This window comes from Arthrobacter sp. Y3221048, assembly GCF_059092685.1.
In genome coordinates this window covers 230,687-346,029 of the sequence record NZ_JBNHHX010000004.1, presented here as the reverse complement: position 1 = coordinate 346,029, position 115,343 = coordinate 230,687, and the positions used below count along the sequence as shown (strand labels likewise).

General features: G+C 67.1%; 94 protein-coding genes and 2 tRNA genes (2 of these 96 running past the window's edge). 41 read left to right on the top strand and 55 right to left on the bottom strand.

The genetic code is table 11. From position 1 onward, the window contains the following. The 4 genes from rdgB to AC5RVS_RS14055 form a co-directional block, all read left to right on the top strand. A protein-coding gene (gene rdgB, locus AC5RVS_RS14070; RefSeq protein WP_493989306.1) for an RdgB/HAM1 family non-canonical purine NTP pyrophosphatase crosses the window boundary here: on the top strand, positions 1-225 show its 3' portion. It extends 384 nt beyond the left edge of the window; 225 of the gene's 609 nt are visible here — the last part of the coding sequence; the start codon falls outside the window, past its left edge; it ends in the stop codon at positions 223-225. Between the two features lie 296 nt (positions 226-521). Then, the gene (locus AC5RVS_RS14065; RefSeq protein WP_494108692.1) at positions 522-2,255 is read left to right on the top strand and encodes an HNH endonuclease; all 1,734 of its coding nucleotides are present in this window, start codon (positions 522-524) and stop codon (positions 2,253-2,255) included. 115 nt (positions 2,256-2,370) lie between these two features. Then, positions 2,371-3,048, top strand: coding sequence for a DedA family protein (locus AC5RVS_RS14060; RefSeq protein ID WP_494108691.1), 678 nt, complete (start codon positions 2,371-2,373; stop codon positions 3,046-3,048). Between the two features lie 223 nt (positions 3,049-3,271). Then, on the top strand, positions 3,272-4,288 hold the full coding sequence (locus tag AC5RVS_RS14055) for a 3'-5' exonuclease (RefSeq protein ID WP_494108604.1): 1,017 nt from the start codon (positions 3,272-3,274) through the stop codon (positions 4,286-4,288). A gap of 30 nt (positions 4,289-4,318) precedes the next feature. On the opposite strand, the gene AC5RVS_RS14050 is transcribed toward AC5RVS_RS14055, so the two are convergent. Together AC5RVS_RS14050 and AC5RVS_RS14045 are read right to left on the bottom strand one after the other, a co-directional pair. Next, positions 4,319-5,245, bottom strand: a complete 927-nt coding sequence (locus AC5RVS_RS14050; protein ID WP_494108603.1) for an SDR family NAD(P)-dependent oxidoreductase — start codon at positions 5,243-5,245, stop codon at positions 4,319-4,321. A gap of 4 nt (positions 5,246-5,249) precedes the next feature. After that, positions 5,250-6,293: an ADP-ribosylglycohydrolase family protein gene (locus AC5RVS_RS14045; RefSeq protein WP_493989307.1), complete on the bottom strand. Its 1,044-nt coding sequence runs from the start codon at positions 6,291-6,293 to the stop codon at positions 5,250-5,252. A 296-nt stretch (positions 6,294-6,589) separates the two neighbouring features. On the opposite strand from AC5RVS_RS14045, the gene AC5RVS_RS14040 reads away from it, so the two are divergent. From AC5RVS_RS14040 to AC5RVS_RS14025, 4 genes are all read left to right on the top strand, one after another. Beyond that, entirely contained in the window at positions 6,590-7,618 is a 1,029-nt protein-coding gene (locus AC5RVS_RS14040; RefSeq protein WP_494108602.1) for an MIP/aquaporin family protein, read from the top strand. A gap of 90 nt (positions 7,619-7,708) precedes the next feature. Continuing rightward, positions 7,709-8,869 carry an exonuclease SbcCD subunit D gene (locus AC5RVS_RS14035; RefSeq protein WP_494108601.1) on the top strand — a complete coding sequence of 387 codons (1,161 nt, stop codon included), beginning with the start codon at positions 7,709-7,711 and terminating at the stop codon, positions 8,867-8,869. Beyond that, positions 8,866-11,904: an AAA family ATPase gene (locus tag AC5RVS_RS14030; protein ID WP_494108600.1), complete on the top strand. Its 3,039-nt coding sequence runs from the start codon at positions 8,866-8,868 to the stop codon at positions 11,902-11,904. The genes AC5RVS_RS14035 and AC5RVS_RS14030 overlap by 4 nt, the downstream gene beginning before the upstream one ends. A gap of 82 nt (positions 11,905-11,986) precedes the next feature. Continuing rightward, a complete protein-coding gene (locus AC5RVS_RS14025; protein WP_494108599.1) occupies positions 11,987-13,297 on the top strand; it encodes an MFS transporter in 1,311 nt (436 codons plus the stop codon). 41 nt (positions 13,298-13,338) lie between these two features. Here the strand turns inward: AC5RVS_RS14025 and AC5RVS_RS14020 are convergent, their stop codons facing one another. Next, positions 13,339-14,052, bottom strand: a complete 714-nt coding sequence (locus tag AC5RVS_RS14020; RefSeq protein ID WP_493989282.1) for an IclR family transcriptional regulator — start codon at positions 14,050-14,052, stop codon at positions 13,339-13,341. 428 nt (positions 14,053-14,480) lie between these two features. On the opposite strand from AC5RVS_RS14020, the gene AC5RVS_RS14015 reads away from it, so the two are divergent. After that, complete coding sequence (locus tag AC5RVS_RS14015; protein WP_493989283.1) at positions 14,481-15,863, top strand: MFS transporter; 1,383 nt, start codon at positions 14,481-14,483, stop codon at positions 15,861-15,863. A gap of 98 nt (positions 15,864-15,961) precedes the next feature. Here AC5RVS_RS14015 and AC5RVS_RS14010 read toward each other — a convergent pair whose 3' ends face one another. Then, entirely contained in the window at positions 15,962-16,630 is a 669-nt protein-coding gene (locus AC5RVS_RS14010; RefSeq protein WP_493989284.1) for a phosphoribosyltransferase, read from the bottom strand. A 396-nt stretch (positions 16,631-17,026) separates the two neighbouring features. Here AC5RVS_RS14010 and AC5RVS_RS14005 point away from each other — a divergent pair, with 396 nt between their 5' ends. Further along, positions 17,027-18,634 carry an MFS transporter gene (locus tag AC5RVS_RS14005; RefSeq protein ID WP_494108598.1) on the top strand — a complete coding sequence of 536 codons (1,608 nt, stop codon included), beginning with the start codon at positions 17,027-17,029 and terminating at the stop codon, positions 18,632-18,634. 5 nt (positions 18,635-18,639) lie between these two features. Here AC5RVS_RS14005 and AC5RVS_RS14000 read toward each other — a convergent pair whose 3' ends face one another. The 5 genes from AC5RVS_RS14000 to AC5RVS_RS13980 all read right to left on the bottom strand — a co-directional run bounded on the left by AC5RVS_RS14000 (position 18,640) and on the right by AC5RVS_RS13980 (position 24,576). Continuing rightward, positions 18,640-19,488 (bottom strand): Rieske (2Fe-2S) protein, encoded by an 849-nt coding sequence (locus AC5RVS_RS14000; protein ID WP_494108597.1) that lies wholly within the window; start codon positions 19,486-19,488, stop codon positions 18,640-18,642. Positions 19,489-19,669: 181 nt separating this feature from the next. After that, complete coding sequence (gene hpaD / locus AC5RVS_RS13995) at positions 19,670-20,767, bottom strand: 3,4-dihydroxyphenylacetate 2,3-dioxygenase (RefSeq protein ID WP_493989287.1); 1,098 nt, start codon at positions 20,765-20,767, stop codon at positions 19,670-19,672. A gap of 31 nt (positions 20,768-20,798) precedes the next feature. Next, entirely contained in the window at positions 20,799-22,328 is a 1,530-nt protein-coding gene (gene hpaE, locus AC5RVS_RS13990; protein WP_493989288.1) for a 5-carboxymethyl-2-hydroxymuconate semialdehyde dehydrogenase, read from the bottom strand. Between the two features lie 110 nt (positions 22,329-22,438). Continuing rightward, a complete protein-coding gene (locus AC5RVS_RS13985; protein WP_494108596.1) occupies positions 22,439-23,149 on the bottom strand; it encodes a GntR family transcriptional regulator in 711 nt (236 codons plus the stop codon). After that, positions 23,104-24,576: a fumarylacetoacetate hydrolase family protein gene (locus tag AC5RVS_RS13980; RefSeq protein WP_494108690.1), complete on the bottom strand. Its 1,473-nt coding sequence runs from the start codon at positions 24,574-24,576 to the stop codon at positions 23,104-23,106. Before AC5RVS_RS13980 ends, AC5RVS_RS13985 begins: the two co-directional genes overlap by 46 nt. Before the next feature lie 446 nt (positions 24,577-25,022). Here AC5RVS_RS13980 and AC5RVS_RS13975 point away from each other — a divergent pair, with 446 nt between their 5' ends. Next, positions 25,023-26,867, top strand: a complete 1,845-nt coding sequence (locus tag AC5RVS_RS13975; protein ID WP_494108595.1) for an HNH endonuclease signature motif containing protein — start codon at positions 25,023-25,025, stop codon at positions 26,865-26,867. Between the two features lie 218 nt (positions 26,868-27,085). Here AC5RVS_RS13975 and AC5RVS_RS13970 read toward each other — a convergent pair whose 3' ends face one another. From AC5RVS_RS13970 to AC5RVS_RS13945, 6 genes are all read right to left on the bottom strand, one after another. Next, positions 27,086-28,078, bottom strand: a complete 993-nt coding sequence (locus AC5RVS_RS13970; RefSeq protein ID WP_494108594.1) for a serine/threonine-protein kinase — start codon at positions 28,076-28,078, stop codon at positions 27,086-27,088. Between the two features lie 88 nt (positions 28,079-28,166). After that, positions 28,167-28,973 (bottom strand): alpha/beta fold hydrolase, encoded by an 807-nt coding sequence (locus AC5RVS_RS13965; RefSeq protein ID WP_494108593.1) that lies wholly within the window; start codon positions 28,971-28,973, stop codon positions 28,167-28,169. 2 nt (positions 28,974-28,975) lie between these two features. Next, the gene (locus AC5RVS_RS13960; RefSeq protein WP_493986828.1) at positions 28,976-29,308 is read right to left on the bottom strand and encodes a biotin/lipoyl-containing protein; all 333 of its coding nucleotides are present in this window, start codon (positions 29,306-29,308) and stop codon (positions 28,976-28,978) included. After that, positions 29,301-30,275 carry an alpha-ketoacid dehydrogenase subunit beta gene (locus AC5RVS_RS13955; RefSeq protein WP_494108689.1) on the bottom strand — a complete coding sequence of 325 codons (975 nt, stop codon included), beginning with the start codon at positions 30,273-30,275 and terminating at the stop codon, positions 29,301-29,303. Before AC5RVS_RS13955 ends, AC5RVS_RS13960 begins: the two co-directional genes overlap by 8 nt. A gap of 118 nt (positions 30,276-30,393) precedes the next feature. Further along, positions 30,394-31,440, bottom strand: coding sequence for a thiamine pyrophosphate-dependent enzyme (locus AC5RVS_RS13950; protein WP_494108592.1), 1,047 nt, complete (start codon positions 31,438-31,440; stop codon positions 30,394-30,396). A 183-nt stretch (positions 31,441-31,623) separates the two neighbouring features. Continuing rightward, positions 31,624-33,030 carry an amino acid permease gene (locus AC5RVS_RS13945; RefSeq protein ID WP_493986830.1) on the bottom strand — a complete coding sequence of 469 codons (1,407 nt, stop codon included), beginning with the start codon at positions 33,028-33,030 and terminating at the stop codon, positions 31,624-31,626. Between the two features lie 100 nt (positions 33,031-33,130). Between AC5RVS_RS13945 and AC5RVS_RS13940 the strand changes: the two genes are divergently transcribed. Next, a complete protein-coding gene (locus AC5RVS_RS13940) occupies positions 33,131-33,604 on the top strand; it encodes an Lrp/AsnC family transcriptional regulator (protein ID WP_493967957.1) in 474 nt (157 codons plus the stop codon). Here the strand turns inward: AC5RVS_RS13940 and AC5RVS_RS13935 are convergent. Both AC5RVS_RS13935 and AC5RVS_RS13930 read right to left on the bottom strand, forming a co-directional pair. Further along, positions 33,543-34,019: a hypothetical protein gene (locus AC5RVS_RS13935; RefSeq protein WP_494108591.1), complete on the bottom strand. Its 477-nt coding sequence runs from the start codon at positions 34,017-34,019 to the stop codon at positions 33,543-33,545. The genes AC5RVS_RS13940 and AC5RVS_RS13935 overlap by 62 nt on opposite strands. A 176-nt stretch (positions 34,020-34,195) precedes the next feature. Next, entirely contained in the window at positions 34,196-34,984 is a 789-nt protein-coding gene (locus AC5RVS_RS13930; protein ID WP_494108590.1) for a hypothetical protein, read from the bottom strand. A gap of 242 nt (positions 34,985-35,226) precedes the next feature. On the opposite strand from AC5RVS_RS13930, the gene AC5RVS_RS13925 reads away from it, so the two are divergent. From AC5RVS_RS13925 to AC5RVS_RS13900, 6 genes are all read left to right on the top strand, one after another. After that, a complete protein-coding gene (locus AC5RVS_RS13925; RefSeq protein WP_494108589.1) occupies positions 35,227-35,934 on the top strand; it encodes an NUDIX hydrolase in 708 nt (235 codons plus the stop codon). A gap of 126 nt (positions 35,935-36,060) precedes the next feature. Next, entirely contained in the window at positions 36,061-37,389 is a 1,329-nt protein-coding gene (gene nadA / locus AC5RVS_RS13920; RefSeq protein WP_494108588.1) for a quinolinate synthase NadA, read from the top strand. After that, a complete protein-coding gene (gene nadB, locus AC5RVS_RS13915) occupies positions 37,386-39,077 on the top strand; it encodes an L-aspartate oxidase (RefSeq protein ID WP_494108587.1) in 1,692 nt (563 codons plus the stop codon). Before nadA ends, nadB begins: the two co-directional genes overlap by 4 nt. Continuing rightward, positions 39,074-39,976, top strand: coding sequence for a carboxylating nicotinate-nucleotide diphosphorylase (gene nadC, locus AC5RVS_RS13910; protein WP_494108586.1), 903 nt, complete (start codon positions 39,074-39,076; stop codon positions 39,974-39,976). The genes nadB and nadC overlap by 4 nt, the downstream gene beginning before the upstream one ends. Beyond that, the gene (locus AC5RVS_RS13905) at positions 39,973-41,115 is read left to right on the top strand and encodes a cysteine desulfurase family protein (protein WP_494108585.1); all 1,143 of its coding nucleotides are present in this window, start codon (positions 39,973-39,975) and stop codon (positions 41,113-41,115) included. Before nadC ends, AC5RVS_RS13905 begins: the two co-directional genes overlap by 4 nt. A gap of 105 nt (positions 41,116-41,220) precedes the next feature. After that, a complete protein-coding gene (locus AC5RVS_RS13900) occupies positions 41,221-42,000 on the top strand; it encodes a hypothetical protein (RefSeq protein ID WP_494108584.1) in 780 nt (259 codons plus the stop codon). Positions 42,001-42,115: 115 nt separating this feature from the next. Here the strand turns inward: AC5RVS_RS13900 and AC5RVS_RS13895 are convergent, their stop codons facing one another. The 6 genes from AC5RVS_RS13895 to AC5RVS_RS13870 all read right to left on the bottom strand — a co-directional run bounded on the left by AC5RVS_RS13895 (position 42,116) and on the right by AC5RVS_RS13870 (position 51,811). Further along, positions 42,116-42,568 carry a MarR family winged helix-turn-helix transcriptional regulator gene (locus tag AC5RVS_RS13895; RefSeq protein ID WP_493986839.1) on the bottom strand — a complete coding sequence of 151 codons (453 nt, stop codon included), beginning with the start codon at positions 42,566-42,568 and terminating at the stop codon, positions 42,116-42,118. Continuing rightward, a complete protein-coding gene (locus AC5RVS_RS13890) occupies positions 42,561-43,670 on the bottom strand; it encodes an LLM class flavin-dependent oxidoreductase (RefSeq protein WP_494108583.1) in 1,110 nt (369 codons plus the stop codon). The genes AC5RVS_RS13895 and AC5RVS_RS13890 overlap by 8 nt, the downstream gene beginning before the upstream one ends. Before the next feature lie 201 nt (positions 43,671-43,871). Continuing rightward, the gene (locus AC5RVS_RS13885) at positions 43,872-45,011 is read right to left on the bottom strand and encodes an FUSC family protein (RefSeq protein WP_493986841.1); all 1,140 of its coding nucleotides are present in this window, start codon (positions 45,009-45,011) and stop codon (positions 43,872-43,874) included. A gap of 32 nt (positions 45,012-45,043) precedes the next feature. Then, positions 45,044-48,346 (bottom strand): efflux RND transporter permease subunit, encoded by a 3,303-nt coding sequence (locus tag AC5RVS_RS13880; RefSeq protein WP_494108582.1) that lies wholly within the window; start codon positions 48,344-48,346, stop codon positions 45,044-45,046. Positions 48,347-48,388: 42 nt separating this feature from the next. Further along, positions 48,389-49,882 carry a malate:quinone oxidoreductase gene (locus AC5RVS_RS13875; RefSeq protein WP_493986843.1) on the bottom strand — a complete coding sequence of 498 codons (1,494 nt, stop codon included), beginning with the start codon at positions 49,880-49,882 and terminating at the stop codon, positions 48,389-48,391. Positions 49,883-50,131: 249 nt separating this feature from the next. Continuing rightward, positions 50,132-51,811, bottom strand: a complete 1,680-nt coding sequence (locus AC5RVS_RS13870; protein WP_494108581.1) for an ABC transporter substrate-binding protein — start codon at positions 51,809-51,811, stop codon at positions 50,132-50,134. Between the two features lie 126 nt (positions 51,812-51,937). Here AC5RVS_RS13870 and AC5RVS_RS13865 point away from each other — a divergent pair, with 126 nt between their 5' ends. Then, positions 51,938-53,686, top strand: coding sequence for an ABC transporter ATP-binding protein (locus tag AC5RVS_RS13865; RefSeq protein WP_494108580.1), 1,749 nt, complete (start codon positions 51,938-51,940; stop codon positions 53,684-53,686). After that, positions 53,676-53,987: a hypothetical protein gene (locus AC5RVS_RS13860; RefSeq protein ID WP_494108579.1), complete on the top strand. Its 312-nt coding sequence runs from the start codon at positions 53,676-53,678 to the stop codon at positions 53,985-53,987. Before AC5RVS_RS13865 ends, AC5RVS_RS13860 begins: the two co-directional genes overlap by 11 nt. Positions 53,988-54,001: 14 nt before the next feature. Here AC5RVS_RS13860 and AC5RVS_RS13855 read toward each other — a convergent pair whose 3' ends face one another. The 5 genes from AC5RVS_RS13855 to bcp all read right to left on the bottom strand — a co-directional run bounded on the left by AC5RVS_RS13855 (position 54,002) and on the right by bcp (position 58,728). Beyond that, positions 54,002-54,967 (bottom strand): ABC transporter permease, encoded by a 966-nt coding sequence (locus AC5RVS_RS13855; protein WP_493986847.1) that lies wholly within the window; start codon positions 54,965-54,967, stop codon positions 54,002-54,004. A 2-nt stretch (positions 54,968-54,969) separates the two neighbouring features. Beyond that, positions 54,970-55,971, bottom strand: a complete 1,002-nt coding sequence (locus AC5RVS_RS13850; protein ID WP_493986848.1) for an ABC transporter permease — start codon at positions 55,969-55,971, stop codon at positions 54,970-54,972. Between the two features lie 144 nt (positions 55,972-56,115). Continuing rightward, positions 56,116-57,810 carry an ABC transporter substrate-binding protein gene (locus tag AC5RVS_RS13845; protein WP_494108578.1) on the bottom strand — a complete coding sequence of 565 codons (1,695 nt, stop codon included), beginning with the start codon at positions 57,808-57,810 and terminating at the stop codon, positions 56,116-56,118. A gap of 274 nt (positions 57,811-58,084) precedes the next feature. Further along, a tRNA-Leu gene (locus AC5RVS_RS13840) sits at positions 58,085-58,169 on the bottom strand. Between the two features lie 85 nt (positions 58,170-58,254). Further along, a complete protein-coding gene (gene bcp / locus AC5RVS_RS13835) occupies positions 58,255-58,728 on the bottom strand; it encodes a thioredoxin-dependent thiol peroxidase (protein ID WP_494108577.1) in 474 nt (157 codons plus the stop codon). Between the two features lie 114 nt (positions 58,729-58,842). Here bcp and AC5RVS_RS13830 point away from each other — a divergent pair, with 114 nt between their 5' ends. After that, positions 58,843-59,301, top strand: a complete 459-nt coding sequence (locus tag AC5RVS_RS13830; RefSeq protein WP_493986851.1) for a MarR family winged helix-turn-helix transcriptional regulator — start codon at positions 58,843-58,845, stop codon at positions 59,299-59,301. Positions 59,302-59,579: 278 nt separating this feature from the next. Here the strand turns inward: AC5RVS_RS13830 and AC5RVS_RS13825 are convergent, their stop codons facing one another. The 7 genes from AC5RVS_RS13825 to AC5RVS_RS13795 all read right to left on the bottom strand — a co-directional run bounded on the left by AC5RVS_RS13825 (position 59,580) and on the right by AC5RVS_RS13795 (position 67,862). Beyond that, complete coding sequence (locus AC5RVS_RS13825; protein WP_493986852.1) at positions 59,580-60,353, bottom strand: cysteine hydrolase family protein; 774 nt, start codon at positions 60,351-60,353, stop codon at positions 59,580-59,582. 11 nt (positions 60,354-60,364) lie between these two features. Then, positions 60,365-61,153 carry a gluconate 2-dehydrogenase subunit 3 family protein gene (locus AC5RVS_RS13820; RefSeq protein ID WP_494108576.1) on the bottom strand — a complete coding sequence of 263 codons (789 nt, stop codon included), beginning with the start codon at positions 61,151-61,153 and terminating at the stop codon, positions 60,365-60,367. A 60-nt stretch (positions 61,154-61,213) separates the two neighbouring features. After that, entirely contained in the window at positions 61,214-62,869 is a 1,656-nt protein-coding gene (locus tag AC5RVS_RS13815; protein WP_494108575.1) for a GMC family oxidoreductase, read from the bottom strand. A gap of 39 nt (positions 62,870-62,908) precedes the next feature. Next, positions 62,909-64,093 (bottom strand): sugar ABC transporter substrate-binding protein, encoded by a 1,185-nt coding sequence (locus AC5RVS_RS13810; RefSeq protein WP_493986855.1) that lies wholly within the window; start codon positions 64,091-64,093, stop codon positions 62,909-62,911. Between the two features lie 64 nt (positions 64,094-64,157). Next, complete coding sequence (locus tag AC5RVS_RS13805) at positions 64,158-65,195, bottom strand: ABC transporter permease (RefSeq protein ID WP_494108574.1); 1,038 nt, start codon at positions 65,193-65,195, stop codon at positions 64,158-64,160. A 4-nt stretch (positions 65,196-65,199) separates the two neighbouring features. After that, a complete protein-coding gene (locus tag AC5RVS_RS13800; RefSeq protein ID WP_494108573.1) occupies positions 65,200-66,282 on the bottom strand; it encodes an ABC transporter permease in 1,083 nt (360 codons plus the stop codon). Further along, positions 66,279-67,862, bottom strand: coding sequence for a sugar ABC transporter ATP-binding protein (locus tag AC5RVS_RS13795; RefSeq protein WP_493986858.1), 1,584 nt, complete (start codon positions 67,860-67,862; stop codon positions 66,279-66,281). Before AC5RVS_RS13795 ends, AC5RVS_RS13800 begins: the two co-directional genes overlap by 4 nt. A 301-nt stretch (positions 67,863-68,163) precedes the next feature. Here AC5RVS_RS13795 and xylA point away from each other — a divergent pair, with 301 nt between their 5' ends. Genes xylA through AC5RVS_RS13780 form a run of 3 tightly spaced genes read left to right on the top strand, consistent with a single transcriptional unit; the run spans position 68,164 to position 71,906 of the window. Further along, positions 68,164-69,351 (top strand): xylose isomerase, encoded by a 1,188-nt coding sequence (gene xylA / locus AC5RVS_RS13790; RefSeq protein ID WP_494108572.1) that lies wholly within the window; start codon positions 68,164-68,166, stop codon positions 69,349-69,351. A gap of 51 nt (positions 69,352-69,402) precedes the next feature. Beyond that, positions 69,403-70,842, top strand: a complete 1,440-nt coding sequence (xylB, locus tag AC5RVS_RS13785; protein WP_494108571.1) for a xylulokinase — start codon at positions 69,403-69,405, stop codon at positions 70,840-70,842. Next, on the top strand, positions 70,839-71,906 hold the full coding sequence (locus AC5RVS_RS13780; RefSeq protein ID WP_494108570.1) for an aldose epimerase family protein: 1,068 nt from the start codon (positions 70,839-70,841) through the stop codon (positions 71,904-71,906). The genes xylB and AC5RVS_RS13780 overlap by 4 nt, the downstream gene beginning before the upstream one ends. 17 nt (positions 71,907-71,923) lie before the next feature. On the opposite strand, the gene AC5RVS_RS13775 is transcribed toward AC5RVS_RS13780, so the two are convergent. Then, complete coding sequence (locus AC5RVS_RS13775; RefSeq protein ID WP_493986862.1) at positions 71,924-73,144, bottom strand: ROK family protein; 1,221 nt, start codon at positions 73,142-73,144, stop codon at positions 71,924-71,926. 130 nt (positions 73,145-73,274) lie between these two features. Between AC5RVS_RS13775 and AC5RVS_RS13770 the strand changes: the two genes are divergently transcribed. Continuing rightward, positions 73,275-74,342 (top strand): Gfo/Idh/MocA family protein, encoded by a 1,068-nt coding sequence (locus AC5RVS_RS13770; protein WP_494108569.1) that lies wholly within the window; start codon positions 73,275-73,277, stop codon positions 74,340-74,342. Between the two features lie 108 nt (positions 74,343-74,450). On the opposite strand, the gene AC5RVS_RS13765 is transcribed toward AC5RVS_RS13770, so the two are convergent. The 5 genes from AC5RVS_RS13765 to AC5RVS_RS13745 all read right to left on the bottom strand — a co-directional run bounded on the left by AC5RVS_RS13765 (position 74,451) and on the right by AC5RVS_RS13745 (position 77,117). Further along, positions 74,451-74,523 (bottom strand) — tRNA-Lys (locus AC5RVS_RS13765). 112 nt (positions 74,524-74,635) lie between these two features. Continuing rightward, on the bottom strand, positions 74,636-75,715 hold the full coding sequence (locus AC5RVS_RS13760; RefSeq protein WP_494108568.1) for a PQQ-dependent sugar dehydrogenase: 1,080 nt from the start codon (positions 75,713-75,715) through the stop codon (positions 74,636-74,638). 3 nt (positions 75,716-75,718) lie between these two features. After that, entirely contained in the window at positions 75,719-76,195 is a 477-nt protein-coding gene (locus AC5RVS_RS13755; protein ID WP_494108567.1) for a hypothetical protein, read from the bottom strand. A gap of 177 nt (positions 76,196-76,372) precedes the next feature. After that, positions 76,373-76,813: a hypothetical protein gene (locus AC5RVS_RS13750; RefSeq protein ID WP_493986866.1), complete on the bottom strand. Its 441-nt coding sequence runs from the start codon at positions 76,811-76,813 to the stop codon at positions 76,373-76,375. A gap of 148 nt (positions 76,814-76,961) precedes the next feature. Further along, positions 76,962-77,117 (bottom strand): hypothetical protein, encoded by a 156-nt coding sequence (locus AC5RVS_RS13745; protein ID WP_493986867.1) that lies wholly within the window; start codon positions 77,115-77,117, stop codon positions 76,962-76,964. A gap of 72 nt (positions 77,118-77,189) precedes the next feature. On the opposite strand from AC5RVS_RS13745, the gene AC5RVS_RS13740 reads away from it, so the two are divergent. The 8 genes from AC5RVS_RS13740 (at position 77,190) to AC5RVS_RS13705 (ending at position 89,353) form a co-directional block, all read left to right on the top strand. Beyond that, entirely contained in the window at positions 77,190-78,107 is a 918-nt protein-coding gene (locus tag AC5RVS_RS13740; RefSeq protein ID WP_493986868.1) for a LysR family transcriptional regulator, read from the top strand. Positions 78,108-78,270: 163 nt separating this feature from the next. After that, positions 78,271-79,974 carry a dihydroxy-acid dehydratase gene (gene ilvD, locus AC5RVS_RS13735; RefSeq protein ID WP_494000034.1) on the top strand — a complete coding sequence of 568 codons (1,704 nt, stop codon included), beginning with the start codon at positions 78,271-78,273 and terminating at the stop codon, positions 79,972-79,974. A 356-nt stretch (positions 79,975-80,330) separates the two neighbouring features. Beyond that, positions 80,331-82,232: an acetolactate synthase large subunit gene (locus AC5RVS_RS13730; protein ID WP_493986870.1), complete on the top strand. Its 1,902-nt coding sequence runs from the start codon at positions 80,331-80,333 to the stop codon at positions 82,230-82,232. Positions 82,233-82,234: 2 nt separating this feature from the next. Continuing rightward, positions 82,235-82,747, top strand: a complete 513-nt coding sequence (gene ilvN, locus AC5RVS_RS13725; RefSeq protein WP_493979937.1) for an acetolactate synthase small subunit — start codon at positions 82,235-82,237, stop codon at positions 82,745-82,747. A 35-nt stretch (positions 82,748-82,782) separates the two neighbouring features. Beyond that, positions 82,783-83,808 (top strand): ketol-acid reductoisomerase, encoded by a 1,026-nt coding sequence (gene ilvC, locus AC5RVS_RS13720; RefSeq protein WP_493979938.1) that lies wholly within the window; start codon positions 82,783-82,785, stop codon positions 83,806-83,808. A gap of 278 nt (positions 83,809-84,086) precedes the next feature. Continuing rightward, a complete protein-coding gene (gene serA, locus AC5RVS_RS13715) occupies positions 84,087-85,676 on the top strand; it encodes a phosphoglycerate dehydrogenase (RefSeq protein WP_494108566.1) in 1,590 nt (529 codons plus the stop codon). Between the two features lie 165 nt (positions 85,677-85,841). Then, positions 85,842-88,655, top strand: coding sequence for an ABC transporter permease (locus AC5RVS_RS13710; protein ID WP_494108565.1), 2,814 nt, complete (start codon positions 85,842-85,844; stop codon positions 88,653-88,655). Next, the gene (locus AC5RVS_RS13705; protein WP_494108564.1) at positions 88,652-89,353 is read left to right on the top strand and encodes an ABC transporter ATP-binding protein; all 702 of its coding nucleotides are present in this window, start codon (positions 88,652-88,654) and stop codon (positions 89,351-89,353) included. Before AC5RVS_RS13710 ends, AC5RVS_RS13705 begins: the two co-directional genes overlap by 4 nt. Positions 89,354-89,927: 574 nt before the next feature. Here the strand turns inward: AC5RVS_RS13705 and AC5RVS_RS13700 are convergent. Continuing rightward, on the bottom strand, positions 89,928-90,881 hold the full coding sequence (locus AC5RVS_RS13700; RefSeq protein WP_494108563.1) for a type IV toxin-antitoxin system AbiEi family antitoxin domain-containing protein: 954 nt from the start codon (positions 90,879-90,881) through the stop codon (positions 89,928-89,930). A gap of 424 nt (positions 90,882-91,305) precedes the next feature. On the opposite strand from AC5RVS_RS13700, the gene metG reads away from it, so the two are divergent. Then, on the top strand, positions 91,306-92,865 hold the full coding sequence (gene metG / locus AC5RVS_RS13695) for a methionine--tRNA ligase (protein WP_494108562.1): 1,560 nt from the start codon (positions 91,306-91,308) through the stop codon (positions 92,863-92,865). 3 nt (positions 92,866-92,868) lie between these two features. On the opposite strand, the gene AC5RVS_RS13690 is transcribed toward metG, so the two are convergent. Together AC5RVS_RS13690 and AC5RVS_RS13685 are read right to left on the bottom strand one after the other, a co-directional pair. Continuing rightward, the gene (locus AC5RVS_RS13690) at positions 92,869-93,387 is read right to left on the bottom strand and encodes a hypothetical protein (protein WP_494108561.1); all 519 of its coding nucleotides are present in this window, start codon (positions 93,385-93,387) and stop codon (positions 92,869-92,871) included. Between the two features lie 185 nt (positions 93,388-93,572). Then, entirely contained in the window at positions 93,573-94,979 is a 1,407-nt protein-coding gene (locus AC5RVS_RS13685; protein WP_493986877.1) for an APC family permease, read from the bottom strand. A 180-nt stretch (positions 94,980-95,159) separates the two neighbouring features. Between AC5RVS_RS13685 and AC5RVS_RS13680 the strand changes: the two genes are divergently transcribed. Further along, entirely contained in the window at positions 95,160-95,486 is a 327-nt protein-coding gene (locus AC5RVS_RS13680; protein ID WP_494108560.1) for a cupin domain-containing protein, read from the top strand. A 203-nt stretch (positions 95,487-95,689) separates the two neighbouring features. Here the strand turns inward: AC5RVS_RS13680 and AC5RVS_RS13675 are convergent, their stop codons facing one another. Together AC5RVS_RS13675 and AC5RVS_RS13670 are read right to left on the bottom strand one after the other, a co-directional pair. After that, positions 95,690-98,206 carry an ABC transporter permease gene (locus AC5RVS_RS13675; protein WP_494108559.1) on the bottom strand — a complete coding sequence of 839 codons (2,517 nt, stop codon included), beginning with the start codon at positions 98,204-98,206 and terminating at the stop codon, positions 95,690-95,692. Between the two features lie 3 nt (positions 98,207-98,209). Next, entirely contained in the window at positions 98,210-98,983 is a 774-nt protein-coding gene (locus tag AC5RVS_RS13670) for an ABC transporter ATP-binding protein (protein ID WP_494108558.1), read from the bottom strand. A 181-nt stretch (positions 98,984-99,164) separates the two neighbouring features. Between AC5RVS_RS13670 and AC5RVS_RS13665 the strand changes: the two genes are divergently transcribed. After that, entirely contained in the window at positions 99,165-100,286 is a 1,122-nt protein-coding gene (locus tag AC5RVS_RS13665) for an LCP family protein (protein ID WP_494108557.1), read from the top strand. Positions 100,287-100,493: 207 nt separating this feature from the next. Here the strand turns inward: AC5RVS_RS13665 and AC5RVS_RS13660 are convergent, their stop codons facing one another. From AC5RVS_RS13660 to AC5RVS_RS13635, 6 genes are all read right to left on the bottom strand, one after another. Then, positions 100,494-101,360, bottom strand: coding sequence for a DUF2382 domain-containing protein (locus AC5RVS_RS13660; protein ID WP_494108556.1), 867 nt, complete (start codon positions 101,358-101,360; stop codon positions 100,494-100,496). Between the two features lie 578 nt (positions 101,361-101,938). After that, on the bottom strand, positions 101,939-103,387 hold the full coding sequence (locus AC5RVS_RS13655) for a hypothetical protein (protein WP_494108555.1): 1,449 nt from the start codon (positions 103,385-103,387) through the stop codon (positions 101,939-101,941). Between the two features lie 69 nt (positions 103,388-103,456). Beyond that, on the bottom strand, positions 103,457-104,563 hold the full coding sequence (locus tag AC5RVS_RS13650) for a hypothetical protein (RefSeq protein WP_494108554.1): 1,107 nt from the start codon (positions 104,561-104,563) through the stop codon (positions 103,457-103,459). After that, on the bottom strand, positions 104,553-106,685 hold the full coding sequence (locus tag AC5RVS_RS13645) for a glycosyltransferase family 2 protein (RefSeq protein WP_494108553.1): 2,133 nt from the start codon (positions 106,683-106,685) through the stop codon (positions 104,553-104,555). The genes AC5RVS_RS13650 and AC5RVS_RS13645 overlap by 11 nt, the downstream gene beginning before the upstream one ends. Positions 106,686-107,008: 323 nt before the next feature. Further along, entirely contained in the window at positions 107,009-107,710 is a 702-nt protein-coding gene (locus AC5RVS_RS13640; protein ID WP_494108552.1) for a response regulator, read from the bottom strand. A gap of 85 nt (positions 107,711-107,795) precedes the next feature. After that, positions 107,796-108,977 (bottom strand): sensor histidine kinase, encoded by a 1,182-nt coding sequence (locus AC5RVS_RS13635; protein ID WP_494108551.1) that lies wholly within the window; start codon positions 108,975-108,977, stop codon positions 107,796-107,798. Positions 108,978-109,103: 126 nt separating this feature from the next. Here AC5RVS_RS13635 and AC5RVS_RS13630 point away from each other — a divergent pair, with 126 nt between their 5' ends. Both AC5RVS_RS13630 and AC5RVS_RS13625 read left to right on the top strand, forming a co-directional pair. Further along, positions 109,104-110,168 carry a 3-isopropylmalate dehydrogenase gene (locus AC5RVS_RS13630; RefSeq protein ID WP_494108550.1) on the top strand — a complete coding sequence of 355 codons (1,065 nt, stop codon included), beginning with the start codon at positions 109,104-109,106 and terminating at the stop codon, positions 110,166-110,168. A 64-nt stretch (positions 110,169-110,232) separates the two neighbouring features. Then, positions 110,233-111,336 (top strand): branched-chain amino acid aminotransferase, encoded by a 1,104-nt coding sequence (locus tag AC5RVS_RS13625; protein ID WP_494108549.1) that lies wholly within the window; start codon positions 110,233-110,235, stop codon positions 111,334-111,336. A gap of 147 nt (positions 111,337-111,483) precedes the next feature. Here AC5RVS_RS13625 and AC5RVS_RS13620 read toward each other — a convergent pair whose 3' ends face one another. Together AC5RVS_RS13620 and AC5RVS_RS13615 are read right to left on the bottom strand one after the other, a co-directional pair. Then, positions 111,484-112,101, bottom strand: a complete 618-nt coding sequence (locus AC5RVS_RS13620) for a hypothetical protein (RefSeq protein WP_494108548.1) — start codon at positions 112,099-112,101, stop codon at positions 111,484-111,486. Between the two features lie 64 nt (positions 112,102-112,165). Further along, the gene (locus tag AC5RVS_RS13615; RefSeq protein ID WP_494108547.1) at positions 112,166-112,597 is read right to left on the bottom strand and encodes a DUF7793 family protein; all 432 of its coding nucleotides are present in this window, start codon (positions 112,595-112,597) and stop codon (positions 112,166-112,168) included. 181 nt (positions 112,598-112,778) lie between these two features. Between AC5RVS_RS13615 and AC5RVS_RS13610 the strand changes: the two genes are divergently transcribed. The 3 genes from AC5RVS_RS13610 (at position 112,779) to AC5RVS_RS13600 (ending at position 114,726) form a co-directional block, all read left to right on the top strand. Beyond that, the gene (locus AC5RVS_RS13610; RefSeq protein WP_494108546.1) at positions 112,779-113,570 is read left to right on the top strand and encodes an MBL fold metallo-hydrolase; all 792 of its coding nucleotides are present in this window, start codon (positions 112,779-112,781) and stop codon (positions 113,568-113,570) included. Between the two features lie 63 nt (positions 113,571-113,633). Next, positions 113,634-114,407, top strand: a complete 774-nt coding sequence (locus tag AC5RVS_RS13605; RefSeq protein WP_494108545.1) for a fumarylacetoacetate hydrolase family protein — start codon at positions 113,634-113,636, stop codon at positions 114,405-114,407. 193 nt (positions 114,408-114,600) lie between these two features. Continuing rightward, positions 114,601-114,726, top strand: a complete 126-nt coding sequence (locus AC5RVS_RS13600) for a hypothetical protein (protein ID WP_494108544.1) — start codon at positions 114,601-114,603, stop codon at positions 114,724-114,726. Between the two features lie 54 nt (positions 114,727-114,780). Here AC5RVS_RS13600 and AC5RVS_RS13595 read toward each other — a convergent pair whose 3' ends face one another. Continuing rightward, on the bottom strand, positions 114,781-115,343 hold the 3' portion of the coding sequence (locus AC5RVS_RS13595; protein WP_494108543.1) for a UDP-glucose dehydrogenase family protein. 751 nt of this gene lie beyond the right edge of the window; 563 of the gene's 1,314 nt are visible here — the last part of the coding sequence; the start codon falls outside the window, past its right edge; its stop codon occupies positions 114,781-114,783.

Genomic DNA, 115,343 nt, shown 5'->3' with positions numbered 1-115,343 from the left:
TCGCCGCGTCTCGAAGCCGTCGAGGAGGGCCGGCTGGAGGGCACCCTGCTGGCCGAACCGCGCGGCTCCGGCGGATTTGGCTACGATCCCATCCTTCAGCCAGCGGGGATGGACCGCAGCTGTGCCGAACTTCGGCCGGAGGAAAAGAACGCCGTCAGCCACCGCGGCCAGGCGTTCCGCGCCCTGCTGCCACACATAGTGGCGGCGCTCGGCCAGAAGCCCTGACCGCGCCGCTGGACCGGCGGCTTGTCGCCGACTCAATACCTGCGGCCTGATGCTTTCGGCGGCGCTGCTGCGTCCTCCGAAACTGTCAGTGGCGGCGCATAGTCTGTTTTTAGTAGGGGTTCAGCACCAACGTTGGCCGCCGGGTCGTGGGTTTGCCGGTGGCGTCCGCGGATCCGTTCAGGGTTCGTGACCGCTCGTAGTCGAGGCCATGCAGCTCGCATGCTGGAGATTGAGACGCTGAGATGTTTGATCCGGCAGTATCCGAACCTCCCGCCGCAGGACCGCCTGTGGCTGCAATGCCTGGCGCATCGTCTGCCGCAGCGTCGCCTGCCACAGGTCCGTCTGCTGCGGCATCGCCTGCCGGCAGCGGTTCGAGGCGGGACGCCGGACCGGCCGCGGGTCCGGTTGGTTCTGCCGCCGTTCACGCGGCGGCCGAAGCCCTTCAGGGCATCGGCCTGGATGCGCCGGACCGGGAGTTGGTGGAAGAGCTTACGGCGTTGGAGGGGCTGAAGGCTGCCGCCGCGGCGGCGCAGGCCAGGGTTCAGGTCGCGCTGGAGAAGTCCGTGCGTGCCCGCCGTGCCGCCGCCGGGATGCCCAAAGACCGGCAGGGCGCCGGGGTGGCGGCCCAGATCGGGTTGGCCCGGCGCGAGTCCCGGCACCGGGCCGCGGTCCTGCTGAACCTGTCCCGGACCCTGGTCGGGCAGATGCCGCACACCCTGGCCGCCCTGGCCGCGGGGCACCTGAACGAATACCGGGCCGAGATCCTGGCCCAGGAAACCGTTTGCCTGACCCCGGAGCACCGCGCCCGCGTGGACCGGGAGCTGGCCGGGAACCGGGACCGGCTGCACGGTCTCGGGAACCGGGCGCTGCGGGCCGAAGCCAAACGCCTCGCCTACCGGCTCGAACCCCGCTCGGTGGTGGACCGGGCGGCGAAGGCCGAAGCGGACCGGCACGTTTCCTCCCGGCCGGAGCCCGACACCATGGTCTCGGTCCGGACCCTGCTGCCGGTAATCCAGGGCGTGGCGGTCATGGCCGCCCTGCACCGGGAAGCGGACCGGCTGCGCAACAGCGGCGACCCCCGCTCCCGCGGCCAGATGATGGCCGACACCGTGTTCGAACGCGTCACCGGCCGCAGCACCGCCGACCCGGCCCGGCTGGAAATCCAGCTGGTGATGACCGACCGCGCCCTGCTCCAGGGCGAGGCCGAACCGGCCTGGCTGACCGGGTACGGCATCGTCCCGGCCCACTACGCCCGCCACCTCACCCGGTCGCCGCAACGACCGCCGGCAACGGCACACACACCCGAAGCCAACACCGAAGCCAGCCCGCCCGGCCGCACCGCTGCCGGCGCGGGTCGCGAGGACAGCGGGTTACCTGCGGCAGGACCAAACGGTTGCAGCCCTCCGCCCTTTGGCGCCTGCAGCCCGCCGGGCGGGATGGGGCAGAAGGCGCCGCCGGCCGGGACCGAGCCGGGGTGGAAGACAGCCCGCGAGCAGGCCCAACGCACCAAAGTCTTGAAGCAGGGCACCGTGGAGGACATCTGGGTCCGCCGCCTCTACACCGCCCCCGGGACCGGGCAGCTGCTGGGGATGGACTCGGCCGCGCGGAAGTTCCCCGACGGGATGCGCCGGATGATCCTCGCCCGCGACGCCGTCTGCGGCAGGCCCTGGTGCGACGCCCCGATCCGGCACATCGACCACATTGTGCCCTGGTCACAAGGCGGCAAAACGACCATGGCCAACGGCCAGGGACTCTGCGAACAATGCAACCAGTCAAAAGAAGCCGAAGGCTGGTCCACCCGCACCCTCCAAGGACCACACCACACGGTCGAAACCACCACCCCCACCGGACACACCTACACCTCCACCCCGCCACCACTACCAGGCACACTTGCTGTCAGTGGCGCCTCCAGGTCCGCGCCCCTCGTCAAAGCGGCTGCAGGGGAGTGGGCACGAGCGGGCACGGCGTTGTCGACGCCCCGGACTTATGTGTCGGCGCAGTTCGCCGCATCCAGCGCTGATGGCAATTGACTTATCGCTGCGGATCTTGGAAGCGATCTGCCCCTTGTCGGGTGCTTGACAGTCCAGACCCGACGCCCGGTTCGGTCTTGATGGACGCGGTAAGGCAGACTTGTACACGATGAGCATGCTGATCCCTTTCTTGATGTCCGGTCCCCGCCCTGCCCAGTCCGCAGACGATTCCTCTGCCCTCACCGGGGTGGCCGAGTGGGCCGTGGCGCTGATGGAAGGGATCGGGGCACCCGGCGCCGGCCTGGCCATTGCGCTGGAGAACCTTTTCCCGCCGCTGCCCAGTGAGGTGGTGCTCCCGCTGGCAGGCTTCACGGCCAGCCGCGGCAGCTTCAGCCTTGTCGAGGCGCTCGTTTGGACCACGCTCGGCTCGATTATCGGCGCGTGGGTGCTTTACGGGCTGGGCGCCTGGCTGGGCCGAAGGCGCATGCGCGCCATCGCCGACAAGCTTCCGTTGGTCGACCTGGAAGACGTGGACAAGGTGGAAGCCTGGTTCAACCGCCACGGTTACAAGGCCGTCTTCTTTGGTCGCATGATTCCGATCTTCCGCAGCCTGATCTCCATCCCGGCCGGCATCGAACGCATGCCCATGGGCAAGTTCCTCGCACTGACCGCAGCCGGGAGCCTGATCTGGAACAGCATCTTTGTGCTCGCCGGCTTCTATTTGGGGGAGAACTGGCACATCGTGGAGGAATACGCCGGCGTCTTCCAGAAGATCGTGATTGTCGTCGTCGTTGTTTCGGGTCTGTACTGGCTCACCACCAGGATCCGCAAGATCAGGAACCGGCGGGCGTAGCCGGTTTCCGGGTCGCCACCATCTGCAAGCGCTGGCGGGCGGCCGGGATGTTGGTCACATGGGCCGCGATCGCCGTGGTGGGTGATCTGACCCTCCGCCGGGCCACGCCCTGATCAAACTCAACCGGCCAGCAGGACGGGGGCTCCCGGCGCTCGTGTCGGGGCCGCCGCCGGCGCGTGTTGCAGGCGCAGAACCGTCCGTGCCGTCACTTAGGGTTGAACGCGTGGCAGTTGACTTCACGGCGATCGATTTCGAGACGGCAAACGGTTTTAGGGGCTCACCATGCTCAGTGGGCTTGAGCAAGGTCCGGGACGGCCGGATCGTCGAGGAAGCGTCCTGGCTGATGCGCCCGCCGGAGGGCTTCGACCACTTCGACCGGCGCAACGTCCAGATCCACGGCATCACCGCGGGCATGGTGGCGGGAAAGCCCCGGTTCGGCGAGATCTTCGCCGACCTGGCGGCCTTCATCGGCTCCGACGTGCTGGTGGCCCACAACGCCGCCTTCGACATGGGCGTGATCCGATCAGCACTGGAGGTCTCGGAACTCTCCGGGCCGGCCTACGACTACGCCTGCACCGTCATCCTGTCGCGGCGCAGCTATTCGCTGGTGTCCTATTCCCTGCCGTTCGTCGCCGAGGCCGCAGGCGTGCCGCTGCACAACCACCACGACGCCGTGGCGGACGCGCGCGCCTGCGCCGGCATCATGATCGACATCGCCGGCCGGAATTCGGCCGGCAGCATTCCCGACCTGCTGACCGCGATGCAGTTGCGCGCCTCGCGGCTGGAGGCCTACCTCCACGGCAGCGCAGCGGTATCCAAACCCACCAGGACCGCGCTGGGGCGGCAGGCGCTGGGTGCGGCCGGGGGAGCGGCGCCGTCGTCGGCCTGGACGTACTGGCCGGACGAGGGGGACAACCCCGAGCCCAACCACGACGCCGACGATTCCCACCCGCTGTACGGCCAGACCGTGGTCTTCACCGGCAATCTGGGCCTGTCCCGCCAGGAGGCGAAGAACCGCGCGGCGGAGCTGGGAGCACAGCCTGCCAGCAACGTCACCCGGAAAACCACTGTGCTCGTCGTCGGCGACGGTTTCGTCGCCTCCGACCTCAAGAGCGGCCGGGTCACCGCCAAGGCGCACAAGGTGCTGCAGCTGCACAGCAAGGGCCAGCAGATCGAGGTGCTGTCCGAAGGCGAGTTCCTGCAGATGATCGGCGGCCGCTGGCCTGCGCACAGCGCCTGACCATCTGGCCCCTGGCCCGGCGAACCGGAGTCAAAGCCGGAGACCTACCCCGGTGAGCTCCTCGGACAGGTCGATCAGCCGGGAGGCGGCGTTGCGCTCGCGGGCGTGCCGCTGCGGCGGGACGGCGGCGGGGCGTCCGGTCAGCTGTAACAGTCCGTCCGGCCCCCAGTAGTCGCCGTTGCGGACGTCCTCGCCGGCTGCGGCGTGCACCAGCGGCCGGGCTCCGGCGTCCTTGCCTTGCGCCACCAGCCCGAAAAGCACGCGTTGCCACCCGGCCGCCGGGCGGGAGAGCTTCAAACCCGGCCGGTCGGGCGTGAAGTACTTCCGCGCGTAACCGGGATGCGCCACCACGGAGGAGACCGGCGAGCCCACCGCGTCCAGCCGGTGCGCCAGCTCGAATCCGAAACTCATCACCGCCAGTTTGGACAACGCATAGGAGCGGTGGCTGGAGTACCGGGCCGGCACAGCCGCGCGGCGGAAGTCCGGCCTCACCCAGCGGTGGCTGATGCTGCCGACGTGCACCACGCGGCCCCGGCTGCGGCGGAGGGCGGGCATCAGCCTGGCCACGAGTGCGAAGTGGCCCAGGTGGTTGGTTCCGAACTGCAGCTCGACGCCGTCGGCAGTGAACTGCAGCTCCCGGGAACCGATCACCCCGGCGTTGGCCAGCAGGGCATCGATCCGCCCCAGCCCGGCCAGCTCCTCTGCCGCCTGCCGGACCGAGGCCAGGTTGGCAAGATCCAGCTCCTGCAAGTGCACGTCCGCGCCGGGCACCGTGCGGCGGACGGCTTCCATGGCTGCCCGGGCGCGTGCGGCATCACGGGCCGCCATGACCACCGTGGCTCCCGCCGCCGCCAGCTGTTCGCTGGCGAAGTAGCCGAGGCCGGCGCTGGCACCGGTCACGATGATCGTCTTTCCGTCCTGGCGTGGCAGCGCCGGGGCCGTACGGTCGTGGGTCACGGGCTCAACCCTGGGTTTGCGCCAGGAAGCGCTCCGCCATGCCGAGGATGACGTCGGCGGCCTCCAGCACGGCCAGCCATTCGGCGGGCAGCGCCGCTTCGCCGTAATGGGCGCCCAGCAGGTTCCCGGCGAGGCTGCCGGTCGAGTCGCTGTCGCCGTCGTGATTGATGGCCGCGGCGACGGCCCTGCGGAAGTGGTGCTCCGGCGTCGTGCTGTCCGCCGTGGCCAGGACTGCGTACAGGGCGATGGCCAGGGCCTCCTCGGCCACCCAGCCTTCGCCCAGCGTGGCGGTCAGCTCCGCCGGCGCCACGGGACCGCGGGCCGACAACTCGATGGCGGCCCGCAGCCGCCCGGCCAACTCCGCGGCACCCGGGTCCTGCTCGGTACGGGCCAGCATGGCCACGGCGACGCCCGGCAGGGTCGCCTGTTCATGCACCAGCAGCCGGATCAACGTGGCGAAGGCCGCCGCACTCTGGTGTGCCGTCGGATGGCCGTGGGTGAGGGCCGAGCCGTCCGTGGCCAGCCGCTGGACCGTCTGGTCGTCGACGAACGGCAGCAGCCCGAACGGAGCCGACCGCATCACCGTGCCGCAGCCCTTCGAGTCCGGGTTGACCGGGCGCGCACGGGTTCCCATCTCGCCGGTGGCCAGACCGGAGAGGCAGGCGGTGCCGGGGGCGCGGCGCGCGTGCAGCACTTCCTGTCCGTCGATCCAGCGCGGCTGGGGTTCCGGAGCGTTGTCGGGAAAGCGGCCTTCCTGGGTGGCGTACCAGCGCAGATAAGCCAGCCAGAGGCAGGCGGCTTCGTCCGCGGAGGTACCGGCATTGGCCCATTCCAGCGCTTCGGTCAGCCCGTCGAGGGTATAGAGCGTCATTTGCGTGTCGTCGGTGAAGTGGCCGGGCTCCGGCAACTGGGAGAAGTCCAGCAGCCCTTCGGCCCCGAAGCGCCCGGCGATCGAGTCAAAGGAGTCGAATTCCACGGCGGCCCCGAGCTGGTCCCCGAGGGCGCCTCCGAGCAGGCAGCCGCGCACCCGCGACGCGAAATCCGGCACCGCCTGGGCCGTCGTCTCCGGCTGGGTCGCGGGCGGCGGCTGGACGGTGCCGGGCGCGGGCTGGACGGTGCCGGGAGGGGGCGGCGCGCTGCCGGCGAAGTCCGGCGCGTCGGCGGAGGGGGAACCGGGGAGCTGGGCATCGTTAGTCACGACTACCAGCTTAGGCGCGGCACCGGACGTTTCGCCGGGCATCCTTCCCGGGAAGCACTCAGCGTTTTCACAGGCCCCAGTGCCAGAGTGGAGTAGTTTTGAGTGAATCGCCGGCGGCTAGCCGGCCCGGCAGAAGGACAGTATCAATGGCAGCAGTCCACCCGGCGTCACCGGCCCCGGCCGCCCCCGCCGCCCCGCCCCGGCTCGGCGAGGGGCGCAGCTACTCGGCGCGCATCGGCGCCGAAGTGGCCGGCTCGTTCCTGCTCTTTTTCGGTGCCTTGGGGATCGGCATGTTCAATCCGCAGGGCGGTTTCGGCGTTCCCTTCGGCTTCGGCCTGGCGGTAATTGCCGGCATGCTTGCCTTCGGCCATGTCTCCGGGGGCCACTTCAACCCGGCCATCACGCTGGGCAGCGCGCTCGCGGGCCGCACCTCCTGGAAGTCGGTCCTGCCCTACGTCGTGGCGCAACTGGCCGGCACCTCGCTGGCCGCCGTCGTGCTCTGGGTGATCATGGGCAGCCACCCGGTCAGCGCCCAGTCGGCCGGCGTGTTCACGTCCATCTCCAACGGCTACGCCGGCGGCGGCGAACTGGGCTTCTCGATGGCGGGTGTGTTCCTGGCCGAAACCGTCGCCACCGGACTGCTCGTGGCCGTCTACCTGGGCGCCACCTCGTCCCTGGACCGGCTCCGCAGCGCCCCGTACGCGGTAGGGCTTGCCTTTGGCGTGCTGACCGCTGTAATGCTCCCGATCTCCAACGCAGGGCTGAACCCGGCCCGCTCCACGGCCGCGGTGTATTTCGCGGACGGCAGCCCGCTGGGCGAACTGTGGCTGTTCTGGGCAGCCCCGCTGCTCGGTGCCGTGATCGCCGGACTGCTCTACCGCAGTGCCGAACTGGTGCCGGGGCCGCGCAAGGCTACCAACGACGGCGGTGCTCCGGCTGCGTCTTCCACCCAGCCTGTGGAGGGGAAGACTGCCGTCGGCGGCGGCGCCGTTTCCGCCGGCACGGGGGCCGCCGGCCCGGTGCCGGCCGGGTCCGCGAACGCCGGACGTGAGGTTCCCGACGTCGCGGTGGAGGACCAGCCGGACGAGCCTGCGCCAGCGGACGACCAGGGCGCCGCCGAAGCCCGCGACTTCTTTGACCGCAAGCCGAACCGCACACGCCCGGACAGCGAATAACCACAAGCTCCGCGCAACGGCACGTCCCGATTTCGGGACGTGCCGTTGCGCTTGTCCGAAACTGTCCCAGCCGCCGGATAGTTTGGAAATATGAGGTTACTGCACACGTCGGACTGGCATCTGGGCCGTTCTTTCCACGGCGTCGGGATGCTGCAGGCGCAGCACGCCTTCGTCGAGCAACTCCTGCAGACAGTCCGCGAGGAGAGCATCGACGTGGTGCTCATCGCCGGCGACGTGTACGACCGCGCCCTGCCCGGTGTGGATGTCGTCAACCTCTTTTCCGATGCCTTGTCGCGCATCCGCGCTGCCGGGGCAACGGTGATCCTGACCAGCGGCAACCACGATTCGGCCACCCGGCTGGGCTTCGGCTCCGGCATCCTGGCGCACGGCGGGGTCCATATCCGCGCCCGGCTCGACCAGCTTGCCGACCCGGTGGAACTGGACCTGGACGGTGCCACGCTTGCCGTGTACGGCATCCCCTACCTCGAGCCGCGGATGTGCGCGGAGGAACTGGGCGCAGAGGCTCCCAGCCACACCGCCGTCACGCGGGCGGCACTGGGCCGCATTCGTGCCGACCTTGAGCGGCGGAAGGCCGGCGGCACCGTGCATTCCCTGGTCATGGCGCACACCTTCGCCAGCGGCGGCATCACATCGGACAGCGAACGGGACCTGAGCATCGGGGGAGTTGGAGCGGTGCCGCTGGATTTGTTCGACGACCTTGACTACGTGGCGCTGGGGCACCTGCACGGGCGCCAGAGGTTGAGCGAAACCGTGCGCTATTCCGGGTCGCCCCTGCCCTATTCGTTCTCCGAGGCCGGACACGAGAAGGGCGGCATCATCCTCGAATTCACCGCGGCCGGACTCACATCGGTGGAAAACATCAGTTGGCCCTCACCGCGCAAGCTCGCCGTGCTCAAGGGGACCATGCAGGACCTGCTGGAATCGGCCGACCACACCTGGGCCCAGGAAGCCTACTGCCAGATCACGGTCACGGACGACGAGCGCCCGACGAAGGCGATGGAACGGCTGCGGGCACGTTTCCCCGACACCCTGGTGCTCAACTTCGAACCCGCCTCCGGACCGCGCCGGGACACCATGAGCTACAGCCAGCGCATCGCGAAGGCCCAGGACGATCTGGAGGTCTGCTGCGGATTCCTGGACCATGTCCGCTCCCGGCCGGCCGGCGAGGCCGAACGCGCACTGCTGGCGCGTGCGCTGGAGGCCGTGCAGGCAGCGGAGGCATCGGCATGAGGATCCACCGGCTTCAAATGCAGGCCTTCGGGCCTTTCGCTGCCCGGGAAACCATCGACTTCGACGAGCTGGGCGCGCAAGGGCTCTTCCTGCTCAACGGGCCGACCGGGGCCGGCAAGACCAGCATCCTGGACGCCATCTGTTTTGCGCTGTACGGGTCGGTTCCCGGCGCACGCCAACAGGGCAAACGGCTGCGCAGCGACCACGCCGAACCCGGGACCGAGCCGGAAGTCGTGTGTGAATTCTCCGCGCGCGGCAGGCGGTTCGAAGTGACCCGCAGCCCGCAGTGGGAACGCCCCTCGTCCCGGGCCCGGTCCGGGTCGGTGACGGAGCAGGCACGCACGCTGTTGCGCGAAAAGATCAACGGCGCCTGGGTCCAGAAAAGCGGCCGCAACGACGAGGCCGCGGCTGAACTGCTGGCCGTCCTGGGCATGAGCCTGGAGCAGTTCACCAAGGTAGTCCTGCTGCCCCAAGGCGACTTTGCGGCGTTCCTGCGCGCCGATGCCAAGGAACGCCGGCCGTTGCTGCAACGCCTGTTCGCGACCGACCGCTACGAGGCAGTCGAGCAGGTCCTGGCCGACGAAGCGGCCAAGGCCCGCTCGGACTACCAGACCGCAGTGGCAGGATCCGAGCAACTCCTCGCGCGGGCAACAGAGGAAGCAGCCCGGCATCTGGCGGCCGAGGACATGCCGGACCAGTCAATGCCTGCCGCGGACCTGCTCGCAACGCTGGAGTCCTCGATGGCGTCCGCGGCCGCCTCCGTCCGGGACTTGGCCGAGCGCGGACAAGCTAAGCTGGGCCGGCTGCGGGACACCATCGCCAGTCGTGAGCGGGCGTTGGCCGACCACGCGGAATTGGCGGCGCTGGAAAAACTCGCCGGGGAGCACCGCAACGGCGCCGACGGCCACGCCGCCCTGACCGAGACACTGGCATCGCACCGATCCGCGGAACTGCTGGCGTCGCCCATCCGGCACCGGGATCAGGCTGCACTCGCTTCGGAACGCGCCGGGAAAGAATTCCTGGACCGGATCGACGCGGCCGAAGCCCACCCGCTCTACCCATCGTTCGTTTCCCGCCGCCCCGACCCCGATGCCGCGGGACAGGCGTTGCTCGAGGAGGCGGTGGAACAGCTCTCCGCCGAGCTCGGACGAATCCGCGCCCTGCTGCCGGAGGAGCAGCGCCTGCAGGCGGCCGGTGCCGAGGCGCGGCGTTTGGAACAGCACGCGGGCCAGCTGGCGAGGGACATCGGTGCCGCGGAAAGCACCCGGGAACGGCTGGCCGGAATCGGCCGCGGGCTGCAGGAGGAACTGGCCGAGCTGGCGGCAGCCTCCGACGACGTCGGCCTGCTCACCGAGCGGTTGGAACAAGCCCGGCAGCTCCGCGACACCGTGGCCGAGTACGCCGCCTGCCTGGCCAAGACCGGCGAGGCCCGCCGGAACCGCGATGCGGCGCACGCCAGGCAGCTTCAGCTGAAGGAAGCCTGGTTGTCGCTGCTGGAACAGCGCCTCGATCAGGCCGCGGCGGAGCTCGCCGCCAACCTCGCTGAGGGAGACCCCTGTCCGGTGTGCGGCGGAACAGAACATCCGCAACCGGCCTCGGCCGGCGGCGGAGACCTGGTCACCCGCGAGCAGGAAACAGCAGCCCGGGAGGACCACGCGGCGGCGGAAGCCAAGTACTCCAAGGCCCGCGAGGCCTGCGCGGAACTGGAACAGCAACTTTCCGCCCTGGCCTCCCGCGGCGGGGCGACCGATGCCGCCGAAGCAGCCGACGCCGTCGCAACCGCACGTGCCCGCTTGGACGAGGCCGTCGCGGTGAGGGAGCGGCGGACGAGGCTGCAGGAACGGGCGGCCGCCACCACGCAGCAGCTCGACGAGAACGGCCGGCAGCTGTCGGCCCTGGCGGTAGCCAAGGCCTCTGCCGACTCCGAGCTCAAGGCCGGCGGGGAGCTCGTGCGTGAACTCGAGCAGAAGCTGCGCGAGGCACGGCCCGACGGAGGCAGCCTGCACGAACACGCGGCCTCACTGTCCCGCCTCGACCAGCTCCTGTCCGATGCCCTGGACGTCCTGGGACAGCACCGCCACTGCGGCAACGCGTTGGAGCAGTCGGAAGCCGATCTTGCCGCGGCGATCGGGCAATCCAGCTTCGTCTCGGAAGACGAGATCCGGGTGTCCCTGCTGGCGCCGGCACAACTGCAGGAACTCCAGCGGCGCCACACCGCCTACACCGAAGCAGGCCAGCGGCTGCAGGTGCTGGAGTCCTCCGAAGCCGTCGTCCGTGCCCGCACGGCGCTCGAAAAGGGCGAAACGCTGCCGGGGACCGCGGAACTGGACGCCGCACGCGAGGAAGCCGCGGTCTTGGACGGCGTGGTGCAGGAGCACCACGTGCGGCACGGAGTGCTGACAGCGTCGCTGCAACAACTCGCCAGCTACCGCCGGCGTTTCGACGAGGAACAAGTGCGCTTGGCACCGATCGCCGCACGGCACGAACTGTTGCAGTCTGTGGCGGACACGGTCAGGGGACTGGGCGAGAACGAACGCAAGATGACGCTCACCACCTACGTCTTGGCCGCGCGGTTGGAGCAGATTGCGGCCGCAGCTTCGGAGCGCCTGATTGCGATGACGGACGGGCGCTACACACTGGTCCACGACGACTCAAAGTCCGGCAACAAGAAGTCGGGCCTCGGATTGCACGTCAGCGACGAATGGACGGGGCAGCGGCGCGACACCTCCACCCTGTCCGGCGGCGAATCCTTCATGGCCTCGCTCGCGCTGGCGCTCGGTTTGGCCGACGTGGTCCAGGCAGAGGCAGGCGGCGTGGACATTGAGACGTTGTTCGTCGATGAGGGATTCGGCAGCCTGGATGAGCAGGCGTTGGAACAGGTCATGGATGCGTTGGAGGGACTCCGCGACGGGGGCCGGGTCATTGGCCTGGTCAGCCACGTGGCGGACATGAAGCAGCGCATCGGCGCCCAGCTCCAGGTCACGAAGGGGCGCCACGGCTCCTCCGTCCGGACCGTGCTCACCGGGGCCGCCTGACCGCCGGTATGATGGTTCTGTTATACGGGTTGTGCGCATCGGGAGGCGGGACGGTGCGCGGTTCGAACCAACGGAAAAACCGATGACTTCTTCTGATCCCGGCGCGCCCGCACAGCAACACATCCCCAGCGACGACACTCCCGGCCGGCGCAAGACCCGAAACCCCTTCGGCCGCTACGCGCGGCTGGCACGGATGGCCGGAATGTCCTTTCTGGCCATCGGATTCGTCGCCCGGCTGCCGCTGGCGATGCTGACGGTAGGAGCCCTGACCCTGGTCACCGTCAGCACCGGGTCCTACGCCTCGGGCGGTTTCGCCGCCGGCGCCGTCGGTATCGGCTCGGCCGCCGGTGCGCCGTTGTTCGGCTATCTTGCCGACCGGGTCGGTCAACGGCCCGTGCTGCTGGTCGCTGCTGCCGCACACACCTGCGCCATCGTCGTCCTGCTGACCTCCGTCTACATCGGAGGCAGTGGAGCCGGCCCCGTGGCCGTGCTTGCGGCCTCCTTCGCCGTGGGGGCCACCTGTCCGCAGGTCGGCCCGCTGGCGCGGGTGCGGTGGATGGCGATGACGCGCAACGACAAGCCGGTACTGGATACCGCGCTGTCCTATGAGAGCACCGCCGATGAACTGACGTTCGTGCTCGGACCGGCGCTGGTCGGGCTGCTCGCGGCGCTGATTGCACCGTGGCTGCCCTTCGTGTTGGCCGCTGCCCTGACCGTAACGATGGTTACTGCCTTCGCGGTCCACCCCACCTACCGCTCCGTCGTTCCGGTGACGCCGGGACTGGTCAAGGCGCATCCGGGAGCTGCTGCGGCGGCCTCGCCGGTGCGGATCAATTGGCCGCTGGTCGCCATCCCCGTGCTGGGCATGGTGGCCATGGGCGTGTTCTTTGGCGCAACCCAGAATGCCCTGAGTGCTTTCGGCGGCAGCTTTGGCGCGGCCGACACCGCCGGCCTGCTGTATGCACTGCTGGGCCTGACATCGGCCTTCGGTGCCCTGTCCGTCGCCTACTGGCCCGCTCGGTGGAAACATTCGAGCCGCTGGGTCGTGTGCGCGGCGGCGATGACGGCGTTCTCCTTCCTGCTGGTGCTGCCCGCCGAAGTGCTGCCGATGATTCTCGTGCTGCTGTTGGTCGGCGTGCCCGTTGGGCCCACGATGGTCACTATTTACGGCATCGGAAGCCTGGTTGCTCCGGACGAGCGGCTCGGTACGGTGATGACGCTGCTCGCCAGCGGGGTCGTCCTCGGCTCTGCCATCGGTTCGGCCGTAGCCGGTGCGCTGGCCGAGAACCTGGGCCACTCCGGTGCGTTCCTGGTTTCGATTGCCGCCTCAGCCATGCTGCTGGTGCTCGGCCTGATCGCTGCCGCCGTCGTCCGGCGTCGACAGGGCGCCTGACTGCCGCCCCGTCATCCGGCGCCGGCAGGGCTAGGCCCGGCTCAGTGCAGCTCCGCCTCGATGACGGCGGCGGAACGCTTTAATGCCTCCGCAATTTCCTCATCGGGCGTATCGGTCCGGATGTAGACCACGGCGACGGCCGCCGGGAGCTGGCCCGGGACGGTGACCGGCACAGCGACCGACGAGACGCCGGGGATCACCTCGTCATGGCTGATGGCATAACCGGCGTCCTTGGCGAGCCGGGCTTCCGGACGGATCGGCTGCCCCGGAGCATGCTGCTCCCACTGGTCCCGGGTCAGGGCCGATTGGATGGCGATGCCCGGGGCTCCTGCGGCGAAGGAATGCCGGGTGCCCGGACGCTGCACCAGCGCCGTCGTATGCCGCGGCTCCACGGTCAGCAGCGTGACGCAGTCGTGCTGGTCCCAGACCGCGATGAAGGCGGTCATCATCAGGTCGTTGGCCAGGGCTGTCAGCTCCGGCAGCGCCGCCGACTGCAGGTCCCGCGAGACACCCCGGGCCAGCGCGGCCAGGCCGGGCCCCGCCTGCACCCGGCCCGCCGAATCGCGCATCAGCAGCGAATGGTCCTCGAGCGTGCGCAGGATCCGGTAGGCGACCGAACGGTGCACCCCCAATGCCTCGGACAACTCGGCGATCGTCATCGGCGACTGCGCTTCCGCCAGGATTTCCAATGCCTTGATGCCGCGCGAAAGGGTCTGCGAGTGCGCCGGGGCGGGTTTGGTGGGGGTCTGGCTCATCGGTCCATCCTCTAAAGAATTCCTGGCAAGGGGGAACTGCTGCGGGAACCGGACACACGTCCTGTGTCGGTCCTCACAGGTCCCATTGTTCTATATCAGGACAAACCGTCCAACTATAGAACGCACCGCCGCCGCTTCCGGGCCGCCTGCCGATGGGGCGTTGCTCACGAGCGGGCGCCGGCCGCCCGGTGGCGAGGCGAAGGGCCGCGGCAAGGCCAGGCCGGCCGCCACCCGTCCTGCCTGCTGTCCTGGAACCGGGGGCGTCGGTCCCGCGCGAGGGGAGCGTTGTCAGGACGCGACCCCGCAGCTCGGGGGCGTTATGGAAATGATATGGCGGCACTATGTGTGGCCTGTCACTGTCCGGTAATATGGCTCCAGTCACATTACCGACCGTTCGGTAACCCGTTCTGTGAATACACGGAGAAAATATGTCAACGTCAGAAGAGCTGGCAGGCAATCTTAGCCCAGCAGCCCGCCGTGAAGAGCGCAAGGTGCTCGCCGGCACCTTGGTCGGGACCACGATCGAGTGGTACGACTTCTTCATCTACGCGCAAGCCGCCGGCCTGGTGCTGGCTACGTTGTACTTTGCCCCGCTGTCCCAGGAGAGCGCCGGCCTGGCGCAGATCGTCGCCTGGGCGTCGCTGGGCATTAGCTTCCTCTTCCGCCCGCTCGGCGCCATCGTCGCCGGACACCTCGGGGACCGGCTGGGGCGGAAGCTGATGCTGGTCTTTACGCTGATGCTGATGGGCGTGGCGACTGCGCTGATCGGTATGCTGCCGACCTACGACCAGATCGGCATCGCGGCTCCGATCCTGCTCGTGGTGCTCCGCATCCTGCAGGGCTTCTCGGCCGGCGGTGAATGGGGCGGCGCTGCCCTGATGTCCGTCGAGCACGCCCCGATCAACAAGCGCGGCTTCTTCGGCGCGTACCCGCAGATCGGTGTTCCCTGCGGCATGATCCTGGCCACCGGCGTGATGTGGTTGCTCACGACCGTGATGAGCGAGGACCAGTTCCTGGCCTGGGGCTGGCGTATTCCCTTCCTGTTCTCGATCGTGCTGATCGTGGTCGGCTACATCATCCGGCGCGCCGTGGACGAGTCCCCGGTGTTCAAGGAGATGCAGGAACGCAAGAAGGAATCCGCCGCTCCGCTGCGCCTGCTGTTCCGGCACAACTGGAAGCAGGTCATCCTCACCGCGCTGATCTTCATTGCCAATAACGCCGCCGGCTATCTGCTGATCGCATTCTTCGCCTCGTATGCCACCAAGGGTGTCGAGGCCGGCGGCCTGGGCATGCACCGCCCGTCCGTGCTCCTGGCGACGACGCTGGCGGCCTTCGGCTGGCTGGCCTTCACCATGTACGGCGGCATCCTTTCGGACAAGATCGGGCGGATCCGCACGTTCCAGATCGGCTACGTCTGGGTACTGCTCTGGCAGATTCCGATGTTCATGCTGATCGACACGGCGAGCATCGTGCTGATGGGCATCGCCATGTTTGTCCTGACCATCGGCCTGGGCCTGTCATACGGTCCCCAGTCAGCCCTGTACGCGGAGATGTTCCCGGCGAACGTGCGGTACTCCGGCGTCTCGATCGGCTACGCCATCGGCGCCATCCTCGGCGGCGCGTTCGCCCCGATGATCGCAGAGCTGCTGCTGGGCCAGACCGGAAGCACGATTCCGATCGGCATCTACATCATGGTGTTGTGCGTGATCTCGCTGGTCGCCGTTTCCATGGTCAAGGAAACCAAGGGCGCGAACCTTCGGGCGATCGACCCCGAGATCGAGCACCTTAAGCGGCACCCCGAGGCGCACTAGGTTCTGAACACACAGCAGAACCAGCTCAGGGCAGCGGACCGCCGCCGGGTGATTGCACCCGGCTGCGGTCCGCTGTTTTAAGGCTGCAGATGCAGCCGCTACCGGGGAAGCGCTGCCAGTACCTCGTCGTCGCTGACCTGGCCAAAGTACTGGTAGGCCTCGCCGACGGCCCTGAAGTTGCGCGGCCTGCGCAGGCAGAACACTGCGTCGGCCAGTTTCTCGAGCTCGGCGCAGGCCTGCGGCGGGCCCACCGGCACCGCGACGACGATCTCGCGGGGATCGCCTTGCCTGACGGCGATGATCGCGGCCTTCATGGTGGCACCGGTCGCCAATCCGTCATCGCAGAGAATGGTGGTTCGGCCGCGTACCTCTGCCGTCCTGCCATGGAGATACGCCTCCTGCCGGCGCTTCAATTCGGCACGTTCCCTGTCTTGGACCTCCTGCAGACGCTCGTCGCTGTAATTGCGGCGGCGCAGTTCCGCCAGTATCGGTTCCACCATGACGACGGCGGTGTGCCCGCCGTGGGCGGCCAAGGCGCCGAAGGCAACCTCCGGCTGGCCCGGAATGCCTAACTTGCGAACGATGAGGGCATCAAAGTCGGCGGCCAGTTCTTTCGCCAGCACCGCGGCCACCGGCACACCCCCGCGCGCCAGCCCCAGCACGGTGACGTCGTTGCGGCCGCGATATGCTCCCAGTTCGGCCGCCAGCTGTCGTGCCGCATCGGGCCGATCGGCGAAAGGGGCAGGTGCCCCGCTCAACAGTCCCACGGCTTTAGTATCCTCTTGCGTTCCCGAGGTCGCGAGGGGGAGCGAACGTCCCTGCGGTGGTGGCTGCACGCCAGGTGACGGAGAGCGTCCGCTACGGGGGCAGAACGTCAGGCGACGGAGAGCGCCAGCTACCTTAATAGCCCTGTTGAACCGCTTAACCCGCATGGGTAGTTCTCCCCATCGCGGGTTGACGGCACGCCGGATATGCTCGGAACAACGGTGGGGCTCGGAACGGGGGCCCGCATCGCGTCGGCCGGACTTGGGTCCGGGCGTGGAAGAGCCGGACCCGCAGGTTTCCCCCAACGCCTGCCGCTCCGGCTCTTTCGTTTAACCCACGTGTCGGCGGACAGGCACTCACGGTTTGGCAGCAGACCCATCCCGGCGTATGAATGGTAGGTGACTCAAGCCTCCGATTCCGTTCCAGAGAACCGCCCCGCGCCAGCACCGGCCGGCCCCGACGGCGTCGAGGCTGGCTTCGTCCCGGATCCGGGCCGCTGGCGGATCCTGGCCGTGCTGCTGGTGGCCATCTTCATGTCGCTGGTGAGCGTCAGCATCGTCAATGTGGTGCTGCCGTCCATCCAAATCGGGCTTGGCGCGACGGACTCGGACCTGCAGTGGGTGCTTTCCGGCTACGCGCTCACTTTTGGTGTGGTGCTGGTGGCCGCCGGCCGGGCGGGGGATATTCTGGGCCGCGGCCCGCTGTTCATTGCCGGCGTCGCGATTTTCACGCTCTCCTCGGTGGCCGCCGGACTCGCTCCCGACCCGCTCAGCCTGAACATCACGCGCTTTGTGCAGGGGCTGGGCTCGGGCCTGCTGAATCCGCAGGCCGTGGGCATGATCCAGCAGTATTTCCGCGGCGCGGAACGCGGCCGTGCCTACGGGGCGCTCGGCAGCGTGATCGGCGTTTCGGTGGCCATCGGACCCTTGCTGGGCGGGATGATCATTGAGTTCGCCGGGGTCCAGGACGGGTGGCGCTGGACCTTTCTGGTGAACGTACCGGTCGGGATCCTGGCCATCGTGCTGGCGCTGATGTGGTTCAAGCCCCGGCGCAGTGCTGACCGCCCCGGGGTTGAAGACCGCGAAGGCGCCGCCGGCGATCGTCGCACCGCCGCGCCCGAAAGCGCTGCAGCCAAAACCCCCGCGGCCGCAACCGCCGGGACCCGGGCAGCCAAAGCCGAGCGTGACCTCGATCCCGTCGGGGCTGTGCTGCTGGGCCTGGCCGTGCTGGCGCTGCTGCTGCCGTTCGTCGAACGCGGGACCGGTGCATGGATCTGGCTGCTGCTTCCCGGCGGCGCGGGACTGCTGGCGCTGTGGGCGTGGTGGGAACATTCCTACCGCCACCGCGGACGCAGCCCGATGGTCGACCTGCGGATCTTCCGCACCCGCAGCTTCTCCGCCGGCTCGCTGATCGCCGGCCTGTATTTCATGGGCGTGACGAGCGTCTGGGTGCTGGTGGCGCTCTATATCCAGCAGGGGCTGGGTGGCACCGCACTCGAGGCAGGGTTGATCGGGCTGCCTGCTGCGCTGTTCGGGGCCTATTCGTCACACTGGTCCGGCAAGCGGGTGCTGGAGCGGGGACGGCAGATGATCGTCGTCGGAATCCTCTGTGCGTTGCTGGGGCTGGCGCTGACCATCGCCGTCATCCAACTGGAGGCAGCAGGCGTGCTCAGCATCTGGTGGATGCTGCTGACGTTGTCGTTCATCGGCATGGCGCAGGGCCTGATTATCACCCCCAACCAGACGCTGACCCTGGCCGACGTGTCGTTGGAGTACGCGGGCAGCGCCGGGGGAGTGCTGCAGACGTCCCAGCGCATCGGCACCGCCGTGGGCATCGCGGTGATCACCGCCGTCGCCTTTTCCGTCGAGGCCCGGTCGGGCTGGACGGAGGCGATCACCGCCGGCCTGGCTGTCACCGCCGCGTCGGTCGTTGCCACGCTCGTCATTGCCGGATCCGACGCCCGCCGGGCCTCCCGTGGGCCCAGGGCGCGGTCTCCGCGGGGCTGATCCGGTCAACTCAGCCGGACCTCGACCTGCCCTTCGCGGACGCGTGTTTCGTAGGCCGGCTGCTCGGAGCTGGCGGGGCCCCTGACGATGCTGCCGTCCGCCAGGCGGAACTGGCTGCCATGCCAGGGGCAGGTGATGCACCCGTCGTCGACCTGTCCTTCTGCCAGCGGCCCGCCCATGTGGTTGCAGACGCTGTCCAGCGCCCGGACGGTGCCGTCGCTGCGATACAGGACCAGCGACACGTCTCCCGCGTGCGCCAGCTGCGGCCGGCCCTCGGCCAGCTCGTTCTCCGCCAGGACAGGGGTCCACTCGACGGGACCTTTTCGCCACGCGGTGTGATTGACGTTGACGCCGCGCGCGTAGCTCAGGTGACCGCCCAGGTAGCCGCCGGACATGACCAGCCCGAAGCCGCCCAGGGCGAGCACTTTGGCGAACCCCCGGCTGCCGCTGCGGCGGGCCAGGAAGGAAGCGGCGAAGCAAGCCAGCGCCGCCGAGTTGGAAGCGGCGTGCACGATGCCGAGCCGGCGGTCCTCGCCCTGGGTATACGACCAGTCATTGAGCCCGGCCCATGCCGTAGGTGCGGCCGTGAGGATTCCGGCAGCGACCAGGAGGTCGGCCGCGGGCTCGGCACGGCGGCCGCCCACCGTGTCGAGCAGCGTGGACATGGTCCAGGCGCCGATGGGAAAGTCGGTCATGAGCGGATGCAGCGGATGGCCCACGAAACTGCCGCTGAGAATGTTCCTGATCGGCCGGGGGCTGACCATCCTGCCCACCAGTCCGGCCACCGGCTCGGCAACCTTGTCCAAAGCCTCGGTTCGTTCGATCCGTGCAACGACGGTGCGCAGAATATTCACGCCGTTCCCCCCATCCCCTAGAACGGTCGGCAACCGGGGCGGGCCCGTCGGCCGAGCACCGGCACCGCATTTAGCTGCCAGTGTGGCATCCCGCGGCGGGGCGGGCAAGGCTACAGACGCCGCTGGGCGGCTTCCCTGCGGAAGCCGCCCAGCGGCGTCGTCATGTGGTCGATGACCGGGACTAGACCTGGTTGCCGATCTTAAAGCCCTTCGACGCCTGGCCGCGGAAGGTGCCGTCCTCGTCGTCTTCCCGGGTGAAGGAGAACCCGTCGGCGCCGATGGTCACCTCCATCTCGGAGTTGTCGGTGCGCTCGATGACTTCCTGCGGGTTGCCGTCGAGGTCCAGCACCAGGGACGCCTCGGTGTACCAGGACGGGACCACGGGGTTGCCCCACCAGTCGCGGCGCTGGTTGTCGTGGACGTCCCAGGTGATGACCGGGTTGTCCGGGTCGCCGGTGTAGTAGTCCTGGGTGTAGATCTCCACGCGGTGTCCGTCCGGATCCAGGATGTACAGGTAGAACGCGTTGGACACGCCGTGGCGGCCGGGGCCGCGTTCGATCCGGTCGGACATGCGCAGGGCGCCCATCTTGTCGCAGATCTGGATGATGTTGTGCTTCTCGTGAGTGGAGAAGGCCACGTGGTGCATGCGCGGGCCGTTGCCGCCGGTCAGGGCGGTGTCGTGCACGGTGCCCTTGCGGTGCATCCAGGCCGCGTAGGTCACGCCGTCGGAGTCCTTGATGTCCTCGGTGACGCGGAAGCCCAGGTCTTCCAGGTACTTGCGGCCGCGCGGCACGTCCGGGGTGACCTGGTTGAAGTGGTCCAGGCGCACCAGCTCGCCGGCCGAGTAGAGGTCGTAGCGCATGTGCAGGCGCTCCACGTGGTCCACCTCGTGGAAGAACTCGTACGGGAAGCCCAGCGGGTCCTCCACGCGGACCGAGTCGCCGATGCCCTTGACGAAGCCTTCCTTGCGGCGCTCGGTACGGCAGCCCAGCTCCTGGTAGTAGGCCTCGGCACGGTCCACGTCCTCCGGGGACCGCACGCGGTAGGCGAAAGCCGCCACCGCGGCGATCGGGCCCTTCCGCAGTACCAGGTTGTGGTGGATGAACTCTTCGAACGAGCGCAGGTAGATCGCCTCGTCGTCTTCGTAGCTCACGTGCAGGCCCAGCAGGTCGACGTAGAAGGCGCGCGACTTGGCCAGGTCGGTGACCACGATCTCCATGTAGGCGCAGCGCAGGATGTCCGGGGCCGGAACCGAGGGCTTGGGGATTTCGTTGCTCATAATTCTCTCCTTCGAGCGGTAGGGGTAAGTGTCAGGCGTCCGGGATGGCGGCGGCGTCCTCGGCCTTGCCGAAGACCGGGTTGTGCACCTCGCCGAGGTTGATGTGCACGGCCTGCTGGTCGGTGTAGAAGTCGATGGAGCGGTAGCCGCCCTCGTGGCCCAAGCCGGATGCCTTCACACCGCCGAACGGGGTGCGCAGGTCGCGGACATTGTTGGAGTTCAGCCACACCATCCCGGCCTCGACGTTCTGGGCGAAGTTGTGGGACCGCTTCAGGTCGTTCGTCCAGATGTAGGCGGCCAGTCCGTACTTGGTGTTGTTGGCCAGTTCAAGGGCCTCCTCGTCCGTGTCGAACGGGGTGATGGCCACGACCGGCCCGAAGATCTCCTCCTGGAAAATCCGGGCGTCCGGGGCCACGTCGGCGAAGACGGTCGGCTGGATGAAGTTGCCCTCCGGGAACTCCTCCGGGCGGCCGCCGCCTGCCGTCAGGCGGGCCTCCTGCTTGCCGATCTCCACATAGGACATGACCTTGTCGAAGTGCTCCGGGTGGACCAGGGCACCGACCTCTGTTGTTTCCTCGTGGGGGAGGCCGACCTTGACCCGCTTTGCCTGGGCGGAGTAGCGCTCGACGAATTCGTCGTAGATGCTCCGCTGGACCAAAATGCGTGAGCCCGCGGTGCAGCGTTCGCCGTTGAGGGAGAAGACGCCGAAGATCGTAGCGTCGATGGCTGCCTCCAGATCGGCATCCTCGAAGACGACGGCGGGGGACTTGCCGCCCAGCTCCATGGACAGGCCCTTCAGGTAAGGAGCCGCGTTCGCGAAGATGATCTGGCCCGTGCGGGACTCGCCCGTGAAGGAGATCAGCGGGACGTCCGGGTGCTTGACCAGGGAGTCCCCGGCGAAGCCTTCCTCGCCGTAGCCGTGGACGATGTTGAAGACGCCCTCGGGCAGGCCGGCTTCTTCGAAGATTCCCGGCCACAGGGAGGCGGAGAGCGGGGTGAACTCGGCCGGCTTCAGGACCACGGTGTTGCCGGTCGCCAGCGCCGGACCCAGCTTCCAGGACTCCAGCATGAACGGGGTGTTCCACGGCGTGATCAGGCCGGCAACGCCGATCGGCTTGCGGTTGACGTAGTTGGCCTGGCGGCCGGGAACCTTGAAGGCGTCGTCGTGCTGGGCGACGATGAGGTCGGCGAAGAAGCGGAAGTTCTCCGCCGCGCGCTGGGCCTGCCCCAGGGCCTGCTTGATGGGCAGCCCGGTATCGAAGCACTCCATCTCGGCCAGTTCCTGGCCGCGGGACTCGACGATGTCCGCGACCTTGTGCAGCACGCGGGAGCGCTGGCGCGGAAGCATGGTGGGCCAGGGGCCGTTCTCGAAGGCGTCCTTGGCGGCGGCAACGGCCGCGGCGACGTCGGCGACCTTGCCGGAGGCGGCCTTGAGGTACGGCTTGTTGGTGACCGGGTCCAGCACGTCGAAGGTGTCGCCGTCGATGGAGTCGACAAGCTTGCCGCCGATGTAGTGCTGCAGGTGGGTGGGCAGGTTGTCCGGGACAAAGTGCTCGGCCATGATGGTCCTTTCCATTGGGGTTGAATGGTCGGTAGTCGGTGAGGTCTGGGCTGTAGAGGGTGCTTGGCCGCTGACGACGGCGGGTTGTCGCCTTCCGCAGCGGGCGCGGCCTACAGGGGCGAGGGCGGCAAGCCGTCCGCGGCCAGGTAGGCGTTGAGCGTGTTGGTCCGGTGTGCCCGGGCCGCCTTCTCCACCTCGCCGGTGCTGGCACCGGCGTCGATCAAATCCAGCAGTTGCTCGTGTTCCTCGACCGAGGAGCGGGCGCGGCCGGGGATGTGGCTGAAGCTGGAGGCCCGCATCGCGTTGAGCCGGTTCCAGCCCCGGTGTACCAGGTCCAGGATGTGCGGGTTCGGGCAGCGTTCGTACAACCCGGCGTGGAACCGGTCGTTGAGCTGGGTGAAGCGGCGCGGATCGAAGTCCTCCAGGCACCGGCGCAGCTCGGCGTTGACCGCGCGCGCCTCGGCCAGGTCCACGGCGGAGAGCAGCGGCGCGGCCAAGGCCGTTGCCGCGCCCTCGATCACGGCCAGCGTCTGCATGGTGTGCAGGTACAACTCGGCGTCAACGGCTGCCACCGTCGCGCCGATATTGCGCTCGAACGTCACCAGGCCCTCGGCCTCCAGCCGGCGGATCGCCTCGCGCACCGGGACGGTACTGCAGCCAAGCTCCGCGGCGATGGTCCCGAGGACCAGCCGGTAGCCGGGCACCAGCTCGCCCTTGGCGATCCGCTCGTGCAGCAGCTCGTAGGCCTGTTCCGACTTGCTGGGGGCCAGGGTGGTCACTTCGGTTGCTCCGCGACCCAGGCCTCGTAGCGTGCGCGCCATTCGGCGTTCATCGGGAACAGGCCCTCGATCTTGTGGCCCTCCTTGACCATCTCGAAGACGAAGCTGTCCTGGCGTTCCTGTTCGACGACCTCGCCCGCGATCTCGGCGGCGAGGGCCGGCGGTATCACCAGGATGCCGTTGTCGTCGGCGACGATGATGTCCCCGGGCTGGATGGTGGTGCCGCCGCAGGCAACCGTCACGTCGGTGTCCCAGGGCACGTGCTTGCGTCCCAGCACCGCCGGGTGGGCGCCGTTGTAGAACGTCGGGATGTCCAGCGCCGCCACCTCGGAAAGGTCGCGGACCCCGCCGTCGGTAATGATGGCTTCCGCACCGCGCACCTGGGAGCGCAGGGCGAGGATGTCCCCGAGGGTGCCGGAGCCCTTCTCGCCGCGGGCCTCCATGACCAGGATCTCGCCCGGGCCGAGGGCGTCGATGATGCGCTTCTGCGCGTTGTAGCCGCCGCCGTGGGACTTGAACAGGTCCTCGCGGTTGGGCACATACCGCAGCGTGCGGGCGGTGCCGATGACCTTCTGCCCGGGCTTGGTGGCCAGCAGGCCGTCGACGCTGACGTTGTTCAGCCCCCGCTTCCGCAACGCGCCGGAGATGGTGGCCGTGGCGACCGACAGCAGCTTGGCCTTGACGTCCTCGGTCAGCGCGGACTTGCCGGTAATTGCCGGGGCCAGGCCGGCCGCTTCCTCGCTGCCGAAGGCATCGATCCGGTCGGCGTCGGTGATCTTGGGAGTGTTGCCGAAGGACGCGAATTCCGCCTCGCCCTGGGTGACCGTGGTCGACAGGCGGCCGGTGCTCAGCCCGGCGGCTTCGTCGGAAACCTCGACCTCGACGACGTCGCCCGGCACGATCACGGAGGAGCCGGCCGGGGTTCCGGTGAGGATAATGTCTCCCGGGTGCAGTGTCATCAGCTGCGACAGGTCGGCGACAATGCGGGCGAAGGAGAAGATCAGGCCGGCGGTCGTGTCGTCCTGGACGACCTCGCCGTTGACCCAGGTGCGGATCCGGAGGGCGTCCGGGTTGACCGACGCGGCGGGCAGCAGGGCCGGGCCGATCGGCGTAAAGCCGTCGCCGGACTTGGAGCGGACGTTGGAGCCCTTGTCCGCGTACTTGATGTCGTAGACGCCCAGGTCGTTGCTGGCGGTCACATGGCCAACATGGTCCCAGGCCTCCTCTACGGTGACGCGGCGGGCAGGCTTGCCGATGAGGAGGGCGATTTCGCCCTCGAAGGCCAGCAGTTCGGTGCCCGCGGGGCGCTCCACAGTGCCGCCCGAGAGGGCCAGCGAGGAGGAAGCCTTCATGAAGTAGGAGGGGTTCGCCGGAACCCGTCCACGCTGTGCCGCCCGGGAGTTGTAGGACAGATGTACGGCCAGCACCTTGCCGGCGTCCTCCAGGATCTGGGAATCAACCGCCTGCAGCGTGCCCGCGGACTGGGTGACGTTGGCTTCGGACAAAGCATCCTCCTGTGAAGTACGAAATCGTATATGATCCATCATGGCCTGTGGCGGGGGCCACGTCAAGGCGGCTGAGAGGTTTTTCGACCGACTGGTGGGTGGGGATGGTGGGGGCTACGGTCGGCCTGGTGGGTGGGATGGTGGGGGCTACGGCCGGCCCGGTTGGTCGGCTACCGCGGGCCTTGGGACCCGCCGAAAGTGGCTACTGCGCAGGAAAGCGGCCTGACCCTTGGGCGATACAGCGTCGAAACCAGTCACCAGAACCGGCCGACCGGACAAGCGGAATCCGCATGGCAAGGTACGCCGATTACGCGACGGCCGCTCGAGCGTATTTCAAGGGGTCATCCACTACTCCTACACAATTACCCGTTCCGATGGCTATCGAATGTGTGTACGAATAAAATTGTGGTATGGCTCTTGCACCGTTGGACCGCACCGGGGAGATGGGAACATCCCTGGCCCAGGCGTTTGTCCTGCTGCAGGATGTCGCTGACTGCTTTCCCGCCGACTCGGCGTCCCTGTCCACCCGGGATCTGGTTAGTACCGTAGCGGCGGTGGAGGACGTTTCGAAGCTCGTGGAGTTCCTGCAGGCCGTCGGCGCCCAGGCCGTGGAACGGGCGGACATCGCCGCCAACGGGGAACACCCGGCGGCGCCCGGACCCGGAGCCGGCACAGGCGCCGAGGCCGGAGCCTGTGCCGGGGCGGGGGAGTCTGCCCCCGCCGGAGCTGCGGGGGCAGGGGCGGGTGCCGGTGCCGTCGCGTCCAGCCCGGCGGGGGCGGGGGAGTGGGCGGATCCGGCGGCGGCGATCAGCACAGGCGGCGTGGAGGCCGTCGAAGCGGACCTGTCCGGGTCCAAGCAGGCGCAGCGCCGCCGCAAGACGGAGTTTGCCAACACCGCGGAGTATCTGCGCTCAAGGCTGGGGATCGGTATCGTCGAGGCGCGGCGCAGGCTGCGGGTCGGCAAGGCGATCACCGCGCCGGTGCGGTTTGACGGGGAACCCGGGGTCCCCGCGCTGCCGGTCTTGGCGGAGGCCATGGCCGGCGGGGAGGTCAGCGGCCAAGCCGCGGCCGTGGTGGTGGATTCGCTGGACCGGGCCCGGCACGCCGGCACCCCGGAGGCATTGCAGGCGATGGAAGCGTCGCTGGTCCGGCAGGCCGTAGAGGCCGATGCCGACACCCTGGTGATGGTCGCCAGGACGTGGGAAACTGCGGTCGACCAGGACGGTGCCGAGCCGACGGAGGAGGAACTGCGGGCCCGGCAGGGCATGTTCTACCGGGGCCGGCGGCGGGGGCTGCACCAGTTCGTCATTAACACCACCGATGCCCAGTACGAAGCCCTCGCCACCGTGATGAACAGCGCCGCGAACCCGCGGATCCGCCCCGACGCCATCGAAACCGCCGCCAACGGCGGAAGTGGAGGTGGCACGGCAGGATCCGCCGGCCCCGGCACTGGCAGCGCGGGAAACACCGACGCACGCAGCACAGCGGCAGTCACGGATCATGCTGGTGCGGCCGGGACCGGCGTGGCAAACGCCGCAGCCGCCACATGCGCTGCCGACCCGGAAATGATTCCGGCTGTAGGGGCTGGGTCGGCAGGGGCTGATGGCCGTGGGGCAGTGGATCCGGCCGTGGTGGAGGCGATGGACGATGCCACCCGGGCGCAGAAGCTGCTGGCCGGCCTGGTCGGGGCCTGCCGGATCGCGTTGAACACCGGCAGGCTTCCGGACTCGGGCGGGCACCGGACACAGGTGATCGTTACCACCGGGTATGACCAGCTGGCCGGGCTGCTCTCGGGCGGCGGCAGCGCGGTCTTCACCGGCCCGGTCTCGGCCACCACGGTGCGCCGGATGGCGTGCGACGCGGAGATCATCCCGGCCGTCCTCGGGTCCGAGGGCGAAATCCTGGACCTGGGCAGGTCGCAACGGTTCTTCAACCGCGCCATCCGCCGGGCCCTGGTCGCCCGGGACAAGGGCTGTGCCTTCCCGGGGTGCAGCATGCCCGCGTTCTGGACCGAAGCACACCACATCATCCCGTGGTGGGCCGGCGGCCGCACCACCGTCGATAACGGGGTGTGCCTCTGCCTGCTCCACCACGACCTGATCGAGCAAGGCAACTGGCAGATCAACGTCGTCGACGGCATCCCCTGGTTCACCCCGCCGGACTACATCGACCCCCGCCGCAAACCGCTGCGCAACTCCTACTGGCAAACCCACGTCCCACCCCAACCACTCCACGCCGCACCATCACTGGCTTAGCCCTTTGGCGGCGCCAACCATCTACCCGCGCAGATCAGGCGGTGCCCGGGGATGCTCCCTAGGCGAATTTCGCCGCGATAGACCGCCGGAGCAATCGCCAAGCGTGCGAGCAGCCGCACTCCTAGGCGTGCGAGCAGCACCCCTAGGAGTGCGAGCGGCCCCGCACCCAGGCGCGGATGAAACAAGCGGGCGGCGGGCAGAGTTTGCAGAACGTCGGTTCAGCCCACGCTGGGAGCGCGGTTCGGCGGCGCGGGAATGGCCACGTTTCCGGTGATGTGCCCGCCGGTACGCTCTTCGATTGCCCCGGCCGTGTCCGATCCGGTCGTACCGTTCAACAACGCAGGGGATGACAACACGGGGGCCGTCGCTACGATCTGCTCGGGCAGCGGCGCTTCTGCCAGGTTCCGCAACCTCAAGGCCACTTCGTGGGCGGTCGGACGAGTCTGAGGGTCGCGGCGGGTCATCCAGGTCAGCAGGTCCGCCCATTCGGGATCCAGCGAATCGGGAAACTCCGGGTCCCGCAGTAGGCGTGCGACCGCTGCCTCCATAGGCGTACCCGGGAAGGCCTTGCGCTGGGTAAGGCACTCGAAGAGTACCAGGGCCAAGGAGTAAACATCGCTGGCACCGGTAACTTTCTCGCCGACGGCCTGTTCCGGGCTGAGGTAGTTCGCCGTTCCGATGGTCGCGCCCTGGGCCGTGGCCATGCTGGATTCGACCATCCGGGCGATGCCAAAGTCGGACAATTTGGGGTGGTGCCGGGTGTCGTTCGGGCTGCCGTTGGCCAGCAGGATATTGGCCGGCTTAACGTCGCGGTGAATGACACCCTGATCGTGGATGTAGTTGAGCGCATCGGCGAGGTCGGCCCCGATTTGGGCTGTGTCCACGGACGTGAGCGGGCCGCTCCGCAATCTGCGCCGGAGGTCGGCTCCTTCGATCAGTTCCATCACCAGGTAACTGGTGGTGGCGCCGTCGGCCGCCGTGTGCAGGCCGGCATCCAGCAAGGTCACCAAACCGGGGTGGTTCAGCGTGGCCAGCAGCAGGGTTTCGGTGTGTTGCCGCCGGTACTCGTCATCGTCCGGCGTCGTCGGTGCGAACATCTTGACCGCCACCTCGCGGCCCAAAGATTCGTCCACGGCCCGGTACACGGACGCTGCCCCGCCGGTGCCTATGAGCTCCCGTGTCCTGTAGCGCCCGCCCAGGAATACCTCCATCAAGCCTCCACGCCCCAGGAATTTAGTCTCATCGGTAATTGTACCGACCAAAAGCGCCCTACACGGCACCGAAAAAATGCGCGAACGGTCAACCAGCGAGGAATTCGATGGCGGCGGTCTTGAACGCCCGGGAGGTCACCGCGTTGGCGTGCGTGCGCGCGGGCAGCCACATCAGCTCCGCCGAGTCGGAGAGCGCAGCCAGCTCCGGTGCGGTGACGGCCAGGTCGTCCTTGTCGCCGGCCACCAGGAGCACCGGCATCCTCGGCACGGCCTCGGTCGGGACGAACGGTTCGGTCTTGACCGCCTCGATCATGGTCATCAGCGCGAAGATGTCGTTCGACGGCACCAGCTTGGCCATCCGCAGGAGCTCGGCGGTGTTGACGTCCTCGATGGGCGTCCCGTCCGCCAGGAAGCGCTGGGCAGCGCGCAGGTCGAAGTCCGCCAAGGGATCGCTGCTGCCGGGCCCGCCGAGCACCATCCGCCGGACCAGTTCGGGCTGGGTGGCCCCGAACTCCCACGCCAGCCTCGCTCCCAGGGAGTAGCCGATCAGGTCAACCCCGGTGTCGGGGTCGTTCTCTTTCAGCGGACGGACCTTCGCGTCCTGGACCAGCTGCAGCAGGTCGGCGCGGATCCGGCTGGGCGCATAGGCATCCATCTCTTCCGGCGCGGCGCTTTCGCCGTGGCCGGGAAGGTCCACCGTGACCACGCGCCGGCCGGCCTGGGTCAGCGCGGTGATCCAGCCGGCGTCCTCCCAGTTGAGCTTGCTGGAGGAGGCGAAACCGTGCAGCAGGATCACCGGACGGCGGGGGCCTTCGGTCCCTTCGGCGGCCTCGTGCACCTGAACGTGCAGGCGCGGGTCGAGGCCTTCAACGGTGTGCTGCGGGTTGTTTCCCATGCTCAGTCCTCGTCGTCGAGCGCCGCGGTCAGGCGGACGCGGCGCTTAGGCGCTTCTTCCTTCGGTACGGTGCCCACAATACCGGCGGTGTCGTCGGGAACCTCGAAGACGATCAGCGGTTCGCCCACCTTGATGGTGTCGCCGGGTTCACCATGGATTTTCACCACTTTGCCCGCCTGCGGGGAGGGGAGCTCGACGGCGGACTTGGTGGTCTCCACCTCGACCAGCGGATGGTTGCGCTCGATCTGCTCGCCCTCGGCGACCAGCCACTCCAGCACGGTTGCCTCGATCAGGCCCTCACCAAGATCCGGCAGGGGGAACGTAATTTCAGCCACGGCGATACTCCAATACTCGCTGGATCCCGAACAGGATGCGGTCAATGTTGGGTACGTACTCGTCTTCCAGGTCTCCCGAAGGGTACGGTACGTCGAATCCGGTCACCCGCTCAACAGGTGCCCGCAGGGTGTTGAAGCAGCGCTCGGTAATCAGTGCGGCCACTTCCGCACCGAGGCCGGAGGTCAGCGGTGCTTCATGCACGACGACGGCGCGGCGCGTCTTGGCCACGGATGCGGCCAGTCCTTCGGCGTCGATGGGCTTGAGCCAGCGCAGGTCCAGCACCTCGAGCTCGATGCCGTCTTCGGCGGCGAGCTCGGCGACCTGCAGGCAGCGGGCCACCATGGCGCCCCAGGCCACCAGGGTCAGGTGCCTGCCTTCGCGGACGATGCGCGAGCCTTCGGGGGAGTAGCCAGCCGGTTCGGCGCCGGTGTCCACCGGGCCCTTCTGCCAGTAGCGGGACTTCGGCTCCATGAAGATCACCGGGTCCGGCCGCGTGGCCGCGTGCTTGAGCAGGTGATAGGCCTCGTTCGGGCTGGACGGCGAAACCACCTTCAGGCCGGGCACGTGGGCGAACAGCGATTCCAGCGACTCGCCGTGGTGTTCGGGAGCGCGGATGCCGCCGAAGCTGGGCACGCGCAGGGTGATCGGCATCGGCATGGTGCCGCGGCTGCGGTAGTTCATCCGGCCCACCTGGCACACAATCTGGTTGATCGCCGGGTACGCGAACCCGTCGAACTGCACCTCGGGGATCGGGTGGTATCCCGCCATGGCCAGGCCCACGGACATGCCCAGGATGCCGGATTCGGCCAGCGGGGTGTCGAAAACCCGTGCCTCGCCGAACTGCTTCTGCAGGCCGTCGGTGATGCGGAAGACGCCGCCGAGCTGTCCGACGTCCTCGCCCAGGACCAAGGCCTTGGGGTTGTCCTGAAGCACCTCTGCCAGCGCGCGGTTCAGGGCCTGCTGCATGGAGAGGTTTTCGACGGCGGTGACGTGGCCCGGTTCCACCACGTCCACGGATTCCTGCTGGGCGCTGGTTTCTGTGGTGTTGTCGATGGCGGCTTCAAGGTCGCTCAGGGTCTTGTGCTCAGGCATGCTCGGACTCCTCCCGCCAGGCGCGTGCCTGGGCCTTCAACGCGTGTGTGGGTTCCTGGTAGACAAAATCGAACATCTCCGTGCCGGGACGGGAGCCCAATGCCGCCACTCCCTCCCGGATCTGTTCCTCTTCCGCCTTGGCGGCCTCGAGCACCTCGGCGAAGAAGTCCTCGCCGGCGACGCCGTCGGCTTCCAACCGGGTGCGCATGCGCAGCAGCGGATCCTCGCCGCCGTCGGCGCGTTCCTCGGCCAGGGTGCGGTAGCGGCCGGGGTCGTCGCTGGTGGAGTGCGGGCCCCGCCGGTACGTCATGGCTTCCACGACGGCCGGCCCATGGCCCGCGCGTGCATGGGCGAGGGCTGCGGCGGTCGCCTGGTGGACCGCCACGGCGTCGTTGCCATCCACCTGGAGGGACGGCATGGCGTAGCCGGCGGCACGGGCGGCTACGGAGCCCCCGGCCACCTGGCGTTCGGTCGGCACCGAGATGGCGAAGCCGTTGTTCTGGATGAAGAAGACCACCGGAGCCTTCATGACTGCGGCGAAGTTCATGGCTTCGTGGACGTCGCCCTGCGAGCTGGCGCCGTCGCCGAAGTAGGTGATGGCCACGCCGAGTTCTCCAGCCGGGGTGCCGGAAAGGGTCTGGCCGTGCGCCCAGCCGACGGCGTGCAGCACGGAGCCCGCCACCACCGCTTGGATCGGGGCAAAGCGGGTGGCCTGGGGATCGTAGAGGCCACCGTGCCAGCTGGCCTTATGGGTGGACATGTACTCGACCATGTCCACTCCCACCGTCCGGGCCACGCCCATTTCGCGGTAGGTCGGGAAGACGAAGTCGCGGGACATGTCCAGCGCGTACCCGCTGCCTACCTGTGCGGCTTCCTGTCCGAGTTCCGGTGCGTAGCCGGGAATCAGGCCCTGGCGCTGCCAACGGATGGCGGATTCGTCCAGGTGGCGCACCGACACCATCAGCCGGTAGAGCTCCTTGAGCTCCTCGGCGGACAGGTCAGGCTGGGCGGACGGGTCCAGGGAAAGAACGCTGCTCATGCCTGCTCCTCCACGTAGTTTTGGGGCCGCCGCGGTCCCCGCGGGGGAGGAGTACGACGGCGTCAGTTGCTTATGGTGACACTAGTCACCCTACGTGGAGTGTGCAATCTGTCACGAAAACACCGAACAGTGTGCACAGTTCGCCGGACGTATCAGCGATAACTGTAGGCAAACTGCTTACTGCTACCGGCGGGGTAAACTTCCGGCAGGTGTTCGGCGTGCGGCGAGTTTTGCCGCCGCGGCTATCGCGGCGATCAGCGCCAGGGTCGAGAGCAGCTGGATACCCGTTACCGGGGAGAAGAAGCCGAGCACCAGGATTGCGGCCAGCAAGGCAAGGCCCGCATACGTCATCGCCGGGAAGCCGCGCATCCGGAACGGCAGTTCGGTGCCGTCGCGGTCGGCCCGGCGGCGCAGCACCAGCTGGGACAGCAGGACCATCCCCCAGACCACCAGGCAGGTGGACCCAACGAAGTTCAGCAACACGGGCAGGACGCGCTCAGGGAACAACAGTTCAAGTACGGCCGCCACAAAACCAAACGCCACGGAGGCCAGCACGGCCCTGACCGGAACCCGGCGGGGGCTGAGCCTCCTGAGGGAAGCGGGGGCCTCGTTGCGTTCCGAGAGGGAAAAAATCATCCTGGATGCGCCGTACAGGTTGGCGTTGAGCGCCGAGAGCAGCGCAACGGCGGCGACCAGGGTGATGGCCACATCCGCGCCGGGGATCTGGGCGATCGAGAGTACCGCGGCAAAGGGTGATGCCAGTGCCTCCGAATCCCAGGGCACCGTCAGCGCGATCACGAGCACCGAGCCGAAGTAGAACACCAGGATGCGCCAGACAACGGTCCGGATGGCCTTCGCCACGCTGGCTCCCGGGTTTTCCGTTTCCGCGGCGGCAACGGCCACGATCTCGGTCCCGCCGAAGGCGAAGATCACCACCAGCAGCCCGGCGCCGATGCCGGCGATGCCGTTGGGCGCGAAGCCGTCGTCGCCGAAGATTACGCCCAACCCGGGCGACGGGACGTTGGGCAGCCAGCCGAAGAGCAAGGCGGCGCCGATGGCGAGGAAGGCCAGGATGGCGATGACCTTGAAGATGGCGAACCAGAACTCGAATTCACCGTAGTTGCGTACCCCGAACAGATTGACCACGGTGAAGACCACCATGAACACGAGCGCGAGCAGCCAGACAGGCAGCGCCGGCCACACCGTGGCCAGCAAGCCCGCGGCGCCCACTGCCTCGGCCGCTATCACCACTACCAACTGCAGCCACCAGAGCCAGCCGATGGTGGCGCCGGCGGTGCGGCCCAGCGCCTTCTCGGCGTATGTCGAGAAGGCACCGCTGCTGGGGTTGGCGGCGGCCATTTCACCCAGCGCCCACATCACGATGATCACCAACGTGCCCGCGAGCAAGTACGAAATCAACACCGCCGGGCCGGCGGCCTGGATGCCCGCTCCGGAGCCGAGGAAGAGCCCGGCGCCGATGGCGCTGCCGAGTCCCATCATGATCAGCTGGCGCTGCTTCATCCCGTGGCCCAGTCCGGCGGGCGGTGGGGCGCTCGGGTCGCGGTGGTGGGTGGCGGTAAAACGCGGCATCGACTGTCCTGTTGTTTGGCGAAACCAGCCCGTAAGCTGACAATTTGTCTAGCAGTGTCCCACAACTGGCGGCACCGAACCCGAAAGGACGCAGAGCGTCATGCAGATCGACTCTCTCGATGCCGACATCGTCACGCTATTCACGGAGGACCCGCGGATGTCCGTTTTGGAAGCCTCGCGGGTGCTGAAAGTAGCGCGTGCCACAGTACAGGCCCGGCTGGACAAGATGCAACGCGCCGGCGTGACGGTGGGCTGGGGGCCGCGGCTTTCGCCCGAGGCGCTGGGGTACGTGGTGCGTGCCTATTGTTCGTTCGTGATCCGGCAGGAGTCCGGGCACGACGCCGTGGCTGCCGCGCTCGCCGACATTCCCGAGGTGTTGGAACTGCACACCGTCTCCGGTGAAAGCGACCTGCTGGCTTGTGTCGTCGCCCGGTCGAACGCGGATCTGCAGCGCGTGCTCGATCAGGTCATGGCGACCAATACGGTGCTGCGTTCGTCGTCCGTGATTGTGCTCAACAGCCACTTCCGGGAGCGGGCCCTTCCGTTGGTCCAGGCTGCCGCCAATCCTCGCTGATCCCGGCTGGATGGTTCGTGCCGTCGTCGTAGACGTCGACGTCGGGGATCACCGCCGCGCGGCCGAGCCCGGCAGAGGTTCCGGCGATCACCGCGAAAACGGCCGGCAGCGCACCCGTGCCCGGAGCCAGCAGGGCGACGGTTCCCCACGTCAGTGCAGCCAGCCCTGCGGCAAATGCCAGCACGTGGACCCACTGCCGGCGAACCGGGCGCAGCGGCGTGCCCAGCAGGAGCGCGAACGGTGCGGCCAGTACGGCGGCGAAGAACAAGCCGAGCGTCAGCACCAGACCCCAGAAGCTCAGGGAAGAGGAGTGCGGCGACGCCAGCTGGTCGATGATGCTCAGGACCAGCGAGATAAAGAACCACGCGGCGACCGCGACCCGCCAGCCCTTGATGAAGGCGTGGCGGCCCAACACGACCCGGTGGTGCGCCGGCCGGGGCTTCGTGCCGTACCTGCGGCTCAGGATTTCGTTGTTGTCCGGCGGTGCGAGTCGCCGCCGCTGTCCCCGTGGGTGCCTGGCTGAAGCCTAACCTGGGGGGACCGGCGCCTTGCGGAGACGTAGAAATGGCCGCTGTGCATCCGTCCGTCGTGTCAGTCGGAGGTTGTCGGCTCCGGCTTTTCCAATCCGGCGAACGGTGCAAGGTCCCGCCGGAAGTTCTCGATGTCCCTTTCCGACAGCGCGGTGGCGCCGTAACCCAGCGTGATCGATCGAGCTGCCCACCCGTGCTCCGCGGCTTCTGCGGCTGCCTTGCCGGACGGGTCGCGGGACACATCCAGCAGAGTGATCGACAGCCACTGGGAATCCGCTTGTGCCGCTCCGCTCCACACCCAGTATCCGTCCGGATCATCGGTTCCGAAGCGCTCCCGCTGTTCCCGCTGCCAGGTTTCATCGTCGCCGTGCGGCGATGACTGGTGATCGAGAACCACCGCATCGAAACCATGGTCTGCGAGTCTCCCGTCGACGATGTCAATGATGCGCTGCCAGTCTCGAGGCGCCGGGGGAGCCGAGCCGCTGATGCGGTTGGCGGAGTTGTAGGTGGAATACGCGGACTCGCCGCCGTACCCGTTTCCTTCCTGCGGATACCAGCCCGCTTCCCCGTCGCGCTGCCAGCGCATCCCGTACTCTCTGCTGAGCGCGGATTCCACGTCGGACAAAAGGGCATCCGCCAGTGGTTCGGTCTGCTCTCGGGTAGGCGCAGAAAGTACTTCCTCGGCTGCAATGTGGGCGTGGCCCGGATAAGCACGCCAGTCCACAGTCGTTTCACGACCGCTCGTGTCGATGTAGGTGGTCGTGGGCGAGGGGGAACAACCAACGAGCAGGGCGACGACGAGAAGCCCAAGACCCATGCGCCCGGGCCGCGCGGGCCGTGCTGTCTGCATCCGAACCCTTCGAAAAGAAACCTGCCAATGACTTCCCACGGTAGTTGGGGAAATGGCAGTTGCGGGACGAACACGCGGGTCATCCGGAGAGACAAGGGTGGGGGGCCTGTCCGGTGCCGCCATGATCTCGGTGCCGTCACAATCCGCCGACATCGGGGTGCGATTGGGTCAATATGACCATAACCCGCTAGAATGAGTTCTAGTCAAAGTGACTTTTACTAATCTCCCGGGAGGAGGGAGCCATGCCGATCCACGCGGCCAACGTGTCGGAGCGTGCCCAGCAACCCCCTGAACTGGCCATCTCCACGGTCATCTTCGCCCTCCGCCCGGACCCGGAGACGGGTTCTCCCACCTTGTGGCTGCCGCTGGTCCGCCGTACCCGCCAGCCGTTCCGGGACCTGTGGGCCCTGCCCGGAGGTCCGTTAAGCCCCACCGAATCCCTCCAGGACGCCGCGGCACGGAACCTGGAGGAGACTACCGGGCTGCAGCCGAGCTACCTGGAGCAGCTGTACGCCTTTGGCGGCCTGGACCGGTCACCCGCGCAGCGGGTGGTCTCCATCGTCTACTGGGCGCTGGTGAAGCCGGACGAGGCAGCGCTGGCCCGCGAAACCGAGAACGTCCGCTGGGTGCGCGCCAATGAACTGGGCCAGCTGGCGTTCGACCACAACCAGATCGTGGACTACGCGCTGTGGCGGCTGCGCAACAAGGTGGAATACAGCTCCATCGCGTATGCCTTCCTGGGATCCACCTTCACGCTGGCCCAGGTCCGCGAAGTCTACGAGGCCGTGTTGGGCAAGCAGTTGGATCCCGCCAACTTCCGCCGCCAGCTGCGGGCGACGCCGGACATCGAACCGACCGACGAGTACCTGCAGGGCGGCCGGCACCGGCCGCCCCGGCTCTACCGCTACACCGGCAGCGCAGCGCAGCTCAGGGGCAGCCCGCCCGCCTAGCCGACTCCACGGCCGAACGCGCGGCAACCGCTCCCGCGGCACCGCCGCCGCACGCACCGTCCCAAGGCCCCGCCACCCGCCACGGATTTTTCCGACCTGACCCCCTGCCCAACAACGGAGAACACCATGTCATCGGTCAACAGCACCATCCAGCTGATCACCCGCGAGGAAGCCCTTGCCGGCTCCCGCGCGCCTGCCGCCTCCACCTGCACACCCGATTTGGCGCAGGGGCCGTGGGCCTTCGACACCGCCTCGGCGAGCGGTGCCTGGGCGCCCTCCTACGGGCCCGGCGCGTCGATGGCCGATCCGGCGCCGGCCGCGACCCCGCGGCAGGGCGAAATCCCGGCAGAATACCGGCTGGCCGGCGACGAGGAGCTCGAGGAGCGGATCCTGGCCGCCAAGGCAAAGCTGGGCGACAAGCTGGTCATCCTCGGCCACTTCTACCAGCGCGACGAAGTGGTCAAGTACGCCGATTTCGTGGGCGATTCGTTCCAGCTGGCTCGGGCCGCCAAGGAAAAGCCGGAGGCGGAAGTCATCGTTTTCTGCGGCGTGCACTTCATGGCGGAAACCGCCGACATGCTCTCCGGAAAAGACCAGGCCGTGATCCTGCCGAACCTGGCCGCGGGCTGCTCCATGGCGGACATGGCGGACATCGACTCGGTGCAAGCCTGCTGGGACCAGCTGGCGGGCGTGCTCGGCACCGGTCCGGACGCGGACGGCAAGGTCCCGGTCATCCCGGTCACGTACATGAACTCGTCGGCCGCGCTCAAGGGGTTCTGCGGAGAGAACGGCGGGATCGTCTGCACGTCGTCGAACGCCGAAACCGTGCTGGAGTGGGCCTTCGAGCGCGCCCACCGGGTGCTCTTCTTCCCCGACCAGCATCTGGGCCGCAACACCGCCAAGGCCATGGGCGTGCCGCTGGAGCAGATGCCCATGTGGAATCCGCGCCAGCCACTGGGCGGCAACGACGAGGCGGCGCTGCAGGAATCGCGCGTGATCCTCTGGCACGGCTTCTGCTCCGTGCACAAGCGCTTCACCGTGGACCAGATTGAGAAGGCACGCGCCGACTACCCGGGCGTCCGGGTGATCGTGCACCCCGAATGCCCCATGCCGGTCGTGGACGCCGCGGATGAGTCCGGTTCCACCGACTACATCCGCAAGGCCGTGGCCGCCGCCACCGAGCCGACGGTCTTCGCGATCGGCACCGAGATCAACATGGTCAACCGGCTGGCCGCTGAGTACCCGCAGCACACCATCTTCTGCCTCGACCCGGTGATCTGCCCGTGCTCGACGATGTACCGGATCCACCCGGGTTATCTGGCCTGGGTGCTGGAAGCCTACGCCGGCACCGGCCAACTGCCCGGCGGCGAAGTCCTCAACCGGATCACCGTGCCCGATTCGGTGGCCGTCCCCGCCCGCGTGGCGCTGGAACGGATGCTGGCAGCCAAGCCGTGAACCGCGAACCGGCCCGGCGCGTGGCGGTGGTGGGGTCCGGCATCGCCGGGCTCTACGCCGCCGCGCTCGCCGCGGAACGTCCGGACACGGCCGTCACCCTGATCACCAAGGGCAGGCTGGCCGAGTCCAACACCTGGCACGCCCAGGGCGGGATCACCGCGGTCACCGCGCAGGGCGTCGCGGCCGGGGATTCGGTGGCGGCCCACATCGCCGACACCCTCACCGCCGGTGCCTTCATGAACGACGACGGCGCCGTCCGCCTGCTGTGCTCAGGCGCCGCGGCGGACATCGCCACCCTGGAAGAGTGGGGCGTGGCCTTCGACCGGCACGGCGGTGAATTGTCGCTCGGGCTGGAAGGGGCCCACTCGGCGCCGCGGATCCTGCATGCCGGTGGGGACCGCACCGGGGCCGGCATCGCCGAAGTCCTGATCCGGGTGGTCCGCGGCCTGGCGGAGGCGGGCCGGCTGGAGATCCTCGAGCACACGATGGTGCGGCGGCTGCTCACGGCCGGCGCGCGCGTGGCGGGCGTGGAGTTGCTGCACGTGGAATCAGGTGCGGTGCCCGACCACCTGGACACCGACGTCGTTATCCTCGCGACCGGCGGTGCCGGGCAGCTGTACCCGGCCACCACCAACGCCGCCGCTGCCACCGGCGACGGTGCGGCGCTGGCTTGGGAAGCCGGCGCGGTCCTGGCCGACCTGGAGTTCATCCAGTTCCACCCCACCCTGCTGGACCCGGCGGCGACGGGAGGCAGGGCCTTCATGATCTCCGAGGCGGTGCGCGGCGAAGGCGCCGTGCTGGTGGACGCGGCGGGGGAGCGGTTCATGCCGGCGCTGCATCCGGACGCCGAGCTGGCACCCCGTGACGTGGTCGCGCGCTGCATCCACAACCAGCTCCGGCTGCAGGAGGGAAACGGACTCATGCCGCAGGTCTTCCTGGACGCCACCGGGATAGAGCGGGAAAAGGGCGCCGGTTTCCTGGCCGCGAGGTTCCCGATGATCGACGCCACGGTCCGGTCGCTGGGCTTCGACTGGACGCGGGAACCGCTGCCGGTCCTGCCGGCCTCGCACTACTGGATGGGGGGCGTGCGGACCGACCACGACGGCAGGACCTCGGTGCCCGGGCTGCTGGCAGTGGGCGAGGTCGCCTGCACCGGAGTGCACGGAGCCAACCGGCTGGCCTCGAACTCGCTGCTGGAAGGCCTGGTTTTCGCCCGCCGCGCCGTGCGGGGGCTGGACGGACCGGAGCGCGTGCCGGTGTTCGGGGCGGTCCCGTTGGACTTCGGTGCCCCGCCGGGCCGTCGGATGCCTGCCGAGGCCCGCGCCGGCCAGCCAGACGCGCCGGCCGGAACCACCGCGTGCACCCGGCAACAGATCCAGACGGTGATGGCGGCCGCCGCCGGCGTGGTCCGCGACGGCCCAACGCTGCGGGAGGCCGCCCGGCAGCTGGCGCGGTGGCATGTGCCGGTCACCGACGCCGCCTCGGCGGAGGATGCCGCACTGCTGACCGTGGCACGGCTGGTGGTGGCGGCCGCCGCGGCGCGGCGGGACAGCATCGGCGGCCACTACCGCAGCGACTACCCCCAGGCCCCGGCGCACCGCCGGCACCTGGGCTTCGTGAACGCTGCCGCGGCCGCCGCCGCCAACTTCTTCCCAACGTCCCAGCGAGTCCTGCAGGAGCAGCCATGAACCATATCCAGCCGATCGACCGGACAGCCATGGAGCGGATCGTCGCCGGGGCGCTCGCCGAGGACGCGCCGTGGGGCGACGTCACGTCCAGTGCGCTGATTCCGGCCGACGCCACGGCCACGGCGGAGCTGGCCGCCCGCGAGCCCGGCGTGCTCTCCGGCGGTCCGGTGCTGGCCGAGGTCTTCCGGCAGGTGGATCCGGGCGTGCGGGTGGAGCTGAAGACCGACGACGGCGCCGCCTTCGAGGCCGGGGAGGTGCTGGCCGTCCTGACCGGGAACGCCCGCTCCATCCTGCTGGGCGAACGGGTGGCCCTGAACCTGCTGCAGCGGCTGAGCGGCATCGCCACCCAGACCGCCGCCTTCGTCCGGGAAGTTGCCGGTACGGCGGCCCGGGTGGTGGATACCCGCAAGACCACGCCCGGCCTGCGGGCGCTGGAGCGCTATGCAGTGCGCTGCGGCGGCGGGCACAACCACCGCTATTCGCTCTCCGACGCCGTGATGGCCAAGGACAACCACCTGGCCGTGCTCACCGCCGACGGCAGCCGGGACCTGACCGAGGCGCTGCTGGAGGCGAAGGCCAGACTCCCGCACACCGTCCACTTCGAGGTGGAGGTGGACAGGGCTGAGCAGATCGAGCCGGTCCTGGCCGCCGGCGTGGACACCATCATGCTGGACAACTTCAGCGTGGACGAACTCAGCGCCGGCGTTGCCCAGGTGGCCGGTCGCGCCATCGTCGAGGCCAGCGGCAACGTGCGGTTGGACACCGTCGGCCGGATTGCCCGGACCGGGGTGGACGTCATCTCGTCCGGCGCGCTCACCCACAGTGTGCGGTCGCTGGACCTGGGCCTGGACATCCGCATCGCCGCGGGGCCGGCGGCCGAGGGGGCATCGTCGTCGTGATCTATCTGGACGCTGCGGCGACCGCCCCGGTGCGCCGCGAGGTGCTGGAGGCTATGTGGCCGGCGCTGACGCAGGACTTCGGCAACCCCTCGAGCCACCACACCGTGGGCGAGGCGGCGCTGCGGGCACTCGATTATGCCCGGGGGAAGGCCGCCGAGGTGCTGGGCTGCCGCCCGGGCGAGATCATCTTCACGTCCGGCGGGACCGAGTCCAACAACCTGGCGATCAAGGGCATTGCGCTCGCCTCCCCGCGGGGCAGGCATGTGGTCACCAGCGCCGTGGAACACCCCTCGGTGCTGGAGGCCGTCGACTATCTGGCCCGCTTCCATGGCTTCGAGGTCACCCGGGTGCCGGTGGATTCCGCGGGCATGGTCCGCGTGGACGAACTGGAAGCGGCGCTGCGCGATGACACCACGCTGTGCACGGTGATGTATGCGAACAACGAGGTGGGCACCATCCAGCCGGTCGGCCGCATCGGCAGGCTCTGCCGGGCGGCCGGGGTCCCGTTCCATACCGATGCCGTGCAGGCGGCCGGCTGGCTGGACCTGGACGTCGCGGCGCTCGGGGCGGAGGCACTCAGCGTGTCCGGCCACAAGCTGGGCGCGCCCAAGGGCTGCGGGCTGCTGTATGTGTCCGGCCGGGTTCCGCTGGAGCCGGTGCTGCACGGCGGCGGGCAGGAGCGCGGCAGGCGGTCCGGCACGGAGAACGTTGCCGGCGCGGTCGCCGTCGCCACCGCGTTGTCGCTGGCCGACGGCGACCGGGCGGCCGACGCAGAACGGCTCACGGGCTACCGCGATTACCTGATCGACACCGTCCTGCGGGAACTGCCCGGTACCGTGCTGACCGGTCACCGCACCGAACGGCTGCCCGCCAGCGCTTCCTTCTGCTTCCCGGGAACGTCCGGCGAGGCGGTGCTGTTGGAACTCGAACGCCGCGGGGTGGTCTGCTCCAGCGGGTCGGCCTGCGCCGCCGGCTCGGACGAGCCGTCGGCGGTGCTGCTGGCCATGGGACTCGACCCGGCCGTGGCGCAGACCGCGGTGCGGCTGACCTTCACGGCCGGCGTGAAGGAAGCCGAGGTCGCCCTGGCGGCGCGCTCCGTCGTCGCCGCCGTCAAAGAGGTCCAGGCGTTGCGGCGCTGAACCGGAGCGCCGCCCGGCGCTCCGGGACACGACGCGTGGTCCTATACCGGACCGATCCGCCCGCTGGGTACGGTGGAGTCCTCACGGACCTGAGGGGAGTGCAGCATGAACACGCGAACGATGCCGGGCCGGGGCGCCGCCGCGGCACTGTGCCTGGTGCTTGTTTCCGGCTGCGGCCTGCTGCCCGTCGGCGACGACGGCGCGTCGGCCGGCGCGAGTGCGTTGCCGTCGGGGGCGGCCGGCGGGGGTGCCGACGGACAACCCGCGCCGCCGCTCGGCAAAGACCCCGTGCGGGAAGCCACCATCGACGGCTGGAAGGTCTACACCGATCCGGACCGCGTGCTCAGTTTCGAAGTTCCCGGCGATTGGGTGGTGCAGCGGCAGGTCAAGCCCGGCCAGCCCTCGGACGACGGGCTGCATCTGGACATCCGGAACGCTTCGGGCAAGGTGGCCGCCGAACTGCATACCCGGCTCAAGCTGCCAAAGGCCAGCTGCGACGGCGGCGTCACCGAACTGCGGGTGCTGGTCAGCGAGCCGGCGAAGGTGCCTGCCGTGCCATCCGACGACACGGTCGACCCGCTGTTCGTCTACCGGACGCTGCTGGGCTACCAGTACTTCGGGTCGATGGGGCTGACCGACAAGACGGCCGGCGACGGCTTCCAGGCCTGCATGGTGGAAAACACCGTCAACGGTCCGGAACCGGTAGGCACCTACTCCTTCGGCACCGCCGTCCGCCACGGCACCCCGGCGCCCGGCGAGGACACCGGCCTGCTCGATGCCTACGGCCTCATCGCGGAGGCGGAGAGCTATGTCTCCACCAAGCACTTCAAGACGGTGCAGCAGGTCATCATGACCCTGCAGATCGCCGAAAAACCGCCGGCCTGAGCCCGCCTGGACCCGTCCGGACCCGGGAGGGGCGGCTTCCAGCCCGGGGTTGCGCAGGGGCGGCAAAAAGCCCGGAGGCCGGCGCAGATGCGGCGGCCTCCGGGCGTTTCAGCCGTTACTTCAGGCCGGCCCGCAGTTTGTCGGTCAGCTCCTGGAGTTGTCCGAATTCCTCCTCGGACAGCAGCGGGGCGAGCATGGAATGCAGGTGCTTCACGTGCTGCCGGCCGATCTCCTTCTGCAACGCGCGGCCTTCGTCGGTCAGCGAGATCTCGATGCCCCGCTGGTCGTTGCGGGCCGTGCGCCGGAGGACCAGGCCTTTCTTCTCCAAGCGGTCAACCATCCGGCTGAGGCTCGGCTGGCTGATCAACAGCGCCTCGTTCAGCTCGTTCAGCCGGCTCCAGCCGCCCGGGCACCGGCTCAGGTTGAACAGGACGTCGTACTCGCGCATCGCGAGCTTCTTGAACTCGGGCAGCTGCTGCAGCCGGCGCATCACCGCCACCTGGGTGCGGAACAGCGATTCCCAGGCCGCCGCCGTCGTCCTGATCTCAGAACCGCCTGAATCAGCCATGGGACACCGCCTCCCCGGCAGCTTCCTTGGCGTCGCGCGCGGCCTTGCGGCTGGCGTGGGTCGGGGCGTCCGGAACATGCGCCGGCTTGCGGGCGGCGAACTCCTTCTTCAGCACTGGCAGCACTTCTTCGCCGAACAGGTCCAGCTGCTCCAATACGGTCTTCAGCGGCAGGCCGGCGTGGTCGATCAGGAACAGCTGGCGCTGGTAGTCGCCGAAGTAATCCGCGAAGGCCAGGGTCTTCTCGATGACCTGCTCCGGGCTGCCGACGGTCAGCGGGGTCTGCGCGGTGAAGTCCTCCAGGGACGGTCCGTGGCCGTAGACGGGGGCGTTGTCGAAGTACGGGCGGAATTCGTTGACCGCGTCCTGGGAGTTCTTGCGCATGAAGAACTGCCCGCCCAGGCCCACGATTGCCTGGTCGGCGGTGCCGTGGCCGTAGTGCTCGTAGCGCTCGCGGTACAGGCCGATGAGCTGCATGTAGTGCTCCTTCGGCCAGAAGATGTTGTTGGCAAAGAAGCCGTCGCCGTAATAGGCCGCCAGTTCCGCGATCTGCGGCGTGCGGATCGAGCCGTGCCAGACGAAGGGCGCGACGCCGTCCAGGGGCTGGGGCGTGGAGGTGTAGTTGTGCAGCGGGGTGCGGTGCTTGCCCTGCCAGTTCACGACTTCCTCGTCCCAGAGCTTGCGCAGCAGGGCGTAGTTCTCCACCGTCAGCTCCAGCGAGTCCTGGATGTTCTTGCCGAACCAGGGGTAGACCGGGGCGGTGTTGCCGCGTCCCAGCACCAGGTCCACGCGGCCGTCCGCCAGCTGCTGGAGCATGGCGAAGTCCTCGGCGATCTTCACGGGATCGTTGGTGGTAATCAGCGTGGTGGCGGTGGAAAGTGTGATCCGCTCGGTCTGCGCGGCGATGTAGGCCAGCAGCGTGGTGGGGGAGCTGGAGAAGAACGGCGGGTTGTGGTGCTCGCCGATGGCGTAGACATCCATGCCGATGTCTTCGACCTTCTTGGCAATGGCGACCGAGGCCTTGATCCGCTCGCGCTCCGTGGGCATGCGGTTGGTGGTCGGGTCCAGGGTGACGTCGCTGACGCTGAATACGCCGAGTTCCATAATGTGCCTTTCGTGGTGCTTGTTCAGGAATCAGTTTACATGCATATGCATTCACTGTTCCAACGACGCACCGGTCCGATTGATTCCCCGCCACCTGCAAGCCCATCACCGCCGCGCGTCCGCCGCCCTGCCGCCAGGCGCTTCCGGGGCGGATTCGCTGGTAAAGGCCTTTCGCAACGCCGAGGAGGTTGCCCCGCCAGGCTAACGGGCCTGGCCGCCCGAGGGATCCTTCACATGCCGGCCAAGCGCGGCCAGTATGCGTTCCAGGCTGACCGCCACGGATCCTGCCGCCGCCGCGGGGGACTCTGAGGACACCGTGCCCGCGACGATTCCGGTGAGGCGGTGCTGCGCATCGCGCGCGGCCTCCAACTTCTCCGGCAGGTCCTCGGCGGTCATGCTTCTGATTGCCTCGGCCGTGGCTTCCAGGGCGTTGGCCATCGGGGCCAGCACGGGGTCGGGGAGATGCAGGGTCTCGTCCCAGATCACGGCGCTGAGCACCTCGGTCATGTCCTGGGTATGGAAGGCGGCGCGCTCCAGCGTGCGCAAATTCCGCCAATCGGTCTCCAGGTCCCGGTCGTGGAACCTGCGCCGCGGATTGGCCTTGCGGCTGCGGTCGGCGGTCTGGACGGCCTGCCGCACCTGGTTGCCCAGCCGCGTGATGCTCTCCCCGTTCGACGCCCAATCCTTGCGTTCCGGCGGCCAGTTCTCCCGGAGCGCCTCGGCCATGTCCTCCAGCTGCCGGGCGAGGTCGGATTGCAGCTGCTGCAGGCTGCGTCCCACCACGTTGAAGTTCAACGGCGGGAACAGCAGGAAGTTCACGGTGATGCCGACGAGCACTCCCACCGCCATCTGCACGGCATAGCCGAGCGAGTAGTCGCCGGCATTGGAACCGCCCACCAGCAGGACGAACAGCGCGGCCATGGGAACCCACTCCCGGCCGGCCCCGAGCCGCGGCAGCCCCGCGACCAGGACCCCGAGGAACACCAGCAGCCCCACCGTCACGACGTGCGGGCCGACCGTCAGCAGCAGGAGCATGGCCAGGCCGATGCCCAGCATCAGCCCGGCCAGTGTCTCCACGGAGGTCTTAACGGAGTCGGCGACGGTGGAATACATGCTGATCAGCGCGCCCAGCGGGGCGTAATAGGGGTATTGGTCCACTTCGCCGGGCAGCCGCAGGGCGATGAACCACGCGATGGCGCACGCCAACGCGGTCTTGAACGCCAGCTGGACCCGGCGCCACCCGCCCATCTGCTGGCCATATTTGCGCAGCGGGGCAGGGAGCCGGTCCGTGAGCCGGTCCAGGCGGCCCGGCCCGGCAGGCATGGTTTCCGGTTCTGGCATGTTCAGTACCTCCACGGTTCCGGGTACGCCGGTCAGCGTCCGGCCGGAACCAGTTCTGCCTCGAGTGTATGCCGCTCGTTCGCCCGGCGCTCGCGCCGGCCTTCGACCAGCCGGTACAGCACCGGCACCAGCACCAGCGTCAGCGCGGTGGAGGACACCAGACCGCCGATCACCACCACGGCCAGCGGCTGCGAGATGAAACCGCCCTCGCCGGTCAGTCCCAGTGCCATCGGCGTGAGCGCAAAGACGGTGGCGAGCGCCGTCATCAGGATGGGCCGCAGCCGGCGCCGCGCGCCGTGGGTGATCGCGTCCGCCACGGTCATGCCGGGCCGGCCGTCGTGCGGGCGCCGGTACTGGTTGATCAGGTCGATCAGCACGATCGCGTTCGTCACCACGATGCCCACCAGCATCAGCATGCCGATCAGCGACGGCAGCCCCAGCGGGATCCCCGTGACGACCAGCAACCCGATGGCCCCCGTGGCGGCGAACGGAATGGAGACCAGCAGGATCAGCGGCTGCACCAGGGACTTGAACGTGGCCACCATGATCACGTAGACAATGGCGACGGCGGCCAGCAGCGCCCAGCCCAGCTGTTCAAAGGACTCGGCCTGCTGCGTGGCCGCGCCGCCCAAATCCGCCGTGACCCCGGCCGGCAGCTCGGTGCTGTCCAGGGCAGCCGCCACCTCGCCGCTGAGGGCGCCCAGGTTCTCTCCCGCCGGGGTCACGGAGACCACGGCGGTGCGTTCGCCGCCGCTGGCGCTGATCGACGTCGGCACGTCGGTTTCCTCCACGGTGGCCAGGTCGGTCAGCGGCACCGGGCCGGCCGCCGTGGGCACCTCGACGCCGCGCAGTTCCTCGACGCTGGAGAAATCGCCGCCTTCACCGATCAGCACCGGGAAGTCGGTGGTGCCGATCCGCACGGTGCCGCCGGGCAGCGGGCTGATCGTGGACGCCAGCAGGCCCGCGACCTGCTCCTCGTCCAGCCCCGCAGCCACGGCCTTGGCCCGGTCCACGGACACCTGGACCACGGGCTCGGCCGCCGAGAGGTTGCTGGACACCTCCGCGGCCCCCGGCACCTCCCGCAGCAGCTCCACCAGCCGGTCGGAGGCGTCCCGCAGCTCCTCCGGCCCGCTCGCGGAGATTTCCACGTCCACGGTGCTGGACGTGCCGAAGCCGCCGCCCTGGGTGCCCAGCGTGAACGTTGCCTCGCCGGGCAGCCTTTCGACGGCGGAGCGCACCCGGTCGCGCAGCGCGGCCTGGTCGATGCCTTCCTCGGTGATGACGGTGTACTGGGCCACCGAAGCCCCCGCGGAGAGGAACGACCCCAGGCTGCCTCCGGCGTTGCCCATGGTGACCTGGACCGCCTCGATCCCTTCCATCCCGGCCAGCAGCTCCTCGACCGGGGCCGCCGCCTCGTCGGTGGTCGCCAGGCTGGTCCCGGCCGGCATCTCCTGGCGCAGGTTGAAGCTGTTCTGTCCGCTGTCGCCCAGCAGGTTGGTCTGCATCAGCGGCACCATGGCGCCGGTGCCGGCCAGCACCAGCAGGGCCGCCACGGTGGTGATCACCGGGTGCCGCTGCGTGCCGGCGAGCACCGGCAGGTAGCCGCGCTGCAGCAGCGAGCGGCGTTCCTTCTCGGAGGCCGCCGCACGCACCGCGGAGGCGTCGGAGTGTTGCTGTGTCGCGGGGGATTTCACGAACCAGTAGGCCAGCACCGGCACGATGGTCAGCGACACCGCCAGCGACGCGAGCAGAGCCAGCGCGGTGGTGATGGCGAACGGCCGGAACAGCTCGCCGGCCAAATCGCCCACGAACGCGATCGGCAGGAACACCGCAACGGTCGTCAGGGTGGAAGCGGTGATGGCCCCGGCGACCTCGCGGACCGCCGCCAGGATGGCGTCGCGCTTGGGTTCGCCATAGTTCAGGTGCCGTTTGATGTTCTCGACGACCACGATCGAGTCATCCACGACGCGCCCGATGGCGATCGTGAGCGCGCCGAGGGTGAGGATGTTCAGCGAGTAGCCGAGCGCATTCAGGCCGATGAACGTGGCCAGCAGCGACAGCGGGATGGAAATCGCCGTGATCAGCGTGGAGCGCACGGAGAGCAGGAACACCAGGATGATCAGCACCGCGAAGCCCAGTCCCAGCAGGCCCTCGGTGGTCAGGTCCTTGATGGACGTCTCGATAAACGGGGCCTGGTCAAACACCGTGGTGATCTGCGCGCGGTCGCCCAGTTCGGCCTCCAGCTCGGGCAGCATCTCCCCGATGGCGTGCGAGATGGCCACCGTATCGCCCTCCGGCGTTTTGGTGACGGCCAGGGCCAGCGTCAGCTCGCCGTTGGTCCGGGTGATCGAGGTCTGCTCGTCGTCGGCAATGCCGACGTCGGCCACCTCGCCGATGGTGGCCGGGTCGGCCGGCGCCGGGTCCGGCTGCTGGGCGGGCCGGTCCGGGGCGGGCACGGTGTCCGGCACGGGCACCAGGCCCTGGTCTGTGCCGCTGCCCGGCGGGGCCGGCTGGCCCTCGCCCGGGAACTGCCCGGGTGCCCGCCCCGCCTCCGGTGCGGAAGGCACGGAAGGCTGCTCCGCCGTCGTTGTTTCAGCGGGGGAGAGCGGCAGGTTTTCGATGGCCTCCAGGCTGTCCAGCGGGCTGCCGATCTGCACGGAGAGGCTCTGGCCGTCCTGCTGCACCGCGCCGGCGGGGACCAGGCCGCCGCTGTTCGCCAGGCTGTCCACGATGGCGGAAACGCCGACGCCGGCCTCCGCCATGGCGTCGTCGTCCGGCACGATGGCGATGTGCCGGCCGGGGCCGCCGGAGACTTCGGCCCCGCGCACGCCGGGGATGTTCTGCAGCCGGGGCACCGTCAGCCGGTTCAGCTCGGTGCTCAGCTCGCTCAGCGTCAGGTCGGAGGAGACCGCCATGAAGACGATGGGGAAGTCATCGATGCTGCCGGCCAGCGACAGCGGCGAGACGTCCTCGGGCAGCTGCTGGCGGACGTTGGAGATGGCGCGGTCCACCTGGCTGCGCGCCCGGTCCAGGTTGGTGCCGTAAACGAACGTGAGGTTGACGGTGGAGAACCCGGTACGCGAAACCGCCGAGGAGGACTCGAGGCCCTCGACGGCGGTGAGTGCACGTTCCAGCGGTTCGCTGACCTGCTTGTCCACGACTTCCGGCGACGCGCCGGGCATGGAACTGACGACGGTGATCCGCGGGAACTCGAGCGAGGGAATGAGTTCCTGCTTCAGGGAACCCATCGTGATCACGCCGAAGACGGCCACAAAGACCGTAATCAGCGCGATCAACGCACGATTCGCCAGGGACAGCGTTGCCAGCTTGTGCATGGCTTGAAGCTTAGTTCAGCGGCTTGCGGGATCGAACCGGGGTCAGGCCAGTTCGAGCACCCGGTCGGTGTCGGCGGTGATGTCGGCCAACAGCGAGGGGTTCTCGTTCAGGTTCACACCGTAGCCGGGGATCATGTCCTTCAGCTTGGGTTCCCAGCCCTTGAACTCCAGCGGGAAGCAGCGTTCCAGCAGGCTGATCATGATCGGCGCGGCGGTGGAAGCGCCGGGGGAGGCGCCGAGCAGGGCCGAGATGCTGCCGTCGGCCGAAGCGATGACCTCGGTGCCGAACTGCAGGGCGCCGCCCTTCTTCGGGTCCTTCTTGATCACCTGGACACGCTGGCCGGCGGTGATCAGCTCCCACTGGTCGCCGGCAACCTCCGGATGGAAGGCCTGCAGGGCCTCGTTCTTGCCTTCGCGGGTCTTGAGCACCTCGGTGACCAGGTACTTCACCAGGCCGAAGTTGTCCTTGGCCACGGCCAGCATGGGGATCAGGTTGGTCGGTCGAACGGACAGCGGCAGGTCCAGCAGCGAGCCGGTCTTGAGGAACTTCGGCGAGAAGCCGCCGTACGGGCCGAAGAGCAGGGAGCGCTTGCCGTTGACGAAGCGGGTGTCCAGGTGGGGCACCGACATGGGCGGGGCGCCCACGGAGGCCTGGCCGTAGACCTTGGCGTTGTGGGCGGCGATGACGGTTTCGTCCGTGCAGCGCAGGAACTGTCCGGACACCGGGAACCCGCCGTAGCCCTTGGACTCGGGGATGCCCGAGCGCTGCAGCAGGTGCAGGGCGCCGCCGCCGGCGCCGATGAACACGAAGCGGGCATTGACCTTGGTTTTCTCGCCGGTGGCGTTGTTCCTGATCTCCAGGGTCCAGCGGCCGTCGGTGTTGCGGGAGACGTCCAGCACGCGGTGGCCGTAGTTCAGCTCGACGCCGTTGGCGGTCAGGTAGCCGGCCAGCTTGCGGGTCAGGGAACCGAAGTCCACGTCGGTGCCGCCGGCGACGCGGGATGCGGCCACGCGCTGCTGCGGATCGCGGCCGCCCATGATCAGCGGCGCCCACTCGTTGATGGCGGCGTGGTCCTCGGAGAACTCGATCCGCTCGAACAGCGGTTCTTGCTTCAGTGCTTCATGCCGGCGCTTGAGGTAGTCCGCGTGGTCATCGCCCCAGACAAAGCTCATGTGCGGCAGCGGGTTGACGAATTCCCTGGGCGACGAGATGTGGCCCTCGCGGATCATGTGCGACCAGAACTGGCGCGAGACGTGGAACTTCTCGTTGATGCCCACGGCCTTGGCGGTGGGAACGGACCCGTCCGCCGAGGCGGGGGTGTAGTTCAGCTCGCAGAGCGCGGCGTGTCCGGTGCCCGCGTTGTTCCACGGGTCCGAGGCTTCCAGGCCGACCTCGTCGAGGTTCTCGAACAGGCTGATGCTCCAGTCCGGCTGCAGCTGCTTGATGAAGGAGCCGAGGGTGGTGCTCATGATGCCGCCGCCAATCAGCGCGACGTCGACGTTCTTGGATGATCCCGAGGGAATGTTTGCAGTCAACTCAATCTCCAATAGCAGCTGTGCCAGCAGTTGAAAGCCTAGCGCGCTGCGCCAGCGAGACTAAAATCTGCCGTCTTCGATGTGACCCAATAGACAGACGCGGCGGCAGCGGCAGCGTAAAATTGCGCACCGGCCGCGGCCCGTCACCCCACGCGGCGGCCGCACCGGCCGTGCCGGCACTGTGGCCGTGCCGGCACAGCGAAGCGTGCCGGCACTCGACGCGGCAGGTTCGCTGTTGCCGGCGCCGTTTCAGCCCCGACCCAGCTCGATCATGTTGTAGACCTCGTCGAGCATCGGGCTGGCCGGGTAGCTCGCCACCCGAGGCCCCATGGCCAGCGCGGAGATGGGGAACGCCAGCGGCACCGCGGGGACCGCGCGTGCCAGCTGCTCGTTGATGCTGTGGTAGGCCTGCACACGGTCTTCGCCCTCGGGCAGGGTCTTGGCGCGGGCTATCTTGCTGCGGATCTGCGCGCTGTCGTAGCCGAACTCCATCGATTTGCTGCCGAAGAGCGGGCCCACGAAGTTGTCCGGGTCGCGGTAGCTGCCGCTCATGCCGGCCAGGTGCAGGGCGTGGCCGGTGGAACCTTGGATCGTGGCCAGGTAGCCCTCGTCCCACGGGATCGGCACGGGCTTGATATTGATTCCGACGGCGGTGAGCTGGCGGCTCAGCTCCGCGTACACCTTTTCGGGGGTGGGCAGGTAGGCGCGCGTGACGCCCAGCGGATAGTAGAACGTCAGTTCCGCGCCGTCGTACCGGGCGTCGGCCAGCAGTTCGCGCGAGCGCTCCGGGTTGTACGCGTAGTAGGGGATGGTCTCATTGGTCACGCCCAGGCTGCGCGGGATGAACTGCATGGCCTCCTTGGTGCCCTGCAGGAAGAAGCTGTCGATCAGCGCCTGCCGGTCGATCGCATGGGCGATGGCCTGGCGCATGGTGATGTCGTCCAGCCCGTCGGCCGCCTGGTTCATGCCGAGGTAGACCACGGAGAAAGGGTCGCGCTGCAACACCTGCATGCCGGCGCGGACCAGGTCCGCGTACGTGGCCGGGGTGACCAGGTCGTAGCCGTCGATGTCCCCGGCTTCCAGGGCGCGCAGCCGTGTCGTCGGATGCGGGAGCGCCTTGAACACCACCGTGCGCACATCGCCGGCCGCACCCCAGTATCCCTGGTAGGCGGAGAGCACCACGCGGTCCTGCTCCCAGTTGGCGAAGGTGAACGGCCCGGTCCCCACCGGGGCCAGGCCGTAGCGGGATACCTTGTTGCCGCCGCGTTCCTCCGTTAGCCGGTCCGCCGCCCCCGCCTTCAGCGCCGCCGGCGAGGAGATGGCAAAGGCCGGCATGGCCAGCGACGCGACCAGGCCGGTGAACCGGCGCGTCAGGTTCAGTTGGACCTCCAGCGGGCCCAGCACCTCGCAGCTGTCGTAGAGCGATTCGTCCTCGTCCTCGGCGAACGCGCCGAAGACCGACCGGAACGCCAGCCCGCCTTCCACCGGCCGGGCGTCCCGGGGGAGCCGGTACCAGCGTTCGAAATTGGCGCGGACCGCTTCGGCATCGAACGCCGTGCCGTCATGGAAAGTGACACCCGGGCGCAGTCGGAAGCGGTAGGAGCGGCCCTCGTCCAATTCGGTCCATTCGGTTGCCAGCCGGGGCGCAGGGACACCGGTCGCCGCGTCCACCCCGATCAGGGTTTCCAGCACCTGCCGGGTCACCCGGTAGGACTCGGTATCCAGTGCCAGCGCCGGGTCGAGGGTCACCGGGGTGGCGGCAATGCCCATGGTGAAGGTGGTGTCCGCGGGCGAGGCGGTCGGCTGCTCGCTGGGTGAGACGGTGGACGGGACGGGCCTGCCCGGTTCCGAGGTGCAGCCGGTGAGCAACACAGCCGCTGCCGCTGCGCCTGCCTTCAACACGGTGCGGCGCGCGGGGGGCGGTGTCACGCTTCAGGCTCCTCGGGGCAGGCGGGATGATCCTCAAGTCTAATCGACTCCTGTACCGGAGCCCGCGCGGCGAATTCCCGATGAGAGATAGGCCACATCCGCACTTGTTTGGGGCAGGATGGAACCATGACCGAACATGCCGACGACGCCGCCCTGCTCGAGGTCCGGGACCTGGCCGTTGCCTTCCGCACCACCTACGGGCAGGTCTCAGCGGTGGAGGGCGCCTCGCTGCGCTTGGAACAGGGCAAGACGCTGGCGATTGTGGGCGAATCCGGTTCCGGGAAGTCCACCACGGCGATGGCCGTGATTGGACTGCTGCCGAGTAACGGCCGAGTGACCGCCGGGAGCATCCGCTTCGACGGCCAGGAGCTCGTGGGGCTGTCGGAGCATCGGATGCGGACCATCCGGGGCCGCCAGATCGGCCTGGTCCCGCAGGACCCGATGTCCAACCTGAACCCGGTCACCAGGATCGGCTCGCAGGTGGCGGAGACCCTGCTGGTGCACGGCATGGCGACCAGGCGGGACGTGGACCGGAAGGTCGTGGAGGTCCTGGAGGCCGCCGGACTGCCCAACGCCAAAGAACGCGCCAGGCAGTATCCCCATGAGTTCTCCGGCGGGATGCGCCAGCGCGCCTTGATAGCCATCGGCTTGGCCTGCCAGCCGCGGCTGCTGATCGCCGACGAGCCGACGTCGGCACTGGATGTGACAGTCCAGCGCACCATCCTGGACCAGATCGAGTCGATGACCCAGGAACTGGGGACGGCCGTGCTGCTCATTACCCACGACCTGGGCCTGGCCGCCGAGCGGGCGTCGGAACTGGTGGTGATGCACCGCGGCAAAGTGGTGGAGACCGGGCCGGCACGGCAGTTGCTGGAGGACCCGCAGCACCCCTACACCCGGGCGCTGGTGAAGGCAGCGCCCAGCGTCGCTGCCGTGCGCCTGATGCCGGGGGCGTTCACCGGCAACGCGGCTGTCCGCGCCGAACGGGCGGAGAAGGTCTTCCAGGAACACGCGGCCGAAGCTCCCGCGGCCGCCGAGGCGGGTGTAGCCGCCGAGCCGCAGAAGACGGACAACATCGTGGAACTGCGCGACCTGACCAAGGTGTACAAGATCCGCGGCCGGGCCGAGGACTTTTACGCGGCGAAGAACGTGACGCTCGATATCCCGCGCGGACAGACGGTCGCCATCGTCGGCGAATCGGGCTCCGGAAAGACCACCACCGCCCGCATGCTGCTGAAGCTGATCGAACCGACCAGCGGCACCATGACCTTCGACGGGATGGATGTGGCCAATCTGACCAAGGCGCAGCTGCGGGACTTCCGCCAGCGGGTGCAGCCGGTGTTCCAGGATCCGTACTCGTCCCTGAACCCTATGTTCACCATCGAGCGCATCGTCGAAGAGCCGCTGTCCACTTACAAGCGCGGCAGCGCGAGGGAGCGCTCGGTACGCGTGCGGGAGCTGATGGACGAAGTGGCGCTGCCGCAGGACATGCTGCGGCGCTACCCGTCCGAACTCTCCGGCGGCCAACGCCAGCGCGTGGCGATTGCCCGTGCCTTGGCCCTGAAGCCCGAACTGATCATCTGCGACGAGCCGGTCTCAGCACTGGATGTGCTGGTTCAGGCGCAGATCCTGAAGCTGCTGGGGGACCTGCAGGCGGAGCTGGGCCTGAGCTACCTCTTCATTTCCCATGACCTGGCCGTGGTGCGGCTGATTTCCGACTATGTCTGCGTGATGAAGGACGGCGAACTGGTGGAGGCAGCCAGCTCGGAGGAAGTGTTCACGAACCCGCGGCACCCTTACACCCGGCGCCTGCTTGGTTCCATCCCGGGCAACGAGCTGGAGATTCAGGCGGAGGATCCCGAGATTGCGTCCTGAGGGTGCCGGGCCCGGGTCCGTCCCGGAGCCTGAAGATCACCGGCCGGAAGGCTTCGGCTTCCGGACCGGTGTGCGCAGCGCCGCGGTAGCCATCGGCTTCGCCGTCTTCGTGCTGGTCATCGGCACCGTGATGCTGGCGGTCGGGGCCGTCATCTTTATCGGTGAGGGCAGGTGGGGCGCCCTCTGGTGGCTGGCGGCGCTGGAGGTGCTGTTCATTGCCGGCTTCGCCGCCATGATGCACATGGCGCGCCAGCGACGGCGGTATGACGGCGGGGGACCGCCGGCCACCCCGGCCGGCTGAAAGCGCGCTTTCTGCTACTTGGCCCGGGTCTTCGGATCCAGTGCTTCCCGCAGGGATTCGCCCAGCAGCGTGAAGCCCAACGCGGTCACGGCGATGCACAGGCCGGGCAGGAACGCCAGCTGCGGCGCGATGCCCAGTTCGGCCTGCGCATAGGTGAGCATGCGGCCCCATTCGGCGGTCTGCGGGCGCCCGCCGCCCAGGCCCAGGAAGGAGAGCGCCGCGGCGTCGATGACCGCGGTGGCCAGCGTCAGGGTGGCCTGGACGATGACCGGACCCACGCTGTTGGGCAGCTGGTGGTTCATGATGATGGTGCCCCGGCTCAAGCCCAGCGTCTGTGCTGCCAGCATGTAGTCCGCGCTGCGTTGCGAAATCATCGACGACCGCAGCAGCCGCGCGAAGATCGGCAGCTGGGCCACACCGATGGCGATCATCACCGCGTACGCTCCCTGCCCCAGGATGGCCGCGATGGACACCGCCAGCAGCAGGTTCGGCACGGAGAGCAGGATGTCGACCGCGCGCATGATCACGCTGTCGATCCAGCCGCCGAAGCCGCCGGCGAGGATGCCCAGCAACATGCCCCCGGCCAGTCCCATGGCGGTGGAAACGACGCCGATGAGCAGCGAGGCCTGCGCACCCCAGATGAGTTTGCTGAGCAGGTCCCCGCCGAACCGGTCGAGCCCCAGGGGGAAGCCTTCCACCTCGCCGAAGCCGGGAATGTGGGTGGGTGTGATGTAGGTGCGGCCGGGCAAATCCTGGCCGCCGTAGGGCGCAAGCACCGGCGCCAGGACGGCCGTCAGCACGAACAGGCCCACGATGGCGGCGCCGGAAATGGCCTGCGGATTCCTGCGTAGCCTGCGGAAGGCGTCTTTCCAGAGGCTGGTGCCCCCGGGGCCGCTGCTGGCGGGAGCGCCCGGTGCGCCGGGCGGCTCGGGGGTGGTCCGGATGTCGCCGCCGGACTGCGGCGGAAGTGTTGTGCTCATTTTTAGACACGCACCCTCGGGTCGATGATGCTGTAGGAGATGTCCACGACCAGGTTGATCAGCGAATACAGCACGGCGATGAAGATGATGAACCCCTGCAGGACGGGGTAGTCCAGATTGAAAATCGCGTCCCGCAGGAACCGTCCGATGCCGTTGAACGCGAACACGGTCTCGGTCAGCACGGCCCCGGAAATCAACAGCCCCAGCTGCAGGCCGATGGTGGTGGTGACCGGCAGCATCGCGTTTCGCAGGATGAACCGGTTGCGGATGGTTTTCTGCATCAGCCCCTTGGCTCGCGCGGTGCGCACATAGTCCGCGTTCTGGACCTCCAAGACGGAGGCCCGGGTGATGCGCACGATGATGGCCAACGGAATGGTGCCCAGCGCGATCCCGGGCAGCGCCAGGTGCAGCAGCGCATCCCACGCGGCATCCCATTCGCGGGTGAGCAGGCCGTCGAGCACATAGAAATCGGTGACGTGCGTGGCGTTGATCCTCGGATTTTGCCGGCCGTCGGTAGGGAACCAGGGCAGCTGGATGGCGAACAGCCACTTCAGGATGAAGGCCAGGAAGAAGACCGGGACGGTGATCCCCACCAGCGACAGCACGACGGAGGAGTGGTCGGGCCACTTGCCGTTATACCTGGCGGCTTGGTAGCCCAGCGGGATGCCTATTCCGACGGCGATGATCAGGGCAACGATCGTCAGCTCCACCGTCGCCGGGAAGCGGGTCGCGAACTCGGTCAGCACGGGCCGGCCGGTGAGGATCGAGGTGCCGAAGTCACCCTGCAGCAGCTTGCCCATGTAGACGAAGTACTGCTCGATCAAGGGCCGGTCGAAGCCGTAGAGCTCGTTGACCCGCGCCACGGCCTCTGGCGTGGCACGGTCGCCAAGCAACGCCGTGGCGGGCCCGCCGGGCAGACTCCGAACCCACAGGAACAGCAGCAGGGAAAGCCCGAAGAGCGTCGGGATGAGCAGCGCGATGCGCTTGACGATGACTCTGAGCACAGCGTCCTTCCGGATCCCGGTCCCGGCGTTGCGCCGGATGCGGTGGAAATTGCCTATTCGGCAGCAGGCCGGGCGCGGCCCGCTGGTTGATCGGGCCGCGCCTGCCTGCCAGGGTCCGCCGTGTGCGGACCCCGGCAGGACGGGCTACTCGCTGAGCTCGATGGCGTTGAACACCTCGTCATTCACCGGGCTGGCCGGATAGGAGGTCACCCGGGGTGCGAAGGCGAGCGACGGCGCCGGGTGCGCCAGCGGGATAGCCGGGAGGAACTGCGCGATGTCCTCATTGATCTCCTCGTACAGCGGCGTCGCCTCCTCGATACTGCTGGTCTCGCGGGCCTTGGACAGCTTGTCGAACAACTCCTTGTTATTGAAGCCGAACTCCGGCTTCTCCTGGCCGAAGAAAACCCCGACGAAGTTGTCTGTGTCGTTGTAGTCGCCGGTCCAGCCGAGCAGGTGGATGTCGTGGTCCGCGCTGGCCTGGATGCGGTCCAAATAGTCCGGGGACCACTTGTCCGGCTGTGCCTCAATGGTGATGCCGACCTCTTCGAGCTGGGCGCTCAGGTTGGTGAACACCTGTTCCGGCGTCGGCATGTACGGCCGGGAGACCCCCGTGGGGTAGTTGAACATCAGCTCAAGGCCGTCGCCGTAGCCGGCCTCTTCGAGCAGCGCCCGCGCCTTCTCCGGGTCGTACTCGTAGGTGGTGACGTCGTCCTTGTAGCCGTTGACGGTGTCCGGGACGAACTGCGTGGCGACTTTGGTGCCCTCGGGCAGGGTCTGGCGGACCAGCGCTTCCTTGTCGATCGCGTGGGCGATCGCCTGGCGGACCTTGATGTCCTTCAGCGCCTCCTCCTCCTGGTTCATGCCCAGGTACAGGATGGTGAACGGATCGCGCGCAATGACGTTGAAGCCGGCGTCGGCCAGTGACTGCGTATCGGCCGGCGCCACCAGGTCGTAGCCGTCAATGTCCCCGGCCTCCAGCGCCTGCCGGCGGGCATTGGGGTCCTCGATGATCCGGAAGATGATCTGCTGGACCTGGCCCTGTTCGCCCCAGTACCCGTCGAAGGCGGAAAGCTGCAGCGACTCGCCGACGGACCAGCTGTCGAACTTGAACGGGCCGGTGCCGACCGGGTGGCCCATGGCATATTCGCTCAGCTCCGGAGCCTCTTCCGAGCCGCCGACCTCCTCCGCGTTGAACTCCTGAAGGGCGGTGGGGCTCTGCATCGCGAACGCCGGCAGGGACAGCGCCGGGATGAAACCGGCGAACGGCTGGGCGAGGTTCACCGTCACCTCGGTGTCGCTGGCCGCCTCACAGGAGTCGTAGACGGCCGTCTCGGGAGAGTCCGAGTAGCCGCGGAACAGCGAACCGTAGTAGTAACTCATCGCCTGGGACTGCTGGATCCCCTCGAAGTTGTACCAGCGGTCAAAGTTGAAGCAGACGGCCTCGGCGTTGAAATCGGTGTCGTCGTGGAACTTCACGCCTTCCTTTAGTTGGAACGTGTAGGAGAGCCCGTCGTCGGACATCTCCCACGATTCAGCCAGCAGCGGTTCAGCGTCGGGGGTCCCTTCCTTGACGCCCACGAGGCCCTCGAAGATCTGGCGGCTGACGCGGAAGGACTCGCCGTCGCTGGCGAAGGCCGGGTCCAGCGACTTGGGATCCGACGACGCGGCGAACACGAACGTCGAATTAACCGCCTCCTCCGTCTCGCCTTGCGCTCCGCCGCCGCGCTCGCTCTCGGCACAGCCGGACAGGACGAGTGCGCCGGCGGCCAGGCAGGCAATGACGGCTCCGGTGTGCCGGCCGCGGCGCTGGCCTCCGGAAAAGATGTCAGCAAATGACATGGACTGCTCCTCGGGGACGTGAGGTGTGACGCCGACTTTGTGTACGGCATCCGGCAGAGGCGCGGTGACGCGTCCGCTTGATGAGAGCTTAGTCACATGTCCGATCGAAAGCATCGGTTTCAGGTTCGGTGGTTTGCCAAATCCATCACAATTTGGTGACAGCTGCCGAGCGGAATCGAGCGACGGCGGCGGCGGACGTGCCGTACGCCCGGCCGGAAACGGGGCGGTGAAGCGCCAAGAGCCCCGCAACGTGACGCTGCGGGGCTCTTGTTGATGGTGCGCAAGGCGGGACTTGAACCCGCACGTCCGAAGACACTGGAACCTAAATCCAGCGCGTCTACCAATTCCGCCACTCGCGCATTCGTTCCGGCACTTCGGAACAGCTATCAGTCTACCGGCATGGCGGCAGTCGTTTTGCGGGGGACTTATGCCTTGTGCGGCCGCCTAGTTGTCCAGACCGAGGTCGCGGCGCAGCTTGGCCACGTGGCCGGTGGCCCGGACGTTGTACTGGGCCAGCGCCACCTTGCCCTCGGGATCCACCACGATCGTGGAACGGACCAGGCCCTCGTAAACCTTGCCGTAGTTCTTCTTTTCGCCCCAGGCCGCATACGCCTCGGCTACGGCGTGGTCTTCGTCGGAGAGCAACGGGAAGTTCAGCTCTTCCTTATCCGCGAACTTCACCAGCTTCGGCAGCGGATCGGGGGAGACCCCCAGCACCGCGTATCCGGCGCCCTTCAGCGAGTCGAGACTGTCGCGGAAGTCGCAGGCCTGCTTCGTGCAGCCCGGTGTCGAAGCTGCAGGATAGAAGTAGACCACAACGTTTTGGCCACGATAATCGGCCAGGGAGACGGTGTTGCCCGCCGAGTCCTGCAGCGTGAATTCCGGCGCGATGTCGCCGGTGGACAGTCGTTCGGCCATGGGGCAGCTCCTTAGCGATCTGGGATTCCAGCACCAGCATAGCCAAGACGGCCCTCGGGCCGCCCGGACTACGTACGTATACTTGATTGCATGCCGGATTTGAAGAATTGGCCGATGCCACGGTTGCTCTCCACCGCCGCCCGGCTCGTCGAGCACGAATGGAACGACAAGCTGGCCGGCCTGGGCCTGACCCACGCGGGCGTCATTGCCCTCGAGGTGCTCGCCGCCGAGGGGGAAATGACGCAGGCGCAGCTGGCGACCCGTGTGCGCGTGCAGGCGCAGACCATGGGCAAGACCCTGGGCAGGCTGGAAGTCCATGGTCACATCATCCGTGCCCGCAGCGATGTGGACCGCCGGCGGCAAATCGTGCAGATCACCGATGAGGGCAAGCGGGCACTCAAGCATGCCGCCGAGCTGGAGCGGCTGCTCAGCAGCGGCAGCGGCGACCAGATGGATGAGCTCAAGGAACGGCTGACGGTCATCATCCGCAGGCTGGGCAACAGCCGCTTCGGCATTGGCTCGGTCGAAACCATCGACGTCGCCGAGATCGACGGCTACGAAGACGGCGACTGACCCGCTGGCTTCCCGGCCGCCGGAAGTCCGGCAATCCGGAACCCGCGCGCTTCCATGTCACCGTGATCGGCGATGAGCTACTACAGAGCCGGCGATTTCGTCCTCGAGAACGAGACGTCCCGAGCGATCTAAGCTCCCAACCCACAACGACGTCGATGCCCACTTTCCGGTGCACGCCCGGGCGGGGAGGCGGGTCCGGCACCCCGTGCCTACCCAGGTTTTCCGGCCGTGGATGTACCGGCCGCCGGTCCCGCCCCTTTCTGTGAAACCACCGGGGTTTAACCGCCGGCAGTTGCCTCTGCGGTTACAGAGCTTTCCCGCGTCGCCCGCGATGAGCGTTCGACGAGAGCCGCGAACTCATCGCTGGACATCACGTCCGCGTACTGGACCTGGATGTTGCGCAGGGATTCCCAGTACTGTCCGTAGCCCTCAGGGGTTTCCTGGTCGAACTCGGGGTTGCGGCCGTGGGTGTTGAGGGGAATGGCCGTGCCGGAATCGGCCACGACGATCACTTTGTATCCCCGGTCGAAACCGTCGCGCGCCGTGGTCGGTACGCAGTTGGCGGTCGAGGAGCCGACGATCACGAGGTACTCGGCGCCGTCCTGCTGGAGGTACTCGTTGAAGGCTGTTCCGTAGAAGCTGCTGTTGCGGTGCTTTTGGAAGACGGGTTCGCCCTTTTGCGGTTCGAATCCTTCGCAGAGGGCGCCGTTCCACGTCCCGTGGTTGAACGGCGAATCAGGCTCTTTCCACGACGGATACTTCAGCCCCCAAATGCCGATGTCATAACCTTCGGGGTGCATGCCCCACATGGACCAGATGACCTTGATTCCCTTTTCGCGGGCGAGTTCGATCATTCTCTTGGCCGGCCCGAGGGATTCCTGCCCGGAGGGAGCTCCGCCGACACTCTGAATGTAGTCCGCCCCGTCCGGGTCAAGGCAGAGATTCTGGATGTCGAGCGCGTGGACCACGGTCTTGCTCAGATCAATGGTCTCGGGGATGAAGCTGTTGGAACGGTCGACGTACTTGTTGAGCTTGTCTTCGTAGGCGGTCATTGTCTTTCCCTTTACTTGCTGGATTCCTCTGTACGGTCCGATGCCGAAGCCGTATCGCCTGCTTCGCTACGGGCGGGGTCTTCGGGGCCTTCTGTCACGTTGTCCTGGCCGTGTTTGAAGCCGGGGATCAGTTCCTCCCAGTCGTATTCCTGGATGAAGTACTTGGCCGTGCTGTAGGTGCCGTCCATGGTGTCGCGCAGGTTCTTTGGCCCGTCGAAGCCAAGCATCTTCCAGCCCATCTGGTCTTTGTTTCCGCCGTACACCGGGTCGGCGTAGAAACCTTGGCGGACGTGCAGACACAGGGTGTCGAAGAAACTTTTGTCTTCATCGGTGTTTCCCTGAAGCCGCGAGTAGTACACCTCCATGGAGGTCAGCGAGACCGGCACCGGTTTGGGAGCGCCGCTGACCTGCTCGAGCACCTGGTCCTGGACTTCTTCGGTCGCGGCCTTGAAGGACTCTGCCCGCAACTCGCGCGACCGGCGGTCGAGCTCACGGACCCCTTCGCGGTAGAGCCGTTGCAGGTCGGTGATGCGTGCCCTGGCAGACCGTGCTTCTTGGCCGGCCAGGGCCAGGAAGCCGGAGCCGTCGGCTGCCGCGAAAAGGTAGTCGACGCCTGAGAGGTAACGGTCGATGAAAACGATGACCCTCGCCTCGCGGGCCCCGGGATCATGGTCGGTGGGCATGACCCGCGCGGCGGCGGCTTCGATGGTTTCCCACTCGTGGTCGGTGAAGAACAGTTTTTCATCCGAGTCGGGGTCGATGTGGATCGGGACGATTTCCCAGTCGGCTTTCGAAACCATCTTGTCTTCCTTTCTACGATTTCCTGCCGGCCGACTATTAGCCGCCGGCAGGTTCAGCCGCTAGCTGCGGCCCTTGAGATAGGTGCCGGCGATGTAGTCTGCGCAGCGCCAGGAGTGGGCCATGATCGTGAGTGTGGGGTTCACGCCCATGGCGGTGGGGAAGGCTGCGCCGTCAAGCACGAAGACGTTGTCCACCGAGTGGGCCTGGCCCCATTCGTTCAGCACCGACTTGCCTGGGTCGGTTCCCATCCGGACAGTGCCCTGCTGGTGGCAGGCGTTGCCGGTGAATTCATCACCCAGGTAGACGGGGGTGGTTTTCGTTGCCCCGGCCGCCTGGAGGATTTCCACGTTTTTGTCGATCTGCCATTTGCTCATGGCGATGTCGTTGGCGTGGGGCTTGTTCGTGATCCGCGCTACCGGCAGCCCCCAGGCATCTTTGACGTTGGGGTCAAGGTCGACCCGGTTCGTCTCCTGGGGCATGTCCTGGAGGATGAATCCGACCTTCATCGAGTAGTCGAAGTAATTTCGGTCGGCGTCCTTCATGGCCTGGCCCCAGGTCGGCCGGCCGGGCATGATCGCGTTGATGGCCTGTCCGATCTGGGTGGTGGCGATGATGCCGCCGCCGATGTGGCCCCTGCTTTCGTCGGTCTCGTAGAAGTGCGTGGAACCGCCGCTTTGGTAGTTCCCCGTCCAGCCGCGCAGCGGCTCCTCGATGTCCTTGTCGAACAGTCCGACCGCGAAGATGTATTCGTGGAAGGTGGCGTTCTTGCCGACAAGGCCGGAATCGTTCGCGAGACCTTCGGGGAACCGGTTCGATTTGGACAGCAGCATGAGCCGCGCCGACTCGATCGCGCCAAGTGCAAGGACGACCACGGCTGCGTCCTGCTCGACCTCATGGCCTTCGGGGTCGATGTAGATGACGCCGGTGGCCCGGCCGTCCTTGCCCAGTTTGACTTCCCTGACGTAGCTGTCGGCCCTTACCTCCAGGTTGCCGGTGGCGAGGGCTTCGGGGATGTACGTCGTCGCCACGCTGGACCGGGTTTGGGTGGGGTCGCCGTACTGATTCCAAAAACTGGTCCGGTTCACCGCCGCCCTGCCCAGTGCGTTGCCTTCGGTCAGATGCGACATGGGCAGTGGGAAGGAATTGATGCCCAGCTTGTTGGAGCCTTCATAGAATTTCTTGCCGAACCTGGTCGGAGGCAACGGCCCGCTGGGGTACGGCTTGCTGCGGAAGCCTTCCCCCCGGTCGGCGCCGGTCAGGCCCGAGATGCCGTAGCTCCATTCAACCTTGGTCAGGTACGGTTCCAGGTCCTCGTAGTGGTACGGCCAGTCGGCCAGGCTTGCGCCTTCCAGATCCCCGTGGAGGGAGTGGAAGATGAAGTCCGACTCCCTCGGCCTGGGCATCCAGCCGGCCATGTGGCTCGTTCCGCCGCCGACGTTCGAGGGCACGGGGGAGAAATTGAAGATCCGCGCTTCGGAGTTTTCGTCCCTGCGCACCGTCCTGGGCATCAGCTTCACGTCCGGCCACAGGTAGCTGCGGTTCTGGAACTTCAACTCGTCGCCGGAGTAGTGTTCCTCCGGGCGAAGCCACGGGCCCTTGTCGAATCCGACAACTTTGTAGCCGGCTTCGCTGAGGACCTTGACGGCGGGTCCACCGCCCGCCCCGAGTCCGACGACGACGACGTCCACCGGGTCCATTTTTCGATTGCTGCTCACAGTAGAACCTCTCAGTTCGGTGGTGGTTGTGGGAAAGGTTTAGTAGCTTCCCTGGCCCTCCTGGCTTTCCTGCAGGACGGCCTGGTGCCACTCGACGTTCGACTTGTCGACGACATCGGTCGGGATGCGGACGAACTGGTTGACTTCCATGCCCAGGACTTCATGCGCGAAAAGGGTTTCGATCATGTTGTGCCCCATCTCGACGCTGTTCACGTCAACGGTTGCGGTGAGTTTGCCGGCCTTAATGGAGTCCATGCCCGAAATCAGGCCGTCGGCACCGATGGTGATGATGCCGTCCTGCCCGTCCCAATGCTTGAGGCCGCGTGCGTCGATGGCCTGGGAAGCGCCGAGCGCCATGTCTTCGTTTTCGCCGTAGATCGCGTTGACATCGGGGTTTTTGGTCAGCAGGTCCTGCGCTGCCCTAAGACCTTTGTCCCGGACGTAGCCGCCGTCGGCCTGTCCGACGATTTCGATGCCGGGGTACTCCGAGATGGCTTTCTTGAAGCCCTGCTGGCGCAGCTTGGTCCAGTCCGATCCGGAGGGCCCCATGATCTGGATGACCTTGCCTTCGCCCTTGAGCTGATCGCCGATGTATTTTCCGGCGATGTAGCCGGACTGCCAGCGGTCGTCATAGCCGATGTTCGAGACGGTATTGAGGCCACCGGTGGGGTCCTCGGCCTGGGAAGGATTGGCCAGCTCTTCAGTGGAGTTGAACTGGTAGAAGTCGACGCCTTCTTCCTGTCCGCGGCCGTACAGTTCCTGCATCGTGGCGGCGTTGGCGGCGGAACAGACGAAGACCGCGTCGAAGTCGCGGGCGATATACCCCTGGACGATGCCAAGGGTTTCAGTGCCTGAATGGGCGTCGTTGAGGGCGCCCTGCCGCTCCCAGGTCCAGTTCACACCGAACCGGTCCTCGTATTCCTTCATCTTGTTGAAGGCCGCTTTTTCGACCTGGGTATAGAACTCGGAGAGGATCGGGGGGGCAAAGCCGACTTTGATTTCACGGCCGTCCACCAATTCGCGGATGGCGGCATCGGCGGCCGAGTCCGGGTTGACTGCGGCACCGGCGCCTCCGCCCCCGCCTCCCCCCGTGCCGGTCGGCGTCTCGACCGTGGTGCAGCCGGTGAGGATGAGGGCTGCCGTGACTGCTCCGGAAGCGAGGGCGCTGCGGGTCCGGGCGTACCGACGGCGGCCTGCGGGCCGGGTGGTGTCAGTTGTGGACATTGTCTTGCCTTTCATTTTTTGGTGGTCCCCGCAGCAACGGGGAGATCGGGGAAGCTGGTTACGATTACACGGGGGCGACGTCGAGTACGACGGCCCGCCGTTGCCGGACTCGGGCGTTGATGATGGCGCTGATCCGGTTGGCCAGGACAGCGATGATCAGAATCGAGCCGATGACGATTTTCTGGTAGCTGGACGGAACGCCGGCGAGGTTGATGATGTTGATGGTCGCGGCCAGAGTGATGGCGCCGAGCACGGCTCCCAGGATGCGGCCCCTGCCGCCACTGAGTGCAGCACCGCCGATGACGGCGGCGGCGATGGCCTGGATCTCGTAACCGACACCGAGGTCGGCCGGGACGTTGGTATTTCGACCGGCGAGGATGACGCCGGCGATCGCGGCGCACAGCCCGCTGATGACGTAGGCGATGATCCGGACCCGGTCCACCCGCACGCCGGACTGTATGGCGCCGGTCCGGCTGCTGCCGACAGAGAAAAGGTGTGTCCCAAGGCGGGACGATCCCAAAATCCCGCCAAGGAGCAGCGCCACGATGAGGGATATGACCATGGGCAGGGTGAGGGCTCCGGCCAGCGGACTCAGGCCGCCGATGACATAGAACTCGGGGACCATGTAGCCGATGATGGGCACGCCCTGTGTCCAGATGTAGAGGATGCCGCCGGCGAAGCCGAGCATCGCGAGCGTGGCAATGAAGTCGGGCAGCCCGACCCGGGTGACGAGCAGGCCGTTGCCGACCCCGATCAAGGCGCCGGCAAACAGCGCAGCGAGGATCGCGACGAACAGCGGCATTCCCGATTTCATCGTCTGGGCCGCTACCCCCGCGCAGAGTGCCATGGCGGCGCCGATCGAGAGGTCGATGCCTCCCGCGATCAGGACGACGGTCATGCCCATGGCCAGGATCATGACCGTGATGCTGCTGTTAAGGATGTTGAACAGGTTTGACGGAGCCAGGAACACCGGCAACGTGAACGCCGCAATCAAACAGGCCAGTACGAGCATGGCGAGCACGCCGAGGGTGGGGTCCAGCAGGATCCGGTCAACGATGCGGCCGATCAGGCCGGTGTTGCGTCTGGGTGTTGAAGTGCTCATGGGGTCAGTCCTGCTGTTCGGTCACGAACGGACGGGGGCGGGCGGCGGGCTTCTGCGCCTGCTGCTGGGCCGCGGCCGGGGGAGTGTCGTGCCTGGGGGGCGTGTCGCGCCTGGAGCGTTTGCCCATATTGAGCGCGTATTGCTGGACGCGGCGGTCGAAGACCACCCCGGCGACGATGCAAAGGCCGGTGACGATGCTGAAGTAGACGGGGTCGACGCCGTTGAGGCGCAGGCCCTGCTGCAGGGTTGCCAGCAAAAGGCCGCCGACGACGGCGGCCCAGACGGAACCGCGGCCGCCGGCAAGGCTAACGCCTCCCAAAACGGCGCCGGCGATGGCAATGAATTCGTAGCCGCCGCCCAGGAAAGCCTGTACGGCGCCGAGGCGGGAGGCAATGAGGACGCCGGCGGCTCCTGCGAGCATGCCGGAGACGACGAAGGTGCCCATCCTGACGCGGAGGACGTTGACGCCGGCGACGTTCGCCGCGTCGGCGCCGATGCCGATGGCGTATATGCGCCGGCCGAACACCGTCTTGGCCAGGAAGAGCTGCATGATGACCAGGAGGATTGCGGCGATCCAGAAGGCGCTCGGAATGCCCAGGAAACGGCCGTAGACGATGTCCGAAAAGCCTGGCGTCGTCACGCCCTGGAGAGGTACCTGTTCCGTCAGGACGATGAGCAGCCCGCTGGCGATGTTCAGCGTGGCCAGCGTGACGATGAAGTCGTTGATGCCGAACTTCGTGATGAGCCATCCGTTGAACAGGCCGAATGCCGTGCCGGTGGCGACACCCACGAGGACGCCCACCAGGGTCGGCGCACCGCTGAGCAAAGCCCACATGGTCGTTCCGGCGCTCAGCCCGGCGACCGTGCCGACGGACAGGTCGATGCCGCCGGCCACGATGACGATTGCCACCCCGACGGTAATCAGCAGGACGGGTATGGCGTTGTTGATGTAATCGGTGAGGCTCTCCGGTTGCAGGAAGACAGGCGACATCAGCTGGAACACGATGACCAGGACGATCAGGGCGACCGCGATCGGCACGCCGCTGGTCGAAAGCGTGCGGGATACGGCCCGTTGGAGATTCATCATTCGCTCCTGCCGGCGGATAGGGCCAGGATTCTGTTCTTCACGCCCTCGAAGTTTCCGGCGGCCAGTTCCTGCTGCAGCGCGGTCACCGAACCCACCAGCCGGCCTTTTTTCATGACCAGCACACGGTGGCTGAGTTCCAGCAGCTCGGCGATTTCCGAGGCGATGACGATGGCGGCCCCGCCCGCGGCGACGAAATCACGGATGAGGTTGTGAACCTCCACCTTGGCCGAGACGTCGATACCCTGGGTCGGTTCGTCGAAGATCAGCAGCGAGGGCTTGGTGTTCAGGCAGCGGGCCACGATGGCCTTCTGCTGATTTCCGCCGCTCAGGTTTCGAATCTTTTCCCTGACGCTTGGGGCACGGATCGCCAAGCGCTGCCGGTAGCTTTCGGCCTGGTCCATCTCATCGCGGCTTTTGACCAGGAAACCCAGCTGCGTGACGCCGCCCAGGCTGGAGATGGAGATGTTTTCGGCAACCGAAAATTCCGGCAGAATGCCCAGCTGCTTGCGGTCTTCCGGGAGCATGGCCAGCCCGTGGCGGTATGCCGAGCTGGAATCGCGGATGCGGAGGGGTTGCCCGTTGAGGTGCATTGTTCCGCTGCTCATCTTGTCCAAGCCCATGATGAGCCTGGCCAACTCGGTCCGCCCGGCGCCGGCGAGTCCCGCTATGCCCAGGATCTCGCCCTTGCGGACCGACAGCGAAATGTCCTTCAGGACGTGGCTGCGGTGCACATTCTCCAGCCGCAGCACTTCCTCCTCGCCGGCGTCGGGCGCCGTGTGCGGCGGCGTTCCGCTGGCCGCTCCGAATTCGCCGGCCGCGATTCCAAACATCATGCCAAGCAGCTCATCGACGTTCGTTTCGGCGATGGCGGCAGTGCCGGCGTTGGCCCCGTCGCGGAAGACGGTGGCGGTGTCCGCCAGACCGAACAGTTCCTCGAGATGGTGGGTTACCCACAGCAGTGGTACGCCCCGCCCCCTGAGCTTGCGCATGTGTTCGAACAGGTGCCGCTTTTCTTCTTCCTCAAGCCCTGAGGTCGGCTCGTCCAGGATCAGCACGCGGGGGTCGAAGGCCAGTGCTTTGACGATTTCCACCACGCGCTTTTTCAACGCACCGAACTCCCCGACGGGAAGCTTCAAGTCCTCCCGGGTCAGCCCGAAGTCGGCGGCCAACTGCTGTACCCGCTCCTCCATGCCCTTGCGGTCAAGCCTGACCTTCAGGCCGAGAAAACGGGCATTCACCTCGCGGCCGAGGAAGATGTTGTCCAGTGCCGTGAGCGCCGGAACGAGCGAAAGCTCCTGATGGATGGTCGTGATGCCCGCATTGAGCGCATCACTGGGATGGCGGAAACGTACTTCTTCCCCGGCCAGGGTAACCGTGCCCGCATCCGGGGAGACCACGCCCGAGAGCACATTGATCAGCGTGGATTTGCCGGCGCCGTTGCCCCCCAGCAGGGCATGGATCTCGTCGGGGCGGATGTCCAGGCTCACCCCGCGCAGGGCGGTTACGCCTTGGTACTGCTTCACCACGCCTTCTACTTTCAGCAGCGGCGAATGATCGACCGGTTCGGTGGAATGCCCCATGGGATCGCTCCTGTTCTCCGCTGGAGGTTGAGGCGAGGGGTGAAGCTCCGTCTGTGAGCAACATCATGTGAAAACTCAATATAGTAAGCAGTCCCAACAAATGCAACACTTTCTTTTGCTGCAGTGGGGAAACCTCGGTACAGGCGGGTTGTCAGCACGGTTGTCTAGGGTGCCTTCGATCCTAGGCTCCGTTGTCTCGGCAGGAATAATAGCGGCCCAGACCGCCGGAAACCGTTGACTTCGGGCTGTGATGGCGAATAAGTTGTTGCTCACTACTATTGAATGATGATCGGAGACGGTAATGAGGCAGCCTAGCCGCGAAGACAAGTTCTCCTTCGGCTTGTGGACGGTGGGATACGCGGGAGTCGATCCCTTCGGCGGCCCTACCCGGTCGCACGTGGATGTCGTTGAGGTGGTCGAACGGCTTGCCGGTCTCGGTGCCTATGGATTGACGTTCCACGATGATGACCTCTTCGCCTTCGGCAGCAGCGAGGGGGAGCGGCAGAAGCAGATTGACCGCCTGAGAGGTGCACTCGAGGACACGGGCCTTGAGGTTCCGATGGTCACGACGAACCTCTTCAGCCCCCCGGTTTTCAAGGACGGCGGGTTCACCTCCAATGACAGGGCCGTCCGGCGGTTCGCGCTTCGGAAGGTCCTGCGGAACATTGAGCTGGCCGCAGAACTCGGCGCCAGGACTTTCGTCATGTGGGGAGGTCGCGAAGGCGCAGAGTACGACGCTGCCAAGGACGTCCGGGCAGCCCTTGAGCGGTACCGCGAGGCGCTCGACGTTTTGGGGGGCTTCGTGACCGATCGAGGGTACGACCTGCATTTCGCGATTGAACCCAAGCCCAACGAGCCCCGCGGCGACATTCTGCTGCCGACGGTCGGCCATGCGCTGGCTTTCATCGAAACCTTGGAACGGTCGGAACTCTTCGGCGTCAACCCTGAGGTCGGACATGAACAAATGGCGGGCCTGAATTTCACCGCCGGCGTTGCCCAGGCGCTGTACCACGGCAAGCTGTTCCATATTGATCTCAACGGCCAGCGGGGGGTCAAGTACGACCAGGATCTGGTCTTTGGCCATGGCGACCTGCAAAACGCCTTTTCCCTGGTGGACCTGTTGGAAAACGGCGGCCCGAACGGGGGCCCGGCTTACGACGGTCCGCGCCACTTCGACTACAAGCCGTCGCGAACCGAGGATGCCGGGGGAGTGTGGGATTCGGCTGCGGCGAACATGCGGATGTACCTGTTGCTGAAAGAACGGGCCGCCGCCTTCCGCTCGGACCCTGAGGTGCAGGAAGCGATGCGGGCTTCCCGCGTCACCGAACTGGCGCAACCGACCCTTGGCGAAGGAGAGTCCTACGCCGAGCTGCTTCAGGACCGTTCCTCATACGAGGATTTTTCCCCGGAGGGGTACTTTGACGGCTCCGGGTTCGGGTTCGTCCGGCTGCAGCAGTTGGCCATGGAACACCTGCTTGGCGCGCGCTGATCCGCAGGAACCGTTGAGGTTTTGGACCCGGCCGACGTAACGGGAGGCATCATGACGCTTGTTGCGGGTGTCGATTCTTCGACACAGAGCTGCAAAACGGTGTTCCGGGATGCCCGCTCGGGCCGGGTCGTTTCTGCGGGACGGGCAGCTCACCCGGCCGGCACCGAAGTTGACCCGGAGGCCTGGTGGAGCGCACTGCAGGCAGCGCTCGCCCAGGCGGGAGGTCTCGGCTCAGTCAGCTGCCTTTCCATAGCAGCACAGCAGCACGGGATGGTGGCCCTCGATAAGGAGGGCCGGGTGATCCGGCCGGCTTTGCTCTGGAACGACACTCGTAGCGCGGGCGCTGCCGCTGCCCTTGTGAGCGAAGTGGGCGCCGATGAATACGTGCAAAGGACGGGATTGCTTCCCGTAGCGTCGTTCACCGCGAGCAAACTGCGGTGGTTGCGTGACGCAGAACCCGGCAATGCCGCAAAGGTCGCCGCGGTCGCACTTCCCCATGACTGGCTCACCTGGCGGCTGCGAGGGTACGGGCCAGCTGCTTCAAGCCCGCTTGGGCCGGTCCTTGAAGAACTCACGACGGACCGGTCGGATGCCAGTGGCACCGGCTATTGGGATCCGGAGGCGAACCGGTACGACCTGGATCTGTTCACTTTGGCCCTCGGACATGCTGCCGTTCTTCCCGGGGTCCTTCGCCCCCATGAGCGGGCGGGCAAGACGCCTGGGGGAATCATTGTGGGCGCGGGAGCCGGAGATAATGCCGCCGCGGCGCTGGGCCTCAACGCTTCCCGCCAGGAAGCCATGGTTTCGATCGGCACCAGCGGAACGGTATTCGCCTCATCCGCCGAACTGCACCGGGACAGTACGGGATCCGTCGCAGGCTTTGCAGACGCTGCAGGCGCTTTCCTCCCGATTGCGACCACGCTCAATGCAGCACGCATCCTGACGTCCGTCGCCGAGGTGCTGGGCGTTGACAACGACGGGCTCTCGCGTCTCGCCCTGGAGGCTCCCCCTGGCGCCAGGGGAGCAGTCCTGATCCCCTGGTTCGAAGGGGAACGCACCCCAAACCTGCCCCATGCGACGGGCAGTCTTCACGGCCTGTCGCTGACCTCGATGACAAGGCCCAATCTTGCGCGCGCTGCGGTTGAGGGGATGCTGTGCAGTCTCGCCCGAGGGCTTGATGCTCTGCGTCGGGCCGGCGCACGTCCCGAACGGGTCCTCTTGATCGGCGGGGGCGCGCAGAACCGGGCGGTCCGGTCGGTTGCCGCGCAGGTCTTCGATATGCCGGTCTCGGTTCCGGCACCCGGCGAGTACGTGGCCGAAGGAGCCGCGGTGCAGGCCGCATGGGTCCTCAATGGAGCACGCCCTGACTGGCCGCCGCACTTCGACGCGGAACTGCGACCCGATCCGCGGCCTCTTATCCGGGATCAGTACGACAGCCATGCCGAACAGCAGGAGACGTGGTTCCGCGGTCACAGCGAAGGCTCGGCGTGAAGAAGCAGGCAGGCGCCAGCAGACCGGGCACGGGACTGGTCCTGGCCAATGCCCGCAGCACCCGCCTGACGCTCGACCCCTTCGGAGCCAGGATCGTCGAACTGCTCCTGCCGGACAGGGGCGGCAAGCACGAAAACGTGGTGCTTGGGTTCGACGCTGTTGACGACTATCGCCGCCACGCGAACTGCTACATCGGCGCAACGATCGGTCGGACAGCGGGCCGCATCCCGGGCGGCCGGTTCTCCTCAGCTGGGGTGACCTTTCCCGTTGCCGCGAACGAGGGGCGGAACCATCTTCATGGAGGACCAAGGCGAAGTTTTGACCGCGTCCTGTGGTCCAGATCGGACGCGTCCCCGGAACCGGCGCAGGACGACTTCGTCAGTTTTGAATACCGCAGCCCCGAAGGCGAAGAAGGCTATCCGGGAAACCTCTCGGCGCGGGTCCGGTACTCGCTGTCTGACGCCAATGAGCTATCGATTCTCTTCACGGCCAAGGCCGACGCGGACACCCCGGTCAATATGACCAATCACGCTTACTGGAATATGGACGGGGCCGGGGCGAGGCCCGTCATCGATCAGCAGCTAATGGTTGACGCGGATTACATCCTGGCCACGGATTGGGAACTCATTCCGACGGGCAGCCACCTGCCTGTCGCCGGGTCGGCTTTCGACTTCCGCAAGCTGAGGCGGATCGGAGCCTTCCTGCCCGAATCGGGCACCGAGCCATGGCCGGGCATCGATAATACGTTCCTGTTCAATCCCGACAAGGACAAGGACAAGGACAAGGACAAGGACAAGGACAAGCCGGCGGCGGTACTTTACTCTCCCCGGACCGGACGCATGATGGAGCTGTTTACCACCGAGTTCTGTCTTCAGGTTTATACAGCGAACCGGCTGCCTCCGCTGGCGGGCCGAGGGGGTGCCGTGTACGGGCCCGGCAGCGGCATATGCCTTGAACCCCAGAAGGTTACCGATTCCAGCCATTTCCCCGACTTTCCTTCCGTCGTCCTTCCGGCCGGAACGGAGTACCGGCACCTCAGCCGTTACCGGTTCTCGACGACGTGAAACTGATCAACCAGGCTTTAGGCGACGAACGCGTAGGCTGCGGGGTCGGCCAGAAGGTCGGCGAAAACCAGTTCAGCCGCGCCGACCATGAGAAGATCCGCGCCCAGCTGCGGCCGGGAAATGTGAACGCTCTGGCGCGAAACCGGCAGTGATTCGCGGGAAACGAGCCGCTCCAGCCGCTCCGGATCAGCGGCATGCAAGGAGCCCAAAAAGCCGCCCAAGATGATCAACTCCGGATTCAGTATGTTGATTGCATTGCCGAGGGCAATGGCGAGGTACTCCTGCTGCCGGTCCACGACCGCCCGAACTTCGGCAGAGGTGGACGAAAGCAGCGCCTCCTCCAGCTCGTCCACATCAGCGGATGCCAATCCCAGGGCGGCAAGCAGAGCGTCACGGGTCACTTCGGATTCCAGGGTGCCTCGGGCATGGGCAGTGTCAAGCCCGCCGCCGCTTCTGATCCGGGTGTGGCCCAGCTCCCCGGCATGGCCGGCGACGCCGGTCAGGGCTTGGCCTCCGCTGATGATCCCGCCGCCAATGCCGCTCGCTCCGCCGTTGAGGTAGATCATGTCGCTGACCCGTCGGGCGGACCCAAAGGTCCTTTCGGCAAGGGCACCAAGGCTCGCATCGTTGGCGGCTTTCACGGGATACCCCGTGGCAGTGGCCAGCATTTCGGCAATCGGTTCATCCGTCCACTCCAGATGCGGAGCCAACCGCACGAGCCCGTCCTGTGTCCGCACCAAGCCAGGTACCGCGACGCCGACACCTGCGATTCGGTTCCCGTTGGTCTTCATGCCTTCAATGATCGCCGCACTGATGTTGACTGCTTCGCGGACGCTGGGAGCCTTATCCGTCTCGTAGCGGATCCGTTTCTGCACAACCCCGCCCAGGCTGACGGCGCCGACGGTGACCGCGTCGATCTCCGGATTGACTGCGATTGCCACGGTCGCCGGGTTTGGGCGTACGACCGCACTCGGTCGCCCGACACCGTTGCTTGAGTCCGGGCTGGTTTCCAGGACCAGGCCGAGCTCGATCAGCTCGCCGACCAGGGCGCCGATTGTTGACCTGTTCAGCCCTGTTTTCCGCGTCAGCTCGGAGCGGGGGACGGGTCCTGCATGATGCACGAACTGAAGAATGGTGGAGAGGTTATGCCGGCGAATGCTGTCAAGGTTGTTCCCCGCCCGCTGGGCCGGCGGCAGCCGCCCGTGGCCGGTGCGCAGCGGCGCGTTTGATGTACTCAACCAAACCTCCCTGGATGGTGGACAAGGGAACGACTGCCTAACTAATCGTTCAACCGCAGGCTACTCCATCCCCGCGACCATCAAATGTTTATTCCTTGAACAAATTATGGCACAAGAGTAATCTTCCGGTATGTCGAACGCCGATGGCCCTCCGCGCCCTGTCCGCACCGGCTTGGTGGGCTATGGCCTGGCCGGCAAAGTATTTCACGGGCCCTTCCTTCGTGCCCTTCGGGAGTTCTCCTTGGACGCCATCGCGACGTCCCACCCGGAACGCAAGCTGCAGGCCGCCAAGGATCATCCCGAAGCGAAAATTGTTGCAGACGCCAACGAATTGCTGGAGGCAGGCCTGAATCTGGAGCTGGTGGTGCTTGCGGGGCCTCCCCATACCCATGTGGAGCAAGCACTGGCAGCGCTGGACGCAGGCTTGGCCGTGATCGTGGACAAGCCCTTCGTGCCAACGGTCGCCGACGGCGAACAACTGATCGAACGGGCGGAACGTGTCGGGAAGCCCCTGATTGTTTTCCAGAACCGGCGGTGGGACGGGGACTTCCGAACCGTGAGGAAGGTACTGGCCGACGGGCAGCTGGGCCGGGTCTATCAGTTTGAATCGAGCTTCGAGCACTGGGCGCCCAAAGTCGTTGACCGCTGGCAGGATGCAACGCCTCCGCGGCTGGCCGGCGGGATTACTTTTGATCTGGGAAGCCACCTCATAGACCAGGCCCTGGTACTGTTCGGGCCGGTTGACGAGATCCGCGCCGACGTGCGCACTGTCCGTGAAGGGGGCGGCAACGACGACGTCAGTCTCGTTGAGCTATTCCACTCGAACGGCGTGCATTCGCGGCTCTGGATGAGCCGGGTGGCGGCGCAAGCCGGACCCCGCTTCCGCGTTTTGGGGACTGAAAGCGCTTTTGTCAGCTACGGCCTGGACGGACAGGAGCCGGCCTTGGCAGCCGGTGCAGTCCCAACTGATCCAGGGTTCGGTGCCGAGCCCGAAAGCACATGGGGCACCATCGGCATCCAAGGGCCAGGCCATCCCGCACCCATTGCAGTGCCGACCGAAAGAGGCGACTACCTTGGGTTTTACAGGGTTGCGGCCCAGGCGATTCGGGGAAGCGGGCCTATCCCCGTCGATCCCAGGGATGCTTTGGAGGTCGTCCGCGTGATTGAACGAATTCATCAGCTCGGGAAGCCTGGCTAGGGGAGGCTTCGGGCGTCAGTTCTTCTCCAGGCCCGGCCCTGCTCCGTCCGAAGAACAAAAAACCCCGTCTGTCCAGGCTTGCGCACTGGCCAGACGGGGTTTCGCTTGTGCACCCCCCGGGACTCGAACCCGGAACCCATTGATTAAGAGTCAATTGCTCTGCCAGTTGAGCTAGAGGTGCAGCTGTCGGTGAGAGTCCCAGCGGCGGTTTCCCGGGCGCTTCTTCCCTCGCAACGACATGTAACTCTAGCAGGACCTTTCCACGAAAGTGAAATTGAAGCGGCGTTTGTCGCCTACTTCACAGAAACGGCCAGCATTCGGTCCTCGTCGGTACCGTTGGTGAGGACCCAGAGCCGGCCGTCCGGGGCCGCGGCCACGTCACGCAGCCGGCCGTATTCTCCTTCATAGAAGGCCTCGGGCTCTCCGGCCTCCGTGCCGTCAAGCTCTACCCGCCACAGCCGCTGGCCCCGCAGTGCAGCGATCCACGCAGTGCCGTCCACCAAGGCCATGCCGCTGGGGGAGGCCTCGGCCGTGGACGGCCAGACCACCTTGGCGTCGATGAACCGCTCGTCGCCGGGGGCTCCCGTAACGTCCGGCCAGCCGTAGTTGCCGCCGGGTTCGATCAGGTTCAGCTCGTCGTCCCGGTCAGGGCCGAACTCGGTAATCCAGAGCCTGCCGTCGGCGTCCCACGCCAGCCCCTGCACATTGCGGTGGCCGAAGCTGTAGACCGGGCTGTCGCCGAAGGGGTTGCCGGGGGCCGGGTCGCCGTCGGGCGTGACCCGCAGAATCTTGCCGCCCAGCGAGGACAAATCTTGGGAGCGGGAGGAATCGGAGGCGTCGCCGGTGGCGATGTACAGGTAGCCGTCCGGGCCGAACTTGAGCCGTCCGCCGTTGTGGATCCCGGCTTTGGGGATGCCGGTGACGATTTCCTGCGCGTCGCTGAGCCGGCCGTTGTCCCAGCGGTAGCTGAGAACCCTGTTGTCCTCCGGCGAGGTGAGGTAGACGTAGAGCCGGGCATCGGCGTCGAAATCCGGGCTGGGCTCCAGCCCCAGCAGGCCGGCCTCACCGGTGGTTTCCAGCGCAGATTCGACGGGCACGGCGGCGACCGTTTCGCCGTCGACCACGTGTTTGATGAGGCCGGTGTCGTTTTCCGAGATGAGTGCGCTGCCGTCGGGCAGGACCGCTATGGACCACGGTTCGGCCAGGCCGGAGGCTGCGGTGTCCACGTTTGGGCTGGTTCCGGCGCCGCCGCCACCGTCCGGCCGGGCATTGCCGCCGCCGCTGCAGCCGGCCAGGACGGTGGACAGCGCCACGGCCAGGGCCAAGGGAACAAACCGAAGCGGCAGGACGCGCCGATCCGCCTCGTCGTCCATCCGTCAGCCTCGTTTCCGGTTCGCTCCGTCTCCGTCCTCGGCCTGGACGGACGGTTCGATGACCGCCTCGCCCGCGTAACCGAGCCATTCGGTCTCATCGTAGAGCGGTTTATCCGTGACGGCCGCCTGCTCCGCTGCTGCGTCCTCGACATCGGCAGGCACGGGCTCCCCGGCGCCGGCACCTCCGGCGGTTGCCGTGCCGGTGGCGCCAGGGAACTCCGGCATTGTCTCCTCGACCACCAGGTCCTCGTCGGCGGCCGGAACCAGGCGGCCGGTCGTCTGGTTTCGGCCGGCGGTGTCGGAGGGCGCATGCGTCTGGTTTTGGCCGGCGGTGTCGGAGGGCGCGTCCGTCAGATTCGTCGGCGTGGAGGCCGGGGAGCTGGCCTCCGTGGAACGGGGCTTGCGGCTGAACAGCCGGCACAGCAGGGCGGTCACGATGGTGGCTGCGACGGCGATCCTGATTCCCCATCTCCGGTCCATGGCCTTCACCTTCGGTTGATGGTTGTGGTGCATCCGGTCCCGACGTTACGTGCGGGGCCGGGCAGTGTCCATAGGCCCCGGTGCCCGATCGGGGAGGCGGAGCCGGCAGGTTTGGGGAGATGCCCGCCGGGCCCGAGGCAGGCGGACCGCGGGCCGGAAGATCGGCCCGACACGGGGCTAGGCCCGGAAGATCAGCTCCGCCATGAAGCTGTGGAAGTCGGGCTGGTCTTCGGACTGGTCGATCGTGTGGCCCTCGGTCGGCAGCTTTCCTTCGGCCTGGACTCCGAACCGGAACGTCCTGCCGGTGCTGGTGCCCACTTCGTATTCCCCGCCGCCCAGCTGGACCGCATGGGACATGTTGGTCATGTTGATCGCGACGGGGGTGCCGCCGGGCGTCAGCGCGGAGCCGTCGAACGGGGCGATGACCAGCTCCTGCGGCCGCCAGCGGTAACCGATCACGTAAAAGTCTCCGGTCCCGCCCTGCGCTGCGTGCGCATTGTCCTGGCGGCTGCTGGCGAAGACGAGGTTGTAGTCCCCGTAGTTGGGAATCTGGGAGTCAAAGATGGCGCTGAGCGCGTCCTTGAGTTCGTCGCTGGTGGGCATGTCGCTGCTGGGCATGGTGGCTTTCGGATGTGATTGGGCTGTGGGGGAGCTGTCGCCTGCGGCGGCGGAAGCGGGGATCGCTGCCGGCCAGTTTAGTGAGCCGGACCCACAAAAAAGCGCCTGGCCCATGTGGTGCCCGGCGCTTGATTGAGGGGGGAGGATGTCAGACGGCGTCGACGGCTTTCACCGGCATGGCCGCATGGTCGGTCTCCCACGTGTGGCTGCGCGGCACCGGGCCGTGGTCGCGGCGGACAACGACGGCGAGGCGCGCCAGGACGGCGGCCATCCCCACTACGGTCAAGGCAACTGAGACTGTCATTCCACCATTGTCAACCGGGGCAACCGTCAAGTTCAAGCTAACGTTACTTACCTCACTATGTAGTATCGCTTTATGGACATGAGGCGCCTCCAAATACTGCGGGAACTGGGCGACCGCGGGTCCGTCGTCGCTACCGCCGCTGCGATGAAGATCACAGCCTCGGCCGTGTCGCAGCAGCTGAAGGCGCTGCAGCGGGAAGTGGGCGTCACGCTGGTGGAGAAAGCCGGCAGGGGAGTGCGCCTGACCGAGGCCGGGCTGGCCATGGCCGCGGCTGCCGCGGACGTCTCCGCGGCGATGGAGAGGGCGCAGGCCACCGTGGACGGCTACCGCAGCGGCTGGCAAAACCAAATCCGCGCGGCGTTCTTTCCCAGCGCCGCGGAAATGTTTCTGCCGGGCCTGATGTACCGGCTGCAGGACATCGAGGGGCTGCACTTCGACCCCTGCCTGGAAGATCCGTCCGTCGAGGGGTTCTTGCCGCTGGCGGCCGACTACGACCTGGTGCTGGCACACAGCCAGCAGGGCGTCGAGGCCTTCGCCCGCAGCGGCATCACCGTGCTGCCGTTGCTGGACGAGCCGCTGGATGTGGCCATGCCCGCCGGCCATCCGCTGGCAGAACTCGACGTCCTCAGGCCGGAGGATGTGGTGGACCACCCGTGGATCGGCGTCCCGCAGGGCTTTCCGTTCGAACAGGTGCTGCGCCAGATCGAAGCACGCACCGGCAGGCTGGCCAAGCGGACTACCCGCTACGCCGACCTCCGCGTGATGGAGGCCATGGTGGCCGCCGGGCACGGGCTCGCCGTGGTGCCGCGGTTTACCTCGCGGAAGGCGCAGTCCACCCGCGGCTTCGTGATGCGCCCGCTGGAGGGGATCCGTGCCAGCCGGACCATCGTGGTGCTGGCGCGCAGTGATGTGGCCGAACGCAGCAGCGTGCACCGGGTGATCGGGATGCTGCAGCAGGAAGCCGCGGCGATCGCCAGCCAGCAGGGCTGACGGCGGCCGCCCCAGGCGGCCCGGGTGGACGCGGTTGCCGACCCGGGTGGGCGCCAGGGCGGCCGCCCCGGCCAGCCCGGGCGTGCCGCGGTTGCCGGCCCACGTGGGCGCCGCCGTCGTAATATGGCCCTGCCATGGCCGCGCGGGTCATAGAATCGATGCCATGAGTGCGGACGCAACCCCAGACATCAAGCCCCGTAGCCGGGTAGTAACCGATGGCATCCACGCCGCTCCGGCGCGCGGCATGCTCCGAGCCGTAGGGATGGGCGACGAGGACTTCGCCAAGCCGCAGATCGGCATCGCGAGCTCCTGGAACGAAATCACCCCCTGCAACCTGTCGCTGAACCGGCTGGCCCAGGGCGCCAAGGAAGGTGTCCACGCCGGCGGCGGTTTCCCGATGCAGTTCGGCACCATCTCCGTCTCCGACGGCATTTCCATGGGGCACGAGGGCATGCACTTCTCGCTGGTCTCCCGCGAGGTCATCGCGGATTCGGTGGAAACGGTCATGATGGCCGAGCGCCTGGACGGTTCCGTGCTGCTGGCCGGCTGCGACAAGTCGTTGCCGGGCATGCTGATGGCCGCCGCCCGCCTGAACCTCTCCTCGGTGTTCCTCTACGCCGGCACGATCATGCCCGGCTTCGCGAAGATGGAGGACGGCTCGGAGAAGGAAGTAACCCTGATCGACGCCTTCGAGGCCGTGGGTGCCTGCGCCGCCGGCAAGATGAGCCGCAAGGACCTGGACTCGATCGAGCGCGCCATCTGCCCGGGCGAAGGCGCCTGCGGCGGCATGTATACGGCCAACACGATGGCCTCCATCGGCGAGGCCATGGGCATGTCCCTGCCGGGCTCCGCCGCGCCGCCCTCGGCGGACCGCCGGCGCGACAACTTCGCGCACAAGTCCGGCGAGGCCGTGGTGAACCTGCTGCGCAAGGGCATCCGCGCCCGCGACATCATGACCAAGAAGGCCTTCGAGAACGCCATCGCCGTGACCATGGCGTTCGGCGGCTCCACCAACGCCGTGCTGCACCTGCTGGCGATCGCCCGCGAGGCGGAGGTGGACCTGACCCTGGACGACTTCAACCGGATCGGCGACAAGGTCCCGCACCTGGCCGACATGAAGCCCTTCGGCCGCCACGTGATGTTCGACCTGGACAAGATCGGCGGCGTCCCGGTGGTCATGAAGGCGCTGCTGGATGCGGGCCTGCTGCACGGCGACTGCCTGACCGTGACCGGCAAGACCGTGGCCGAGAACCTGGCGGCCATCAACCCGCCGGACCCGGACGGCAAGATCCTGCGCGCCCTGGACAATCCCATCCACAAGACCGGCGGCGTGACCATCCTGCACGGTTCGCTGGCCCCCGAAGGCGCCGTGGTAAAGTCCGCGGGCTTCGACGCGGACGTCTTCGAGGGCACCGCCCGCGTGTTCGAACGCGAGCAGGGCGCCCTGGATGCGCTGGACAACGGGCAGATCAAGGCCGGCGACGTGGTGGTCATCCGCTACGAGGGCCCCAAGGGCGGCCCGGGCATGCGCGAGATGCTGGCCATCACGGGCGCCATCAAGGGCGCCGGGCTCGGCAAGGACGTGCTGCTGCTCACCGACGGCCGGTTCTCCGGCGGCACCACCGGCCTGTGCATCGGGCACGTGGCGCCGGAAGCGGTCGACGGCGGCCCGATCGCCTTCGTGCGCGACGGCGACCTGATCCGCGTGGACATCGCGGCCCGCAGCTTCGACCTGCTGGTCGACGAGGCCGAGCTGGAAGCCCGCAGGGTGGGCTGGGAGCCGCTGGCGCCGAAGTTCACCACCGGCGTGCTGGCCAAGTACGTCAAGCTGGTGAACTCCGCGTCCACCGGCGCCTACTGCAGCTGAACCACGACGGCGGGCGCCGCCCCTCCACGAGGCAAGCGCCCGCCGTCGTGCCCGCCACGGGCATCCGGGGAGTCCACGTTTTGGACTCAGATGCCCAAATAGTGAGACAGCGATGTCTCAGGTTGACACTGATATCTGCGTGGCACGAGACTGAAGCCATGCAAAGCGTATCCGTGGTCGTCCTTACCAAGCGCGTGGCGTAACCGCCCGTCTGGCACGACCACGTCACGCGCGAAACCCCATCGGAGCCAACCGGCTCGACGGGGTTTTTTTATTTGCAGAAGAGAACAGGGCCGTCCTCCTCGCGGAGGACGGCAAGCACATCAGAGAACGTAAAGATCCGCAAAGGAAATCCGATGACTAAGGGATCGCCAATCAGCCCCTCGCTGATGGCCAACAAGGCGCCGGCCTCGCCCGACGCTTTCAAAACCAAAGATGTAGCTGCCTCTGTCTCTTCCGTCGTGGACGGCCTCAGCCCGGTAGTCGGGCCGAACAACATCGTGCCGCCCACGGAAATGACCGGCTCACAAGCCGTTGTCCGTTCGCTGGAAGAACTGGGCGTCGATGACGTCTTCGGGTTGCCGGGCGGGGCCATCCTCCCCACCTACGACCCGCTCATGGATTCGGCCAAGATCAACCACGTCTTGGTCCGTCATGAACAGGGTGCAGGCCACGCCGCACAGGGTTATGCCATGGTCACCGGCCGCGCCGGTGTCTGCATTGTCACCTCCGGCCCGGGTGCCACCAACCTGGTCACCGCCATTGCCGACGCGCACATGGACTCGGTGCCGATGGTGGCGATCACCGGGCAGGTCTCCTCGGCCGTGATCGGCTCGGACGCGTTCCAGGAAGCGGACATCGTCGGCATCACCATGCCGGTCACCAAGCACTCCTACCTGGTCACCAAGGCGCAGGAGATTCCCCGCGTGCTGGCCGAGGCGTTCCACATCGCCACCACGGGCCGCCCCGGCCCGGTGCTGGTGGACATCACCAAGGACGCCCAGCAGTCCATGATGAGCTTCTCCTGGCCGCCGAAGATCGACATTCCCGGCTACCGCACGGTGGTGCGCGGGCACTCCAAGCAGGTGCGCGAGGCCGCCAAGCTGATCGCCGCGGCGGAGCGCCCGGCGTTCTACGTGGGCGGCGGCGTGATCAAGGCCCACGCGTCGCAGGAGCTGCGCGAGCTGGCCGAACTGGTGGGCGCCCCGGTGGCCACCACGCTGATGGCTCGCGGCGTGTTTCCGGATTCGCACCCGCAGCACGTGGGGATGCCGGGCATGCACGGCTCCGTCTCCGCGGTGACCGCGCTGCAGCAGGCCGACCTGCTGATCACGCTCGGCGCCCGCTTCGACGACCGCGTCACCGGCGTGCTGAGCACCTTCGCCCCGGGCGCCAAGGTGATCCACGCGGACATTGACCCCGCGGAGATCTCCAAGAACCGCACGGCCGACGTGCCGATCGTGGGTTCGGTCAAGGAGATCATTCCGGAACTGGCCGACGCCTGCCGCGAGCGGTTCGCCGCCGAAGGCACCCCGGACCTCTCCGCCTGGTGGGCCATGCTGAACCGGCTGCGCGAGACCTACCCGCTGGGCTTCGCCGAGCCCGACGACGGCCTGATGGCCCCGCAGCAGGTGATCCAGCGGATCGGCGAGCTGACCGGGCCGGAAGGCGTCTACGTTGCCGGCGTGGGCCAGCACCAAATGTGGAGCGCGCAGTTCATCAAGTACGAGCGCCCGCACGCCTGGCTGAACTCCGGCGGCCTGGGCACCATGGGCTACTCGGTGCCGGCCGCCATGGGCGCCAAGGTGGGCAACCCGGACCGCGTGGTCTGGGCCATCGACGGCGACGGCTGCTTCCAGATGACCAACCAGGAACTGGCCACCTGCCGGCTGAACAACATCCCCATCAAGGTCGCGGTGATCAACAACTCCTCGCTGGGCATGGTCCGCCAGTGGCAGACCCTGTTCTACGACGGCCGGTACTCCAACACCGACCTGAACACCGGCCACGACACCGTGCGCGTACCGGACTTCGTGAAGATGGCCGACGCCTACGACTGCGTGGGCCTGCGTTGCGAACGTCCGGAGGACATCGACGCCACGATCCAGCAGGCGCTGGCGATCAACGACCGCCCCGTGGTGATCGACTTCGTGGTCAGCCCCAACGCGATGGTGTGGCCGATGGTCCCCGCCGGCGTGAGCAACGACCTGATCCAGATTGCCCGCGACATGACCCCCGAGTGGGAAGAGGAGGACTAGGAATGTCCCGCCATACCCTTTCAGTGCTGGTGGAGGACGTTCCCGGCGTGCTGACCCGCGTCGCCAGCCTCTTCGCCCGCCGGGCGTTCAACATCCATTCTCTGGCCGTCGGCCCCACGGAAGCAGACGGGTTCTCCCGCATTACCGTGGTGGTCGAAGCCGAGGGCGACCTGCTGGAGCAGGTCACCAAACAACTGAACAAGCTCATCAACGTCATCAAGATTGTCGAGCTGGTTCCCGAAACTTCCGTGCAGCGCGACCACATCCTGGTCAAGGTCCGCGCGGATGCCGCAACACGGCTGCAGGTAACCCAGGCAGCAGACTTGTTCCGCGCCTCCGTGGTCGACGTGTCCACCGACTCGTTGGTCCTGGAGGCCACCGGCACCGCCGATAAGCTCGAGGCCCTGCTTGCAGTGCTGGAGCCGTTTGGCATCCGCGAAATAGTCCAATCCGGAACGCTGGCCATTGGCCGCGGCTCCCGCTCCATGAGCGACCGCGCGCTGCGTTCCGCCTGATTCCATTCCACGCAACCCCAACAGGAGAAACCTAAGTGACTGAGCTGTATTACGACGACGACGCCGACCTTTCGATCATCCAGGGCCGCAAGGTCGCTGTCATCGGTTACGGCAGCCAGGGCCATGCCCATGCCCTGAGCCTGCGCGATTCCGGCGTCGACGTCCGCGTCGGCCTGGCCGAGGGCTCCAAGTCCCGCGCCAAGGCCGAGGCCGAGGGCCTGAAGGTCCTCTCCGTCGCCGACGCCGCCGCCGAGGCCGACGTCATCATGATCCTCACCCCGGACCAGGTCCAGGCCAAGGTTTACGCCGAGTCCATCGCCGACAAGCTCGAAGAGGGCAACGCCCTGTTCTTCGGCCACGGCTTCAACATCCGCTACGGCTTCATCCAGCCGCCGGCCAACGTCGACGTCGCCCTGGTCGCCCCGAAGGGCCCGGGCCACATTGTGCGCCGCGAGTTCGAAGCCGGCCGCGGTGTCCCGGACCTGATCGCCATCGAGCAGGACTACACCGGCAACGCCAAGGCGCTGGCGCTCTCCTACGCCAAGGGCATCGGCGGCACCCGCGCCGGCGTCATTGAGACCACCTTCACCGAAGAGACCGAGACCGACCTGTTCGGCGAGCAGGCCGTGCTTTGCGGCGGCGCCTCGCAGCTTGTGCAGTACGGTTTCGAGACCCTGACCGAGGCCGGCTACAAGCCGGAGATCGCCTACTTCGAGGTGCTGCACGAGCTCAAGCTGATCGTCGACCTGATGGTCGAAGGCGGCATCGCCAAGCAGCGCTGGTCGGTCTCCGACACCGCCGAGTTCGGCGACTACGTCTCCGGCCCGCGCGTGATCACCCCGGAGGTGAAGGAGAACATGAAGGCCGTCCTGGCGGACATCCAGAACGGTTCCTTCGCCAAGCGCTTCATGGACGACCAGGCCAACGGCGCCAAGGAGTTCCTGGAGCTGCGCCAGAAGGGCGAGGACCACCCGATCGAGGCCACCGGCCGGGAACTGCGCAAGCTGTTCTCCTGGATCAAGTCCGACGACGACTACACCGAGGGCGTAGCAGCCCGCTAGGTCAGTCCAACGGCCGGCGCCCCTCGCGGGCGCCGGCCGTCACGTTTCCCCGAGGCACCCTCGTCGTCGTCGCGTTTCCGAGGCGCCGCCGTCGTCGTCACGTTTCCCCGAGGCGCCGCCGTCGTCGTCACGTTTCCCTTGACCGGCCGTTTCACCGGGCGAAGCCGGCCTGCCGGCACCGGTAACAACTGGGGGACAGGCCGCAGCCGTTCTAGACTGGACCTACCCCCATCTATATGCACGGCCATCACCATGCTTGCAGCGAAGGAACAACCCCTGTGGAAAAACCAGTAGTTCTCCTTGCGGAGGAACTCTCCCCAGCGACCATCGAAGCCCTCGGGCCCGACTTCGAAATCCGCCAGACCGATGGATCCGACAGGTCCCAGCTGCTGTCCGCGATTGCCGACGTCGACGCCATCCTGGTCCGCTCCGCCACCAAGGTGGACGCCGAAGCCATTGCCGCAGCCAAGAACCTGAAGGTTATCGCGCGCGCCGGCGTGGGTCTGGACAACGTGGACATCAAGGCCGCCACGCAGGCCGGTGTCATGGTCGTGAACGCCCCGACCTCCAACATCGTCTCCGCCGCTGAACTGACCGTCGGCCACATCCTGGCGCTGGCCCGCCACATCCCCGCCGCCAACGCCTCGCTCAAGGGCGGCGAGTGGAAGCGCTCCAAGTACACCGGCACCGAGATCTACGAGAAAAAGATCGGCATCATCGGCCTCGGCCGCATCGGCGCATTGATCGCCGCGCGCATGCAGGCGTTCGAGACCCAGATCCTCGCCTACGACCCCTACGTGACCAGCGCCCGCGCCGCACAGCTGGGCGTGCAGCTGGTCAGCCTGGACGAGCTGCTGGAGCAGTCGGACTTCATCACCATCCACATGCCGAAGACCCCGGAGACCGTGGGCATGATCGGTGCCGCCGCCTTCGAGAAGATGAAGCCCTCCGCCTGCGTGGTCAACGTGGCCCGCGGCGGCCTGATCGACGAAGCCGCGCTCTACGACGCGCTGAAGGAAGGCAAGATCGCCGGCGCCGCCATCGACGTCTTCGTCACCGAGCCGAGCACCGACCTGCCGTTCTTCGAACTGGAGAACGTGGTGGTCACCCCGCACCTCGGCGCCTCCACCGAGGAAGCCCAGGAGAAGGCCGGCATCTCGGTGGCCAGGTCCGTGCGCCTGGCGCTGGCCGGCGAGCTCGTGCCCGACGCCGTGAACGTGGCCGGCGGCGTGATCGCCCCGGAGGTCCGCCCCGGGATCCCGCTGATCGAAAAGCTTGGCCGGATCTTCACCGCGCTGACCCACGATTCGGTGACCCAGATCGACGTCGAGGTGGCCGGCGAAATCGCCGAGCTGGACGTCAAGGCGCTGGAACTGGCCGCACTCAAGGGCGTGTTCAGGGACGTCGTCTCCGAGCAGGTCTCCTACGTCAACGCCCCGGTGCTGGCCGAGCAGCGCGGCATCAACACCCGCCTGATCACCACCACGGAGTCCGAAGAGTACCGCAACGTGCTGACCATCCGCGGCGCCCTCTCGGACGGTTCGCAGATCTCCGTGGCCGGTACGCTGACCGGCCCCAAGCAGATCCAGAAGATCGTGGCCATCAACGGCTACGAGGTGGAAATGCCGATCAGCGAACACGTGATCGTGTTCCTCTACGAGGACCGTCCCGGCGTGATCGGCACCCTGGGCCGGCTGCTGGGCGAGCAGGACATCAACATCGCCGGCATGCAGGTGGCCCGCAACGACGCCAGCAAGCAGGCGCTGGCCGTGCTGACCGTGGACAGCGCCCTGCCGCAGGACCTGCTGGACCGGCTCAGTGCGGAGATCGGCGCCGTCGTGGCCCGCGAAGTCGACCTGCAGGACTGACTGGCGCTGCGCAGTAGAGCCCGCCCCGTCCTTGCTCCGTACCCGGGGCAGGGCGGGCTTTACGCATACACGCCGGTCGATTCCTCGACTACGCGCACCTCGTGAGAACCTTAATGCCGGGTCAATTCGACCTCTGGCCTTTTTGCTGCCGTATGGAGTGATTCTGTGGAAATCCGGTTCAACGCTGCGTCACGCTTCATGCGCAGCCGCTCGCTCGTGGTGACGGTCGCCGTCCTCATCGCGGCAATGGTCCTTTCCATTTTCGTCCAGGGCCGCGCGCAGGCATCGCTGACCCGGATAGTCGACGACAACACCCGCGGCGTGTACGACATCCTGGTCCTGCCCGACGGCACCGCGGGCGACGAACTGCGCCAGCCGGATTTCCTCACCGGCAACGGCGGTATTGCCTCCTCCGATCTCGAGCAGGTCCGGGGGATCGACGGCGTCTCCGTCGCCGCCCCGATTTCGCTCGTGTCCAAGGTGGTCCAGGACATCGAGTTCCCGCAGCTGAAGGCCACCGACTACGTCGGCTACAACCCGAACATTGAGCAGTACCTCAAGGCCCAGGGCATCAAGGACGCCGTGCCGAAGGCCGAGTGGCCGGCGCCGGATTCCGTGTTCAACGAAGAACCGACCAACTACCGGATCACCGCCAAGGCCGTCAGCTCCGACGGACTGAGCGACACCGTCCTCTTTGAAACAGCCGCCGAAGGTTCCCTGGGCCAGGCGAAGCTGGAGGAGCTGGACGTTCCCGGCGGCACCAGCCTGCGCACCGTGGCCCCCAAGGGCGAAACCGGCATCAAGTTCCCGGATCCGGCCGGTGGCAGCATGCACGGCGATTTCGACACCACCATCGCGCTGCCCATGCTGCCGCAGATCACCGAGACAGTGGTTGCCGTGGACCCGGCGGCCGAATCCGCGCTGCTCGGCGAGGCCGGCGACTTCCTGGCCCCGCTCAAGCAGGCACCGGAACCCACCGACCGCAACGCCCAGGAACTGGGCCAGCACTTCTCCTCGCAGTTCGGTATGGGCATGTTCTCCGAGGGCGGCGAAGGCGCCGCCATCGACGGGCACCCGTTTGAGTTCTGGAGCCCGTTCTTCGTCCAGTACCAGAACGCGGTGGAAGCCGGCACGCTGGACGAGGAATCCCAGGTCATCCCCATGGTGGTCCGTTCCGGCACCGACCTGGACCTGACCTACTCGGTCAAAATCGAACAACTGGACGACGCCGGCAACACCGTCTCGGAGGTCGGCACCGTCAGCAAGGAGCTGGGGGAGGGCTACCTGCCCTTCGCGTCCAGCAAGCCCTTCCAGCTGCGCTGGCCCGGCGGCGAGGACTACAACTACCTGCTCGGCTCCGGCGGCGTCCAGATGGTCGCCGGCCTGCACCAGCCGCCGGTGTGGACCACCGACTTCATGTCCAACCCGGAGTTCACCGCCGGGGACGCCGCCAGCGACGGCAGCGCGGAGCAGACCGCCATCCCGCAGGGCTGGATCCAGGTCAACAAGTTGCCGGAGAAGACCCTCCAGTGGCAGCTGGAACCGGACCAGAGCCAGCGGGAACCGGTGGAGGAGCAGTCCTACCGCAGCACCGTGGACTCCGGCGGCGAATCCGCTACTCCGCTGCCGTTCGTCTACGGCACCTTCGATGCTTCCGCCGTGCGCGAGGCCGCCGGCGACGTGAACTACCTGCCGTTGGGTGGGTATGACCCGACGCCGGTGACCATCACCGAGGACGCCGAGGGCAACAACGTCGACGACACCGTGATGAAGCCGGGCCTCAGCGGCGCCGGCCTGTCCGTGCAGTCCGCCGGTGCCATCACCGACTTCGCCGGACTGGCCGCCGTCCGCGGCACCGGCGCCGAGGAGCCGGTCATTGACGCCGTCCGCGTCCGCGTCGACGCCGCCGGTTCATGGGCCGACGCCGAAGACCAGATCAACGCCGTTGCCGCCGCGATCGAGGAGCTCGGCCTGCAGACCCAGGTCGTGGCCGGCTCAGCCCGCGAAGACGTGTCCATCTACGTGCCGGACTACTACAAGGACGCCTCCGGCACGGTCAGCGACCTCGGCACCGTGCAGCAGTCCTGGGTCCGCCAGGGCGCCGCCGGCGAGGTCCAGGGCGCCCTGAGCGCCTCCAGCGCTGCGCTGCTGGCCCTGACCGTGGGCGGCGCGGCGCTGCTGACGGCCGCCAGCGCGGTCGCCTTCACCCGCTCCCGCCGGACCGAAGCCGTGACGCTGCGGGCCATGGGCTGGAACCGGCGGCGCATCCGCTCCTGGTTCCTGAACGAACTGCTGGTCGGCGGCGCGGCCGTGCTGGTGGTGGCCATCGTTGCCAGTGCCATCAGCCGCAGCGCCGTGACCCTGTGGGTGTCGCTGATCGCGCTGGTGGTTTACGGTGCCGCGGCCTTCGTCTCCGCCGCCATGCTCAAGCCGCACCCGGCGAAGGACACCGAACCGTCCGGGGCAGCCGGCGTGCCGTCGGTGAAGACCCCGCTGCAGTTCGCCGCCCGGCAGCTGAGCACCAACCGGTTCAACACCGTGGCCATAGCGCTGGGCGTCGCGGTGCTCGGTGCCGCGGCCGGAGCCCTGGTGGCGGTGCTGGTGGACATCCCGCGGGCAGCCGGCAGCACGGCGCTCGGTTCGCTGGCCGCAACTCAGCTGAGCGGCCTGAACATCGCGCTGGCGCTGCTCGGCGTGGTCACGGCGCTGCTGCTGGCGCTGATGACCACCCGGTTTGAAGCGCGCCGCAAGCGCGAACAGTTCGCCATCCTCGGCGCCATGGGCTGGACGCCTACGCTGCTGCTGCAGGCCCGCCGCGGCGAGGCCGGCATCACCGCCGCCGTCGCCCTGCCGCTGGCGGTCATCGGCGCCGTCGTGACCGCCCTGTTTATTGCACCGCATACCGCGGTGTGGGCCGCTGCCGCTGGCATCGCGGCCGTGCTCCTCTGGTTTGTTTTGATGACAAGGACCCGGAAATGATTGAAGAACCCCTGACCCGCGCAGCCACCAAGGAGCGCACCGCCGACCATGCCATGCCGGTGGAGCTGCGGGGCATCACCATCCGGTACGACGGCGGTGCCGAGCCGCTCGTGATTGCCGAGGACTTCGACCTCGGCCTGGAAGCCGGCACCATGCACTGCCTGGCCGGCCGCAGCGGCTCCGGCAAGACCAGCATCCTCACCGTGGCCGCCGGGCTGCAGCAGCCCACCTCCGGCGAAGTGCTCTGGCAGGGCGATGCCCTCAGCGCCATGGACGACGACGAGATCTCCGACCGGCGCCGGGCACTGATCGGCTACGTGGACCAGGGCGGCGCCCTGATCGACGGCATGAGCGCGCTGGAGAACGTCCTGCTGCCGGCCGTGCCCGACGGCAAGGTCGAAGAGCGCACCGAGATGGCCAAGGACCTGCTGGACCTGGTCGGGCTGGGCCGCCGCATGCGCCACCGTCCCGGCCAGCTCTCCGGCGGCGAACGCCAGCGCGTGGCCATCGCCCGCGCGCTGATCCTGGGCACCAAGGTGCTGGTGGTGGACGAGCCCACCGCCAACCTGGACCGCGAACAGGCCAACAAGATCATCCACATCCTGAAGGACACCACCAAGGACGGCATTGCCGTGCTCGTGGCATCCCACGACCAGGAACTCATCAAGGCGGCGGACAGCAGCACCCGGATGAACTAGGCGTCGCGCAACATCCTGGCGGGCCCGGCGTCCCGCAGGCAGCACGCTGGCGGTCCCGGCGTCCGCCGGCAGCACGCTGGCGATCCGGCGTCGGCCGCAGCAGGCTGGCGGGTCCGGCGTCGGCCGCAGCAGGCTGGCGGGTCCGGCGTCGGCCGCAGCAGGCTGGCAGGCCGGACGAGGACAGCGGTGGCGTCCCAACCTGTGCCCGCGTCCCCGGACCCGGCACCAGGTCAGGGTATGGCGTCGAGATCACCGCTCACGGCCCCTGACCTCGCCACGAAGTCAGGGGTCAGCGTCCAGGTCACCGGTTATGGCCCCTGACCTGGCAGCTAAAGGGGGATCTGGTGGATGGCTGTCGCGAACAGGTGGCGGTAGCACCCTTGAGTTCGCCGCCGAGCAAACGATTCCACCAAGCACACCGCACGCTTCCTCCGCACCTGAGCCAGCCAGACATCAAGCAGGAAGCGTCATGCGGGCGGGCGGGGCGCCGCCTTCAATACGCGACCAAGCATCAGGCACCATGCAGGAAGCGCCACGCTCTAGGCCACGCCGTCAATACCGGCACCGCGTCGACTCACGCCGCGCGGCCGGAGGCGTTGTGAAACGCCTCGTTGTATTTCCGGACCAAACGCCGCTTGAGCGCGTCGTCGTCGTCGAGGTGACCCCACCGGACCCGGACGATCGTCCAGCCTTCTTCCATCAAACGTGTCTCCCGCTTCCGCTCGTCCAGAATCACCTGGTCCGTTGGGTGATAATCGCGGTACTTGCCGTCGCCGTCGAACTCGAAGATGAGCTTCAGTCCCGGCCAGGCGAAGTCAGCGCGATAAGTACCCTCGGCCGTCCTGATCTCGTGCTGGAGTACCGGCGGCGGGAAATTCCAACTGCGCAGTTTCAGCCGCAATCTTGTCTCACCAGCTGATTCGGATCGCCCGTCAACTGCGTCGAGCACTTGCCGGACGCGTGTCACGAAGCGTGACCTGGGAACGGCGGCCGCCAGTTCGTGCACCTTCTGCAAGCTCGCTCCTTGCTGGAGGGCCGAATCGGCGATGACCACGGCGGGTTCGAACGGCAGCACCCGCGCGCAGTCCAGTACCGTCCGCTCGCGGGATGTTACGCGTATGCCCCGGTCCAGGATCTTCACGTCCTGATCCGGGACCCGATGGGTGTGCCGCACCACCCCGGTGCCAGCCGACCTCTCGCCACGGCGGCCGGGCTGGATCACGTGGATCTCATCCGGCGCGTTCCAGACGTGCAGGCCCCATAGTCGTGCGGCGGACGTGTGGCTGTAGACAAGGTTGCCGTCGGAAGCGGCATGGTGGGCCTTGATCAGCAGTAAGTGCTGGTCCCACGGTTTCTGCGCCCGCCAGTATTCCTCCGAGATGTAGATGCCGCGCCTCAGGCGTCGCAGGATCTTCCCGCGCACAGCGGCAGTGATCTGGCGTTCCTCGAGCCCGTGCTCCCGCAGTTGCCGGTAGCTGACGATCCGGTCCATGCGGCTCTGTCCGAGGATGCCGAGGAGTTCGTCCATGGCACCAACGTGCCGCACCGCCCGCCTGGCGTCGATCCCGACGGTCCAGCTGTGGATAAAGCACGACGGCGGCGCACCCTCGACTAGCGCTGCCGCCGGTGCCAGACGACGGCGCCGTACCGCGCCTAGCGGTGCCGCCGGTGCCAGACGACGGCGCCGTACCGCGCCTAGCGGTGCTGCCGGTGCCAGCACGACGGCCGCGCTCCTCGCCGGGCGCGGCACTGCCCGTGGCAGGCCATAGACCGCGCTGCTTGCCTGCTTACGGCATCGCTCCAGTCCAATGCCGGCGGCGCTCGTCGCCCGATGCGGTGCTCCCTGCCTGCCGGCCGCGCCCCGCGCCCCACCCAGGGCTACCGGCCCCCACGCATCAACCGTGCGTGTGCAGCATTTCGACACCGCCGAACGCAGAGGGTAATTTCATAGGGTGACCGCATCCGAGCCCAAGCCCCCGTTCTACATCACCACGGCCATCACGTACCCCAACGGCGTGCCGCATATCGGCCATGCCTACGAGTACATTGCGACCGACGCGATGGCCCGTTTCAAGCGTTTGGACGGCTACGACGTGATGTTCCTGACGGGCACGGACGAGCACGGCATGAAGATTGCCCAGACCGCCGCCAAGGAGGGCATCACCCCCAAGGAATTGGTGGACCGGAACACGGCGGCCTACAAGTCGGCCCACCAGGTTCTGGAGATTTCCTACGACCGGTTCATCCGCACCACCGATGCCGACCACTACGCCGCTTCGCAGGCCATCTGGAAGAAGATGGAAGAGGCCGGGGACATCTACCTGGGCAAGTACGAGGGCTGGTACTCGGTTCGCGACGAGGCCTACTACGCCGAGGACGAGACCGAGCTCCGCGAAGACGGCAAGCGCTACTCCGTCCAGACCGACACCGAACTGACCTGGACCGAGGAGGAGAGCTACTTCTTCCGGCTCTCCAACTACCAGGACAAACTGCTCAAGCTCTACGAAGACCACCCCGATTTCGGTGCCCCGCGCAGCCGCTTCAACGAAGTCATCAGCTTCGTCAAGGGCGGCCTGGAGGACCTGTCGATCTCCCGGACCACCTTCGACTGGGGCGTCCCGGTCCCGGGCAACGACAAGCACGTCATGTACGTCTGGGTGGACGCGCTGACCAACTACCTCACCGGCGTCGGCTACCCGGACACGGAGTCGGAGTCGTTCAAGAAGTTCTGGCCAGCCGATGTCCACGTGATCGGCAAGGACATCTCCCGCTTCCATGCCGTCTATTGGCCCGCCTTCCTGATGTCGGCCGGGCTGGAACTGCCCAAGCGCGTCATGATCCACGGCTTCCTGAACAACAACGGCGTGAAGATGTCCAAGTCGCTGGGCAACGTGGTGGCTCCCGCCGAATGGGTGGCCCAGTACGGCCTGGACCAGGTGCGCTTCTTCCTGCTGCGCGAGGTCCCCTTCGGCGCCGACGGCTCGTACAACCATGACGCCGTGGTCGGCCGGATGAACGCGGATTTGGCCAACAACCTGGGCAACCTCGCCCAGCGGTCGCTGTCCATGGTGGCTAAGAACTGCGAGGGCAAGGTCCCGCAGCCCGCGACGCTCGCCCCCGAAGACCACGAACTGCTGGCCCGCACCGAGCGCCTCCTCGAGAAGTCCCGGGCGGCCTACGAGGTCCAGGACTTCCACGGGTCGCTCGAGGCCATCTGGACCGTGCTCGGCGACACCAACGCGTACTTCGCGGAGCAGGCTCCCTGGGTGCTGCGCAAGACCGACGTGGAGCGGATGAACACCGTGCTCTACGTGACGCTGGAGGTGCTGCGCATCGTCTCCATTCTGGTCCAGCCGGTCATGCCTACCGCGGCGGGCAAACTGCTGGACGTGCTGGGACAGGACGACGACGGCGCCCGCGACTTCGCTGCCATCGGCACGGCTTTGGTGCCGGGCACCCCGCTGCCGGCACCCACACCGATCTTCCCGAAGTACGAAGAACCGGCCGCGTAACGCCTACCCGCCCGGCAGGAAGCGCCGGGCCGCAGTCGCGGCCATGATGCGCTCCACCCGCTTCTGCTGGTCCACCGCCTTGGCTTCAAGTTCTTGGAAGCGGGTGGCGTCCAGCCGGTGGTCCCTGGGCGCCAGGACGGTCAGGACCTGCCACAGGCACTGCTTGCCGCGCAGGGCGGAGAGCAGCGACTCCAGCTCCAGCTGGGCGCCCACCCCGCCCGAAGCGCGCGTGGGGTTGAGCGGATTCACCTTGCTGGCGATGGCGCCGGCCATCGAGCCGAGCTGCTTGAGCTTGTTGCGCCGGTAACCGAGGCTGCGGTGCAGGGCCTTCAGTTCCTTGCGCTCTGCGGACACCTCGTCGCGCAGCTTCCGGAACTCGGCCTCCTCCGGTGTTCCCGCCCACGACTGGCGGACGGCGTCGAACAGCTGGACGCCGGCAGCCGAACCCACCAGGTGGTAGTCCAGATAGGCGGCGAGGTTCTTCTGGTCCAGTGTCCCTGTCCGGTGTTTTTTAGCGGCCATGGCCTTCCTTCCTGCTGGCTCTCATCACATCCGGGGCCGTTCTCATCAGGCCGCCGGCGTCGTCGTCACGCGGACGGCCTCCGCCGTCGTTGTTTCACTGTCCTTACCCAGCCAGGCCCCGGATCAATCGCCTGGGCGCCGTCAAATCGGCCGCTTCCGTCAAACGCTGGTGCAGCCCGGTTCCGTCAACCGCCCAGTTCCTCCGGGCTGCGGAACCTCGTCTTCCTGCCGTATGCGCCGCGGTTCCAGAGCCACGTGAGCAGCCACAGCAACAGGCCGAGGCCGATCAGCAGGCCGGCAATCTGGTATTCGACGGGATCCTGCGCCCACGGGCCCACCAGGAAGAGACAGGTGGCCATGCCGAAGTAGGGCAGCACGGTGGGGGTCCGGAAGTGTTTGCGGTCGACCGGTTTCCGGCGCAGGACCAGCACCGCCAGGTTCACGATCGTGAAGACACCCAGCAACAGCAGGGCGGTGGTGCCGCCCAGCGCGGCGACGGTGTCGGTGCCCATGAAGTTGGTGACCACGAAGATCAGGACGAACGCAATGAGCGTGGTGAAGATGATCGAGGCCCAGGGCGAGCGGCGGTTCGGGTGGACCTTGCCCAGGAAGCGCGGCAGCACGTCCTGGCGCGCCATGCCGTAGAGCAGGCGGCTGGCCATAAGCATGTTGATCAGCGCCGTATTGGCCACGGCGAACATGGACAGGAACGGGTAGATCACGTCCACCGGGAAGCCCGGCGCACCGACCGACACGACTTCGAGCAGCGGCGTCGGGCTTTCCGACAGCTGCCCGATCGGCACTATGGCCACCGCGGTGATGGACACCAGCACGTACACGACCACGGTGATGCCCAGGCCGGTCAGCATGACCTTGGGAAAGGTCGTGACGGGATCCTTGGTCTCTTCGGCCATGTTCACCGAATCCTCGAAGCCCACGAAGGAGAAGAACGCCAGCGAGGTGGCGGCGGTGATGGCCAGGAAAACGCCCTTGTCCTCCGAGGTCTCGAACACCATCACCCGGCTGAAGTCGACGTTGCCCTGGCTCATGGCCCAGAAGCCGATGAAGATCACGATCAGCAGGCCGGTGAACTCCACCACCGTCAGCACCACGTTGAACTTCACCGACTCGCTGACGCCGCGGAAGTTGATCCCCGCCAGGACGGCCATGAAGATGATCGCCACCCAGGTCACGCCGGTCTGGTTCCAGTCCAGGTTGAACCCGGCAATGAAGTTCTCGCCCAGGAACTTGGCGGCGGTGGAGGCGGAGGTGATGCCGGAACTGAGCACGGCGAACGTCACCAAAAAGGTGAGGAAATGGACGCCGAAGGCCTTGTGCGTGTACAGCGCGGCCCCGGCGGCCTGCGGGTACTTGGTGACCAGCTCCAGGTAGGAGAAGGCGGTGATGGTGGCCACCACGAACGCGAGCAGCAGCGGAGCCCAGGCCGCGCCGCCCACCTCGCCGGCCACCTGTCCGGTCAGCGCGTAGACACCCGTGCCCAGGATGTCACCCACAATGAACAGCAGCAGGAGTTTGGGTCCTATCGCCCGTTTCAGCTCCGGCTGCTTTTCGGTTGCGGTGGAACCGCTCATGACGACCTCCGTCCACGCGGCGCTCTGCGCTGGCCTGTCCGGCCAACGTAGCACCAGGCCTTGCCGATGTCTCCGCCGCGGTGTCCGGCGGGGGAGCGGGCCGCCGATTTGCTCTTCCCTAGGCCTGTGGGCACGCGGTCGGTAGAGTGTCCGCTACCCGCCGACCGGAAGGCCGCTCCGATGACCTACAAGGCCCTGTCCCTTGCCAGCCTGCGTCCCGCATCGGGAGCCGCCGTCTTCCATGGCAGCGAACACGGCGCCCACGCGTCCTTCTTCGTGAACTCGCGCGGTGCCGAACGCCACCGCCATCCCTACGAGGAAATCTTCGTACTGCTCGACGGCGAGATCGACTTCAGGATCGACGGCCAGTCAGGCCATGCGGGCGCGGAAACCGTGATCGTCATCCCGGCGTACGCCTGGCACGAGTTCACGGCCACCACCGCGGACGGCGTAAAGATGGTGAATATCCATCCCGTCGCCCAGATGCAGACCGAATGGGCCAAATAGGCGCCGGCCGGCGGATGCCGGAGGCCAAGGTGAGCCGGCCGACGCATGCCGGAGGAACGCTGCCGAATAGCAGTCAGCGGGTGCCCTCCCGCGGTGCTGCACCGCGGGAAGGGCACCCGCTGGACTCCCCGATGAGGGTACGACGGCGGCGTCCCGGTCAGACGGTCGCCTGACCTTCCACAGGGGGAGACGCGCCGTCCCGGCTAGACCGTCGCCAGGCCTTCCACGGGGGAGAGGCGGGCGGCCCGGCGGGCTGGCATCACGGAGGCGAGAAGCCCGGCCACCACGGCCACGGCCAGCACCCCGAGCAGCTGCAGCCACGGGACGTCCGGCACCACGGTGGCGAACGCCCCGAGCGACGACTGCGCCCCCAGCCAGCCGTAGACCGCGCCGAGTGCCGATCCGATCAGCGCGGCGACGCCGGCGATCAGCACGGCCTCGAGCGCCAGCATCCCGCGCAACTGCGATTTGGTCAGCCCGAGCGCGCGCAGCAGCGAGGATTCCTGCGTGCGCTCCAGCACGGAGAGCGAGAGCGTGTTGGCCACACCCACCAGCGCGATCAGCACCGCCACCGCCAGTAGCCCGGTGACGACCAGCAGCAGCACGTCGATCACCTGGTTGAACGCGGCACGCTCCACGGCGGCACCGGAAACCTGATACTCGTCCACGTCGAGCCCGGCGGCCAGCTCGGTCCGCAGTTCCAGGAGCGCCCCCGCGTCCAGGTCCCGGTCCACGGACACCCACAGCTGCGGCAGCGCGGAGTAGTAGTCCGGGGAGTCGGCGGCGGTCGGCTCGGGCACGCCGATCTCGGCGGCCACGGCGGCGGAGATCAACGGCGGCAGCGTGCGGCTGCCGGCCTCCATCACGGTCAGTTCCTTCGACCCACGGCTGCCGGTCACGGTCAACGTCTCCAGGCCCGAGCCCTGCGGCATCAGCACGGTGTTCCCGTCCAGCTCCAGCGAGCCGTCCTGCAGCAGGCCCATGTGCTCCGGCGCCAGCTGGTACACGCCCGTCCGCTGGCCGTGCACGTCGGCAAAACCGCCGTTCGTGACCAGGCCGGCGGCAGCAACGCCGTCGTAGGCGGCCGCGGTGGCCGCGGCGGAGGCGTCCAGCGGTTCCCCGCCGAGCGTGAGGTTTCCGACCGCCAGGTCCACCGGATACTCCGCGCCCAGCTGGGTGTCGAACGCGGTCCGGGCGGTCTGCGCCCCGGTCATCATCATCGCCACCAGCGTGACGCCGATCAGCAGCGCGGTGGCCGTGGCGGAGGTCCGCCCCGGGTTGCGCACCGCGTTCACAGCGGCCAGCTTGCCCGGCACTCCCGCCGGCCTCGCCAGCGCGCCGACGGCGGTGACCAGCGGCGGCACGAACAGGGTGGCGCACAGCAGCAGGCCGATGAAGGAGAGCATGCCGCCGGGCAGCGCGATCAGCAGGTTCGCGGTCATCGCTCCGAGGGCCAGCAGGGCGGCGCCGCCCACCGTGAGGGCGGCGCCGATCGCGAGCCGGACCTTGCCCTTGCGGTTGCCGGCGCGGGCCTCGTCGGCCGGACGCAGGGCGGCCAGCGGTGCCACCCGGGTGGCGGCACGGGCCGGAGCAAGGGCGGCCAGCACGGTCATCAGGATGCCCACCGCGAGGCCGACGGCGATGGCCGACGGCGGCACGGCCAGCGCGGCGAACTCGGTGTCAGGTTGCCCCTGCAGCACGGCGATGACGCCGGCCATCAGGGCCACCGCACCCAGCACGCCCAGCAGGGAGGCTCCGACGCCGACCAGCAGCGCCTCCGCCAGCACCGAGTTCCGGATCTGCCCGCGGTCGGCACCGATGCAGCGCAGCAGCGCCAGCTCGCGGGTCCGCTGGGCGATGAGGACCGAGAAGGTGTTGGCTACCACCAGCGCCGAAACCAGCAGGGCCACCAGCGCGAACGCCAACAGCACGATGGTCAGCTGGTCGCTGCCGCCGGTCAGTCCGGCCACCACGGCCTTGGTCTGCTCCGCGGCCGTGTTTACGGTGGCGTCGCCGAAGCCGGCCTCCGCCAGTGCCGCGGCGACGGAGTCCTGCACCGCGTCCGCCTCGGCGCCCGAGGCCAGATCCAGCTGGATGTTGTGCAGCTGCGGTCCGGCCTCGCCGGCCAGCTGCCGCACCAGGGGGCCACCGGCGAAGAACTGAGGCTGGCCCATCATGAACGGGTCCTTGGACGGCTTGACGATCCCGGAAACGATCAGGCCGGTGCCCGCAGCGGCGATGTCCTCGGCGGCGACCATCCCGGCGGCGGGCGCCAGCTCCAGGGTGTCGCCGACCGCCAGACCCTGCTTCTCGGCAGTCCCGGCGTCCACCGCGACCTCGCCGCCCGCCGGAAGGGCGCCTTCGAGCAGCTCCAGGTTGTCCAGTCCGTCGGGGGCAGTGTTCTGCGCTACCCCGTAGCCGGCGTCGGCCGGGGATCCGAACGCGACCGGCGCCATCCCCTGCGCGTACACCTCGCCGATGCCCTCGGTGGCGGCGACGGCCTCAACGGCCGCCGCATCAAGCGGCCGGTCCGGCGGGCCGGAGACCACCAGGTCGGCGTTCCGGAAACCGGCGCCGATGCTGTTGCCCAGCGAGGCTTCGGTGGACGCGTTGACCATCAGCGTGGCGGTCAGGAACCCCACCGCCATCACCACGGCCAGCCCGACGGCGATGAACCGCCGCGCGTGCTGCCGCACCTGTGCGAGCGCTACCTGCAGCATGGCTCAGGCCCCCAGCTTGGCCAGGGCGGCCAGGATCGCGTCGGTGTCGGGCCGGTCGAGTTCGCCCACCAGCGCACCGTCGTTCATCAGCACCACGCGGTCCGCGTAGGAGGCGGCCACCGGGTCGTGCGTGACCATGATGATGGACTGGCCCATCTCCTGGCAGGACCTGCGCAGCAGCGAGAGCACCTCCGCGCCCACCTTCGAGTCCAAGTTGCCGGTGGGCTCGTCGCCGAACACGACGTCGGGGCGCGTCAGGAGCGCCCGCGCCACGGCGACCCGCTGCTGCTGACCGCCGGAGAGCTCGTGCGGGCGATGGGCCAGCCGGTCCGTCAACCCGAGCGTTGAGGTGACATAGCCGAACCACTCCCGGTCCACCGAGCCGTTGGCCAGGGAGATCGGCAGCGTAATGTTCTGCTCCGCGGTCAGGGTGGGCACCAGGTTGAAGGCCTGGAACACAAAGCCCACGCGCTCGCGGCGCAGCTTGGTCAACTGGGAGTCGTTCAGGGAGGTGACCTCGGTCCCGCCGATCCAGATGTTGCCGGAATCGGCGGTGTCCAGCCCGGCCAGGCAGTGCATCAGCGTGGACTTGCCCGAGCCCGACGGACCCATGATCGCGGTGAACTTGCCGGCCTCGAAGCTGGCGTCCACGTCCTTGAGCGCGTGCACGCGGGTATCCCCGGTGCCGTAGGTCTTGTTCAGGCCGCGCGTCGCGGCGGCCGAGGTGGCGCCGCCCGGCGCGGCGCCGGCGAGTGATTGCTCAATACTGGTAGTCATACCCTTACGCTATGGAGGCCGCGCCTTCCGCGGATCGGCCGCAGGTCTGGTCTCCGCCGGCCGCCCGCTCATACCCAGGGTGGAGAGCGCCGGCCCGACGAGAAGGGCTGGGTTGGCTTGGACACGGTCGTCATGAGGTGAAACCTTTGCGCAGCAGCCGCGTAAGCGGGAACATAAAGCCATGAAACTCGCCCGCCTCGCCGCGCTCCCGCTCGTATCCCTGCTCCTCCTGACCGGCTGCGCGCCGAAGGACGAGGTGGCCCGCCCGCTGCATTCGGCAATTCCCAGCCCCAGCATGGTGGAGACGGGCGATATGCCCGAAGCCCTGGCCAAACTGGCGACGGCCATCTACGAGGGCGGCGACGTCGCAGCCAACAAGATGACGGCCGGTGCGCTCGCCGACCGGACCACGGTCGAAGCCAAGACCACTGTCAAGGCCGCGACCGGCGAATGGAACGGACAGGACATGGCCGTCCTGACCTCCGGCGACGACGTGACCCTCGCCGTCGCCAAGGAGGGAACCTGGACGGCGGTGGGTGGCTGGTGGCCGTCGCTCGACGTCGACAAAACCGTTTTGGGCGGCAAGCGCCACGTCCTGATCATCGGCTCCGACGCCCAGAAGAGTAAGGGCGAGAAGGTCCGGGAAGCGCGGGCCGATGCCCTTCAGGTGATCGGCGTGGACGGCAAGGGCGGAGGAGGCATCCTGGGCATTCCGCGTGACCTCTGGGTGGACATGCCGGGCGGCGGGCAGGCAAAGATCAACGCGGCCATGATGCGGGGCGGACCCAAGGCGCAGCAGAAGGTGGTGTCGGACGTGACCGGCCTGAAGCTGGAGGGCTACATCCTCACCGGATTCAAGGGCTTCGAGGGCCTGGTCGATGACATAGGCGGCGTCACCGTCAACGCCCCTATCCCGGTGCTTGACGTCAAGGCGGGGAAGAGCAAGCTCGACGGGGAGACCGCGCTGGACTATGCCCGGGAGCGGAAAACCCTGCGAAACGGCGACTTCGGGCGCTCCGCGCACCAGGGTGTGCTGCTGCTGGGATTCGCAGCCTTGGCCAAAATGAACGGCCCGGCCGGGCTGGTCGACCTGCTCTCCGCCGCGAATCCGCTGGTCGAGACCAACCTGAGCGCGGAGCAGGCGCTGACGCTGGGCGCCTGGGTCTACAAGACCGATCCGGCCAAGGTTGGGCGCGAAGTCCCCGAGCCCGGATTCGGCTACAGCGCCGACGGCCAGTACATGCTGCCGATGGATGCCAAGACCCGCAAGATCTTCGGTTCCTTCGCCGACGGCAAGTTGTAAGCACGCCGTCGGACGGACTGTTGCATCGGACGGGAACAGTTGCTATCTCCTGACCGGACAGCCCTGAGGCGATGAAAACGTCTCGCGTTCCCAGCGCTAAGGAACGGGGCTGCCGCAGGCAGGAGTGCTCCCTGCCCCGCCCGGGCGAGCGAAAGGCCGGGGCGGGAGTGCTCCCTGCCCCGGCCTTTCGCGTCGGCCAGCCCTGGGCTAGCGGCGACGGGTGTCGTTGTCGGTGCCGTCGGTCTCGATGTTTTCCTTACGGACCTCTTCGTCGACCCTGACCTCGTCGGTGACGGTGTCCTTCTCGAGCCGGACCCGTTCCACCGGGACGGTCTCCTTCTCCACAACCGGCCGTTCCTCGTGGAGCGTGACCTCGTGTTCCTCATCGCTCAGATCGGGGCCGGCCATGGCGTCACCGCGGTTGGCGTCGGTGATCGGTTCGCGTTCGATGCGGACTTCCTCGCGCTGGACCGGAACGGTCGTGGTGACATTTTCGGTGGTGACGTACTTGCGCAGCCTGGCCCGGCCGGTCGCCTGCCGCTCGGTGCCGACATGCAGCCGCTCCTCGGAGCGGGTCATGGCGTCATCGGTAGTGGGCCCGGAGGTGTCCCGGCCCACCGTGCCCGGTGCGTCCTCGGTGTACGTGCCCCGGGCATCGTCGGTGCCGTATTGTCCGGTGGTGCCGGTAGTGGTGCCGGTGCCGGTGGTGCTGTAGTCGGTGTCCCGGCCGCTCGTGGCGTCGGTGTAAGTCCGGCCGCCGCCCAGCTGGTAGTGCTCGTAGAGCCGGTCCTCCTCGGCGGGCTCAAGGTAGCCGTCCACGTCAACCCGCGGGGCGTCCTTGATCTGGTCCTTGGTGTAGGGGACCACGATGTCGTTACCTTCGATGCGCGCGGCTTCGAGCGGGACGAACGATTCCGAGGAGCCGAACAGGCCGGTCTTGGCCGTGACCCAGGTGGGCCGGCCGCTGTCGTCATCGGCATAGATCTGCCCGATGGAGCCTATTTTGTCCCCGTCGTTCGTGACGACGTTTCCGCCGCGGTTGAGCAGGCCATCTATTTGTTCTTGGGCGAGCATGGTGTCTCCTTAGGATTCGTCCGATGTCTCTGGAGGTTCCGGGTTGGAGGGTCCGGTGCCCGTGTTGGGGCATGATCCCCGCAGCCCTTAACGATTTAACCTAAGCATGCTTATTAATGGTTGGCAAGGCCCCGGGGAAGCGCAGCCGCACCAGGGGCAGATGCTTTTCGGCGCCGGCTTCTGCAGTGGGCCGCGGCCGGTTCCGCCGCACGGCCGGAAGGGAATCCAAGTCAAGCCGGCGGTCCTGTTCTTTCAACTCGGGAGTTGTCGTTCACCCGTTTGTGCCGCCCCAAACCCGCCGCCCGGCTCGAGCAGCCAACCGCCCCCGCCCCCCGCCCCCCCATCTAGGGGTGGGGCCGCGGGCTTGCATCCGCACATCCACGTGTACGACGTCGGCGCGCACCTTCGCGAGCGTGCTCACCGCTTCGCGCCTATCGCCTGCCTCGGCCACCGCTTTAAGGTCGAGTTGGGAGTTGGTCAGCGTCTTAAAGCCACCGCTGACCAGGTGCTGGTCGTCCATCAGGGCAAAGGATAGGGGAGTCGACCCCCGGGATACCTGCCCGCTATCCGTGCGAAGGCTACGCCGCAGCCGGAAGCTTCGGCGCGAGCTTGAGCGTTGCCTCGTTGAAAGCGGTACGTTGATTGCGCTGTTCCTGGGGAAGCCTCATGAACTTTGCATAGAGGTTGCGTGAGTCATAGCCAACTATGGAGGCATTGGCGAGATCAGCTTCCGCCATCGATATGGCACCCCAGGTTCCCATCCGGTGTTCCCAGTAGAAGATGTCGTTCGGATCGTAGGCGGTTACGGCAGGAGAATCCATGCCGGTAACGTCGATCATTTCTGCGAAGCACGAACGAGTCACCGTTGATCCAGCGTTAACATCGAACGCGTCAGACAGTTGGTAAGGATTGACCTTTGCGATGCGATTCCTAGTGTTCTGATAGAAGCCACGCATTATTTCGCCGCCGAAACCGCGGATGAATACAGACTTTCCGTAGTCGAACTCCATGCCGAGCAGGAGCCTGAGCCACGCCGACCCTACGCCCCGATAGTACGCGGTCGAACGCCGAAAGGCGTACGAAAATGCGTCAGCCGCTGCATTCAGCCCCAGCCTATTGGGGATGGGCCAAACGGCGGCGTCCAGTCCGTATGCATCTGCTATCGCTCGGGCGCCACGGACATCATCTGAGATAGTGGCTGTGCCATCGGCGCTGCGCACGAAAGTGAAGAGAAATGGATCGGCATTATGAGTCGCTGCAAATACCCCGCGGCTGTCCGTCCCAGCGGTCAATCCGACGACTGGTCTGCGTCCGGACTTCACTACATATGCGTTCAAGCCCTGGAGGTGTTGGACTAAGGCTGCGACGGCCTCGTCGTGGGTTGTTACGCCTTCGGGTTCAGCGATCGGCCAGTAGCGCTTGACCTCTCCGGTTTGCATCCGCAGCCGGGTGTTCGGCGAGAGGTGGCGGACATGCTCATAAGGCGTAGCCAACCCCGGGAGATACTTGACATCGCGCACCATGTAATTTCGCGAGGTGATGAAGGGAATAAAAAAGTCGGCAATGCCGGACCCGGCGTACTCGGCGACTATTTCCGCGTGCGATGCCACTACAGTCGCCCCACGTGTGGAGTAGAAGACGGAGCGTGCCCCCATCGCGTCGTGGTAGATATCGGTATTGGTTCCATCGGATAGCGCGACCACGAAGCGGCCGGCCAAACGGTTCAAGACCGCGCCGAAGGCTTCGTCCCTCCCGTAAGCATCCAGGAGCGATTTGAGTACCTGGTCTTCTTCGTAGACTTCTTCTTCTGGGTCGAAAGCCAGACCGATGAGCAGGCCCGTCATGCCGCCGGACACTTGCTTTGTGTACGCGGCGTCCGGATGGAGACGAACCCTGTAACTGCCAAGCGTCTCGGCTATCCACGTTCGAAAATCGTGAGAGTTGGAGTCAGCGGACGAGATCACGAAGCCGTTGCGATAAAGCAGCGCCGACGCTGCGGGGGGTACGTCTGAGGACGAAACGAACATTGAAATGAGTACCCTTCGAGTCTGGAAAATCTGACAATAGCTTCTGAGATAAACGTACGTGCCAAAGGTCTAGGGCTTGCGCTGGAAACGCGTAGAGAGCCGATAACCAGTGAGACGCTTAAGGAAGCGCGCAACCCGACTCGCTCTCCTGCGCAAGGCCGTGCCAAAATGCGGCAATTCTCTGCCCTGGGATTCCTCCACAAGCTGCGAAACTGGTGTTGCGTCCGCTGCTGGACCGCGAACAGCCGGCGGCTCGGTGGACGGTGCCCCAGCCTGGGATGGCACCGGGGCCGCAGGCTCGATCCCGAGGGTCGCTCCAAAGTACCGCTCGTGGGCGTTGACGATTTCTTCCTTGAACCGCTTTCGGGACGGCGGATGATGACCGGGTTGCAGCACTCTCAAGGCAAAGTACACATTGCCGTCGGCGTTCGGTCCCCCTACGGCTGAATCAACGCCCAATGCTTCCGCGAACGGTTTGTAGTGATTCGTTACATGCGATTCGTCGCGGCAGTTCTGAACGTAGTAGACATAGTTGGTTGTGCCGGACCGGTAGGCAGAGATTTGGCTGACGCGGCGTGGATATTTCCACTCGACAGCTTCCATGTTTTCGTAACCCGGGAAAGCTGCACGACGGAAGCGCTGCTGGTGTGCCACCCCATACTTTCGGATTCTGGTCTGCGGGGAGAACGGAACCGCAAGCGAGCCCGGAATCAGTCGCGAGATAGCCAATGACGCGTAGCCGCCTCCACTGGCGCCGGCAACGAGGATATGCTCGTAGCCGCCAGAGGCCGCAACTGACTGTACTACTTGCGCGATGTCTCTATGCAGATCGTGGGTCTCTGTCCCTACGTACCAGCCAAGCTCCATCTCGCCGTTCAACATGAGAGTGGTATCGGTGAAGAACAAAAGTCCCGCTTGGAATCCGCTCATGGTGCTGCGCCACTCGTATCTCGGGAGCTTGTACTTATAGCGGAGAAGCGCGCCGTGCATCACCACGATCAAGGTCTTGTGGGGTCTGGCCTCGTACAATCCGCGAATCGGCAACTTGTCGGCGCCCTGGTCAATAGTGAATTCAAAAGGCTCCGGCAATTGCTCAACACCGTCCAAGTCGAAGTAGAGGCGCTCTATGGACGTTGGCAGCACACCACTGCCTGAGTTTGGTAGATCACTCTGCAATGGAATGCACCTCAAGACTGTCTTCAGCGCGACGGGCAAAGGCTTCGACAAGCGTGGCGCTGAACGGGGCGCCTTGTTCCGAAAGCTCGACGGTAGCTATATCGCCCGGGGGCAGGTTCCGTGAAATCTGGTTTCGGACTTGACTGCTGCCCGGAATCCATATGGGCCGTACTCCAAACATGTCGTTTAGGCGTTCGGACACCGTAGCGACCTCGTACTTGTACGCGCCAAGCTCCGCGTCGATCGGTGCCGTGCGTGCAAACACGAACATATTCTCTGTGCGAAGGCCGGAGGGGAGTGCTGACGTGTACTGGAAGGCTGTCGGATCGTAAACGAAGACTGACTTTGCGGTAACTGCATCTGTAATCTCCAATCGGAGAAGCCGCCCCTGTTCGATGTCATCCAGCCAGCTTTCCTCGTAAGAGGTGCCCGGCCCCTGTGCGCTGAACAAATTCGGCATGTGTATCACACCAATGCGGTAATCGTCGGAGAGTGCTTGCACATGTTGCCGAAGGTCGATCTGTGTAGCCCCGGGAGCCGCGAAGTCGGCGATCAGGACAACATCTACATCGATGGAGCCGCTCCGAGCAGGAAGGAGGCCGGCTGGCGCCGGGAACAAACGCGATTTCTGCGGGAAAGGCATATAGGGCGTTGCATCGCCAGCCTGAATTTTGTCGTGCCAGTGCTCATAGGCCTGCCTGTAGCTCACGCGGTTGGGTGCCCGAAACCCCAGCCTGAAGTCTTCGATAGAGAGGTTATTGGCGTTGACGAGCGAGAGCGTCAGCGGGGCGTCACTAGCTATCAGTTCCTCTGCGTCTGAGACGAACTTTTTGTAGCGAAGCAGGAATTCCGTGTCTGCAGCCTTTCGGACAGAGTCCCAGTAGCCCAGTTTTTGCTTGATCGTTTCAACTGGGAAGAGCGCGGAAACATGGGCAGGCGTGATGTATGCACCGCGCCAACCACGGTATTGGAACACAAGGTCCTCGTTTACCCGGGCCCACAGGGCAGTAACCAAGGCCTGGCCATCTGATTCCTCTGCCGTTTCAACAAGGCGTTCAATTTTCTGCGGATGCTGCCAGTCATCCCCGTCAAACACCGTGAGGTACTTACCGCTGCTGGCCTCGTAGCCGATGTTTCTTGACGTGTATGCTCCGGAGTTCACTGGATTGCAAATCACCTTGATGCGAGGATCGAGGCTTTCCCACCTCTTCAGCCTCGGGTGGAACTCTTCACCCGATCCGTCATCAACGATGATGATTTCGATGGTCTTATAAGACTGGGCCACGGCAGAAGCGATAGCGGTATCGGTGGCTTCATCCGGGCGGAAGACGGGCATAACAATTGACACCAAGGGGCCTTGCTCTACCGGTGGTATGGCTGAAGTCGCCAGTCGCAGGAAAGCTGGCTCATCTCCGGGACGCAAATGTATCTCTGCGAGCCCCTCGCTGCGGAACACATCGTTAATCCGCTCCAGCCAAACATCCTCGGGGGATCCGTTCGCTGGGTGGTCCAGATTGGCGCGGAACAGGTGGGTATCGTTCTTCTGCTTCAAACCTGGCTCCGCCAGGTAAAGCGCCCGTCGCGCTTTGTCCCGTTGGCCCGTAGCCGTGAGGGCATCAACGAAGAACTCTGCCCGCTTCTTTCCGATGAACGCGCCTGCACCGGATTTGGTCAAGACGAACTCATAAAGAGTAGCGGCGTCGAGGAGGTCCAGCGGACGGAGATTCTGTCGGTAGCATACGTCGGCGAGTTGAGCCAGACGAGTCGGATCGGATTCCATGAAATGAGAGGAGATAGCATGTGCCGGGCGCCCACCATAGCGGAAGCTCTCAAGCCCCCTTTCCACATCGGACCAGGTCCAACGCCCGTGGGTTGCCATGCGGGCGAGAATATCCCGGCCATCGAGGGAGCGCATCTTGACCAGCCGGGCGGCCAAGTTCTGAGAATTTAGCGGACCGCTTGCGGCCCACCATTCCGTTGCGCCGAGGTGCAGTTGGCCAGAGGTGAGAATTGGTTTGCGTATTTGCTCCACGCCAGAAATGATTTTCGATACGTCCCGCTCCAGTCGCTGTGTGGCCAGGCGGGTCTGGCGGACGGTTCGAATCAAGCGCCGGTAGGCCATTGCTCCACCTACGGCGCCGATGAACGCGGTAAGGGCAGCTGACACAATGATTAGCGGGAGCCACGTATTGAGGAACCCTACGGCGAGTCCAGCAACTGACAGGACACCGACCAAGGCTGCACTGCAAACGAGTAGCGTTTGTCTTCTTACTGTGGCCACGTATTCCCCAATAGCGCTCATTGATTGGCTGAGACGGACGGGCCTGCTTATCCGTGCACTATGAGACCGCGTCCGCAGGTGGAACGATATCATCGTCTCCCGCCGGGTCCATTAAAACGTTTAAATGAAAGCACCCTCAGTGGCCCAGCCCGGGCCTGACTGGATTATGGCGCCACTACCCCGGTTTCGTAGGCGATCAGCACGGCCTGCACCCTGTCGCGGGCGTTCAGCTTGGCGAGGATGTGCCCCACGTGGGTCTTCACCGTGGCCTCCGATAGGAACAGTCCGGCGGCGATCTCCGGGTTGGACAGCCCCCGGGCGATCAGCGTGAACACCTCGCGTTCCCGGGCGGTGAGTGATTCGACGGCCTGGTGGTTGCGGCTGAGGGACGGACCGGGAGTGCGCAGCAGCGGTGCCACGTGGTCCAACAGCCGCCGCGTGGTCGACGGGGCTATGACGGCGTCCCCCCGGTAGACGGTGCGGATGGCTTCCAGCAGCTCCTCCGGCGGCGCGTCCTTGAGCAAAAATCCACTGGCCCCGGCCTGGATGGCGGCCAACGCGTATTCGTCCAGGTCGAACGTGGTCAGCACCACCACCTTCAGCTCCGCCCGGTCCGAACCGTTCGGCTGCGCTGCGGCGGTCTCGAGCAGCCTGGTGGTCGCCTCAATCCCGTCCATGCCCGGCATCCGTACATCCATGAGTGCGACGTCGGCGTGCACCTTCGCGAGCGCGCTCACCGCCTCGCGCCCATCGCCTGCCTCGGCCACCACGTCGAGGTCCGGTTGGGAGTTGATCAGCATTTTGAAGCCGCCGCGGACCAGCTTCTGGTCGTCCACCAGAGCAACGCGGATAGGGGAGTCGGTCATCGGGGTCTTTCTGGGTCGGCGGCCCGGCAAGCCGGCCTAAGACGGTTTCAGCGGGAGCGCGGTCGCTCGGCGGGCGTGCGAGGGCTCAGGTTTCGGTGTAGGGGATGAAGGCGCGGACGCGGAATCCGCCGCCGGTGCGCGGGCCGGCCTCCACGGTTCCATCGTAGAGCGCCAGCCGTTCGGCCATTCCCGTCAGGCCCTGCCGGCTGCAGGCGGTGGCAGGATCGGCGGCGGTTCCCCGGCCGTCGTCGTCAATTTGCAGCCTGAGCCCGCGGGCGGTCCAGTGCAGACGGACCTGTGCGGAGGCCTCCGGGCCGGCATGCTTGAGGACGTTGGTCAGGCCTTCCTGCACCACCCGGTAGGCGGTCAGCTCGGCGCCGGCCGGCATCGGGCGCCGCGGCCCGCCGGCCTGTTCCAGTTGCACGGTGAGCCCGGAGCGCCGGACGGTTTCCACGAGGGTCTCCACATCGGCCAACGTCGGCAGCGGCCGGGTCGACGCGACCTCATCCCCGCGCAGCACCCCCAGCAGCCGGCGCATGTCCCCCAGCGAGGTCCGGCCGGTGTCCGCAATGGTCGCCAGGGTTTCCGTGGCCACCGCCGGGTTCTGCGCGCTGGCGTACCGGGCGCCGTCGGCCTGCGTGATGATCACCGAGAGCGAGTGCGCCACAATATCGTGCATTTCGCGGGCAATGTGGCTCCGCTCGTCGGCGGCGGCCAGGTCCCGTTCCTGCTGCCGCTCCACCTCCAGCCGGCGGGCCCGGTCCTCGAGTGCCTGCACCGTGAGCCGGCGGTTCCGCACCAGGTCGCCGAAGGTCCAGCAGACCAGCACCACGGCATCGATCGCCACGAGCGCGAGCAGGTAGAACGGGGCGGTGCCTGCGGTGAGCGGAGAGGTGATCATGTACCGCACCACATACAGGGCACCGCCGAGCAGCGCCAGCACCAGTCCGCCCAGGCTCGCCCACCGCGGTCCGTAGGCTGCCAGCGAGTACACCGTCGCCAGGACAAAAATATGGGCCGGAACAGGCTCGGCCAGGAACGCGACGTTGAGCAGCGCGGCAACGGCCATGGCCACGCCCGATTGCCACGGACGGGTCCGCCGCCAGGCGAGGGGGATGATCAGGAGGGCGGAGAGGATGAACGGCGCCATGCTGCCCATGGCCACGTAGGACAGCGGCAGGACGGCGAACGCCGCCAGCATCAGGATCAGGTCGACCTTGCCGGTGTTGGCTTGGAGCCAGCGGTAGACGGTGTGGTGCATGCCCATGACGGAAAACTCTATGCTGCGGGCGAGGCGGCCCGCGTCATGCCCAGGTCTGAGGTTCCCGCGCGCTGTGTTCACATTTTGGGACGGTTTGCCCAGAATGTGGAACGGTTTCCTAAACTTGAAGCCATGAGCGCAGCAGCGAAGGCATTTTCCCTGGCAGTCATTCCCGGCGACGGCATCGGGCCGGAAGTCGTGGCGGAGGCGGTGAAGGTCCTCAAGGCGGCCACTGCCGACGGCGGGACCACCTTCGACCTGACCGAGTACCCGCTGGGCGCCGAGCACTGGCTGGCCACCGGCGAGACCCTGCCCGAGGAAACACTGCAGCGGCTCCGCAAGCATGACGCGATCCTGTTCGGCGCCGTCGGCGCTGCCCCCGGCGACACCCGGATCCCGTCCGGCGTCATCGAGCGGGAGATGCTGCTCAAGCTGCGCTTCTCCCTCGACCACTACGTGAACCTGCGCCCGGCCAAGCTGCTGCCCGGCGTCCCCAGCCCGCTGGCGAACCCGGGCGAGGTGGACTTCGTCGTCGTCCGCGAAGGAACCGAAGGGCCCTACGTGGGCAACGGCGGCGCCCTGCGCGTGGGCACACCGCACGAAATCGCCACCGAGGTCTCGGTCAACACCGCCCACGGCGTGGAGCGCGTGGTCCGGGACGCCTTCCGCCGCGCGTCGGCACGCCGCAAGAAACTCACCCTGGTACACAAGCACAACGTGCTGGTCCATGCCGGGCACCTGTGGCGGCGCACCGTGGAGGCGGTCGGCGCCGAGTTCCCGGACGTCGCCGTCGACTACCTGCACATCGACGCGGCCACCATCTTCATGGTCACGGACCCGGCCCGCTTCGACGTGATCGTCACCGACAACCTGTTCGGCGACATCATCACCGACCTGGCCGCCGCGATCACCGGCGGCATCGGCCTGGCGGCGTCGGGCAATATCAACATGGACCGCACCGCCCCGTCCATGTTCGAGCCGGTCCACGGCTCGGCCCCGGACATAGCCGGCCAGCAGAAGGCCGACCCCACGGCGGCCATCCTGTCCGTGGCCCTGCTGCTGGAGCACCTGGGCCTGGCGGTCGCGGCGGCCCGCGTGCAACAGGCGGTGGAGCGCGACGTCGCTGCCCGGGGGAGTGCCCCCCGCGCCACTGCCCAAATCGGCGATGCCATCACCGCCGCTTTGGCAGTAGGGTAGTTAACGGTTACTAACCAAAATCATTATTTGACGCACAAGGGCGTGCCCTCACCGCGGAGGAACCATGACTGAAACCCTCGAATTCACCCAGCAGCTCTCGGACCGTCCGAAGAGTGCCGAGGAGCGCGCCGCCATCTTGGCGAACCCGGGCTTCGGCAAGCACTTCACGGACCACACGGCCGTCGTCGACTACAAGGTCGGCGCCGACGGCAAGGGCAGCTGGTCGAATGCGCGGATTGAGCCGTACGGGCCCATCATGATGGATCCGGCCGCCGCGGTGCTGCACTACGGCCAGGAGATTTTCGAGGGCCTGAAGGCCTACAAGCACGAGGACGGATCCGTCTGGACCTTCCGGGCCGAGGCCAACGCCGCCCGCTTGAACACGTCGGCGCGCCGGCTGGCCCTTCCGGAGCTGCCGGAGGAAACCTTCATCGAGTCCCTGCGCCAGCTGGTCACCACCGACAAGGCGTGGGTTCCCTCCGGCGACGGCGAAGCACTGTACCTGCGCCCGTTCATGATCGCCACCGAGGCGTTTCTGGGCGTGCGCCCCGCCCACGAGGTCTCCTACCGCGTGATCGCCTCGCCGGCCGGCAACTACTTCGGCGGCGAGCTCAAGCCGGTGTCCATCTGGCTCTCCGACCGCTACTCCCGCGCCGGCGAAGGCGGTACCGGCGAGGCCAAGTGCGGCGGCAACTACGCCGCGTCCCTGGCCGCGCAGCTGGAAGCCGAAGCCAACGGCTGCCAGCAGGTGCTGTTCCTGGACAAGTTCAACGACAACGCCATCGAAGAGCTCGGCGGGATGAACGTGTTCTTCGTCTTCAAGGACGGCAGCCTGGTCACTCCGGAACTGAACGGCCACATCCTGCACGGCGTCACCCGTTCCTCGGTGATCGAGCTGGCCAAGGACCGCGGCCTGGACGTGCAGGAACGCAAGATCACCATCGATGAATGGCGCGACGGCGTGGCGGCGGGGGACATCACCGAGGCCTTCGCCTGCGGCACGGCAGCCGTGATCACCCCGATCGGCGAGCTGAAGGCCGACGGCTGGAGCATCGCCTCCCCGAGCGCCGGGTCCGGCGACGTGTCCATGTCCATCCGCCAGGAGCTGCTCGGCATCCAGACCGGCGCCGTGGAGGACTCGCGGGGCTGGCTCACCCGCCTGGCCTGACCACTTACCCGCCCCGGGTCTCCGCGCCCCGCCTGTGGCAGAGTGCGCTGGCCCAGTCGGTCCTGCCGCTGGTGGTCCTGCTCCTGTTGTTCCTTTGACGCAGGATGACGACGGCGGGCCCGCCTTTCCGGGGCCGCCCCGCCGCCGCTACCGCTTCCGGGCCGCTGCCTTGCGCTCGGCAGCCTTCCGGGCCTTCTTGGAGACCGGCTTCAGCGCCTTGCGCTCGGCCTCTTCGGCGGCAATCCGGTTCTTCCGGGCATCCACCAGATCGTTCCACAGAGCGGTGGCGAAGCTGCCGCCGTCGCGCGCGTAGACCTCGTAGGGGAAGGAAGCGAAGATCGCGGACGGCGACGCCGGCCCCGGGAGGCCCTTCCCGCTCTTCAGCGCGTACGCGTCGCCGAGCGCCCAGGTCTCCGACAGGAAGCGGGCCAGGTTCTCGCGAATGAACACGTTGGCGTCCGGGGCGTCCGCCGCCTGTTCCAGCAGGGTCTGCAGCCGCGAGGACGCCAGCGCCGATGCTGCGGCGGCATCTGCACCGCCCTCGGCGGCAGCCTCAAACTCCGCGGTGAACTCCTGGACGGCGGTTTCCCAGTCGGTGGTCTCGCGGTTTTTCTGCCAGGTGGGGAACCACACGATGTCCCCGTTGGCGTGGTTGTGGATGTGCTGCATCCCGCTGTTGCGCTCGGCCACCGCATGGTCGTGCTCGGCCACGTCGTATTCGGCCAGCAAGTCGGCCAGGGACGTGGTGTTCTTGGTATCCGCCATGGAGTTTTTCCTTTTCGTGCAGCTGCAATGGTTCCACCAAGGGCAACCCCACGACCGCTCGGACTTATTCCATCTGCACGGTGGCAGTGCGTCCGGCATGCGCCGCCAGCCACGCCCGCGCCTCAGCCTCGTCGTCGAAATAGCGGGCCGGGAAATCATCGTTGGCGAAGATGCGCACAAAGAAGCTGGCAAGCACCCGGTCCACCGCCCCGTTGCCGAGCACTGCCAAGGCGACGGCCGGCGTAAAGGTATCGGCGATCATTCGCGCCTCCGGGGTCACCCAGCGCACGCCGGCCATTTTTAACAGCACCGCCACTTCCCGGTCTCCGGCCACGTCGAAGAGGTGGTCGACAATGTGCTGCGCGAGCTCTGCACCGACGCTGAGGCCGCGTCGGATAGTCAGCACCAGGAGGCCATCCCCGCCCAGCTGCACGTCGTATGTCGAATCAACTTTTTCCAGCACCGATCCCCCCATCCGGCTGGAAGATGTGTGCATCGCCCAACCCTTGTCCGGCCGCCGTTGGCCGGACTGCAGGTGCCTAGCCTAGCGAACAACGTCAGACCACCGGTACGCGCGGGCAAATGTGAACGGATGCCTTCCTGCGTGGCGAAAAGGTCGGCGGCGGTGCCTGCCGCCACGCGCCGCCAACCTGCGGCTCCGGGCGGGGAGTGCGAGGATGAATCCTGTGACCGCTGAACAGAATCCCTCCTTTGTCCGCAGCAGTGAGCTGACCCGGTACCGGCTGGCCCCCAACCCGGGGCCGATGAGTTTGGACGGCACCCAGTCCTACATGATCGCCGCCCCGGGGAACAGGGGAGCGGTCGTTGTCGATCCCGGGCCGCTGGACGAGGAACATTTGGCCGAGCTGGCGGCGGCGGGAGAGGTGGAACTGGTCCTGATCACCCACCACCACATCGACCACACCGAAGCGAGCGAACGCTTCCATGAACTGACCGGCGCCCCGGTGCGTGCCCTGGACGAAGCACTTTGTCATGGCGGCGAACCGCTGCGGGACGGCGAGGTGATTCGGGCGGGCGGCGTCGAGATCCGTGTGCTGGCCACTCCGGGCCACACGGCGGATTCGGTGAGCTTCCATCTTCCCGACGACGGACCACACGGCTCGGTGCTCACCGGCGACACCATCCTGGGCCGCGGCACCACCATCATCGCCTACCCGGACGGCAGGCTCGGCCCGTACCTGGATTCGCTGGCCCGACTGGAACTCCTCGGTCCGACGAAGGTATTGCCGGCGCACGGCGGCACGCTCCCGGACCTGGCTGCCATCTGCCGCGAGTACGCCAGCCACCGCCACCTGCGCCTGGACCAGATCCGCGCCGCCCTGGAGCACCTCGGCGCCGACGCGTCCATCGATGCTGTCACCGACCACGTCTACGCCGACATCGACCCCGCCGTCCGCCTCGCCGCCGAATCCTCCGTCGCCGCCCAGCTCGACTACCTGCGCGGCTGAGCGGTGCAGGTGTGGACTAGTCCCGTTTGAAATCCACGGGCCGGAAACCAGTAGGCTAAACCCATGCGCATAGCCCGTTTTGTCCTTGAATCCGACCCCCAGTACGGCATCGTCGAAGGCGAGGAGGGGAGCGAGCAGGTCACCGTCATCGCCGGCGACCCGTTCTTCAACGGCATCCAGCCCACCGGTGCCCAACACAAGCTCGAGGACGTGCGGCTGCTCGCCCCGATCATTCCGCGCAGCAAGGTGATCGGCATCGGCCGGAACTATGCAGACCACATCCAGGAAATGGGCAACGAGACGCCGGCCGCCCCGCTGATGTTCCTCAAGCCCAACACCTCGGTCATCGGTCCCAACGAACCGCTCGTCCTGCCCGAATTCTCCGACGAAGTCTCCTACGAGGCCGAGCTCTGCGTGATCATCGGCCGGATCTGCAAGGACGTCCCGGTAGAGCGCGTGGACGAGGTCATCTTCGGCTACACCTGCGGCAACGACCTGACCGCCCGCGACGCGCAGCGCACCGACAACCAATGGGCACGCGCCAAGGGCTTCGACGGTTCCGCCCCGCTCGGCCCGTGGATCGAGACCGAACTGGACACCGAAAACCTGGCCATCCGCGGCCGGCTCGACGGCGAGCTGAAGCAGGACGGGAACACGTCGCAGATGATCTGGGGTGTCAAGGAACTGGTGTCGTACGCCTCCCAGGCGTTCACCCTGCTGCCGGGCGACGTCATCATGACCGGCACCCCCGCCGGCGTCGGCACCATCGAATCCGGCCAGCGCTTCGAGGTCGAGATCGAGGGCATCGGCACCCTCTCCAACACCACCCGCCGGTGAAAATCGTGTTGACTTCCCATCGGCAGGCAGAGTACGACGGCGGGCGACTGGCCTGAGGGGACAACATGCAGTCGGACGCGCGATTGGCGAAGCGATGAGATCTGCTGCCCGAAGAGGTAGCGGCAGATCTCATCGTCGTTCCTTCCTTGCCTTTGCACTCGGCTCCATTGCCACGTTCTCAGTGGCGGCACGGGTGACCCACCATTTGGGCGGTCCGCTGTGGCTGGCCGGCACGTTCCTAGCGATCGGCATCGTGCTGGCGCTTTATTACCTGTACCGTCACGCCAACCGATGGCGACGGGAAAAGGACCGTTCCTAGTACGACGAAAGCGGGGTCCGAAGCGCTGGCTCGGACCCCGCTCGACTACGCAGGTTACGGACGGCCGATGCCGCGGTAAGTCCAGCCTGCGGCGCGCCAGGCAACAGGATCGAGGACGTTGCGTCCGTCGAGGATGTTCTGCTCGTCCACCAAGCTGCCGGCTTCCACCGGATCCAGGTCCTTGTACTGCTCCCACTCGGTTAGCAGGACCAGCGCATGGGCATTGAAGACGGCCTTCTTCAGGTTAGGCTCGTAGCTCAGTTCCGGGAAGCGGTGCTTGGCGTTGTCCAGCGCTTCAGGGTCAGTGACGGTGACCGTGGCGCCCTGAAGCTGCAATTGGGCAGCGACGGAGAGGGCGGGGGAGTCGCGTACATCGTCGGAGTTCGGCTTGAAGGCCGCGCCAAGGACGGTGATGCGTTTGCCGATAAGTGACCCTCCGATGAGGTCCCGGGTCAGCTCCACAACGCGCGAGCGCCGACGCATATTGATGTCATCGACTTCACGTAGGAAGGTCAGTGCCTGGTCTGCGCCGAGTTCGCCGGCACGTGCCATGAACGCGCGGATGTCCTTGGGGAGGCAGCCGCCCCCGAAACCGACACCGGCGTTGAGGAATTTGC

Excerpts from the sequence above, each read along its gene's own strand:
- AC5RVS_RS13930 (WP_494108590.1), bottom strand. The coding sequence starts at position 34,984 with ATGCAGACAGCACGGCCCGCGCGGCCCGGGCGCATGGGTCTTGGGCTT.
- AC5RVS_RS13705 (WP_494108564.1), top strand. The coding sequence starts at position 88,652 with ATGATTGAAGAACCCCTGACCCGCGCAGCCACCAAGGAGCGCACCGCC.
- AC5RVS_RS13945 (WP_493986830.1), bottom strand. The coding sequence starts at position 33,030 with ATGCCGCGTTTTACCGCCACCCACCACCGCGACCCGAGCGCCCCACCG.
- AC5RVS_RS13925 (WP_494108589.1), top strand. The coding sequence starts at position 35,227 with ATGCCGATCCACGCGGCCAACGTGTCGGAGCGTGCCCAGCAACCCCCT.
- AC5RVS_RS13770 (WP_494108569.1), top strand. The coding sequence starts at position 73,275 with ATGTCGAACGCCGATGGCCCTCCGCGCCCTGTCCGCACCGGCTTGGTG.
- AC5RVS_RS13810 (WP_493986855.1), bottom strand. The coding sequence starts at position 64,093 with ATGTCCACAACTGACACCACCCGGCCCGCAGGCCGCCGTCGGTACGCC.
- AC5RVS_RS13685 (WP_493986877.1), bottom strand. The coding sequence starts at position 94,979 with ATGAGCGGTTCCACCGCAACCGAAAAGCAGCCGGAGCTGAAACGGGCG.
- AC5RVS_RS13965 (WP_494108593.1), bottom strand. The coding sequence starts at position 28,973 with ATGGGAAACAACCCGCAGCACACCGTTGAAGGCCTCGACCCGCGCCTG.
- xylA (WP_494108572.1), top strand. The coding sequence starts at position 68,164 with ATGAGGCAGCCTAGCCGCGAAGACAAGTTCTCCTTCGGCTTGTGGACG.
- AC5RVS_RS14020 (WP_493989282.1), bottom strand. The coding sequence starts at position 14,052 with ATGAGCCAGACCCCCACCAAACCCGCCCCGGCGCACTCGCAGACCCTT.
- AC5RVS_RS13830 (WP_493986851.1), top strand. The coding sequence starts at position 58,843 with ATGCCACGGTTGCTCTCCACCGCCGCCCGGCTCGTCGAGCACGAATGG.
- hpaD (WP_493989287.1), bottom strand. The coding sequence starts at position 20,767 with ATGAGCAACGAAATCCCCAAGCCCTCGGTTCCGGCCCCGGACATCCTG.
- AC5RVS_RS13985 (WP_494108596.1), bottom strand. The coding sequence starts at position 23,149 with ATGGCGCGCACGCTACGAGGCCTGGGTCGCGGAGCAACCGAAGTGACC.
- AC5RVS_RS13640 (WP_494108552.1), bottom strand. The coding sequence starts at position 107,710 with ATGACCGACTCCCCTATCCGCGTTGCTCTGGTGGACGACCAGAAGCTG.
- AC5RVS_RS13750 (WP_493986866.1), bottom strand. The coding sequence starts at position 76,813 with ATGCCCAGCAGCGACATGCCCACCAGCGACGAACTCAAGGACGCGCTC.
- AC5RVS_RS13740 (WP_493986868.1), top strand. The coding sequence starts at position 77,190 with ATGGACATGAGGCGCCTCCAAATACTGCGGGAACTGGGCGACCGCGGG.
- AC5RVS_RS13795 (WP_493986858.1), bottom strand. The coding sequence starts at position 67,862 with ATGGGGCATTCCACCGAACCGGTCGATCATTCGCCGCTGCTGAAAGTA.
- xylB (WP_494108571.1), top strand. The coding sequence starts at position 69,403 with ATGACGCTTGTTGCGGGTGTCGATTCTTCGACACAGAGCTGCAAAACG.
- AC5RVS_RS13690 (WP_494108561.1), bottom strand. The coding sequence starts at position 93,387 with ATGGCCGCTAAAAAACACCGGACAGGGACACTGGACCAGAAGAACCTC.
- AC5RVS_RS13895 (WP_493986839.1), bottom strand. The coding sequence starts at position 42,568 with ATGGCTGATTCAGGCGGTTCTGAGATCAGGACGACGGCGGCGGCCTGG.
- AC5RVS_RS13605 (WP_494108545.1), top strand. The coding sequence starts at position 113,634 with ATGCGCATAGCCCGTTTTGTCCTTGAATCCGACCCCCAGTACGGCATC.
- AC5RVS_RS13890 (WP_494108583.1), bottom strand. The coding sequence starts at position 43,670 with ATGGAACTCGGCGTATTCAGCGTCAGCGACGTCACCCTGGACCCGACC.
- AC5RVS_RS13865 (WP_494108580.1), top strand. The coding sequence starts at position 51,938 with ATGACCGAACATGCCGACGACGCCGCCCTGCTCGAGGTCCGGGACCTG.
- AC5RVS_RS13620 (WP_494108548.1), bottom strand. The coding sequence starts at position 112,101 with ATGGCGGATACCAAGAACACCACGTCCCTGGCCGACTTGCTGGCCGAA.
- AC5RVS_RS13700 (WP_494108563.1), bottom strand. The coding sequence starts at position 90,881 with ATGGACGAACTCCTCGGCATCCTCGGACAGAGCCGCATGGACCGGATC.
- AC5RVS_RS13955 (WP_494108689.1), bottom strand. The coding sequence starts at position 30,275 with ATGCAGCAGGCCCTGAACCGCGCGCTGGCAGAGGTGCTTCAGGACAAC.
- AC5RVS_RS13975 (WP_494108595.1), top strand. The coding sequence starts at position 25,023 with ATGGCTCTTGCACCGTTGGACCGCACCGGGGAGATGGGAACATCCCTG.
- AC5RVS_RS13660 (WP_494108556.1), bottom strand. The coding sequence starts at position 101,360 with ATGCTCGCCCAAGAACAAATAGATGGCCTGCTCAACCGCGGCGGAAAC.
- nadA (WP_494108588.1), top strand. The coding sequence starts at position 36,061 with ATGTCATCGGTCAACAGCACCATCCAGCTGATCACCCGCGAGGAAGCC.
- bcp (WP_494108577.1), bottom strand. The coding sequence starts at position 58,728 with ATGGCCGAACGACTGTCCACCGGCGACATCGCGCCGGAATTCACGCTG.
- AC5RVS_RS14015 (WP_493989283.1), top strand. The coding sequence starts at position 14,481 with ATGTCAACGTCAGAAGAGCTGGCAGGCAATCTTAGCCCAGCAGCCCGC.
- AC5RVS_RS13670 (WP_494108558.1), bottom strand. The coding sequence starts at position 98,983 with ATGACTACCAGTATTGAGCAATCACTCGCCGGCGCCGCGCCGGGCGGC.
- AC5RVS_RS13805 (WP_494108574.1), bottom strand. The coding sequence starts at position 65,195 with ATGAGCACTTCAACACCCAGACGCAACACCGGCCTGATCGGCCGCATC.
- AC5RVS_RS13950 (WP_494108592.1), bottom strand. The coding sequence starts at position 31,440 with ATGAGCAGCGTTCTTTCCCTGGACCCGTCCGCCCAGCCTGACCTGTCC.
- AC5RVS_RS13885 (WP_493986841.1), bottom strand. The coding sequence starts at position 45,011 with ATGCCAGAACCGGAAACCATGCCTGCCGGGCCGGGCCGCCTGGACCGG.
- AC5RVS_RS13675 (WP_494108559.1), bottom strand. The coding sequence starts at position 98,206 with ATGCTGCAGGTAGCGCTCGCACAGGTGCGGCAGCACGCGCGGCGGTTC.
- AC5RVS_RS14065 (WP_494108692.1), top strand. The coding sequence starts at position 522 with ATGCCTGGCGCATCGTCTGCCGCAGCGTCGCCTGCCACAGGTCCGTCT.
- AC5RVS_RS13970 (WP_494108594.1), bottom strand. The coding sequence starts at position 28,078 with ATGGAGGTATTCCTGGGCGGGCGCTACAGGACACGGGAGCTCATAGGC.
- AC5RVS_RS13845 (WP_494108578.1), bottom strand. The coding sequence starts at position 57,810 with ATGTCATTTGCTGACATCTTTTCCGGAGGCCAGCGCCGCGGCCGGCAC.
- AC5RVS_RS13645 (WP_494108553.1), bottom strand. The coding sequence starts at position 106,685 with ATGGCCTACCGGCGCTTGATTCGAACCGTCCGCCAGACCCGCCTGGCC.
- AC5RVS_RS13655 (WP_494108555.1), bottom strand. The coding sequence starts at position 103,387 with ATGTTCGTTTCGTCCTCAGACGTACCCCCCGCAGCGTCGGCGCTGCTT.
- ilvD (WP_494000034.1), top strand. The coding sequence starts at position 78,271 with ATGAGTGCGGACGCAACCCCAGACATCAAGCCCCGTAGCCGGGTAGTA.
- AC5RVS_RS14040 (WP_494108602.1), top strand. The coding sequence starts at position 6,590 with ATGGCAGCAGTCCACCCGGCGTCACCGGCCCCGGCCGCCCCCGCCGCC.
- ilvN (WP_493979937.1), top strand. The coding sequence starts at position 82,235 with ATGTCCCGCCATACCCTTTCAGTGCTGGTGGAGGACGTTCCCGGCGTG.
- AC5RVS_RS14030 (WP_494108600.1), top strand. The coding sequence starts at position 8,866 with ATGAGGATCCACCGGCTTCAAATGCAGGCCTTCGGGCCTTTCGCTGCC.
- AC5RVS_RS13855 (WP_493986847.1), bottom strand. The coding sequence starts at position 54,967 with ATGAGCACAACACTTCCGCCGCAGTCCGGCGGCGACATCCGGACCACC.
- AC5RVS_RS13610 (WP_494108546.1), top strand. The coding sequence starts at position 112,779 with ATGAATCCTGTGACCGCTGAACAGAATCCCTCCTTTGTCCGCAGCAGT.
- AC5RVS_RS13760 (WP_494108568.1), bottom strand. The coding sequence starts at position 75,715 with ATGGACGACGAGGCGGATCGGCGCGTCCTGCCGCTTCGGTTTGTTCCC.
- nadC (WP_494108586.1), top strand. The coding sequence starts at position 39,074 with ATGAACCATATCCAGCCGATCGACCGGACAGCCATGGAGCGGATCGTC.
- hpaE (WP_493989288.1), bottom strand. The coding sequence starts at position 22,328 with ATGGCCGAGCACTTTGTCCCGGACAACCTGCCCACCCACCTGCAGCAC.
- AC5RVS_RS13900 (WP_494108584.1), top strand. The coding sequence starts at position 41,221 with ATGAACACGCGAACGATGCCGGGCCGGGGCGCCGCCGCGGCACTGTGC.
- AC5RVS_RS13880 (WP_494108582.1), bottom strand. The coding sequence starts at position 48,346 with ATGCACAAGCTGGCAACGCTGTCCCTGGCGAATCGTGCGTTGATCGCG.
- AC5RVS_RS13730 (WP_493986870.1), top strand. The coding sequence starts at position 80,331 with ATGACTAAGGGATCGCCAATCAGCCCCTCGCTGATGGCCAACAAGGCG.
- AC5RVS_RS13800 (WP_494108573.1), bottom strand. The coding sequence starts at position 66,282 with ATGATGAATCTCCAACGGGCCGTATCCCGCACGCTTTCGACCAGCGGC.
- AC5RVS_RS14025 (WP_494108599.1), top strand. The coding sequence starts at position 11,987 with ATGACTTCTTCTGATCCCGGCGCGCCCGCACAGCAACACATCCCCAGC.
- AC5RVS_RS13755 (WP_494108567.1), bottom strand. The coding sequence starts at position 76,195 with ATGGACCGGAGATGGGGAATCAGGATCGCCGTCGCAGCCACCATCGTG.
- AC5RVS_RS13630 (WP_494108550.1), top strand. The coding sequence starts at position 109,104 with ATGAGCGCAGCAGCGAAGGCATTTTCCCTGGCAGTCATTCCCGGCGAC.
- AC5RVS_RS13680 (WP_494108560.1), top strand. The coding sequence starts at position 95,160 with ATGACCTACAAGGCCCTGTCCCTTGCCAGCCTGCGTCCCGCATCGGGA.
- AC5RVS_RS13635 (WP_494108551.1), bottom strand. The coding sequence starts at position 108,977 with ATGGGCATGCACCACACCGTCTACCGCTGGCTCCAAGCCAACACCGGC.
- AC5RVS_RS13745 (WP_493986867.1), bottom strand. The coding sequence starts at position 77,117 with ATGACAGTCTCAGTTGCCTTGACCGTAGTGGGGATGGCCGCCGTCCTG.
- AC5RVS_RS13825 (WP_493986852.1), bottom strand. The coding sequence starts at position 60,353 with ATGACCGCCTACGAAGACAAGCTCAACAAGTACGTCGACCGTTCCAAC.
- AC5RVS_RS13615 (WP_494108547.1), bottom strand. The coding sequence starts at position 112,597 with ATGCACACATCTTCCAGCCGGATGGGGGGATCGGTGCTGGAAAAAGTT.
- AC5RVS_RS14060 (WP_494108691.1), top strand. The coding sequence starts at position 2,371 with ATGCTGATCCCTTTCTTGATGTCCGGTCCCCGCCCTGCCCAGTCCGCA.
- AC5RVS_RS13625 (WP_494108549.1), top strand. The coding sequence starts at position 110,233 with ATGACTGAAACCCTCGAATTCACCCAGCAGCTCTCGGACCGTCCGAAG.
- AC5RVS_RS14035 (WP_494108601.1), top strand. The coding sequence starts at position 7,709 with ATGAGGTTACTGCACACGTCGGACTGGCATCTGGGCCGTTCTTTCCAC.
- AC5RVS_RS13820 (WP_494108576.1), bottom strand. The coding sequence starts at position 61,153 with ATGGTTTCGAAAGCCGACTGGGAAATCGTCCCGATCCACATCGACCCC.
- AC5RVS_RS13940 (WP_493967957.1), top strand. The coding sequence starts at position 33,131 with ATGCAGATCGACTCTCTCGATGCCGACATCGTCACGCTATTCACGGAG.
- AC5RVS_RS13665 (WP_494108557.1), top strand. The coding sequence starts at position 99,165 with ATGAAACTCGCCCGCCTCGCCGCGCTCCCGCTCGTATCCCTGCTCCTC.